The 115,343-nt window shown below is 36.3% G+C and carries 108 protein-coding genes, 1 tRNA gene, 1 other RNA gene and 2 pseudogenes (1 of these 112 only partly in view); 81 read left to right on the forward strand and 31 right to left on the reverse strand.

Going from position 1 to position 115,343, the window contains the following annotated elements; all coding sequences use genetic code 11:
* The first annotated feature begins 48 nt into the window (after window positions 1–48).
* The 5 genes from EW028_RS12700 (at window position 49) to EW028_RS12720 (ending at window position 3,802) form a co-directional block, all read left to right on the forward strand.
* Window positions 49–516 carry an NUDIX hydrolase gene (locus tag EW028_RS12700; RefSeq protein ID WP_131521135.1) on the forward strand — a complete coding sequence of 156 codons (468 nt, stop codon included), beginning with the start codon at window positions 49–51 and terminating at the stop codon, window positions 514–516.
* Between the two features lie 9 nt (window positions 517–525).
* Entirely contained in the window at window positions 526–1,419 is an 894-nt protein-coding gene (rapZ, locus tag EW028_RS12705) for an RNase adapter RapZ (protein WP_054549566.1), read from the forward strand.
* A gap of 4 nt (window positions 1,420–1,423) precedes the next feature.
* Complete coding sequence (locus EW028_RS12710) at window positions 1,424–2,419, forward strand: gluconeogenesis factor YvcK family protein (protein ID WP_054549565.1); 996 nt, start codon at window positions 1,424–1,426, stop codon at window positions 2,417–2,419.
* A 65-nt stretch (window positions 2,420–2,484) separates the two neighbouring features.
* A complete protein-coding gene (gene whiA, locus EW028_RS12715; protein ID WP_004228019.1) occupies window positions 2,485–3,432 on the forward strand; it encodes a DNA-binding protein WhiA in 948 nt (315 codons plus the stop codon).
* A gap of 112 nt (window positions 3,433–3,544) precedes the next feature.
* The gene (locus EW028_RS12720) at window positions 3,545–3,802 is read left to right on the forward strand and encodes an HPr family phosphocarrier protein (protein ID WP_004228023.1); all 258 of its coding nucleotides are present in this window, start codon (window positions 3,545–3,547) and stop codon (window positions 3,800–3,802) included.
* Between the two features lie 54 nt (window positions 3,803–3,856).
* On the opposite strand, the gene clpP is transcribed toward EW028_RS12720, so the two are convergent.
* Complete coding sequence (gene clpP, locus EW028_RS12725) at window positions 3,857–4,447, reverse strand: ATP-dependent Clp endopeptidase proteolytic subunit ClpP (protein WP_004228025.1); 591 nt, start codon at window positions 4,445–4,447, stop codon at window positions 3,857–3,859.
* Between the two features lie 309 nt (window positions 4,448–4,756).
* Here clpP and EW028_RS12730 point away from each other — a divergent pair.
* From EW028_RS12730 to EW028_RS12745, 4 genes are all read left to right on the forward strand, one after another.
* A tRNA-Arg gene (locus EW028_RS12730) sits at window positions 4,757–4,831 on the forward strand.
* A gap of 498 nt (window positions 4,832–5,329) precedes the next feature.
* A complete protein-coding gene (locus tag EW028_RS12735; RefSeq protein ID WP_131521136.1) occupies window positions 5,330–6,127 on the forward strand; it encodes a basic amino acid ABC transporter substrate-binding protein in 798 nt (265 codons plus the stop codon).
* Between the two features lie 86 nt (window positions 6,128–6,213).
* A complete protein-coding gene (locus tag EW028_RS12740) occupies window positions 6,214–6,924 on the forward strand; it encodes an amino acid ABC transporter permease (protein ID WP_004228035.1) in 711 nt (236 codons plus the stop codon).
* On the forward strand, window positions 6,921–7,643 hold the full coding sequence (locus EW028_RS12745; RefSeq protein ID WP_131521137.1) for an amino acid ABC transporter ATP-binding protein: 723 nt from the start codon (window positions 6,921–6,923) through the stop codon (window positions 7,641–7,643). The genes EW028_RS12740 and EW028_RS12745 overlap by 4 nt, the downstream gene beginning before the upstream one ends.
* 87 nt (window positions 7,644–7,730) lie before the next feature.
* On the opposite strand, the gene EW028_RS12750 is transcribed toward EW028_RS12745, so the two are convergent.
* On the reverse strand, window positions 7,731–8,345 hold the full coding sequence (locus tag EW028_RS12750; RefSeq protein ID WP_004228038.1) for a spore coat protein: 615 nt from the start codon (window positions 8,343–8,345) through the stop codon (window positions 7,731–7,733).
* 133 nt (window positions 8,346–8,478) lie between these two features.
* Here EW028_RS12750 and EW028_RS12755 point away from each other — a divergent pair, with 133 nt between their 5' ends.
* The 3 genes from EW028_RS12755 (at window position 8,479) to EW028_RS12765 (ending at window position 12,231) form a co-directional block, all read left to right on the forward strand.
* Window positions 8,479–9,060, forward strand: a complete 582-nt coding sequence (locus EW028_RS12755) for a LemA family protein (RefSeq protein ID WP_131521138.1) — start codon at window positions 8,479–8,481, stop codon at window positions 9,058–9,060.
* Window positions 9,060–9,809: a TPM domain-containing protein gene (locus tag EW028_RS12760; RefSeq protein WP_131521139.1), complete on the forward strand. Its 750-nt coding sequence runs from the start codon at window positions 9,060–9,062 to the stop codon at window positions 9,807–9,809. The genes EW028_RS12755 and EW028_RS12760 overlap by 1 nt, the downstream gene beginning before the upstream one ends.
* A gap of 148 nt (window positions 9,810–9,957) precedes the next feature.
* Window positions 9,958–12,231, forward strand: coding sequence for a S9 family peptidase (locus tag EW028_RS12765; RefSeq protein WP_131521140.1), 2,274 nt, complete (start codon window positions 9,958–9,960; stop codon window positions 12,229–12,231).
* Between the two features lie 54 nt (window positions 12,232–12,285).
* Here EW028_RS12765 and EW028_RS12770 read toward each other — a convergent pair whose 3' ends face one another.
* Window positions 12,286–13,656, reverse strand: a complete 1,371-nt coding sequence (locus EW028_RS12770; protein WP_131521141.1) for an aminotransferase-like domain-containing protein — start codon at window positions 13,654–13,656, stop codon at window positions 12,286–12,288.
* Window positions 13,657–13,778: 122 nt separating this feature from the next.
* Between EW028_RS12770 and EW028_RS12775 the strand changes: the two genes are divergently transcribed.
* From EW028_RS12775 to EW028_RS12820, 11 genes are all read left to right on the forward strand, one after another.
* On the forward strand, window positions 13,779–14,696 hold the full coding sequence (locus EW028_RS12775) for a DMT family transporter (RefSeq protein ID WP_131521142.1): 918 nt from the start codon (window positions 13,779–13,781) through the stop codon (window positions 14,694–14,696).
* 52 nt (window positions 14,697–14,748) lie between these two features.
* Window positions 14,749–14,982 carry a glutaredoxin family protein gene (locus EW028_RS12780; protein ID WP_054549560.1) on the forward strand — a complete coding sequence of 78 codons (234 nt, stop codon included), beginning with the start codon at window positions 14,749–14,751 and terminating at the stop codon, window positions 14,980–14,982.
* A 261-nt stretch (window positions 14,983–15,243) separates the two neighbouring features.
* The gene (locus EW028_RS25875; protein ID WP_004228055.1) at window positions 15,244–15,366 is read left to right on the forward strand and encodes a hypothetical protein; all 123 of its coding nucleotides are present in this window, start codon (window positions 15,244–15,246) and stop codon (window positions 15,364–15,366) included.
* Window positions 15,367–15,542: 176 nt separating this feature from the next.
* Window positions 15,543–16,595 carry a sugar-binding transcriptional regulator gene (locus tag EW028_RS12785; RefSeq protein ID WP_131521143.1) on the forward strand — a complete coding sequence of 351 codons (1,053 nt, stop codon included), beginning with the start codon at window positions 15,543–15,545 and terminating at the stop codon, window positions 16,593–16,595.
* Window positions 16,596–16,721: 126 nt separating this feature from the next.
* Window positions 16,722–17,738: a type I glyceraldehyde-3-phosphate dehydrogenase gene (gene gap, locus EW028_RS12790; RefSeq protein WP_004228061.1), complete on the forward strand. Its 1,017-nt coding sequence runs from the start codon at window positions 16,722–16,724 to the stop codon at window positions 17,736–17,738.
* Window positions 17,739–18,275: 537 nt separating this feature from the next.
* Window positions 18,276–19,460 carry a phosphoglycerate kinase gene (locus EW028_RS12795; RefSeq protein ID WP_131521144.1) on the forward strand — a complete coding sequence of 395 codons (1,185 nt, stop codon included), beginning with the start codon at window positions 18,276–18,278 and terminating at the stop codon, window positions 19,458–19,460.
* A 19-nt stretch (window positions 19,461–19,479) separates the two neighbouring features.
* Window positions 19,480–20,241 carry a triose-phosphate isomerase gene (gene tpiA / locus EW028_RS12800; protein WP_048390882.1) on the forward strand — a complete coding sequence of 254 codons (762 nt, stop codon included), beginning with the start codon at window positions 19,480–19,482 and terminating at the stop codon, window positions 20,239–20,241.
* The gene (gpmI, locus tag EW028_RS12805) at window positions 20,234–21,775 is read left to right on the forward strand and encodes a 2,3-bisphosphoglycerate-independent phosphoglycerate mutase (RefSeq protein WP_131521145.1); all 1,542 of its coding nucleotides are present in this window, start codon (window positions 20,234–20,236) and stop codon (window positions 21,773–21,775) included. The genes tpiA and gpmI overlap by 8 nt, the downstream gene beginning before the upstream one ends.
* 2 nt (window positions 21,776–21,777) lie before the next feature.
* Window positions 21,778–23,070: a phosphopyruvate hydratase gene (eno, locus tag EW028_RS12810; RefSeq protein WP_004228070.1), complete on the forward strand. Its 1,293-nt coding sequence runs from the start codon at window positions 21,778–21,780 to the stop codon at window positions 23,068–23,070.
* A gap of 154 nt (window positions 23,071–23,224) precedes the next feature.
* The gene (locus EW028_RS12815) at window positions 23,225–23,488 is read left to right on the forward strand and encodes a site-specific integrase (RefSeq protein ID WP_227744946.1); all 264 of its coding nucleotides are present in this window, start codon (window positions 23,225–23,227) and stop codon (window positions 23,486–23,488) included.
* A 340-nt stretch (window positions 23,489–23,828) separates the two neighbouring features.
* A complete protein-coding gene (locus EW028_RS12820; protein WP_131521146.1) occupies window positions 23,829–24,356 on the forward strand; it encodes a DUF6241 domain-containing protein in 528 nt (175 codons plus the stop codon).
* A gap of 300 nt (window positions 24,357–24,656) precedes the next feature.
* Here EW028_RS12820 and dltD read toward each other — a convergent pair whose 3' ends face one another.
* The 7 genes from dltD to EW028_RS12855 form a co-directional block, all read right to left on the reverse strand.
* On the reverse strand, window positions 24,657–25,832 hold the full coding sequence (dltD, locus tag EW028_RS12825) for a D-alanyl-lipoteichoic acid biosynthesis protein DltD (protein ID WP_131521147.1): 1,176 nt from the start codon (window positions 25,830–25,832) through the stop codon (window positions 24,657–24,659).
* A complete protein-coding gene (gene dltC, locus EW028_RS12830) occupies window positions 25,829–26,062 on the reverse strand; it encodes a D-alanine--poly(phosphoribitol) ligase subunit 2 (RefSeq protein ID WP_016994756.1) in 234 nt (77 codons plus the stop codon). The genes dltD and dltC overlap by 4 nt, the downstream gene beginning before the upstream one ends.
* A 42-nt stretch (window positions 26,063–26,104) precedes the next feature.
* Window positions 26,105–27,268 carry a D-alanyl-lipoteichoic acid biosynthesis protein DltB gene (gene dltB, locus EW028_RS12835; protein ID WP_131521148.1) on the reverse strand — a complete coding sequence of 388 codons (1,164 nt, stop codon included), beginning with the start codon at window positions 27,266–27,268 and terminating at the stop codon, window positions 26,105–26,107.
* The gene (gene dltA, locus EW028_RS12840; protein ID WP_131521149.1) at window positions 27,265–28,740 is read right to left on the reverse strand and encodes a D-alanine--poly(phosphoribitol) ligase subunit DltA; all 1,476 of its coding nucleotides are present in this window, start codon (window positions 28,738–28,740) and stop codon (window positions 27,265–27,267) included. The genes dltB and dltA overlap by 4 nt, the downstream gene beginning before the upstream one ends.
* 17 nt (window positions 28,741–28,757) lie before the next feature.
* Window positions 28,758–28,895 (reverse strand): teichoic acid D-Ala incorporation-associated protein DltX, encoded by a 138-nt coding sequence (locus EW028_RS12845; RefSeq protein ID WP_004228095.1) that lies wholly within the window; start codon window positions 28,893–28,895, stop codon window positions 28,758–28,760.
* Window positions 28,896–29,175: 280 nt separating this feature from the next.
* The gene (locus EW028_RS12850) at window positions 29,176–30,822 is read right to left on the reverse strand and encodes an alkaline phosphatase (protein ID WP_131521150.1); all 1,647 of its coding nucleotides are present in this window, start codon (window positions 30,820–30,822) and stop codon (window positions 29,176–29,178) included.
* 148 nt (window positions 30,823–30,970) lie between these two features.
* Window positions 30,971–32,218: a transglutaminase domain-containing protein gene (locus EW028_RS12855; protein WP_131521151.1), complete on the reverse strand. Its 1,248-nt coding sequence runs from the start codon at window positions 32,216–32,218 to the stop codon at window positions 30,971–30,973.
* 206 nt (window positions 32,219–32,424) lie between these two features.
* Between EW028_RS12855 and secG the strand changes: the two genes are divergently transcribed.
* From secG to ssrA, 17 genes are all read left to right on the forward strand, one after another.
* Window positions 32,425–32,652, forward strand: coding sequence for a preprotein translocase subunit SecG (secG, locus tag EW028_RS12860; RefSeq protein ID WP_004228101.1), 228 nt, complete (start codon window positions 32,425–32,427; stop codon window positions 32,650–32,652).
* Window positions 32,653–32,840: 188 nt separating this feature from the next.
* Window positions 32,841–33,587 (forward strand): alpha/beta hydrolase, encoded by a 747-nt coding sequence (locus EW028_RS12865; protein WP_131521152.1) that lies wholly within the window; start codon window positions 32,841–32,843, stop codon window positions 33,585–33,587.
* Between the two features lie 38 nt (window positions 33,588–33,625).
* Window positions 33,626–36,097: a ribonuclease R gene (gene rnr / locus EW028_RS12870; protein ID WP_048390899.1), complete on the forward strand. Its 2,472-nt coding sequence runs from the start codon at window positions 33,626–33,628 to the stop codon at window positions 36,095–36,097.
* Between the two features lie 71 nt (window positions 36,098–36,168).
* Window positions 36,169–36,633: an SsrA-binding protein SmpB gene (gene smpB, locus EW028_RS12875; protein WP_009373233.1), complete on the forward strand. Its 465-nt coding sequence runs from the start codon at window positions 36,169–36,171 to the stop codon at window positions 36,631–36,633.
* A gap of 236 nt (window positions 36,634–36,869) precedes the next feature.
* Window positions 36,870–38,285: an FAD-binding oxidoreductase gene (locus EW028_RS12880; protein ID WP_193767374.1), complete on the forward strand. Its 1,416-nt coding sequence runs from the start codon at window positions 36,870–36,872 to the stop codon at window positions 38,283–38,285.
* Window positions 38,272–39,612 (forward strand): (Fe-S)-binding protein, encoded by a 1,341-nt coding sequence (locus EW028_RS12885; protein ID WP_193767375.1) that lies wholly within the window; start codon window positions 38,272–38,274, stop codon window positions 39,610–39,612. The genes EW028_RS12880 and EW028_RS12885 overlap by 14 nt, the downstream gene beginning before the upstream one ends.
* A gap of 45 nt (window positions 39,613–39,657) precedes the next feature.
* Window positions 39,658–40,758 carry a CdaR family transcriptional regulator gene (locus tag EW028_RS12890; RefSeq protein WP_193767376.1) on the forward strand — a complete coding sequence of 367 codons (1,101 nt, stop codon included), beginning with the start codon at window positions 39,658–39,660 and terminating at the stop codon, window positions 40,756–40,758.
* A gap of 164 nt (window positions 40,759–40,922) precedes the next feature.
* Entirely contained in the window at window positions 40,923–41,948 is a 1,026-nt protein-coding gene (locus EW028_RS12895) for a DctP family TRAP transporter solute-binding subunit (RefSeq protein ID WP_131521154.1), read from the forward strand.
* Between the two features lie 11 nt (window positions 41,949–41,959).
* Window positions 41,960–42,457 (forward strand): TRAP transporter small permease, encoded by a 498-nt coding sequence (locus EW028_RS12900; protein ID WP_131521155.1) that lies wholly within the window; start codon window positions 41,960–41,962, stop codon window positions 42,455–42,457.
* Window positions 42,454–43,779: a TRAP transporter large permease gene (locus tag EW028_RS12905; protein ID WP_054549533.1), complete on the forward strand. Its 1,326-nt coding sequence runs from the start codon at window positions 42,454–42,456 to the stop codon at window positions 43,777–43,779. Before EW028_RS12900 ends, EW028_RS12905 begins: the two co-directional genes overlap by 4 nt.
* Window positions 43,780–43,796: 17 nt before the next feature.
* Window positions 43,797–44,543: an SDR family NAD(P)-dependent oxidoreductase gene (locus EW028_RS12910; protein WP_036219397.1), complete on the forward strand. Its 747-nt coding sequence runs from the start codon at window positions 43,797–43,799 to the stop codon at window positions 44,541–44,543.
* Entirely contained in the window at window positions 44,536–45,012 is a 477-nt protein-coding gene (locus tag EW028_RS12915) for a PCC domain-containing protein (RefSeq protein WP_131521156.1), read from the forward strand. Before EW028_RS12910 ends, EW028_RS12915 begins: the two co-directional genes overlap by 8 nt.
* Before the next feature lie 11 nt (window positions 45,013–45,023).
* Entirely contained in the window at window positions 45,024–46,505 is a 1,482-nt protein-coding gene (locus tag EW028_RS12920) for a class I adenylate-forming enzyme family protein (protein WP_131521157.1), read from the forward strand.
* The gene (locus tag EW028_RS12925; protein WP_112116596.1) at window positions 46,502–47,635 is read left to right on the forward strand and encodes a thiolase C-terminal domain-containing protein; all 1,134 of its coding nucleotides are present in this window, start codon (window positions 46,502–46,504) and stop codon (window positions 47,633–47,635) included. The genes EW028_RS12920 and EW028_RS12925 overlap by 4 nt, the downstream gene beginning before the upstream one ends.
* A gap of 3 nt (window positions 47,636–47,638) precedes the next feature.
* On the forward strand, window positions 47,639–47,947 hold the full coding sequence (locus EW028_RS12930) for a Zn-ribbon domain-containing OB-fold protein (protein ID WP_131521158.1): 309 nt from the start codon (window positions 47,639–47,641) through the stop codon (window positions 47,945–47,947).
* A 208-nt stretch (window positions 47,948–48,155) separates the two neighbouring features.
* Entirely contained in the window at window positions 48,156–49,079 is a 924-nt protein-coding gene (locus EW028_RS12935; protein WP_131521159.1) for a DMT family transporter, read from the forward strand.
* A 194-nt stretch (window positions 49,080–49,273) separates the two neighbouring features.
* Window positions 49,274–49,629: a transfer-messenger RNA gene (gene ssrA, locus EW028_RS12940) on the forward strand.
* A 146-nt stretch (window positions 49,630–49,775) separates the two neighbouring features.
* Here the strand turns inward: ssrA and EW028_RS12945 are convergent.
* Window positions 49,776–50,939 (reverse strand): site-specific integrase, encoded by a 1,164-nt coding sequence (locus EW028_RS12945; protein WP_227744939.1) that lies wholly within the window; start codon window positions 50,937–50,939, stop codon window positions 49,776–49,778.
* Window positions 50,940–51,198: 259 nt separating this feature from the next.
* On the opposite strand from EW028_RS12945, the gene EW028_RS12950 reads away from it, so the two are divergent.
* The gene (locus EW028_RS12950; protein ID WP_131521160.1) at window positions 51,199–52,269 is read left to right on the forward strand and encodes an MrcB family domain-containing protein; all 1,071 of its coding nucleotides are present in this window, start codon (window positions 51,199–51,201) and stop codon (window positions 52,267–52,269) included.
* A gap of 112 nt (window positions 52,270–52,381) precedes the next feature.
* Here EW028_RS12950 and EW028_RS12955 read toward each other — a convergent pair whose 3' ends face one another.
* The 5 genes and pseudogenes from EW028_RS12955 to EW028_RS25315 all read right to left on the reverse strand — a co-directional run bounded on the left by EW028_RS12955 (window position 52,382) and on the right by EW028_RS25315 (window position 56,488).
* Window positions 52,382–53,500 (reverse strand): tyrosine-type recombinase/integrase, encoded by a 1,119-nt coding sequence (locus tag EW028_RS12955; protein ID WP_131521161.1) that lies wholly within the window; start codon window positions 53,498–53,500, stop codon window positions 52,382–52,384.
* Window positions 53,501–53,517: 17 nt separating this feature from the next.
* Window positions 53,518–53,766, reverse strand: coding sequence for a helix-turn-helix domain-containing protein (locus tag EW028_RS12960; RefSeq protein WP_096364838.1), 249 nt, complete (start codon window positions 53,764–53,766; stop codon window positions 53,518–53,520).
* A 633-nt stretch (window positions 53,767–54,399) separates the two neighbouring features.
* Entirely contained in the window at window positions 54,400–55,032 is a 633-nt protein-coding gene (locus tag EW028_RS12965; protein WP_131521162.1) for a hypothetical protein, read from the reverse strand.
* 311 nt (window positions 55,033–55,343) lie between these two features.
* Window positions 55,344–56,245, reverse strand: a pseudogene (locus EW028_RS12970) (DNA/RNA non-specific endonuclease).
* A gap of 84 nt (window positions 56,246–56,329) precedes the next feature.
* On the reverse strand, window positions 56,330–56,488 hold the full coding sequence (locus EW028_RS25315) for a hypothetical protein (RefSeq protein WP_193767377.1): 159 nt from the start codon (window positions 56,486–56,488) through the stop codon (window positions 56,330–56,332).
* 416 nt (window positions 56,489–56,904) lie between these two features.
* On the opposite strand from EW028_RS25315, the gene EW028_RS12975 reads away from it, so the two are divergent.
* Window positions 56,905–58,542, forward strand: a complete 1,638-nt coding sequence (locus tag EW028_RS12975; RefSeq protein ID WP_131521163.1) for a DUF2075 domain-containing protein — start codon at window positions 56,905–56,907, stop codon at window positions 58,540–58,542.
* Between the two features lies 1 nt (window position 58,543).
* Window positions 58,544–58,882: a nucleotide pyrophosphohydrolase gene (locus EW028_RS12980; protein ID WP_096364844.1), complete on the forward strand. Its 339-nt coding sequence runs from the start codon at window positions 58,544–58,546 to the stop codon at window positions 58,880–58,882.
* Window positions 58,883–58,963: 81 nt separating this feature from the next.
* Here the strand turns inward: EW028_RS12980 and EW028_RS12985 are convergent, their stop codons facing one another.
* A complete protein-coding gene (locus EW028_RS12985; protein WP_193767378.1) occupies window positions 58,964–59,308 on the reverse strand; it encodes a helix-turn-helix domain-containing protein in 345 nt (114 codons plus the stop codon).
* Window positions 59,309–59,430: 122 nt separating this feature from the next.
* Here EW028_RS12985 and EW028_RS12990 point away from each other — a divergent pair, with 122 nt between their 5' ends.
* The 3 genes from EW028_RS12990 to EW028_RS13000 all read left to right on the forward strand — a co-directional run bounded on the left by EW028_RS12990 (window position 59,431) and on the right by EW028_RS13000 (window position 61,121).
* Window positions 59,431–59,748 (forward strand): hypothetical protein, encoded by a 318-nt coding sequence (locus EW028_RS12990; RefSeq protein ID WP_096364848.1) that lies wholly within the window; start codon window positions 59,431–59,433, stop codon window positions 59,746–59,748.
* Window positions 59,732–60,031 (forward strand): hypothetical protein, encoded by a 300-nt coding sequence (locus EW028_RS12995; protein WP_096364850.1) that lies wholly within the window; start codon window positions 59,732–59,734, stop codon window positions 60,029–60,031. Before EW028_RS12990 ends, EW028_RS12995 begins: the two co-directional genes overlap by 17 nt.
* A 109-nt stretch (window positions 60,032–60,140) precedes the next feature.
* On the forward strand, window positions 60,141–61,121 hold the full coding sequence (locus EW028_RS13000; protein WP_131521166.1) for a MerR family transcriptional regulator: 981 nt from the start codon (window positions 60,141–60,143) through the stop codon (window positions 61,119–61,121).
* Window positions 61,122–61,264: 143 nt separating this feature from the next.
* Here EW028_RS13000 and EW028_RS13005 read toward each other — a convergent pair whose 3' ends face one another.
* Both EW028_RS13005 and EW028_RS13010 read right to left on the reverse strand, forming a co-directional pair.
* Window positions 61,265–61,684: a hypothetical protein gene (locus EW028_RS13005; RefSeq protein WP_131521167.1), complete on the reverse strand. Its 420-nt coding sequence runs from the start codon at window positions 61,682–61,684 to the stop codon at window positions 61,265–61,267.
* A gap of 63 nt (window positions 61,685–61,747) precedes the next feature.
* The gene (locus EW028_RS13010; protein ID WP_131521168.1) at window positions 61,748–62,746 is read right to left on the reverse strand and encodes a tyrosine-type recombinase/integrase; all 999 of its coding nucleotides are present in this window, start codon (window positions 62,744–62,746) and stop codon (window positions 61,748–61,750) included.
* Between the two features lie 1,610 nt (window positions 62,747–64,356).
* Here EW028_RS13010 and EW028_RS13015 point away from each other — a divergent pair.
* The gene (locus EW028_RS13015) at window positions 64,357–65,223 is read left to right on the forward strand and encodes a DUF4007 family protein (RefSeq protein ID WP_131521169.1); all 867 of its coding nucleotides are present in this window, start codon (window positions 64,357–64,359) and stop codon (window positions 65,221–65,223) included.
* Window positions 65,220–68,534 (forward strand): hypothetical protein, encoded by a 3,315-nt coding sequence (locus tag EW028_RS13020; protein WP_131521170.1) that lies wholly within the window; start codon window positions 65,220–65,222, stop codon window positions 68,532–68,534. Before EW028_RS13015 ends, EW028_RS13020 begins: the two co-directional genes overlap by 4 nt.
* 297 nt (window positions 68,535–68,831) lie before the next feature.
* Here EW028_RS13020 and EW028_RS13025 read toward each other — a convergent pair whose 3' ends face one another.
* Genes EW028_RS13025 through EW028_RS13040 form a run of 4 tightly spaced genes read right to left on the reverse strand, consistent with a single transcriptional unit; the run spans window position 68,832 to window position 74,149 of the window.
* On the reverse strand, window positions 68,832–69,728 hold the full coding sequence (locus EW028_RS13025) for a phosphoadenosine phosphosulfate reductase domain-containing protein (protein ID WP_227744940.1): 897 nt from the start codon (window positions 69,726–69,728) through the stop codon (window positions 68,832–68,834).
* Between the two features lie 52 nt (window positions 69,729–69,780).
* Window positions 69,781–70,692, reverse strand: coding sequence for a phospholipase D-like domain-containing protein (locus tag EW028_RS13030; RefSeq protein WP_131521171.1), 912 nt, complete (start codon window positions 70,690–70,692; stop codon window positions 69,781–69,783).
* Entirely contained in the window at window positions 70,689–72,521 is a 1,833-nt protein-coding gene (locus tag EW028_RS13035; protein WP_131521172.1) for an ATP-binding protein, read from the reverse strand. Before EW028_RS13035 ends, EW028_RS13030 begins: the two co-directional genes overlap by 4 nt.
* Window positions 72,518–74,149: a DEAD/DEAH box helicase gene (locus EW028_RS13040; RefSeq protein WP_131521173.1), complete on the reverse strand. Its 1,632-nt coding sequence runs from the start codon at window positions 74,147–74,149 to the stop codon at window positions 72,518–72,520. Before EW028_RS13040 ends, EW028_RS13035 begins: the two co-directional genes overlap by 4 nt.
* Before the next feature lie 455 nt (window positions 74,150–74,604).
* Here EW028_RS13040 and EW028_RS13045 point away from each other — a divergent pair, with 455 nt between their 5' ends.
* From EW028_RS13045 to EW028_RS13085, 10 genes are all read left to right on the forward strand, one after another.
* Window positions 74,605–75,417, forward strand: coding sequence for a hypothetical protein (locus tag EW028_RS13045; protein WP_131521174.1), 813 nt, complete (start codon window positions 74,605–74,607; stop codon window positions 75,415–75,417).
* Between the two features lie 446 nt (window positions 75,418–75,863).
* Window positions 75,864–76,499, forward strand: coding sequence for a hypothetical protein (locus EW028_RS13050; RefSeq protein ID WP_131521175.1), 636 nt, complete (start codon window positions 75,864–75,866; stop codon window positions 76,497–76,499).
* A gap of 446 nt (window positions 76,500–76,945) precedes the next feature.
* Window positions 76,946–77,179: an AbrB/MazE/SpoVT family DNA-binding domain-containing protein gene (locus EW028_RS13055; protein WP_373565034.1), complete on the forward strand. Its 234-nt coding sequence runs from the start codon at window positions 76,946–76,948 to the stop codon at window positions 77,177–77,179.
* A gap of 204 nt (window positions 77,180–77,383) precedes the next feature.
* Window positions 77,384–77,854, forward strand: coding sequence for a GNAT family N-acetyltransferase (locus EW028_RS13060; protein ID WP_131521177.1), 471 nt, complete (start codon window positions 77,384–77,386; stop codon window positions 77,852–77,854).
* Between the two features lie 776 nt (window positions 77,855–78,630).
* Window positions 78,631–78,780 carry a hypothetical protein gene (locus EW028_RS25320; RefSeq protein ID WP_054549503.1) on the forward strand — a complete coding sequence of 50 codons (150 nt, stop codon included), beginning with the start codon at window positions 78,631–78,633 and terminating at the stop codon, window positions 78,778–78,780.
* A gap of 616 nt (window positions 78,781–79,396) precedes the next feature.
* Window positions 79,397–79,945, forward strand: coding sequence for a helix-turn-helix domain-containing protein (locus EW028_RS13065; RefSeq protein WP_131521178.1), 549 nt, complete (start codon window positions 79,397–79,399; stop codon window positions 79,943–79,945).
* Window positions 79,946–80,082: 137 nt separating this feature from the next.
* Entirely contained in the window at window positions 80,083–81,339 is a 1,257-nt protein-coding gene (locus tag EW028_RS13070) for a hydroxymethylglutaryl-CoA reductase, degradative (protein WP_131521179.1), read from the forward strand.
* 3 nt (window positions 81,340–81,342) lie between these two features.
* The gene (locus tag EW028_RS13075) at window positions 81,343–81,783 is read left to right on the forward strand and encodes a hypothetical protein (protein WP_131521180.1); all 441 of its coding nucleotides are present in this window, start codon (window positions 81,343–81,345) and stop codon (window positions 81,781–81,783) included.
* The gene (locus EW028_RS13080; protein ID WP_004228168.1) at window positions 81,780–83,135 is read left to right on the forward strand and encodes a tripartite tricarboxylate transporter permease; all 1,356 of its coding nucleotides are present in this window, start codon (window positions 81,780–81,782) and stop codon (window positions 83,133–83,135) included. Before EW028_RS13075 ends, EW028_RS13080 begins: the two co-directional genes overlap by 4 nt.
* Before the next feature lie 19 nt (window positions 83,136–83,154).
* A complete protein-coding gene (locus EW028_RS13085) occupies window positions 83,155–84,051 on the forward strand; it encodes a hydroxymethylglutaryl-CoA lyase (RefSeq protein ID WP_131521181.1) in 897 nt (298 codons plus the stop codon).
* A 156-nt stretch (window positions 84,052–84,207) separates the two neighbouring features.
* Here EW028_RS13085 and EW028_RS13090 read toward each other — a convergent pair whose 3' ends face one another.
* The gene (locus tag EW028_RS13090) at window positions 84,208–84,939 is read right to left on the reverse strand and encodes a helix-turn-helix transcriptional regulator (RefSeq protein ID WP_131521182.1); all 732 of its coding nucleotides are present in this window, start codon (window positions 84,937–84,939) and stop codon (window positions 84,208–84,210) included.
* Window positions 84,940–85,069: 130 nt separating this feature from the next.
* On the opposite strand from EW028_RS13090, the gene EW028_RS13095 reads away from it, so the two are divergent.
* Window positions 85,070–86,530, forward strand: coding sequence for an amidase (locus EW028_RS13095; RefSeq protein WP_131521183.1), 1,461 nt, complete (start codon window positions 85,070–85,072; stop codon window positions 86,528–86,530).
* A gap of 134 nt (window positions 86,531–86,664) precedes the next feature.
* Window positions 86,665–87,921: an MFS transporter gene (locus EW028_RS13100; RefSeq protein WP_131521184.1), complete on the forward strand. Its 1,257-nt coding sequence runs from the start codon at window positions 86,665–86,667 to the stop codon at window positions 87,919–87,921.
* A 70-nt stretch (window positions 87,922–87,991) separates the two neighbouring features.
* Here EW028_RS13100 and EW028_RS13105 read toward each other — a convergent pair whose 3' ends face one another.
* Entirely contained in the window at window positions 87,992–88,432 is a 441-nt protein-coding gene (locus EW028_RS13105; protein ID WP_004228176.1) for a cell wall hydrolase, read from the reverse strand.
* A 131-nt stretch (window positions 88,433–88,563) separates the two neighbouring features.
* The gene (locus tag EW028_RS13110) at window positions 88,564–89,118 is read right to left on the reverse strand and encodes an ECF transporter S component (protein ID WP_004228177.1); all 555 of its coding nucleotides are present in this window, start codon (window positions 89,116–89,118) and stop codon (window positions 88,564–88,566) included.
* Between the two features lie 178 nt (window positions 89,119–89,296).
* Between EW028_RS13110 and EW028_RS13115 the strand changes: the two genes are divergently transcribed.
* The 5 genes from EW028_RS13115 to EW028_RS13135 all read left to right on the forward strand — a co-directional run bounded on the left by EW028_RS13115 (window position 89,297) and on the right by EW028_RS13135 (window position 95,034).
* Window positions 89,297–90,145 (forward strand): pyridoxamine kinase, encoded by an 849-nt coding sequence (locus tag EW028_RS13115; RefSeq protein ID WP_131521185.1) that lies wholly within the window; start codon window positions 89,297–89,299, stop codon window positions 90,143–90,145.
* Between the two features lie 301 nt (window positions 90,146–90,446).
* Complete coding sequence (locus EW028_RS13120) at window positions 90,447–90,863, forward strand: SRA domain-containing endonuclease (RefSeq protein WP_131521186.1); 417 nt, start codon at window positions 90,447–90,449, stop codon at window positions 90,861–90,863.
* Window positions 90,864–90,890: 27 nt separating this feature from the next.
* Window positions 90,891–92,807: an McrB family protein gene (locus EW028_RS25990; RefSeq protein ID WP_284705882.1), complete on the forward strand. Its 1,917-nt coding sequence runs from the start codon at window positions 90,891–90,893 to the stop codon at window positions 92,805–92,807.
* The gene (locus EW028_RS13130; protein WP_131521187.1) at window positions 92,791–94,077 is read left to right on the forward strand and encodes an McrC family protein; all 1,287 of its coding nucleotides are present in this window, start codon (window positions 92,791–92,793) and stop codon (window positions 94,075–94,077) included. Before EW028_RS25990 ends, EW028_RS13130 begins: the two co-directional genes overlap by 17 nt.
* A 36-nt stretch (window positions 94,078–94,113) precedes the next feature.
* Complete coding sequence (locus EW028_RS13135) at window positions 94,114–95,034, forward strand: DMT family transporter (protein ID WP_131521188.1); 921 nt, start codon at window positions 94,114–94,116, stop codon at window positions 95,032–95,034.
* A gap of 76 nt (window positions 95,035–95,110) precedes the next feature.
* Here the strand turns inward: EW028_RS13135 and EW028_RS13140 are convergent, their stop codons facing one another.
* Window positions 95,111–95,689 (reverse strand): DinB family protein, encoded by a 579-nt coding sequence (locus EW028_RS13140; RefSeq protein ID WP_131521189.1) that lies wholly within the window; start codon window positions 95,687–95,689, stop codon window positions 95,111–95,113.
* Window positions 95,690–95,797: 108 nt separating this feature from the next.
* On the opposite strand from EW028_RS13140, the gene EW028_RS13145 reads away from it, so the two are divergent.
* A complete protein-coding gene (locus tag EW028_RS13145; protein ID WP_131521190.1) occupies window positions 95,798–96,295 on the forward strand; it encodes a GNAT family N-acetyltransferase in 498 nt (165 codons plus the stop codon).
* 416 nt (window positions 96,296–96,711) lie between these two features.
* Here the strand turns inward: EW028_RS13145 and EW028_RS13155 are convergent, their stop codons facing one another.
* The gene (locus EW028_RS13155) at window positions 96,712–96,870 is read right to left on the reverse strand and encodes a YvrJ family protein (RefSeq protein ID WP_131521192.1); all 159 of its coding nucleotides are present in this window, start codon (window positions 96,868–96,870) and stop codon (window positions 96,712–96,714) included.
* Window positions 96,871–97,043: 173 nt separating this feature from the next.
* Here EW028_RS13155 and EW028_RS13160 point away from each other — a divergent pair, with 173 nt between their 5' ends.
* Together EW028_RS13160 and EW028_RS13165 are read left to right on the forward strand one after the other, a co-directional pair.
* Window positions 97,044–97,595 (forward strand): sigma-70 family RNA polymerase sigma factor, encoded by a 552-nt coding sequence (locus EW028_RS13160; protein WP_131521193.1) that lies wholly within the window; start codon window positions 97,044–97,046, stop codon window positions 97,593–97,595.
* A 3-nt stretch (window positions 97,596–97,598) separates the two neighbouring features.
* A complete protein-coding gene (locus EW028_RS13165) occupies window positions 97,599–97,790 on the forward strand; it encodes a hypothetical protein (RefSeq protein ID WP_131521194.1) in 192 nt (63 codons plus the stop codon).
* A gap of 50 nt (window positions 97,791–97,840) precedes the next feature.
* On the opposite strand, the gene EW028_RS13170 is transcribed toward EW028_RS13165, so the two are convergent.
* On the reverse strand, window positions 97,841–98,740 hold the full coding sequence (locus tag EW028_RS13170; protein ID WP_054549488.1) for a 3-hydroxyacyl-CoA dehydrogenase: 900 nt from the start codon (window positions 98,738–98,740) through the stop codon (window positions 97,841–97,843).
* 434 nt (window positions 98,741–99,174) lie between these two features.
* Between EW028_RS13170 and EW028_RS13175 the strand changes: the two genes are divergently transcribed.
* The gene (locus tag EW028_RS13175) at window positions 99,175–100,236 is read left to right on the forward strand and encodes an S-layer homology domain-containing protein (protein WP_131521195.1); all 1,062 of its coding nucleotides are present in this window, start codon (window positions 99,175–99,177) and stop codon (window positions 100,234–100,236) included.
* Window positions 100,237–100,276: 40 nt separating this feature from the next.
* Here the strand turns inward: EW028_RS13175 and EW028_RS13180 are convergent, their stop codons facing one another.
* On the reverse strand, window positions 100,277–100,963 hold the full coding sequence (locus EW028_RS13180; protein WP_227744947.1) for a ZIP family metal transporter: 687 nt from the start codon (window positions 100,961–100,963) through the stop codon (window positions 100,277–100,279).
* Between the two features lie 208 nt (window positions 100,964–101,171).
* Here EW028_RS13180 and EW028_RS13185 point away from each other — a divergent pair.
* The 3 genes and pseudogenes from EW028_RS13185 to EW028_RS13195 form a co-directional block, all read left to right on the forward strand.
* Window positions 101,172–101,414, forward strand: a pseudogene (locus EW028_RS13185) (alcohol dehydrogenase catalytic domain-containing protein); the annotation flags it as partial.
* Window positions 101,415–101,636: 222 nt separating this feature from the next.
* Window positions 101,637–103,325: an FAD-dependent oxidoreductase gene (locus EW028_RS13190; protein WP_131521197.1), complete on the forward strand. Its 1,689-nt coding sequence runs from the start codon at window positions 101,637–101,639 to the stop codon at window positions 103,323–103,325.
* Between the two features lie 133 nt (window positions 103,326–103,458).
* Entirely contained in the window at window positions 103,459–105,072 is a 1,614-nt protein-coding gene (locus EW028_RS13195) for a GNAT family N-acetyltransferase (RefSeq protein WP_131521198.1), read from the forward strand.
* A 38-nt stretch (window positions 105,073–105,110) separates the two neighbouring features.
* Here EW028_RS13195 and EW028_RS13200 read toward each other — a convergent pair whose 3' ends face one another.
* Entirely contained in the window at window positions 105,111–105,728 is a 618-nt protein-coding gene (locus EW028_RS13200) for a 3-ketosteroid-delta-1-dehydrogenase (protein WP_131521199.1), read from the reverse strand.
* Between the two features lie 225 nt (window positions 105,729–105,953).
* Between EW028_RS13200 and EW028_RS13205 the strand changes: the two genes are divergently transcribed.
* The 9 genes from EW028_RS13205 to EW028_RS13245 form a co-directional block, all read left to right on the forward strand.
* The gene (locus EW028_RS13205) at window positions 105,954–107,555 is read left to right on the forward strand and encodes a Na/Pi cotransporter family protein (protein WP_227744948.1); all 1,602 of its coding nucleotides are present in this window, start codon (window positions 105,954–105,956) and stop codon (window positions 107,553–107,555) included.
* Window positions 107,556–107,623: 68 nt separating this feature from the next.
* Entirely contained in the window at window positions 107,624–108,073 is a 450-nt protein-coding gene (locus EW028_RS13210) for an SACOL1771 family peroxiredoxin (protein WP_131521201.1), read from the forward strand.
* Window positions 108,074–108,214: 141 nt separating this feature from the next.
* The gene (locus EW028_RS13215) at window positions 108,215–108,850 is read left to right on the forward strand and encodes a sugar transferase (protein ID WP_131521202.1); all 636 of its coding nucleotides are present in this window, start codon (window positions 108,215–108,217) and stop codon (window positions 108,848–108,850) included.
* A 46-nt stretch (window positions 108,851–108,896) separates the two neighbouring features.
* Window positions 108,897–109,991 (forward strand): glycosyltransferase family 4 protein, encoded by a 1,095-nt coding sequence (locus tag EW028_RS13220; RefSeq protein ID WP_131521244.1) that lies wholly within the window; start codon window positions 108,897–108,899, stop codon window positions 109,989–109,991.
* A 1-nt stretch (window position 109,992) separates the two neighbouring features.
* On the forward strand, window positions 109,993–111,666 hold the full coding sequence (locus tag EW028_RS13225; protein WP_131521203.1) for a GNAT family N-acetyltransferase: 1,674 nt from the start codon (window positions 109,993–109,995) through the stop codon (window positions 111,664–111,666).
* Complete coding sequence (locus tag EW028_RS13230; RefSeq protein WP_227744941.1) at window positions 111,647–112,393, forward strand: hypothetical protein; 747 nt, start codon at window positions 111,647–111,649, stop codon at window positions 112,391–112,393. The genes EW028_RS13225 and EW028_RS13230 overlap by 20 nt, the downstream gene beginning before the upstream one ends.
* Before the next feature lie 4 nt (window positions 112,394–112,397).
* Window positions 112,398–113,390: a polysaccharide deacetylase family protein gene (locus EW028_RS13235; RefSeq protein WP_131521204.1), complete on the forward strand. Its 993-nt coding sequence runs from the start codon at window positions 112,398–112,400 to the stop codon at window positions 113,388–113,390.
* A 377-nt stretch (window positions 113,391–113,767) separates the two neighbouring features.
* Window positions 113,768–114,754 carry an agmatinase family protein gene (locus EW028_RS13240; RefSeq protein WP_227744942.1) on the forward strand — a complete coding sequence of 329 codons (987 nt, stop codon included), beginning with the start codon at window positions 113,768–113,770 and terminating at the stop codon, window positions 114,752–114,754.
* Between the two features lie 115 nt (window positions 114,755–114,869).
* Window positions 114,870–115,343 carry the 5' portion of a 5'-3' exonuclease gene (locus EW028_RS13245; protein WP_193767380.1) on the forward strand. The gene runs 414 nt beyond the window's last position, so the window shows 474 of its 888 coding nt (coding positions 1–474); its start codon is at window positions 114,870–114,872; its stop codon lies beyond the right edge, outside the window.

Below are 115,343 nucleotides of genomic sequence, written 5' to 3' on the forward strand. Positions count from 1 at the left end.
TCTTGTTATAATGAAGAGTAGAATGCAAAAGTGATTAGAGGTGTGCCTATGCAAAGAATTGCAAATTTAATAGCCGTAAAAGACGGTAAAGTATTATTACTTCAGAAACCAAGACGAGGCTGGTATGTAGCTCCTGGAGGGAAAATGGAGAGTGGCGAGTCAATCTTTGAGGCTGCTATTCGAGAGTTTCAAGAAGAGACAAACGTCATACCTTTACATGTTCATTTAAAGGGTGTTTATACGATGATCATTAAAGAAAACAATGACGTAGTGGATGAATGGATGCTCTATACATTTGTTGCAAAGGATGTAGATGGAGTACCGTTCGAAGAAACAAGAGAAGGCAAACTTGCATGGCACCCAGTAGAGGATTTAGCACATTTGCCAATGGCTGAAGGAGATCGAACTAATTTACAATTTGCTGTTTCGCAATCAGGCATTCAGTATGGCACGTTTGACTATACAACAGATTTTGAATTACTTCATCAGAAAATACAAATTTCAAAAGAACAATAAAGGAGTTGCATGACAGTGGTGGTTGAAGGCCAACAAAGTACACATGAATTGGTTATTATTACAGGAATGTCTGGGGCTGGGAAAACAGTAGCTATTCAAAGCTTTGAGGATTTAGGGTATTACTGTATTGATAATTTACCACCTGCGTTACTTACAACTTTTTTAACCTTATTAAGAGATTCTGGTAAAAACAGTACCCGAATTGCAGCAGTAATGGATATGCGCGGAGGTGACTTTTTTGATGCTCTAATTGGCGCATTAGACCATATACTAAAAGAAGGCGATATTGTTGCTCGTATTTTATTTTTAGATGCAGATGATGCCACATTAGTCAGACGTTATAAAGAAACAAGACGTGCACATCCATTAGCAGTGAATGGTTTACCTCTAGATGGAATTAAACAGGAACGAGTACTTTTATCTGAAGTAAAGGGTCGTGCCAATTTTGTTTATAACACATCTAACATGAAACCAAAGCAATTACGTGAAAAAATCGTCAAAGAATTTGCAAGTGAGGCAGACACTATTTTTACCGTTAACATTATGTCCTTTGGCTTTAAACATGGTATGCCGATTGATGCGGACTTAGTGTTTGATGTTCGTTTTCTTAAAAACCCGTATTATGTGGAGGAGCTACGTCCAAAAACGGGTCTACAAACAGAGGTATCTTCTTATGTGTTAGCGTTGGAAGATACGCAGATCCTTATACAAAAACTGACGGATTTATTAGACTTTATGATTCCTCTCTATCGACAAGAAGGTAAATCACAGCTTGTTATTGCTTTTGGTTGTACTGGGGGCCAGCATCGCTCCGTGACATTAGCAGAATTTTTTGGTGCATACTTTGCGGGCAAGGAAAATACGGTTATTACGCATCGTGATATTAATCGTAGAAAGGAATGAGTGAATGGGGAAAAAGCAAACAAAGCTTGTGGTAATTGGTGGTGGCACAGGGCTCTCCACGTTACTTCGCGGGCTGAAGCATCACCCATTTGATATTACTGCTATTGTAACGGTAGCAGATGATGGTGGATCTTCAGGTCGTTTACGTGATGATTACGATATCCCACCGCCTGGTGATGTACGCAATGTGATTGCAGCATTATCAGATATTGAGCCCCTTGTAGAGCAAATGTTTCAATACCGTTTTTCGGCATCTGAAGACTTACGAGGTCACTCCTTAGGGAATTTAATGCTTACAGCTCTTACTGATATTACCGGTGATTTCAATCATGCTATCAGTGAGATGGGAAAGGTTTTAAAAGTTCATGGTCGAGTTATTCCAGCTGCTAATAAAAAAATCACCTTACATGCTGTGCTTGAGGACGGTTCAATTATCGAGGGAGAATCAAAAATTCCGACAGCGACAAAACGCATTAATCGCGTTTTTTTAGTACCTGAAAATGTGCAACCGTTGCCAGAAGCTATTCGTGCAATACTTCGTGCAGACTATATTTTAATAGGACCAGGAAGCTTATATACAAGTATTATTCCGAATTTGCTTGTTAAGGAAATCGGTGAAGCAGTTGTTAAGGCTAAGGGAAGAAAAATATATGTTTGTAATTTAATGACACAAAAGGGTGAAACCATTTCTTATACAGCAGGCGATCATGTAACAGCTATACATAAGCATGTTGGCCATGATTTTATCGATTCCATTTTAGTAAATGATGAAGAACTCCCTAACCCTGTAAAAGAACTGTATAAAGAAGAAAGAGCGGAACCAGTAACATTTGACGTAGCAAAGCTTGAAAGTATGGGATTAGAAGTTATCAAACGAGACATTGCTACAATTCGTCCAGATGGAACGGTTCGACATAATGCTACAAATGTTGCAGAATGGCTGGTAGATTATGCTGATATTTACCATCAAAAAGTAAGAGGACCAATAATAGAAACATAATGGCTTTATTGTATATGGTAAGATGAACATATACATAGAAATCATGAATGAAAGGGGGGCGTGATATGTCTTTTGCTTCTGAAACAAAAAAAGAATTGACACAAATAGAAGCGGACAATCATTGTATGAAAGCAGAAGTTTCTGCCCTAATTCGTATGAATGGTTCATTATCCTTTGCAAATAAACAACTAAGCTTAGACGTGCAAACCGAAAACGCTGCAATTGCTAGAAGACTATATACGATTATGAAAAAATTGTATCCGTACAATGTTGAATTACTTGTTCGTAAGAAAATGCGATTGAAAAAAAATAATGTGTATATATGCCGTGTTAGAGAAGGAGCGCGTGAGCTATTAATTGATTTAGAAATCATCTCAGACGACTTTCAATTTAACCATACTATCTCAAGAAAGCTCATTCAAAAGAGTGGCCAAAAAAGAGCTTATTTAAGAGGAGCCTTTTTAGCAGGAGGTTCCGTCAATAATCCAGAAACATCGGCTTATCATTTAGAGGTTTATTCTTTATATAAAGAACATGGTGAGGCATTAATGGATTTGATGAATGAATTTGAACTCAATGCCAAAACAATTGAACGTAAAAAAGGCTTTGTAACTTACTTAAAGGAAGCGGAAAAAATTTCAGATTTCCTTAATATTGTTGGAGCGCATCAGGCTATGATGAAATTTGAAGATGTTCGGATTTTGCGAGATATGCGTAATAGTGTCAACCGTATTGTGAACTGTGAAACTGCCAATTTAAATAAAACCATTGGAGCAGCATTACGGCAGGTTGAGAATATTCGATTTATTGAAAATTCAATTGGTCTTGATCAACTACCAGAGAAGCTTCGTGAAATAGCACGTCTCCGTGTTGAATACCAAGATGTGACATTAAAAGAGCTTGGTGAAATGGTATCTAGTGGAACGGTTAGTAAATCTGGTGTTAACCATCGATTGAGAAAAATTGATGAGATTGCGGATGCATTAAGGCGTGGTGAAAAAATAGGTGGTTAAGTTATCATACTTTTCAGGTATGAATGTCATGCTAATCGCTTATTGTTCTTTTGCCAGTAAGTAAGGTAAGATAAAACTAATAGACGAACGGTAGTGAAGGGGAGTTTTGAGAATGATTGAGAGAAGAGTCCAGGTTAAATTAAAATTAGGACTACAAGCTAGACAAGCAGCACTATTTGTGCAAGAAGCAAATCGTTTTAGTGCTGATATCTTTCTAGAAAAAGATGAGAAAAAAGTAAATGCCAAATCCATTATGGGTGTTATGAGCTTAGCAGTTGCTAAAGGTACCGAAGTGACTTTAAGCAGTGAAGGTAACGATGCTGAGCAAGCGGTTACAGCATTGGCAACAATTATTGAAAATGAAGATTAACATTCATTAAATATAAAAGGCATCACAGAGTAATTCTGTGATGCCTTCTATTTTTTATTTATTATCGCTACGGTGCATAATATGATCGATTAAACCGTATTCTTTTGCACGTTCAGCAGTCATGAAGTTATCACGATCTGTGTCTCTTGCAATGACTTCAAGTGGTTGACCAGTGCGTTCAGATAAAATGCCATTTAATTTTTCACGTAAGAATAGAATACGTTTAGCAGCAATTTCAATTTCTGTCGCTTGACCTTGTGCACCACCTAGTGGTTGGTGAATCATGACTTCAGCATTTGGTAAGGCAAAACGTTTACCAGGTTCTCCAGCTGCAAGTAGGAAAGCTCCCATTGATGCAGCCATACCAATACAAATTGTTTGTACCTGTGGTTTAATGATTTGCATTGTGTCATAGATAGCCATACCAGCCGTAATGGATCCGCCAGGTGAGTTAATATAAAGAGAGATATCTTTATCTGGATCTTCTGCTTGTAGGAAAAGAAGCTGTGCGACAATGGAGTTAGCAACATTGTCATCAATAGCACTTCCTAAAAGGATAATACGGTCTTTAAGTAGACGTGAATAAATGTCATATGCACGCTCACCACGACTAGTTTGTTCAATAACTGTAGGAATTAAATTCATGTTAAATCCTCCTTAAAAAGCTAAATTCGAATACCTTTGCTGAAAAATTTCCTTTGTATTTCAGCTGTATCCTTATCATACACATTATAGTCAGGGAAGGTCAAATATTAACCCTGCTAAAGTGAAATTAAAAAAAATAAATTGTTTTTGCATTCTATGGTTGAATTATATAGGATAGGCTTGTATAATGATTAAGGTTATAAGGTTTAAAGTACAGGACACTATTTTGCAGGTATGCTTCAAAAATGAGGGTTATCTACATCATGCTTTTCGTAAGCCTAGAGTGAGTACTTTTTTTTTGTGTCTTTTGCCCTCGTGGTGTAATGGATAACACGTAAGATTCCGGTTCTTGCACTGGGGGTTCGATTCCCTCCGAGGGCGCCATTTTACTGATTAATTGATATACTGTTATAGCTCATCTCCTAATAAGTAGTTTAGCAGCCTGCTTACTGGAGATCGAGAGGAAGAATAAAGGGAATACTGTCCTAGTTGGCATTATTCCCCTATTTATTCCTTTCAAACCTTCAAAAAAGCAACAACTCCAAATTATTTTTTAGTGAACATACTGTACGTGAGACTAGTAATAGTCGAAAAAAAAGAATCCTATCTGAGGGGATTCTTTTTTTTGCCTAAATTTATCGAAATTTGGCATGGTTCATATTGTATATATATTAGTTTTAGGTTAATTTTCTTGTTATTTATACATGTTTTCTCAAATTATATGAATTTCTTATAAATTTATATGAAAAAATATTTTATTTTATGCGAAAAGTTGTTGTCTAAATACTATAATGTTAATATAATTGACCTAATAGTCTAACATTTCCGAATTGCGAAAAATAATACGTAATTCGGAAAATTATCGAACTAGGGGGAAATACAATGAAAAAAACAGGTTGGATGTTATTGATGATAATTGCAGCATTAACATTAGCACTTGCAGGATGTGGTACAAAAGATAATGCATCTTCAGGTAGCTCTTCTTCAGAAGATGGTGGAGATGGCAAAAAAGTTTATAAAGTAGGTACTGAGGCCACTTTTGCACCATTTGAATCTGTTGACGATTCAGGGAAAATTGTGGGGATTGATGTCGATATTCTACAAGCTATTGCAGATGAGATGGACTTTGAGGTTGAGTGGAATAATATTGGATGGGAGCCAGTGTTCCAAACAATTAAAAACGGTGAAACAGATATCGGTGCTTCTGGAATCACAATTACGGAAGAGCGTAAAGAATCATTTGATTTTACAGAACCGTATTATGAGTCTCAGTTATTAATTGTTGTGAAAGAAGATTCAAAGATTAAATCTCTTGATGAATTAAAAGATAAAAAAGTATCTGTACAAATCAATGCTACTGGTCATATGGCGGCGAAAAAGCTACAAGGGGAAGCAAGTACAAATATTATGGCTTTTGAAAGTCAGCCAATCGCTATTCAAGAAATGTTAAATGGGAATGTTGATGCAGCTATCGGAGATAACGCAGTAGTTTATGAATATATCAAAGCTCACCCAGATCAAAAACTAAAAGTAATTGAAGATGATGCATTCGAAAAAGAATACTATGGCTTCATGGTTCAAAAAGGGAATAAAGAATTGCTAGATAAATTAAACGAAGGTCTTAAAAAGATTAAAGAAAACGGTAAATTAAAAGAAATTACAGGCATTGATTTTGAATAAAAATGAATGAAATGATGCTATTAACATAGTGATTGTGCTAACGGCTCATTTATTAATCGTAATTTAAAGGGGAATGGGGTTTTCGGATGGACATCTTTGACTTACGCTGGGACATTGTCTGGAACTACCGAGATATGTTTATACGAGGTATTGGCGTAACACTTATTTTGACACTTAGTGGTTATTTTGGCGGTATTCTATTAGGGCTATTTTTAGGCCTTGGAAAATTATCGAGTAAAAAATGGATTTATTGGCCATCTAAACTATATATCGATTTATTCCGTGGAACACCAATGCTTGTACAAATCTTGTTAATTCACTTAGCAGTTATTCCGACAATTTTTGGTCATTCTTTAGGTTATATGGTATCGGGGATTACAGCACTTATTTTAAACTGTGCTGCTTATAATGCTGAAATTTTCCGTGCAGGGATTCAAAGTATTGCAAAAGGGCAAATGGAGGCTGCTCGCTCTCTTGGATTAACGCATAACCAAGCGATGCGTAAGGTCATTTTGCCGCAAGCATTTAGACGTATGATTCCACCATTGGGGAATGAATTTATTGCATTATTAAAAGATTCTTCACTTGTAACTGTAATTGCAGCACCAGATATTTTATACGCTAGTAAGGTCGTAGCTGGTGCGAGCTTCCGCTTCTGGGAACCGTATATCGTTGCAGCATTATTATATTTAGTTTTGACATATGGTGTAACGAAGATTGTAGCATTTATCGAGAAACGATTTAGCAATAGTTATGTCCCTCGTAAAGCTAAGGTAGAAGGGCGGGAAGCAAGATGATAAAAATTGAAAACCTACACAAATACTTTGGCAAGCTTGAAGTATTAAAAGGAATCGATTATGAAATTCAAGAAAAACAAGTTGTCTGTGTTATTGGGCCGTCTGGTTCAGGAAAAAGTACATTTCTCCGTTGTATCAATATGTTAGAAGAAGTAACGGATGGTGCTATTTATATTGAAAATGTAAAAATTAATGATCCTAAAACGAATATCAATGAAATTCGCGCTGAAGTGGGTATGGTGTTCCAACAATTTAACTTATTCCCGCATATGACTGTTATCGATAATGTCACGATGGCACCTATGCAAATTCGTAAAATGAATCGTACAGACGCAGAAGCTCTAGGACATGAGCTATTAAACAAGGTTGGACTCGACAGCAAGGCCTATAATTATCCTGAGCAGCTATCAGGTGGTCAGCAACAGCGTGTGGCGATTGCTCGTGCCTTAGCAATGAAGCCAAAAGCTATTTTATTTGACGAGCCAACTTCAGCACTTGACCCTGAAATGGTAAAAGAGGTACTAGATGTTATGAAAAATCTAGCAGCTGAAGGGATGACAATGGTTGTTGTGACACATGAAATGGGCTTTGCTCGTGAAGTAGGCGATCGAGTAGTCTTCATGGATGGGGGCTATATTGTAGAAGAAGGGTCTCCAGAGGAACTATTCGGCAATCCACAAAGTGACCGTACGAAAGCGTTTTTAGGAAAAGTATTATAAAGCTGAAAAAGCGAACGATATGCTCGTTCGCTTTTTTATGTTAAAAACAGCAGTGCATGGTGAATATTCACCATGCACTGTTCTTATTTAATGAAGGGGATTAGATGTTGTGTCGAATGCATTCAGCATCGTTTGCATATCCTGTTGGGAATACTGAGGCACCTGATAATAGCCGTGTTTATTTTGATAAATAGATAATTCGTATCCCATTTCAATACAGTTAGGAATACTATCCGCAACAACGCGACGAACTACAGGGTTTGTTGTTTCCAACGCAGCAGTTGTCATACATTTTGCTGCTCCTTTTTGAGCTCCAAGTAAAAATCCAGAAATAGCCTCATCATTAATTTCATTAGCGTTTTGCATTGGTTTTTTTGGTTGACCTGGATTTAGGCCATATTTGAAATCATTTCCTGTTTCCATTTGGTAGCGTCCTGTTGGAACAGATGGATCGTGTCCTGTTTTAAAGGACTCTACGATCGTATTGTACATACCAAGAGTGAAATTATATTGGCGATCCAAAATGTTGAGTAATTCAGGATCTTTTACATGGGGACGCAAAATAATCGCTTGGTTCATACCTGCAATAATTTCGCCAATTGTTTCATGCATGTCCATCATTTCATGTCCACCATGATTTAGGCTATGTTGTTGATTTAAATTTGTTTGGTTTGATGATTCATTGTAAAACGATTGTGACAAAAAAAACGCCTCCTCAATAATTTTTTGTTGCAGTATTTAGTATGTCGTGTCAATTCAATTTCATACGGTATAAATGTAAAGGTAAAAATGTAGACTAAAGATAGAAGGAAAAGCAAGTCAAGGAGGATTAAAATTGAAAAAGTTACTTGGACCAATTGGAATAATTGTCATCATTTTTATTGTAATCGCCTTATTATTTATACCTAAATACAATAGTTTGGTGACAGCCGAGGAAAATGTTGATTCTAAATGGGCACAAGTTGAAAATCAGCTCCAACGTCGCTATGATTTGATTCCCAATCTAGTGGAATCTGTGAAAGGCTATGCGAATCATGAGCAAGAGGTGATAGCGAATATTACGGAGGCACGTGCACAAATGGGAAGTGCAAGCTCACCAGAGGAGCAAGCTGTTGCCAATGATGCTTTAACGGGCGCTCTTAGTCGTTTACTAGTAGTTGTAGAAAATTACCCAAACTTAAAGGCAGATGCAAATTTCCGCCAGTTAATGGATGAGCTAGCAGGTACCGAAAATCGTCTGGCAGTAGCACGTGAGGATTACAATAATGAGGTACAGCAATTCAATAAACATGTTAAACGTTTCCCGGGGAATTTAATGGCAGGGATGTTTGGCTTTGAACAAAAAGAATACTTTAAAGCCACAGCAGGAGCTGACAAAGCACCATCTATCGATTTTAGTCAATCAGGTACACATTAATGAAACGTTGCATTATACAGATGATCATCGTTTGTTCGGTGCTTCTTTTTTTCTCGAATCTAGCAGAAGCAACGATGCCATCACCGATGAAAAATACGTATATACATGACTTTGCCAATGTAATTTCTGCGAATGTCAAAGAAGAGATAAATCAATATTCTGAGCAGTTGGATCAAGGCACGGGTGCTGAAATCATGGTAGTCACAGTTGATAGTCTTCATGGACAAGAGCCGAAAATGTATGCGACAAAATTGATTCGGTCATGGGGCATTGGTGACAAGGAAAAAAATAACGGTGTCCTGATTTTAGCTACCTTAGGTCAAGGGGAAGGAAATAACGACGTTGTAATTGCCGTGGGTCAGGGATTAGAGGGAGCATTACCAGATGGTAAATTAGGACGCATTTTAGATAATGCATTTTATCCCTCAGCAAGTACTGGTAATTTAGATCAAGCTTTTCAAGCAACCTATTCTGAAGTTTTTCGCGCTGTTGCCCAAGAGTATAATTGGAGCGGTGATTTGCCAGCGCAAACAAAAGAAGAGGATGACATACCCACTTGGTTAATTATCCTAATCATTATCGTTGTTATTATTATCTATTCATTCTTTTCGAAGGGTGGCGGAGGTCCTCGCTCTGGAGGCTATGGCGGTTATCCAGGTAGTTTTGGTGGAGGACATTCGAGTAGAGGGGGCTTTGGCGGATTTGGTGGCGGATCTTCTGCTGGTGGGGGAGCAAGCAGGAAATTTTAATAGAGGTAATGGCGAACTATTCTATTTAGTTCGCTTTCATTTTGGCTGAATAAAAAAACTCTCAATTATTGACAATAATGCTAGAATTGCTATAATTTAAATATATCGACAATCGATATAACGTAAACTGATATAGGGAGGAATCATTTTGAAAAAAAGATTTTTATCTGCATCGTTAGCAATCATTTTAACAACCTCTGTGGTTATTCCTGCAACCATGCAAGATGTTCGTGCTGCCAATGAAACAAATAGCGGCGTAATAGCACAAGAAGAACGTGTATCAGCGCAGGAATTTTTGAATTTAGCTGTAACAACTTTAACATTCCAGCACGGCTCAGATTCAATGCGTCAACAAATTATTGATAAATGGGTAAAGGCTGGAGAATTCACAGATTTAAGTTTGACTATTAAACGTGAAGAAGTGGCTCGTATTTTAGTTAGAGCTTTAAATAAAGAAGAAAAAGAGACTTCACTTGCTGAGTATTTAGAGAAGGCCAATAAGATTGGTGTATTTAATGGTTTATTATTAAATTCAGAAGCAATTTCAAAACCAGATGCAGTAAAAATTTTAAACAATGCAAAACAAATAAAAAATGGTTCTAATCATGAAGGTGTAAAGGAAATTTCAGTTGAAGACTTTATGAAAAATCCTGGAAATTTCGGTTATGAACTTTCGCCAGATGGCAATTACATTACTTTTTCTTCTGCTTGGGAGAATAGATCCAATGTTTTCGTGAAAAAGATGAATGATGATAGTGAGCCTGTTCGTGTTTCGAATTCAAAAGATCGGGACGTTGCAGGATTTTTCTGGAAGGATAATGCTTTACTCTACGTAAAGGATAAAGGTGGAGATGAAAACTTCCATATTTATTCTACAACATTTAATGGCTCTGAGGAAAAAGATCTAACGCCATATCCAAACGTCACAGTTGGGATATTAAGTGGCCTACAAGGTGTTAAAGATGAAATACTTATCATGATGAATAAGGAAGATGCAACAGTTTTTGATGTCTACAAGTTGAATGTAAAGACTGGGGAAACAACTCACGTTGCAAAAAATCCGGGTAATATTACGAGCTGGCTAGCAGATCGCAATGGAAATGTACGAATTGCTGTAGCCTCAGATGGTGTGGAAGGAACGATTCTTTATCGAGATTCTGAAAAGGATGAATTCAAGCCATTTATTGAAATGGAAGCTGGAGATGAAGTAATGCCACTAGCTTTCTCAAAAGACAATCAATACATTTACGCTACATCTAACAAAGGTAGAGACAAAGTAGAAGTTGTGAAATACGACTTAAAAGGTAATGAAGAAGTAATTATGTCTAATGATCAGGTAGATGTTTCGGGTGTCTTATATAGTGCCGAACACGATAAATTGCTATATGGTGCATATATAACAGATAAAACACATTACCAATTCTTTGACGAGAACTTTGAAAAGCTTTTCCGTAAAATTCAAGGTAAGCTGAATGTGCATGAAAGTGAGCTTGGTATCAATGATTACAATAAAGAAATGACAAAATTTATTGTGAGTGTTTCAAGTGATACTGTCTATGGAAAATATTATTATTACGATTCTACGACAGATGAATTAACCGAGTTGGCCACTTTAAGCCCTTGGTTAAATCCGAATGAACTTGCCGAAATGCATCCAATTTCATATAAGAGCAGAGATGGTTTAACAATCAATGGCTATTTAACTTTACCGAAAAATAAAGAAGCGAAAGATCTCCCTCTTATTGTCAATCCTCATGGTGGGCCGTGGGCACGTGATATGTGGGGCTTCAATCCAGAAGTACAATTATTAGCTAATCGTGGCTATGCAGTGCTACAGGTGAATTTCCGTTCGTCAACTGGATATGGTAAAGAGTTCCTTCAAGCTGGTAATAAGCAATGGGGTCTGAAGATTCAAGATGACATCACTGATGGTGTCCAATGGGCAATTGACCAAGGCATTGCAGACCCTGATCGCATAGGTATTTATGGGGCATCCTTTGGTGGTTATGCAACATTAGCGGGTATTACGTATACACCTGATTTATATGCTGCTGCAGTTGATTATGTCGGGGTATCTAACATATTTACATTATTAAATACCATCCCTCCTTACTGGGAAACTATGCGTAACATGTTTTATGAGCGTGTAGGCCATCCAGAGAAAGACAAAGAATTGTTAACTGCTGTTTCTCCTGTTTTCCATGCAGATAAAATCAAAACACCATTATTTGTCGCTCAAGGAGCAAATGACCCACGTGTAAACAAAGCAGAATCCGATCAAATTGTGGAAGCCTTACGCGCTAGAGGTGTGGATGTAGAGTACATGCTAAAAGATAATGAAGGACATGGCTTTGCAAATGAAGAAAATAGAATTGAATTCTATAATGCCATGGTAAAATTCTTCGATAGTCATTTAAAATAATTTAAAACGAAAGGCATTGATGTGTAGCTTGCTCACAATCAATGCCTTTTTTTATTACAATAGGTGAATGGGATTTGGATAGCGCATTTTACGTTCAAATGATGAAATGCACAGTGCTAGTTGCTCGATACCAGTATAAATTAATGGTTCATCTACCTGAGAAATACTTAAACGAATAAGATTATCTTTTTTAAATTCTGGTAGATACATTCTAGCAGCGTCATCCATCAATATATTTTTTTCCTTTAATAAATGAACCACCTGCCTAGCACTTACATTATCAGGAAGAACAATGGAAAGATAAAAGCCTGATACTGGTTTCGTATAGTTAGTAGGGGGAGGAAGTAATGATTCACAAGCCTCCTGTAAAACGCTCATTTTTCTTACATAAAGCTCTTTAATCTTTTTAATATGACTATTAAACATACCGCTTTTTAAATAAATGTCTAAGGCACCCTGCGAGAGCACAGAGCTATTGAAATCAGCACTAAATTTATAACGTAGAAAATGATTTGTCATTATAGTGGGAAGGACGACTGTCGCTACTCTTAAACCCGGAAGAAATACCTTTGAAAAGCTTTTAATATAAATAACCCTGCCAGTGGGATTAAAAGAAAAAAACGGATCCGCTTTTTTATTAGGATCTAAATCTCCTAAAAAATCATCCTCCACAATATAAACATCATATTTTTCTGCTAATTTCACAATCTTTCTTTTTTCGTCATTTGTATAGCTATGACCAAGAGGATTATGGAATCTCGGCACAGTATAAAAAAACTTAATGTCATTATTGCGAAAAATATAGTCAAGTCGATCTAAATCAATGCCCTCCATTGTTAAATCAATCCCAAAAGTTGTAGCTTGTTGCAGATGGACAGATTCTATAAAACCAAAATAGGTAGGCTGTTCTATTAATATATTATTTTTACCATTCGGAAAAGGCATCGCCGCTAGTAAATGTAATGCTTGCTGTGAGCCCGAGACAACAAATAATCGATCAGGTTCAGTAAAGATCTGTAAGTTCTGCAGATACTTAGCCAATTGTACACGTAGTGAGTAAAGCCCTTGCTGATCACTATAACTAAATAATTCTTCTTTATATGTGTCAATAGCTTGATTGATGCAATGCTGAAATTCAATATAGGGCATAATGCTTTTGTCTGGGCCAGCTGATAAAAAATCAATAACTTGTTGGTTTGTAGTTGGTTGCTCTATGTTATTCACAACATAATAGCCACTTTTGGGTTTGGAAAAAATAAGATGCTCCTTTTCTAATTCATTATACGCTCTTATCACTGTATTTTTACTGCAGGAAAATTGCTCAGACAGTTGTCGAACGGAAGGTAGTTTACTGCCTGCAAGGAGCACACCATTAGCAAGCTGCTCTTTAATGTCCTCTACAACCTCTAAATATTTTGCAATCATCATCTTTCCTCCTTTATCTGTACCAGGACAGTTGGTAGAAAATTCTGTTTATTTTTGAGGTAGTGCCACTTACTATGGATTATACCAGGGACAGATGGAGAGGAAAATGGAAGGATGAGAACATGCAGGATAAAAGAAAAGAAAAAATAGGTTTGCTGTTAGGATTTGTGGGCGTAATTTGCTTTAGTCTAACGTTACCCGCAACAAGTACAGCTGTACCATATTTTGGAGCGACAATTGTAGGGTTGGGGAGAGCTGTCATTGCGGCGTTCATCGTCGCCATTGTTTTACTTGTAAGAAAAGAAAGACTACCGACTGCTAGACAATTTAAAAGCTTGATAATAGTATCTTTTGGGGCTGTATTAGGGTTTCCTTTACTTACATCTTGGGCAATGACAAGGTTACCAGTTTCTCACGGAGCGGTAGAATTAGCACTTTTACCTTTAGCGACTGCGGGCTTTGCTCTATTCAGAGCAGGTGAACGTCCCTCATTTAAGTTTTGGTTATCGAGTGTTATTGGGGCTATAGCCGTTATTATATATGCTAGCTTTTTAGGCTTAGGCCAATTACATATGGCAGATCTAGCATTATTAGCAGCAGTTGTAATATTAGGTCTTAGCTATGCAGAAGGAGGACAGTTAGCGAAGGAATTAGGGAGCTGGCAGGTGATTGCTTGGGCTATTTTGATGGCGGCTCCCTTTTTTATTGTCCCCGTCATTTCTAATTTTTCCTTGGAAATGCTACATGCCCCTCTTACAGCGTGGGTTAGCCTGTTATATTTAGCTGTTGTCAGTCAGTTTTTAGCATATGTTGCTTGGTATGGGGGAATGGCTTTAGGAGGTATTGCAAGAGTTAGTCAGATCCAATATTTACAGCCATTTTTAATGATTCTTTTTGCTACGCTATTTTTAAATGAATCCATCTCTTGGTTTACGATCGTCGTGGCAATGATTGTTGTGATTTCCGTCATTGTTGGCAAAAATACAACCATTACAAAGAAGGATGCTAATACAGCTCAAATAAACATCATCAAAGAATAGTAGCCATTTCTTCATTGCCACATCGTTTATAATAAAGGAGGAGGTGCTATCTATGAAAATTAAATTTTTTAGTCGGGCGAATTGTCCTTTATGTGTAGAAGGGCTACAGACATTAAAGCTTGTTCAGGAAGATGTTCTATTTGATATTGAAATAATTGATATAGAGCAGGATGATCGTATACATGAAAAATATATGCTAATGATTCCGGTTGTTGAAAAAGAGGGTGTCGTCATTCAGTATGGTCATTTAGATTATGCCACGTTAATGGAGCGATTAGGCAGTTAATCTACTGAAAGTATAAAGAGTTATTAACGGTATAAATGACTTTATTATTAGCTGTCATTCTCACAATTCACAAATTGTTCAATGAAAGCGGTTTGAATTTGAACAGTTTGTGAAGACCTTCACATTAGACTTTCTTTTCCTAAAAATCGGAGTAGAATAGGTATCAAGTAAGAAGTTGTTATAAAACAGTTTAGCGAATGTATCACAAATTTTAGTGGTTGTTATATTACAAAAATGAATGATGTGAAGGGAGATTTTACAATGTGGGTTATTACAGTATTTGAGAAAAAGGACGTTCGTATTTTTGAATTTACAAATAAAACTGAAGCAACAAAAGCTTTAGAAGGTTTTAAAAAGAACGCAATTTTATCTTTCACTAAATAAGTTCAACAAAGTCTTGTAGCTGTTTTTAGAGCTATGAGGCTTTTTTTTTATCTAGAACAATACAACTACTTGCACTTTAAAACAATGCATATTATAATAAAAGCATAAGTGGGACACAAAATAATTAAGTGGGTTAAAAATAAACCCACTACTATTAATTAGGGGAGTAGATAGATATGTTAACTGTTCCAGAGGCACAGCAAAGGCTACTTCCTGAAATGTATCCGCTTCTGCAAGCAAGATATCGAATATTGCAAGCCGTTCAACTCATGCAACCAATCGGACGACGTACACTAGCTGATTCACTGAAAATGACAGAAAGAGAAATACGCAAAGAAACTGATATTTTACGTGAACAAGGGTTATTAGATGCGCAAAAGTCGGGTATGGTATGTACAGATGATGGTGAAATAGTCATTGAAAAATTAAGAACCATCGTTTATGAATGGTCTGGTTTAACCCAGCTTGCAAAAGTGCTTGAAAGCCACTTTGGCATCCAACGTGTAGTCGTAGTTCCTGGTGATTACAATGAGGATCATACAATCCTAAGCATGCTAGGCAAAGAAGCAGCCTTGCAATTTATGTCGGCTGCTTTTGATGAGCAAGTTGTAGCTGTCACTGGTGGAAAATCTGTTGCCTCACTTGCGCAGTTTTTACATCCTTTAGACGGACAAAAGGATATCACTTTTGTAGCTGCACGCGGGGGGATTGGACATGAAATGCAAATGCAGGCCAATACACTTGTTGCAACATTTGCCATGCAAATGGAAACACAATACCGTACTTTATTTTTACCAGAGCATTTAAGTGAGCAAGCTTATCAAGCGATGCTAACAGAGCCTATGGTAACAGAAATGATGGCCTTCTATGATCAAGCAGATTGCGTCATTCATGGGATTGGCTCTGCAGAGGAAATGGCGATTCGTCGTAACTCATCTCCTGAGGATTTGCGAATTCTTGAGGAAAAAGGCGCTGTGAGTGAGGCTTTCGGCTATTATTTCAATGCAGACGGAGAAATAGTACATCGTATACGCACAATTGGTATCCAGCTTGAGCAGGTACAAAACAGTGAGCAGGTCATTGCAGTTGCAGCAGGAAAACAGAAGGTCAATGCAATGCTTTCTTATTTCAAAGTAGCACCTAAGCAAACCATATTTGTAACAGATGAAGCAGCGGCCAAAGCAATTGCTGCTAAAATATCTTCTATAGAAAATAAGCATCTTGAATGATGGCAAAGTTGTAAACATGTCACTCGATCTCAGAAAGTGCTTAAGCATTTTTTGAATGAGCATAAAGTAAATTTTGATGTCTCTATTCATAGAGACAGACATCACACATTATTGGAGGAATTAACAATGGCATTAAAATTAGCGATTAATGGATTTGGACGTATTGGACGTTTAGTATTTCGTGAGGCAATGAAGCATGATGAATTTGAAGTAGTAGCCGTAAACGACTTAACAGATGCTGGTCAGCTTGCGCACTTATTGAAATATGATTCAGTACACGGTATCTATGATGCTGAAGTCAATGCAGATGAAGATTCTTTCGTAGTAAATGGTCAACGTGTAAAAGTATATGCTGAAAAAGATCCTGCACAATTACCATGGGGTGAATTAGGCGTAGATGTAGTGCTTGAATGTACTGGTCGATTCCGTTCAATGGAAGAAGTAGGCAAGCATATTGAAGCAGGGGCGAAAAAAGCGATTCTATCGGCACCAGCAAAAGGCGCAATGCCTACATTTGTTATGGGTGTAAACCATGAGGATTATAACCCAGCAACTGATGATGTGATCTCCAATGCTTCTTGTACAACTAACTGTCTAGCACCAGTAGCTAAAGTGCTTGATGAGAAATTTGGCATTGAACGTGGTATGATGACAACAATTCACTCTTATACAAATGACCAACGAATTCTAGACTTCCCACACTCTGACCCTCGTCGTGCACGAGCTGGAGCGGTATCTATGATTCCAACAACAACAGGTGCAGCAGTAGCTGTATCAAAAGTATTGCCACAATTAAAAGGTAAGCTAGATGGTTTCTCTATGCGTGTGCCAACACCTAACGTATCATGTGTTGACTTAGTTGTAGAGCTAAAAGCAGATGTATCGAAAGAAACGATTAATGCAGCATTAAAAGAAGCTTCTGAAAATGAATTAAAAGGCATTTTAGATTACAATGAGCTACCATTAGTATCAATTGATTATAACGGTAACCATTATTCTTCTACGGTAGATGGCCTTTCAACAATGGTGTTAGAAAACAAAATGGTGAAGGTTTTAGCTTGGTATGATAACGAAATTGGTTACTCTACTCGCTTAATGGACCTAGCTTTATACATTGCTGAACAAGGCTTAAACCATAAATAAGTATCATATTTCGACATTTTGAGTAAAAAGTGTGACATATTACTGCTTTTTATGCACAAAAAGTATAGCCTTTATAATATCGAATAGATATAATATACAAGGGTATTGGGAGTAAGGGATAACCCTTACTCCTTTTTTTCTAGATTCAGCAGAAAACGCCCACCTCTATAGGTGGTGAGATGAACACACAAATTACTCTCTTGATTCATTAGTGTCCAATCACCGACTGAAACAAGAAGATAAAAGCCTCAGCGAATGTCACAGATTTTGAAGAGGAGCAAGTTCGAAAAAAATCTGGAGGCAATTACGCAGTGGCGTAATTGATACATGTTGATGCAAGACATCGCAGTTAACTTTTGCTACTATAAAAACAAGTATTAGGGTTCATTATCAAAAGTTGGAGAATCCTACTTACACGAGATAGTGATGCTGAAAAAGTACCAAAATGACTTTTCAATTTAGTAAGCATGGTGTAGAGCCAAGATGGGTAAAACACAAGAGTGTAAGACTAAAACGAACTTTGAAGGGAGTTTCTTCATGTTAAATAAGAAAACAATGAAAGATATTGATGTTAAGAGTCAACGCGTTTTTGTACGTGTAGATTTTAATGTACCAATGGCAGACGGTGCTATTACAGATGAGACGCGTATTCGTGCAGCTATTCCTACAATTGAGTATTTAGTAGAACAGGGTGCTAAAGTTATTCTAGCTTCTCACTTAGGTCGTCCAAAAGGTGAAGTAAAAGAAGATATGCGTTTAACAGCTGTTGGCATTCGCTTAGCAGAATTAATGGGCAAGCCTGTTACGAAGCTTGATGAATCCATTGGGCAAGCAGTGGAAGAAGCCGTTGCAAACATGCAAGATGGAGACATTCTACTGCTTGAAAACGTACGCTTCCATGCTGGCGAAGAGAAAAATGATCCAACATTAGCACAGCAATTTGCTCAGCTAGCAGATATTTATGTTAATGATGCTTTTGGTGCAGCCCACAGAGCCCATGCTTCTACAGAAGGAATTGCTAAGCATATTCCAGCTGTATCTGGATTCTTAATGCAAAAGGAATTAGATGTACTTGGTAAGGCATTGTCTAACCCTGAGCATCCGTTTACAGCCATTATTGGTGGTGCCAAAGTAAAAGATAAAATTGGTGTTATTGAAAGCCTCTTAGAAAAAGTAGATCACTTAATTATCGGTGGTGGTTTATCCTTTACCTTTATTAAGGCACAAGGCCACGATATCGGTAAATCATTGCTAGAGGAAGATAAAATTGAGCTAGCAAAATCCTTTATTGAGAAGGCAAAAGCAAAAGGTGTGCAATTACATATGCCAGTCGACGCTGTTGTGGCAAATGAATTTTCACAGGATGCTGAAACACAAATCGTTGATGTAGATGCTATTCCCGCTGATTGGATGGGCCTAGATGTTGGACCTAAAACGGCTGCAAACTATGCAGAAGTTATCAAAAACTCTAAATTAATCATTTGGAATGGACCAATGGGTGTCTTTGAAATGGACAAATTTGCAAACGGCACAAAAACAGTTGCTGATGCAATGGCAACAACAGCTGGCTACACAGTAATCGGTGGCGGTGATTCAGCTGCAGCAGTTGAAAAATTTGAAGTAGCAGATAAGATGGATCACATTTCTACAGGTGGTGGTGCTTCCTTAGAATTAATGGAAGGCAAAGAGCTTCCAGGGATTGTAGCACTAAACGATAAATAAGCTAATCGGAGGCAAAATGATGCGTAAACCAATTATTGCAGGTAACTGGAAAATGTTTAAAACATTTGAAGAGGCTATTCAGTTTGTAGATGCTGTACAAGAAAAACTTCCTTCCAATGACAAAGTAGATGCTGTTATTTGCGCACCAGCTCTTTACCTACCTACACTTGTACAAGTTGCTAGTGAGTCAGAGCTGGCAATTGGTGCACAAACTATGCACTATGAAAATGAAGGTGCTTTTACGGGTGAAATTAGTCCAGCGCAGCTAGCAAGTGTGGATGTTGACTATGTCATTTTAGGACACTCTGAACGTCGCGAATACTACAATGAAACAGATGAAGCGATTAATAAGAAGGTAGCTGCAGCACTTGCACATACTATCGTACCTATTATTTGCTGTGGCGAAACACTCGAAGAACGTGAAGCAGGCACAACAGAGCAAAAAGTGGCAGGCCAAATTAAAGCGGCACTTGCTGGGTTTGAAGCACAGCAAGTAGAGCATATGGTCATTGCGTATGAACCGATTTGGGCGATTGGTACTGGTAAAACGGCTACGGCAGACGATGCAAATCAAGTATGCGGAGCGATTCGAGCAGTAGTAGAAGAGCTATATAATGCTGAAACTGCGAATGCTGTGCGTATTCAATATGGTGGCAGTGTTAAGCCTGATAACATTCAGGAGCTTTTATCGAAAGAACATATTGATGGTGCTTTAGTTGGTGGAGCAAGCTTACAACCAGAATCTTATTTAACATTATTGGAGGCGGCAGCAAATGCCTAAAAAGCCAGTAGCATTAATTATTTTAGATGGCTTTGCATTTCGAGATGAAACATTCGGGAATGCAGTAGCACAGGCCAATAAGCCTAATTTTGATCGATATTGGCATCAATTTCCTCATGCGACATTAACAGCAGCGGGAGAAGCCGTTGGATTACCTGAAGGACAGATGGGGAATTCTGAGGTGGGGCACTTAAATATCGGTGCAGGACGTATCGTCTATCAAAGCTTAACACGCTTAAATAAATCTATTCGTGATGGAGATTTCTTCACGAATCAAGCCTTTTTAGATGCAGTAGCACATGTGAAAGCTCATCAGTCAAAGCTACATGTTATGGGCTTATTATCAGACGGTGGTGTTCATAGTCATTATGAGCATATGTTTGCACTATTAAAGCTAGCTAAACAGCAGGGATTAGAGGAAGTTTATGTACATGGCTTCTTAGATGGTCGTGATGTTGGTCCAACAACAGCATTAGACTATATCGAAGAAACGGAAAAGCAAATGGCTGAAATAGGCATAGGGCAATTTGCTTCCATACATGGACGTTACTACGCTATGGATCGTGACAAGCGTTGGGATCGTGTTGCACTTACGTATAATGTATTGGTAGATGGTGTTGGCCAAGCAGCAGAGAGTGCTAAAAGTGGTGTAGCAGCATCCTATGAGCGTGAAGTAACCGATGAATTTGTCATCCCATTTAGCATTCAAGAGCATGGTGAGCCAGTAGCAACAATTGGCGATCATGATGCAGTGATTTTCTTTAACTTCCGTCCCGATCGTGCCATTCAGCTGTCAACAGTTTTTACAAATGAAGCATTCGATGGCTTTGCTATATCTGCAAATCATCCAAAGAATTTAAAATTTGTGTCCTTCACCCACTATAGTGATGAAGTCAACGCACAGGTTGCTTATGAAAATGACAACTTGAAAAATACAATTGGTGAAGTATTAGCGACGAATGGGAAAACACAGTTGCGGATTGCGGAAACTGAAAAATATCCACATGTTACATTCTTTATGAGTGGTGGACGTGAGGAAAAATTCCCTGGTGAGGAACGTATTTTAATTGCTTCTCCAAAGGTGGCGACATACGATTTAAAACCTGAAATGTCTGCCTATGAGGTGACAGAAGCCTTACTTGCAGAAATTGCGGCTGAAAAATTTGATGGCATTATTCTTAACTTTGCCAACCCTGATATGGTTGGTCATAGTGGAATGCTGGAGCCAACAATTAAAGCCATTGAAGCAGTAGATGAATGCTTAGGGAAAGTAGTAGACGCACTCCTTGCAAAAGGTGGCGCAGCTATTATTACAGCTGACCATGGCAACTCTGATGAAGTGTTAACTTTAGCAGGTGAGCCAATGACAGCTCATACAACAAATCCTGTTCCAGTAATTGTGACAAAATCAAATATAATGTTAAGAAATGGTGGTATTTTAGCCGATTTAGCGCCAACCATGTTAGAATTATTAGAGGTGTCACAGCCTACTGAAATGACAGGACAATCATTAATTGAAAAAGAGGAGAATTAATTATGCCATTTATTACACAAGTTTATGCGCGCGAAGTTTTAGACTCACGTGGGAACCCAACAGTAGAGGTTGAAGTATTTACAGAATCAGGCGCATTTGGCCGCGCAATCGTACCATCAGGTGCATCAACAGGTGAATACGAAGCGGTAGAATTACGCGATGGTGACAAATCTCGTTACCTAGGCAAAGGTGTATTAAAAGCAGTTGAAAATGTAAACACAATTATTGCGGAAGAATTAGAAGGTAACTATTCTGTTCTTGATCAAGTAGTCATCGACAAAGCTTTAATCGAGCTAGATGGCACAGAAAACAAAGGCAAGCTTGGTGCCAACGCAATTCTAGGTGTATCCATGGCAGTTGCACATGCTGCGGCAGATTATTTAGATGTACCTCTTTATCAATATCTTGGTGGGTTCAATTCTAAGCAATTACCAGTACCAATGATGAACATCCTAAACGGTGGTGCTCACGCAGATAACAATGTTGACATTCAGGAATTCATGGTTATGCCTGTTGGTGCAGAATCATTCCGTCATGCATTACGTATTGGCGCGGAGATTTTCCATAGCCTAAAAGCTGTTCTAAAAGCAAAAGGCTACAACACAGCAGTAGGTGATGAAGGTGGTTTCGCACCAAACCTTGGCTCTAACGAAGAAGCAATTACAGTGATCTTAGAAGCGATTGAAAAAGCAGGCTACAAACCAGGTGACGAAGTGAAACTTGCAATGGACGTAGCATCCTCTGAACTATTCAATAAAGAAGATGGCAAATACCACTTAGATGGTGAAGGTGTTGTCAAAACTTCTGAAGAAATGGTGGATTGGTACGAAGAGTTAACAAATAAATACCCAATCATTTCAATTGAAGATGGCTTAGATGAAAACGACTGGGCTGGACACAAGCTATTAACAGACCGTATCGGCAAACGCGTACAATTAGTAGGTGATGACCTATTTGTAACAAATACGAAAAAGTTATCAGCAGGTATTGAGCAAGGTGTAGGCAATGCAATCCTGATCAAAGTAAACCAAATCGGTACGTTAACTGAAACATTTGAAGCAATCGAAATGGCCAAACGTGCAGGCTACACAGCGGTTATTTCTCACCGTTCTGGTGAATCAGAAGATGCGACAATTGCTGATATCGCTGTTGCAACAAATGCTGGTCAAATTAAAACAGGTGCTCCATCACGTACAGACCGTGTAGCTAAATACAACCAACTTCTTCGCATCGAAGATCAACTTGGTTCAACAGCAGAGTATCTTGGTTTAAATTCATTCTATAACTTAAAATAAGTATTTGATTAAAGAGAAAATAGGCAATACGAATGTATTGTTTCAACCTCTGATTTATAAGTGTGAGAAACACTTGTAGATTGGAGGTTTTTTCGTGCTTATTAAAGATTTGTTGAAAGAATTTACACTCGAATTACAGATTAAAAATTAGTCAATCAGAACAACAGAAACTTATAACTACAATACAACTCACTTCATTCAATATCTGGACGAGTTTCATAAGATGAATGAAATGGAAGACATTTCTACAGTTCAAGTAAAAAAATATATGCAACATCAATTAAAAATTGGTAAAAAGGCGACTTACATTAAGGCTGTAATTAAATCGTTGAGGTCGTTTTACACGTATTTGGTGGCGGAAGAATATGTCACATTAAACATCATGGCACGCGCCGAATCGTTGTGTGATGAAAGGTAGGCACATTATCGTAACATTATTCAGACCATTGGAGGGAGTCGCAAAACAAAAACGTTATGTACCTTGCAAAATGCTAGATACCTCAGCAGAGGTACTCTCCTCTATAGAGAGCACCTGTGACGGATTAACGCATACAAAATTGTATTAGGTGTATTTAAATATAGAACGCAATTTTGCATTGGTTAACATGCTGTATACAAAGTATATACCATTATCTACGAACAGTGTTCGTACTATAGTCATTGAACACTCTGTTATTATTATCCTAATTACATAATATAAACCAATACATAATTACATAATGATATAATGATATAAATTACAATGAGGAGTTAATAACATGAAGAGAAAAACAAAATCTGCAATTGTTATCATTGCAATATTGATAATTTTTGGAGGGATTTTTGGTTACATTAAATCCACCGAACAAATGGAAAAAACTGTTACCAAAAAAGAAAGAGCCACTATTGTTGTTGACGGAGTAGCGCTTGAAGATAAAAAAGTTACAAAAGAAGAATTGCTTTATCCTGACAATTTAATGGAAAGCAAAGTAAATGAAACTATCCATAGCATGTCTCACCAAAAAGTGAAAGCTGCTTCTCAATGGGGTCGTGAGCGAATAACACAAGAAAAAGTTGACCGATTGTTAACTGTAGTTAAAATGAACGATTATAAATATAAAGATCTTTACATTTCAATATTAGAAAGATGGTCGAAAGGTGACTTTTCAAACGCCGTTGACGACCATAACAAAATTTGGGAATTGCAAGGTGGCGATGACACAACAAATTCAGGAAGAGCAACTCGTTTATTATCGCCCGAGGAAGAAGAGCAGTATATTGAACAATTTTACACAGATGAAAAATAGGTGAATTTTTAAATTGTATGCAAAGTTTTCTGTTTGTTACCATTAATATTTATTACACAAAATCCACCAATTACTAGGATACAAAAACATTATCGGTGGAGGGTTTTATTTATGAACGAAGAAAGAAGCGGCACGAGCAGGCCAATACGGTGCAGGTTTCAACATCGTAGCACAAGAGGTAAGAATGCTTTTTAGTGTGACAGCTATAGCAAGATAAGTGAACAAATGCCGCTTTACATAAAAGGCGTCTTACGATAATAAGAAAGGACAGTCTACTATATTAGACTGTCCTGACTATTATTATGGCTGAGCCCAATGCTGATCTAGTTCATGATCGAGATAGACCCAGCCCTTCCAGGCAAGATGAATTGTATCCATTATAAAATAAGGATCATATTCATGATCTGAAAAATCAACATAAGCAACCCTTGAATCCTGTAATACTTGCTCCATTTTATCGTAATACTTTTGACGACGATCCTCAGGATAGCCATTATAATCATACCAATAGCCATTAACTGGAATGGAGACGAATAGTGGCTTCGCACCTGCATCCTTTAAAACATCTATCACGAGTTGGAAATCCTCATATTCAGGAGAGTTTGTATAATCCTCTTTTTTTCGTATATCTTTAAACGTTGAAAATTTAGCATTTACAAGTCGTTGATAGGCGCGATCTTCAATCATATAGTCATTGGATACACGCTTCTCCCCATATGCCTCTGCATGCTGCAATTGTTGCTCAAAGCTTTGATTGGCAATGAGCTTGTCATTACTTTTTAATGCATGACCTTTACGTGGGAAAAGGGAATAATATAAGTCCTTCTTTTCTAGTAACTCCTTGTGGAAACGCCCCGCGACCATAGCCATACGTCCAGTAATTGGTTTTTCCTTGCCGTTAGACATTTGATATTGATACATGGTCTTTAAGAGGCGATCTCGTTTGACAGTATCAAATTCTAGTAGGCGCTCCATTGCTCTTTTACGAAGGTTGGCATCCATTTCCTGATTAAAGGCTAAATCATAAGCATGTAACATGGAATAATTCGGTGAAAAGTGAAATTCACCCATGCCCTTCTCTGTAAACCACTGCGGGGAGATGATAAAGACCACTTTTTTATCCTTTAAATTCTTTTCTTGTGCTGCAAAATTCAAGAAGTGGGTAATGGACTGCATGCCTCCACGCCCAATCATAAATGTCGAATACGGAGCATCAGTTGCTCGCGTATAATTGTATGGATGGAACGGATCAAAACGGTTTAATTCCGAGGAGCCATAAAGTGGCATGGAATTAGGCTCCTGCAACATGCGCTCCTGTAAATAGGTGCCCTGAAATACAAGTGGAGACATGTTCGTTTTGGCTTGCTCCACATCCTCATTGGATATCCATGCTTTAATCCAAGCATTAGGAAAAAAGACAAAGCCAGTAAAAAGAGCACATGCAATAAATAAAGAAAGAAAGCCTTTTTTGATCATTGTCTTTCAGCTAATTTCCCTGCAATTCGATTAGGCGTATTCCATTCTTCACGATTGAAATCAGTAATAGGGACAGAAATATTAAAACGATTTTCAATTTCGACTAGTAAATTAATTGTTCCAAACGAATCTAGTAAACCTTCTTCAAATAAATCAATATCTGGGTTTTCTACAATAATTTCATCTTCACATAACTCGACTAGCATTTCTAAAACTTGTTGTTGATCCATTAATAATTCTCCTTTAGTGAACAGGCTCTTACAGCCCTTTGTTTAAAATAATGTGCCAGAAAAAATATAGAAGCCGAAGCATACAGCATGAAACGTAATAATTACGCCAATAGCATGCGTCCATTTATTTTTTGGCCAACGCTTATGCTTTTTATTCCAGCGTTCAAATTTATCAAAGCTGATAATCAATAGGGCATGATAGAGTCCATAGACCACAAAGTGCCATTCCAGACCATGCCAAATACCCATTAAAAAGAATAGTAAAAAGAAGCCTATATACGAAATAGCAAATTTATTTTTTAGCCATTTTTTCTTTGTCATCCAAAGGACAAAGCGCATATAGACATAATCCCTAAACCAGAAGGAAAGGCTCATATGCCAACGATTCCAAAAATCTTTAATATTACGGCTGGCGAATGGGCGATTAAAGTTAATTGGTGTTTGGATACCCATTAGTCTGCTCACACCAACAGCAAATGCACTATAGCCAGCAAAATCAAAGAATAAGTAAAAGCTATACATATACATATACGCTAGCTGCCCCTGAAAAGGTGTCAAATAGTTATACGTATGGTTAGGCAAATAAATAAGCGTGTAGTTGTAAATTAAATAAGCCAAAATAAACTTATATAAAAAGCCGACAAAAATATAATTAATGCCACTCAATAGCAGCTTTTGGTAATCTCCCGAGGAAGGTACGGTATGAAAATCCTTTGTAAAACGACGCCAACGATCAATAGGTCCCGATGATACGGTAGGAAAGAATAATAAGAAATAGACTAGCTCTACTACAGAAATTTTCTCTTTCATCAAGCCATCACGGGTTTCTAAAATCATTTGTACCGCTTTAAACGTAATGTAGGACACACCAAGGAAGCCAAATACATGATGTAACCCGAGAATTGGCAAAACCTTCACAAGAATCAGGGGTAATATGGATAAAAGCACTGCTATTATAAAAATGGTACCGCTATTTTGCTGAAGTCGGTAACGCTGATAAGCCACAATAAGTACAACCTGAAAGACAGTAAATAGTACGAGCGAGATCGTCCCGTTTAATGAATGTCCGAAGATTAATGCTAAGACAATGACCGATACAAAAAGATTATAACGTTTCGAAGATTTGCCTCGTAACCCTAAGAGGATGGTAGGTAATAATAAAAGTCCGATGATCACAAAAAATGCTATATTTCCATAAGGCGTCATACTGTCTCCATAACCGCCAATCCTTTACGATCTACCTTACCATTTGGATTTAGTGGTAAAGCGTCCATATATTTAAATGTTTTCGGTATCATATAGGCAGGTAAGTACGCCGATAAAAGAGCCTTTAATTGCTTTGTTGTTTTAAAAGCAGCGTCTGTTAATGGCTCACGTAAAACAATATGGGCACTAAGAGAAATGATTTCCTTCTCTTTATAAACAGGTACAACAACACAGCTTGAAACAGGTGGCAGGTTACTGATTTGTTTTTCAATCTCTTCAATCTCAAGACGGTAGCCATGTAATTTCACTTGGAAATCCTTACGACCTGAAAAGAACAAATAACCATCCTGCTCATAGCCTATATCACCCGTTTGATAGATGCGATCGCCATTAACGATCGGAAAAGCTTTAGCTGTTAATTTAGGCGCTCCCAAATACCCGGCACTAACGGTTGGCCCTGAAATAATAATTTCTCCATCCTCGGCTACAGATACGTTTGGCTCCGTTATAGGGGCAATCGGTAATTGTTCGAAGCGTGCTACTAGCTCTTTCGACACCTTTACATAGGATACAGCGACGGTTGTTTCCGTAGGACCATATAAATTATAAATTGTTGCCTGTGGAAAACGGAACATCAACTCGTTACATACCGCTATCGGTAAAACCTCTCCGCAAAATAAAAAAGTATCCAACCTAGGCATGAGTTTTTGATCCCATTCTTTGTTCATCAAACACATCTTGGCAAAGGAAGGTGTAGAAGTCCATACACGAGTATTTGACGTCGCTAAAGAATCAAACAAGGCTTTTGGATTAGCAATTTCTTGCTGTGTAATCGCATAAAGCGTGTGTCCACCTACAAGAGCTGGGTAGAGATCCATAACAGATAAATCAAAGGAATAAGGTGCTTGATTTAAAAATACGCCGTCTTGCTGTAAAGGGAAGTGTTCCTGCATCCACCTAACAAAGTGTGTTAGATTACTAGCTGTTATTTGTACCCCTTTTGGTTGACCTGTTGAACCAGAAGTGTAAATAATATAATGGATATCCTCATCTCGAACCCATGTTGCGGATGATAGGATCACGTCCTTTGAGGAGGCATCCAGAATATCATGCACTGCCATAACTGGCAGGTTCAACGGCATCTGTAATAGCTCTGTTGTCAATACTAAACCTGCTCCAGAAGCTTCTGTAATGAGCTGTAATCTTTCGGATGGTGTTGACGAATCAACAGGTACATATGGATGGCCAGCCTTTACAGCTCCGATAAACGCAACAATTTGTAGGGGGGACATATGTCCATAAATGACTATAGGTTGTTGTCTCCGCAACTTAAGCTTCATTAAATAATCGGCAAGACGATCTGATAAATGCCAAAGCTCACTATAAGTTAAGGAGGCATTGTGTGTCTGATAAGCAGTTTTTTGTGGCTGCTGGAGGGCCACACGTTCAATAGCTGCCAAAATACTTAACATATTTTAATCTCCTTTATTTAAAATTCCGTATATATAAATGGTCCAGCGTTCATATCATGGAAGCCATGTATAAGAAACAGCAGTACCAAAACAATCAAATAAAACAGCGTGAAGCCAATGAAGCGTAAATACTCATTATTCTTGATGGATTGCATTTGTCCACCTCCAATGAAAAAAAGTATAGGATTAAACTTTCAAAAAAATAGTAATTTACTAGTTAAAAATCCTTACCTTATGTTTTTAACACTGATTTGACGGAATGTGGAGAAAAATGTTGCTGAATTAAGATGAATTCAGTAAATCATAAGATTAATTTAAGGTAAATTTAAGGTTTTGGGGGGATATGTAGAGTTTACAAATTATTGGCTGGTTTACTTATGTAAAAAAAGCACGAACATAAGGGAATAATCTCAACTTATGTTCGTGCTATTATTTTTATTTCACTTCATTAATAACTTTTTTAGATACATAAAATTCAGAGCCATTGTAGACATTGATTGTATCAAATGTATGAGTCTTTGCCGTGTTTGAGGAAGTTTGTTCATACGTCATCGTGTTTTTATTGACTGGAATTTTCACTGTGATATCTGCTTTTTGTGCAATAAATGTTGGGTTTTCTTTATCCGATAAGTCAATTTTTGTTGTAAATCCTTTTTCCGTAAATGCCTTCGTTGCAGGCACATATAAATCATTTGTTAATGTGTTTAAGTCAAAGCCCATAAAGCGTGCCATTGTATGGGCTAAATCAGTGTTTTCTACTAATCCTGTCAATTTAGAAGGACCAAATGAATATAAGAATACATCTTCCCCCGTATGACCACCTGTTGTATAACCAATGTTTGCACGATTGGCTAGCATTTTTACCATTTCATTGCCTAAGTCTTTAGCAGACTGTAATGTTTTAAGCTCGTCCTCCGTTAATGAATCTAAGCCATAAAGAGCAGCGACCTCAACTAAATTAGAGCGATCTTCTTTTAGTTGGCTTAAAGCTCCTTCAATGGTCATTGTAGCTTTTTTTAACGGGTCGATGTAGGCAGAAACTGGAATGCTGGAATAGGTACTAGTAGTGTTAGCGTTCCCCATCGTAATGCCACTATTTCCATGATCAGTTACTGCGATGACTAAAGTATTACCATCTTCCTTCGCAAAATCAACCGCTTCTTTCACTGCATCATCGAATGATAAAATATCGCTAATGATACCAATAGTATCATTGGCATGTGCAGCCCAGTCAACCTTACTACCTTCTACAAAGAGGAAGAAGCCATCCTCATCCTTTTTCAGCGTATTGATTGCTTTATTTGTCATTTCAGCAAGTGTAGGCTCAGATGCTCTTGTTTTAGCACGATCTAAATCATAAGCAAGTGCACTTGGCGCAAAGCTTCCCCAAATTTTTGAGGATTGACTGTTAAATAGCTCATCGCGCGTTTTAACGAGATCATAATTTTTTTCATTCAAAACCTTGATTAAATCCTCGCCATCTTGACGAGCATTTTTCGATGTGCCTGGTGATAGTGATTCCAGACCACCGCCTAAGACAACATCAATATTTTGATAAACCTGCTGCTCTGCTATATCCCCATATTGACTTCTATTGTTGACATGGGCAGAAAAACCAGCAGGTGTAGCATGTTGAATTTCGGAAGTAGAAATTAATCCAGTGGCCATACCTTGCTGCTTAGCTCCTTCTAGCACATTGGCTACAGGTCGGAAGGCATCTTCCTTAGCGATTTGGGCTAATCCAGGGGAGTTGATCACAGAGGGCAGCACACCTATATATTTATCGTTCGATTTATGCCCAGTTGCTAATGCTGTCGCAGCTGGTGCAGAATCAGTAATGGCAGATTCAGCAGAATATGTGCGCATAGCACCCGATAAAATTTCATCCATTGCTAGGCTTTCACCTTTATACCAGCGAGAAAGAGTGACAGCATTATTACTGCTACCATCCATCACAAGCATAATGACATTCGTCGGTTTCTTTACTTCGGCTGCATGTACCTCTTGCTGTGGGATACTAACTGCGGATAAAGTCACTGCACTTGCTAAGAACAATGAAGTCCATTTTTTTGCGTATTTCATGATTTTCCTCCTTTAGGTGAATTCAATTGTAAGTGTAAAGGAATGGTGTAAAGCTAGCGTTAAAGGTTTGTTAATGGAATATGGTAATTATGTAAATATTGGGGAAGGAAAGAATCTGTGTAAAAGTCACACAGATTCTTTTGGGGCATTATAAATTTTCCTGATGTTGTGCGCCATCAATTGTTTCATAATATAAAATGTCTTCTTCAATGTACAAGTTGAGGACTTCATCTTCAAGCAAGACTTCTTCCGAACCGTCCTGGACATTTATTTTTGTTAAATAACCAGCATTGTCATAGTCACTGCAATAAATGGAATCATCATAAGTAGCTAAATAATAGCATGCCGTTTCTGTAATTTGATTGTTTTCATTTGTGTCTAAATTATAAGAATAGACCATATTATCATTGATACTATTATAATAAATCACATCGTCCACAGTATTGGCATACCACATATCATGCATAAAATCATAATTGTTATTTGTAGCAGTAAAATAATTTTCATTTACCCATAAATGATCTTGTCTTAGTTTTTCATCACTGACTAAAAAGTATTCATAGGAAATCGCATAAGGCTCCGCTGAATCCACGTCATTCCACGTTGTATCAAGATGATACCAATTGCCATCGATACTGACTAAATTCCAAGCATGCAGCTGATCCTCACTATAGCCATATACGTATTTCGCTTCTACATCTGAAGCTAATAGTAGGCGATAAGCTAGTAGAGCATAGGCTTGACATACCGCAGTTTCCTCGTCTATCAGCTCAAAAACCGTCTGTCCCTCAGTAGAGCCTTGTTCTGTATAAGTGGCTAACTGTACGACCGTATCATTAATGATTTTAGCACGTTCAAAATCTGTCATATCTGTCGTAATATACTGGTCAGCAAAAGCCTCTACATATTGATCGACCTTTTGCTCCTTTTTGGCATCTGTTAAGTAATCAATCGACAACTCTACCAAATAGCCATTATCTATTTCCCAAGCCGTCCATTCATAAGTAAGAAAATAACCAGCTGTATAGGGATCGACGAAGGAAAGCAGGCTATTTAAGTCATTCAGCTGCACCTCAAAATCTTCGAAGTTTAGCTTCCCAGTATAAGGGACTTCAAAGTGCTGTTCAAACTTTGCTACTTGTTTTTCAACTTTTTTAGTGAATTGTAGTAAGGCAGGATCATCCTTAAATAATGAGGTTGAGAAAAGATCATTAGGTGAAAAAGAGGCAGATAGCGCTTTACTTTCTGGTTTCTTCATATCATTCTCTGTATCTTCTGCTAAGGTTGTAGTTGTTACATCCTCTTCCTCAAGAAGTAGGTCAATGGCCTTTGAGCATGCCGTAAGAAAGGGAATCATGCAGCATAGTACTAGCAGCGCTGTTATTTTTTTATTCATTTTCCCACCCTCCAAAAAAAGTTCATTTTTGCCATTATAATTTAATTTATTGGGAGTGACATCCACAAATAGTAGCATAAGTCGACAAGGGTGGAAGTATGAGGCGGAGAATTTCCAGCAAAACATAAAGCGAAGTTTGTCATCACAACCTTTTTTTGTTATAATGTAGTCTGTTGTGATGTTTCAAAGTTCGGGAGGTGCAGTGAATGCATACAGTAGTATTAGTTTCATTAGTTATCGTATCATTGGCGTTAATCGTTGTGGTATTACTTCAATCTAGTAAAAGTGCAGGCTTATCAGGTGCCATCTCGGGTGGAGCTGAGCAACTATTTGGAAAGCAAAAAGCACGTGGTATGGATTTAATCCTTCACCGTGCAACAATTGTGTTAGCTATAGTGTTCTTTTTATTAGCAATCGCTATTACAAAAATCTAATAGTTGAAGATATATCGCCTAACCGAATTGGTTGGGCGTTTTCTTTTATCATAGTTAAATGGTAATTTCCCTCTCAGTAGTAAAAAATGAATTGTAACACAATAACCAATGTCATCTGCTAGGCATCATCGAGATGACGAGAATGGGTATAGTATGTATAAGTGTTTTAGAATGAAGGAGTGCTTACAGTGAACAAATCATTATCACAGCCATTTTTCTTTCAGGCAGGACCTCGTGCTGTTTTATTATTACACGGCTTCACAGGAAGCTCTGCAGACGTACGAATGCTTGGTAGATTTTTAGAGAAAAAAGGGTATACTACATTAGCACCTCACTATAAAGGTCACGGTGTGGAACCAGAAGAACTAATCACAACAGGTCCAGCAGACTGGTGGCAGGATGTTATTGCCGCCTACAAACAGTTACAGGATGCTGACTATCAGGAAATAGCCGTTGCTGGCCTTTCATTAGGCGGTGTTATGGCATTAAACGTTGCATTAAATAATCCTGTTAAAGGCATTGTGACAATGTGTGCCCCTATGACAATGCGTACAACCGACGTTATGTTTGAGGGTGTTTTGAAATATGCAAGGGACTATAAAAAGTTCCAAGGGAAACAGGAAGAACAAATTGAAGCTGAAGTTGCAAGCATTGCTGACAAAGGCATGCCATCTCTCCAGCAGCTACGAGAATTTATAGCTCGCACTCGTCAAGAAATTGACATGATTTACGCGCCTATTTTCGTCGTACAAGCTACAAATGATGAAGTAATAGAGACAGAATCTGCCAACATTATATATAATCAAACTGAGTCACTTGAAAAGCACATCAAGTGGTATGAAAACTCAAAACATGTTATTACATTAGATCAAGAAAAAGATCAATTACATGAGGACATTTATCGCTTTTTAGAAAGCCTAAATTGGGCACAATAAATAATAAATAGGATTTTCTCATGAAGGAGGGAATATGTATGAAAGACCAAAAAGATACACTACAAAGTCGTTTACTCGATTTTTTCAGCAAAGATGATTATAAACCACTAACCGTCGGTGAAATCGAGGATGAATTCGGCTTTGAGGATGCGGAGGAGTTCAAGGAGCTTGTGAAAACACTTGTCCGCATGGAGGGGCAAGGCTTAGTTGTACGCTCTCGCTCCAATCGCTATGGCCTACCAGAGCGTATGAATTTACTAAGAGGTAAATTTATCGGACATGCGAAGGGCTTTGGCTTCGTGACACCTGATGTCGAGGGCATGGATGATGTGTTCATTCCGCCGCATGAAATTAACGGTGCCATTAATGGAGACATCGTTCTGATTCGTGTTTTAAAGGAATCATTTGGTGATCGACGTGAGGGTACGGTAACAAAGGTTGTCGAGCGTGGTCAAACAAGCTTTGTCGGCACATTCCAAGCTAACCGTGGCTTCGGCTTTGTTGTTCTAGACGATAAAAAGCTACCAATGGATATCTTTATTGCCAAAGGAGATACATTAGGAGCTGTCGATGGACATAAAGTTGTTGTTGAGGTAGCAACATGGCCAGAGGATTTAAAATCTGCTACAGGCTATATTACAAAAATTTTAGGGCATAAAAATGATCCAGGTGTGGATATTTTATCCATTTTGTATAAGCATGACATTCCACCTGAATTCCCAGATGAAGTCATTGCTGCGGCACAGCGTGTGCCAGATGAAATTACCGAGGCCGATTTAGTAGGGCGTCGTGATTTACGTCATGAAACGATTGTGACAATTGATGGTGCAGATGCAAAGGATTTAGATGATGCCGTAACCGTAACGAAAAATGTAGATGGAACGTATAAACTTGGCGTACATATTGCAGACGTAAGTTATTATGTAACGCAAGGCTCGGTCATTGACATTGAAGCTTATGATCGTGCGACAAGTGTTTATTTAACAGACCGTGTCATTCCAATGATTCCACATCGTTTATCAAACGGCATTTGTTCATTAAATCCACAGGTTGACCGTTTAACACTCTCCTGTGAAATGATTATTGATGCGAATGGTAATGTGGTTGCACATGAAATTTTCCAAAGCGTCATTAAAACGACTGAACGTATGACATATAAGGACGTTTACAAGATTTTAGAGGAGCAGGATGAGGCATTAATTGAACGCTATGAGCCACTTGTTCCAATGTTTAAAAACATGGCTGAGCTGTCTGGTATTTTACGCCGTAAACGCGAAATGCGAGGAGCTATTGACTTTGACTTCAAAGAATCTAAGGTGATCGTAAACGAAGAAGGATGGCCAGTGGATATTGAATTACGTGAACGAACAGTAGCGGAGAAATTAATTGAAGATTTCATGCTAGCTGCCAATGAAACAGTGGCAGAGCACTTCCACTGGATGAATGTACCGTTTCTATACCGTATTCACGAAGATCCAAAGCCTGAAAAGCTTCAACGCTTCTTTGAATTTGTCACGAACTTCGGTATTTTAATTAAAGGTACTGGTAATACCGTTCATCCTAAGGCATTACAGGATGTTTTGAAGGCTATTGAAGGGATGCCAGAGGAGCCTGTTATCTCTACGATGCTCCTACGTTCAATGCAGCAGGCGAAGTACTACCCTGAAAGTCTTGGACACTTTGGCTTATCAACGGATTTCTATACACACTTCACATCACCAATTCGTCGTTATCCTGACTTAGTTGTACACCGTTTAATTCGTACGTATTTAATTAACAAGGATACATCGAGAGAAACCATTGCACAGTGGAGTATGGCGATGGATGAAATTGCTGACCACACGTCTGAGCGTGAACGTCGTGCTGTTGATGCAGAACGTGATACAGACGCACTGAAAAAAGCACAATATATGTCCGACAAAATTGGCGAAGAATTCGAAGGGATTGTTTCATCCATTACAAACTTCGGTATTTTCGTGGAGCTACCAAACACCATCGAAGGACTTGTCCATATTAGCAATATGACTGATGATTACTACCGCTTCGATGATCGTCAAATGATTATGATCGGGGAACGAACGAATCGCCAATTCCGTATTGGGGATGAAGTGACAGTTCGTGTAGCAAATGTCATTATTGAGGAGTCATCCATTGACTTTGAAATCGTTGGAATGGTAACTTCATATGGACGAACACGCAAAGCAGCACCAACTGTTATTCATGCACGTAAAAATTACAGCGATAACAAAGGTGGACGCAGTCGCCGAAGCACACGCAGTGATGAGGAAAAAGGCGGACGTGGTGGCAATCGTAGAGGCGGTCGTCAAGAGGATGACCGTGGAACTCGTAGCTCATCAAAGCAAGGTGAACGACGCGAAAGTGACCGTGATCCACGTGGACGCCGCAAAGATGACTCAAGCCCAGGTCCTAAAAAACGCGTGAAGCAAAAGCAAAAGTTCTATGAGGGCATTGCCAAAAAAGGCAAAAAGAAAAAAACAAAACGTAAATAAGCCTAAGTGAAAGTATTCATTGAAAGGGTGCTTTCGCTTAAGCTCAACCTTTTAAGTAGAGGGTGAAAGATATGGCAAAAGGTTCTGGTAAAGTATTAGCACAAAACAAAAAAGCAGGCCACGACTACTTCATCGAAGAAACAATCGAAGCAGGCATGGTCCTAACAGGTACAGAAATCAAATCCATCCGTGCAGGTAAAGTCCAACTGAAAGACTCCTTTGTCCGCGTCCGCAATGGTGAGGCATGGATCAACAATATGCACGTTAGCGCCTTTGAACAAGGCAACCGTTTCAATCACGATCCACTACGCACCCGAAAGCTGCTGCTCCACAAAAAGCAAATCGGCGAGCTAGTCGGTGCCGTAAAACGTGACGGCTACACAATCGTTCCATTGAAAATGTACATCAAGGATGGCTATGCCAAGCTCCTTATCGGCATTGGTAAAGGGAAAAAAGATTACGATAAGCGTAGCGACATGCGCAAAAAAGAAGCCAAACGCGAGATGGAACGTGCCTTCAAGGAACGCCAGCGTTAAAAAGGCTGATGAGAAAGCAGGCAAGTGCCACTTTCTCATCAGCCTTTTATATTTTATGGATGAATAGTATAAATTTTAGAAGTTGATTGGAATTTGTCCGATAACTTCTATTTTTTTGGTCTTATAACACAAAAAAATTAAAATTTATTACACTTTTTTATCTTACAAGACATATGTTTAGAAAATTCTAACAATTAAAATTGTAGTAATAAATATCTCAATTCGAGGTGAGCATTATGAATAAAACAGTAATCGAAAAAATTACGCATATTGTTGGTGAAAAATACATTAAAAACTCAACTGCACAGCTTTTAGTATATTCCTATGATGCAACGGCAAATTTTCAGCGCTTACCTGATCTTGTCATTTCACCAGGGAATGCAGAGGAAATTGCTGAGGTAATTAAAGTATGTAATGAATATAGAATTTCAATTATTCCGCGAGGCTCTGGAACAAATCTTGCAGCAGGAACGGTGCCTTACGATGGGGGCGTAGTGATTTTATTTAATAGAATGGATCAAATTTTAAATTTCGATAAGGAAAATTTAACGATTACAGTCCAGCCTGGCATTATATCTGAGAATCTTTGTACATTCGTCGAAGCACATGGTTTATTTTACCCTCCTGATCCAAGCTCCATGAGAATTTCTACGATTGGTGGCAATGTTAGTGAAAACTCAGGTGGCTTGCGTGGCTTAAAATATGGTGTAACAAAGGATTATGTCAAAGGTCTACAAGTTGTTTTACCAAACGGGGATATTTTAGAAACAGGTGGCAAACTAGCAAAGGACGTAGCGGGCTATGACCTCACATCATTATTTGTTGGAGCAGAGGGAACATTGGGTGTCGTAACAGCGATTACTTTAAAGCTTATTCCGTTGCCCCAATATAAAATGACGAGCATCGCATACTTTGAATCCTTAGAGGATGCAGCAAGAACAGTCTCTAGTATTATTGCCAATAAAATCATTCCCGTAACGCTAGAATTTCTTGATAAAAAAACAATTAGCGCCGTCGAGCAATATATGAAAATTGGACTCTCAACAGATGTAGAAGCAATGCTATTACTTGAGCAGGATGGTGAAATGCATCAAGTAGAACAAGATGTCAAAGAAATGGTACGAATCGCTGAAGAAAATGGAGCTCTCTTTACGCAAATTGCAAAAGATGCACAGGAAGCGGAGCAAATTAAAACAGCAAGACGTGTCGCTTTATCAGCATTAGCAAAATTAAAACCGACAGTTATTTTAGAGGATGCCACAGTACCACGATCAGAGCTGGCCAAAATGGTGATGAGAATTAATGATATATCCGAAAAGTACAATGTCAATATTGCCACATTTGGTCATGCAGGGGATGGAAATTTGCATCCTACATGTTTAACAGACTTGCGAGATGAAGTGGAGATGCACCGTGTGGAAGCGGCATTTTCGGAAATTTTTGAGGCAGCACTGTCGCTAGGTGGCACGATTACAGGGGAGCACGGTGTAGGTGAAATGAAAGCACCTTATTTAGAATGGAAAATTGGTCCTATTGGTATCAATGTAATGAAAAACATTAAGCAAACTTTCGATCCTAACCATATTATGAATCCTGGCAAAGTCTTTGCTAAAGAAACGAAGAAAAGAGTGGTGGTACATGGTGGTAACTAACGTACAACAGCAAATGCAGCAATCCTTCCAGACACATGTCGATGAAAATCTATTGCTCGACTGTATGAGATGTGGCTTCTGTTTGCCAAGCTGTCCGACCTATCTTCACATGGAGCAGGATGAGGCACAATCACCACGTGGACGCATTGCCTTAATGAAGGCAGTACGTGACGGGATTGTACCTTTCGATGCATCTGTAGAACAATCATTCGATTTATGTTTAGGATGTCGCGCATGTGAGCCGGCATGTCCAGCTGGTGTACAGTATGGTGCTTTAATCGAGCAAACCCGTGAAGCCGTACAAGAAGTGAAGCAATCTTCCTTCGTAGAAAAAACAACAAGAAAAATTGTTTTCAATCATCTTTTCGTCAAGCAAAAAAATATGGAGCATGCAGTTAGTCTAGTGCATCTTTATCAAAAAACAGGTCTACAAAAAGCTGTACGGAAAATTGGCTTTTTAAATTTATTCCCAAAGCATTTAAAAACAATGGAGGCATCTTTACCACCCGTAGCTAAAAAGGTACAGCCATTAAAGAAGGTAAAAACAGCTTCGATGAAGGTGGCCTTTTTTACAGGCTGTCTAATGGATACACTTTATAAGGAAACAAATGAAAAAACGGTGTCCTTGCTACAATTGCTTGGTGTTGATGTCGTTATTCCAGATAATCAAAGTTGCTGCGGGGCTCTCCATGGGCATAGTGGTGAACTAAAGCGTGGTAAGCAAAACTTAATTCGTAATGTAGAGCTATTTGATTCAGATGATTATACCTATATTGTTAATAACGCAGGTGGTTGTGGTGCTTTCTTAAAGGAATATGAAAAGCACTTACATAGTGATGAACGCTATCGTGAAAAAGCAGTTCGATTTTCAAAGAAGACAATTGATATTTCAAGTCTGCTTGTCAAAGCTGGGCTACTTGATTATTTAGCAACCTTGCCACAACAAGTAAACAAGACTCTTGTAACCTATCAGGATTCCTGCCATTTACGCAATGTTAATAAAATCTTCAATGAGCCAAGAATGATTTTACAGGCCCTACCGAATGTGCACTTTAAAGAGCTGTCAAATGCCAATACATGTTGTGGTTCAGCAGGAATATATAATTTATTGCAGCCTGCATCAGCAGATAATATTTTAACTACAAAAATGGCTACGATTAAGGCGCTACAGCCTACAGTGATTGTCACAGCCAATCCTGGTTGCTTGCTGCAAATCCAATCTGGTATCCATAAAGAAAATCTAGAAGCAAGCATGCAAGCCGCACATATTGTTGATTTTATCTACAAGAGCATAGAAAACTGTAGTAAAATAGCTAAAATATACTAAATTTTCGGCATAATCAGTATATTAATCTTTATGGGGGGTGGCACAATGTTTGATTTGCAAATAATTGGCACAAAAATTGTAAGAGAGCTTGGTGAGTTGATTGATCAAAATGTTGTTGTAATCGATCATAATGGATTTATTATTGCCAGCACAGACATGTCGAGGATGAATCAATTTCATGAGGGTGCTTTAATAGCCATGAAAAACAAAGAAGTCATGCATATGACGAAGGAACTGTCGGTTCAATTGAAGGGTGTGCGGGAGGGTCTTGTCATGCCATTAGTTATTGAAGATACATCAATCGGAGTAATTGGTGTTACTGGACAACCTGTGGAAATAGAAAAATACGGGAAGCTTGTTCAGAAAATTACACAGTTTTTTGTGGAAGATTTTTTAATGCACCGTAAAAAAGAACGAGAGACTAAAATGTTTGAGCTCTTCCTGCTAGATTTATTAAATGGTCAGGTAAATCAATTGTTGCTAGAGCAACGAGCAGAAATGTTAAATATTGATACAGAGCTCTACAATCGAATTATTATAATTCAATTGAATAGGAGAATCGATGAGAAGGGGGTGGATTATTTGCGTGCAATTCAAATAATCCATCCTCAATTACATATTTTTCAATGGAGCTTTGATAAATTAGTACTGCTTGTCCCAAACATAACGCGTATTCATTTAGAGCAAACACTTCATTCATTTAACCGCAAACTTATCAAGCTTTATGATGAAGATATATTTATAGGTGTCGGCAACTCACACTCCTTCTTTGAGCTAAATGAATCCTATAATGAAGCAAATATAGCGTTAACGGTTGCTATAGAAAATAGACAAATAGTATTTGAAGAGGATTTGAAATTAGAGTTACTATTGTCCGATCTTGATGAACAAAAGGTTGGCCATTTCATCGGCAGAACAATTGGCTCTTTAATAGAGGAAGAAGAACTAATATACAATCTAGAAATGTGGCTAAAAAGTAAAGGGGGCTTACAGGAAATTGCTGATGCCCTTCATATTCATAAAAATACATTAAAATATCGCTTGAAAAAAATAGAAAAGCTTTTAAAGATCGATATTAATAATAATGAAAATAAATTGGAATTAATGATTGCTATTTTGCTGTTTCGAAAAAGAAAAAGCGTTTAATGAAATACTTAAAATGCTGTTATTTGTATGTTTTTTATTTATTAGAGACAAAAATCACTCAATTATCATGTAACTTTTTATCCCCTAGGAATATATATTTAGATTTTTCGGAATTATAAAATAATTATAGAATCTAATATAAAAAGAGTAGGGGGATATATTTTATGAGGAAATTTTTAAAAGGGAGAAATCTTCTCTTGGCTATGCTCTTGATTGTATCAGCAATACTAGCTGCCTGTGGTGGTAGCAGTAGCGGGGATGCTGATGATAAAGAAAAGTCATATAAATTAAAAATGTCTGTCACAGTATCAGATTCATCAACATGGTATGAGGCAGCAAAAAAACTGGCAGATGATATGGATAAGGAAACAGATGGTCGCATTAAAATTGAAGTATTTACAAATGAACAATTATCTGGGGGAGATTCGGGTAAGGCTGTTGAAGGCTTAGCAAAGGGTTCAATCGATTTAACATTTAACTCTACGATTATTTATTCGATTTTAGATCAACGTTTTGGTGTGACAAGTGCACCTTTTTTACTTAAGGATCATTCTGAGGTAGATAAAGTGTTTAATGGAGAAGGGGGAGAAAAACTTAAAGAACTTTTAGCTGAAAAGGGTGTACAAGCTTTAGGCTATGGAGAAAATGGTTTCCGTCAAATAACGAATAGTAAGCGTGAAATTAAGCTACCAGAAGATTTAAATGGATTAAAGATTCGTATACCTGGTATTACCATGTACACAGATTTATACCGTTCATTAGGAACAGATCCTGCAACAATGACATTCTCAGAAGTGTTTACAGCATTGCAGCAAGGAACGATTGATGGGCAAGAAAATCCTATTGATGTTATTGCTTCGTCAAAGCTTGACGAAGTTCAGGATTACTTAACATTGTGGAACTATTCATATGATCCATTAGTGTTAGGTATGAATAAAAAGCTCTATGATTCTTTAAGTGATGCAGACCGTGAATTATTTGATCGCCTGGGTAAAGAGGCAGCTGCATATCAAGTGAAAATTGCACGTGAAAAAGAAGCGTCACAAATTGAAGATTTGAAAGCTAAAGGAATGAATGTTTATACCCCAACAGATGCAGAATTGGAAGCGTTTAAAAAAGCTGTTCAGCCTATTTATGATAAATACACAGATATTTGGGGAGAAGATTTACTGAAAGCGTTTACGCCATAAGGGGGAAACATATGAAATTCTTAGACTACTTTGAAGAGATTATATTAAGCGTTACATTTGCAGCGATTACATTTATAACATTTGTAAACATTGTTTCTCGTAATTTAGTCAACTTATCCCTTTCTTTTACAGAAGAAATCACAGTTAATTTGTTAGTATTGCTTACATTTGTTGGTACAGCATTAGGTGTGCGGAGATACGCACACCTTGGTTTTACCTTATTGTTCGATAAAGGGAACAAGCTGACAAAAAAGGCGATTGTTATTATTTCATCAGTAGCGAGTGGTGTATTGTTTGCAGTATTACTTTATTACGGCATTGATATGGTATTGTTCCAAATGCAGATTAATCAAACAACACCAGCCTTAGGGATGCCGCAGTGGATTTTATCTTCGGCATTACCACTAGGTGCATTACTGTGCTTAATTCGTACAGTTCAAGCAATGGTTGAAGAGTATAAAGCAGTGAGTAATGAAGGGAATGGAGCGAAAGGGGATGAGCTCGTATGATAGCATTATTACTTTTTGGCTCCTTTATATTGCTCGTATTTTTAAGGGTACCAATCGCTGCTTCCTTAGCGGTAGCCTCAATGGTAGTCCTATTTACATCACAAGGACTATCTGGTTTTGAGGCACTAACAGATATTATGTATACGAGCGTGGCAAAGTTTACGCTATTAGCGATTCCATTCTTTATTTTAGCTGGTGTCATTATGGACCATATCGGAATTTCTAAGCGTTTAATCGACTTTGCACAAACATTAGTAGGACATCGTAAAGGTGGGATTGTACTTGTAACGGTATTAGTAGCGATTTTCTTCGCTGCTATTTCAGGGTCTGGTCCAGCCACAGTTGCTGCAATTGGAGGTATTCTCATTCCAGCAATGGTGAAAAACGGCTACCGTAAAGAAACTGCTGGTGGATTAGTGGCGAGTGCGGGTGCGATAGGTATTATTATTCCCCCATCGATTGCCTTCATTATTTTTGCAGTAGTAGCAGGAGATCAAATCCCAATTACAATTAACCGTCTTTTTATGGCAGGGGTTATACCAGGTATTTTAGTAGGTATCGGTTTATTTATTGCTGGGATGTATGTCCGCAAACGTGATATTCAAAAGGGTATTTTTAATGACTCTGTGGAAGCAACTAAGCAAAAAAGTACAGGAAAAGAACGTTGGGATGCATTTATAAAGGCACTACCAGGATTAATGATTCCTGTCATTATCTTAGGTGGTATCTATGGAGGGTTTTTCACACCAACAGAAGCGGCAGTTATTGCGGTTGTATATGGACTAATTGTCGGACTGTTCATTCATCGAAAAGGCTACATAAAAATGATGTATCGTATTTTTATTGAGTCGGCGTTACAAACAGCTGTTGTAATGATTATCGTAAGTGCCGCTTCTGTCTTTGCCTATATTGTCACAACAGAGCAAATCGCCTCTACTATTTCAAATACGGTTTTAGGTTTAACAGATAATAAAATCATTATTTTACTACTCGTAAATATTATTTTATTAATTGCGGGTGCATTTATTGATGCCATTTCTGCGTTTTATATATTCGTCCCGATATTACTTCCAATTATGTTAATGCTCGATGTAGACCCAGCTGTATTTGGCGTGTTTATGACAATTAACTTAGCAATCGGCTTATTTACACCACCTGTTGGCTTGAATTTATATGTTGCAGCAAGTATGTCAAAGGCTAATATCATTCAAATTTCCAAAGGGGTGGTCCCGTTTATTGTTGCTTCGGTTATCGTTTTATTACTTGTAACCTATATACCTTCTCTATCAACATTTTTACCAGATTTATTAAATATTAAATAGCAAAGGGGAAAACTTTGATGACATTAAAAGATGATGTAGCGATTGTTACAGGAGCAGCAAGTGGGATTGGACAAGCAGTTGCGGTCCAGCTTTCAAAGCAAGGGGTACATGTTGTTTTAGTTGACTTAAATTCATGTGAGAAGACAATTGAAAAACTAGCACATGATAGCTATTTAGAATGCTTAGGAGATATTCGTGATGCAGAGTTTGTGAAAGCAACAGTCAATCGCACAGTTGAAAAGTATGGAGAGATTCATATTTTGGTGAACAATGCTGGGACATGTAGTCGCAAAAATATTGAAACAATGACTTTTGAGGAATGGTCGCGTGATCTTGATACGAACTTAAAAGCAACATTTATGTTTACCCAGGCATGTGTGTACCCACATATGAAGGATGCTCAATATGGTCGGATTATTAATATTAGCTCAGTTTCAGGTTTAAACGGTGGTGTTACATCTGGTGAAGATGGTACAGGTCGATCAGGTCCAGCTTATGCTGCCTCAAAAGGAGGGGTAATTGCCCTTACGAAATGGGTAGCAAAAGAGCTTGGCCCACTTAATATTACTTGTAACTCCGTGGCACCAGGCGCAACCTTAACAGGTATTACAACAGGGGTTCCATACAATTTAGATCAGCAGGTTATTAAGCGTATCGGCACACCTGATGATATTGCAAGTGCTGTCTTATACTTTGCATCGAGGGAGGCTAGCTATGCAACTGCTCAGGTGTTAAAGGTAGATGGAGGGATTAGTATTGGATAATTCTTGTTGGCAAGCTTTGTATGACCGACCTACGGATAGAATTATCGGAAGATTGAAAGCAGGAACGGATTTATTTACTGGGATGAAAGAGGTTTGCAATCACTTTGGGGTAAAGGGAGGGCAATTTCAATGCATGGGATCCCTAAAGCAGGCTACCTATGTCCAAGTTCAAAGAGGTGAAAAGCAAGGGACCATTGTTTATTCACCAAAACGGCAAACTACCTCTCCGGTCGAACTTATTTCTGGTTTAGGGTTTATTGGGATAGATATGGAGACGAATGATTTAGATATTCATTTCCATGGATCTTTTGTCGATTGTGATCAACATTTTACTGGTGGACATTTTCTTGAAGGAGAAAATGAAATCGCTATCACAGTCGAATTCATCCTCTATCCATTAAGAGAGGCGATACCGAAAAGACGGAAGGATCAACAATTTGGGGTTCTAATTTTTCATTTTGATGAATAGGGGGAAGATAAATGAGTACAATTGGCCAATTAGCACTGAAATCGGCTCGAGCGTATCCAGATAAAATAGCAGTTAAATTCAAAGATCGTGCGATTTCCTATGCCGATTTGATGGAACGTGCCTATGCACTAACAGCTTATTTTAAAAGCCTTAACTTACAAAAAGGAGAGCGCGTAGGTATTTTAATGTCAAATCGATTAGAGCATATAGAGCTTGATGTAGCTGTTTCTTTATATGGTCTTATTAAAGTCCCACTTAATTACCGCTTGCATCCGAAAGAACATGAGTATCAGGTGAAGGATTCAGGTATCAGTCTGATGATTGGTGAAAAATCATTAATTGATCCGCTACAAATTGACTTTCCAATTCTTTATTGTGGAGAACCGTATGAGCTAGTAGTGAAACAGTTTAAAGGACAGTCCCATGAAAATGAAGTGGAAGAAAATGATACGATGGCCATTATGTATACTTCAGGAACGACAGGTAATCCGAAGGGCGTTATGCTATCACATCGCAATATGGTTAGTGGAGCCCTATCCTTAGCAATAGCGTGTGAAGTTGACTATACGGATATGCTCGGTCACGTCGCACCACTGACACACGGGGCAAACTTTTTAAGTCATGTGGCATGGCTCTATGGCTTAACACAAGTTATTTACGATAAATTTGAGCCAGAGCAATTTGTTCATTTATTAGAGCAGGACCGTATTTCAATCATTTTCCTAGTCCCAACGATGGTCAACCTTATGATTCAGCACGATCAGTTCAACCCGCAGAAGCTTCGTACCATTAAATCGATTAATATGGCAGGCTCACCGATCGCTGCCGCTAAGTTGCAAGAGGCACTAGACAAAGTAGGAACAAAATTTGTAGAAACCTATGGTCAAGTAGAGGGACCGATGTGCATTTCTATGATGCCACGCGAGGATTTACCATCTCGCCTTGATTCATGTGGTAGAGTTGGACCATTTGTTGATGTGAAAATCGTGGATGCTGAGGGCAATGAATGTCCAGTAGGAGAAATAGGCGAAATTACGGCAAAGGGCCCGCTTATTATGCAAGGCTATTGGAATAACGAAAAGGCGACTGCCGAAACATTGCGTGATGGCTGGCTTCATACAGGCGATTTAGGCAAGCTAGATGAGCATGGCTACCTATCGATCGTGGACCGCAAAAAGGAGGTCATTATTTCAGGTGGTGTAAATATCTATCCGCGAGAAGTAGAGGAAGTGTTGAACAAGCATGAATTCGTCAAGGAAACATGTGTAATTGGTATTCCAGATGACAAATGGGGCGAATCCATTGTCGCCTATGTCGTGCCAAACGGCCGTGGAGAAATTGAGAAGGATGCCTTAATCGAGCTTTGTCAGCAACATTTAGCGAGCTTTAAAAAGCCAAAAGAAATTTTTGTAGTAGAGTCCCTACCAAAAAGCTCCTACGGGAAAATATTAAAACGTGAGCTAGTAAAACAGCATATGGAGGTGACGCAATGACGGTATATGTTCATAGTGTAAGTATGACGAAGTTCGGTAACAATGAAAATGCTTCATTGAAGGATTTAATGCTCACTGCTAGTCGAGAGGCGCTAGATGAGGCAAGAGACTTAAAAATCGATGCGGTTTTTGTTGGTAACTATATGGGAGGTAGCTTAGCCAATCAAGAAATTCTAGGTGCGATCGTAGCAAATGACCTAGGGCTCGGACCCATTCCTACAGCCAAATTAGAGGGTGCATGTGCATCAGGTGGTATTGCATTACGACAAGGTATTTTAGGTATATTAAGTGGCGAATATGAAAGCGTTTTAGTTGTCGGTGTAGAAAAAATGAAGCATGCCCCAACCGCCACTGTCACGCAATTTATTAACTCTGCAATGGATCAGACGACAAACGAACGTTATGCGGGTCTAACCTTCCCAGGATTTTTTGGTGTAGTCGCAAACCGCTATTTCCATGAGACAGGTGCAAATAAATCCCATTTAGCAAAATTAGCGTTGAAAAACCGTGAAAATGCATTGCAAAATCCATTAGCCCAATTCCAAAAACCAGCAACACTCGAAGAAATAATGAACGCACGCATGATTACCGATCCACTTGGCTTATTCGATTGTTCACCGATTACAGATGGAGCAGCAGCAGTTGTGTTATCTCGTAAGCCATCGGATATTAAAATAGTAGCATCTGCACAGGCGTCAGGACCGACAATGATGCAGGATGCCATTGATTTACTATCATTACCAGCGATTCGCATTTCAGGTCAGCAAGCCTATGAAAAAGCAGGGGTTGGTCCTGAGGATATTGATGTTGTGGAAATTCACGATTGCTTCTCCATGACAGAAATGTTGGCCATTGAAGAGCTTGGTTTTTTCCCGAAATTAGAAGGCTGGCTAGCTATTGAGCAAGGAAAAACGCGCGTGAACGGAGAAAAGCCTGTCAATACAAGCGGAGGGCTTTTATCAAGAGGACATCCTATTGGCGCAACAGGTGTGGCGCAGTTTTACCAATTAGTACTACAATTACGCGGACACGCACCAAACCAGCTAGAAAAACGACCGCGATTAGCACTTGCACAAAATTTAGGTGGCACTGGTTCTTATTCGGTAGTCCACATATTAGAAAGGGTGTAGCAGATGAAGGTTTATGAATGCTGTGGTGTAGAGTCAGTAACGAAAAAAGTGTATTGCAGCACCTGCCGCCAAGAAATTAAAAACGAACGAGAAGTCCCAGATGAGGGAACCGTGTACAGCTTTACGGTCATTCATATTGCACCAGCAGAATATGCCCATTTGGCACCGTATACTGTGGCACTAGTACAGCTAAAGGATTCAACAGCCAAGCTAACAGTGCGTATTCAAGAAAGTGTCCAAATCGGTGACCTCGTACAGCTTGATGAAATGAAAGATGGAACATACATGTATCAAAAGGTGAGAACTGCTTAACGAAGGGGATGAAGTATGGTAGGCTGTTTGGAAGACGATGTCTTTCCTGGCGGCCTACTTTCTTATGAATAGTCTACTAGACTTATTATAAATGCTCCTTTATTGAGGGAAGTTTCAATTTGGGTCCTGCTGCAGGTGTTAGCCTGATGTCCCATTGAACATAGAGAAGCTACTTATCTTGCGATCGAATAAAACAGGAGGTGATGACTTGGCAAATGCAAAGGTTTATTCCATTTTAGTTTTCGTTATGTTTCTTTGGGGCATGAATGTTACATGGCTAAAAGTAATTGTTTCCAATGGCGATCCATTAACGATACAAACGGCGCGTATTTTTCTTGCAGCTATTACGATTTTTATTATTTTAAAGCTAACGAAGCAGCCGCTTTATGTAAAAGGAATGCCATTTAAGTACATATTCATTGGTTGTTTTTTCGGCGTCATTTGTCACCATGTCTTTTTAGCATATGGCATCGTTCAAACAACAGCCATGAAAACAGCCATTATTAGTGGCTTAAGTCCACTTTTCACGGCACTTATTGCCGTATTATTTAAAGACACGGTTATGACAAAATCTAAATTAATTGGCTTTGCACTTGGTGGAGTTGGCGTGCTATTCGCAGTGGTGGACGACATTACCGAGCTAACGAATTTACAGCTAGGTGATTTTCTCGTCTTTATGTCATTCTTTTTGCAGGCCTTTAGCTTTATTGCAATTCGCCGTGCCACGGAAGTCATCTCTCCCATGCTGATGACAGGCTGGATGCTTCTCATAGGCTCATCACTCTTATTAATTTTCACATTCGCTACAAGCCTTCGAAGCTACGGGGCTTTTGTATCCTTCAGCCCGTTCATATGGCTCGTATTTTTCATGTCTGCTATTTTAGCCACTTCGATCGGACATACACTATATAACTTATGTATAAAACACATTGGTGCAGCGGAATCCGCAATTTTTGTGAATTTCAATACCATATTCGCACTCATTGGAGCGGCCTTATTTTTACATGAAATCATTACACTGCAGCAATTTATCGGCAGTTTAATTATTATTTCAGGCGTTATAATCGGCACAAGCAATTTAGAGGAAAGACTTCTTCAAAGGAAAAAAAATCGCGATAAACTAGAATGTTAGAAAAGTAGAGATGCTCAACTTTTCCAAGGCTTCTATAAGAACGCTGATCCAACTTATAAAGTGTCTCTACTTGATGTTTTAAGCTATTTATTTTATAATAGTAACACATGCCAGTGAGCATCTACTCATACGATGTTCATTTACAACCTGCCTTGTGCAGCGTTGTCCGAACGGTTTATAACCGGATTATATCCGGGGACGTTACGGATTCGACAGGGATGGTTCAAGCTTTGGTCGCGCGTCGGAGGGCTCGGCTCCGTCATCAACGACAGTTATATAATAACTGGCAAACAACAAAACTTAGCTTTCGCAGCGTAAGCTCGTAAGCGCTCTGCCTCTCTATCGCCCATGTAGAGAACGTGGGGCCCAACTTTAGTGGGATACGGTCGATGGTGCCACCTGAGTCATCGGCAAGAGATTTCCAGGTTAGCGTACAGGACGCCTGTTTGTCGGCATAATGTTACGTGAATCGTAAATAGGCAAACTACACGCGTAGAAGCTGAAGTATTGGAGTTTCTGGACGCGGGTTCGACTCCCGCCGTCTCCATACATTGGAAACAATATAGTTTCAAAAAGTGTCAAATTCCTTGATATATCAAGGGTTTGGCGCTTTTTTTATTTCAAAAACTTTCAACTGATATCAAACGGTTTTGGGTCATTTTTGGGGTCAAACTAGGTCAAAATTGGGTCAAAGAATTAGCGTGAATTGATGTATGCATCAAACTTTTCAATTGTGCTAGCTTTGGTTTTCTTGGTTACATGCGTATAAATGTCCATTGTCGTTTTAACATCTGTATGTCCTAGCCTTTCCTGTACTTCTTTAATACTTGCACCCGCTTCAAATAATAATGAGCAATGGGTATGTCGTAAACCATGTGTAGTAATAGGCTGAAGCTTGTATTTATCAATTACTTTATGGAGCCACTTTTGCGTTTGAACAGGTTGGATGAAGCAGTTATGTTTATTACTAAATACGAGTTGTTTTTTATTAAATGTATTAATGCCTTTTTCTAAATAAATCTTACTTTGCTGAAACTTCCATTTTAATAGTAAAGACATTGACGTTTCATCCATTTTAATTGTTCGCACTACACCATTTTTAGTTGTCTTTAGGTACAATTGACAATCCTTGCCGCGTGAAATCGCTTTGTTAATACGAATTTCACTTCGTTCAAAGTTGATATCATTCCACGTCAGTGCTAATACCTCGCCTTTTCGCATACCTGAATAGCTTAATACATGAAATATTGTATAAACCATTAGATTATCTTGCTGTTCAAAGCATTGAAGCAGTTTTATTAATTGTTCTCGTTCGTAAAAGTTTTCAAATTCTGCCTCATCTAAAACGATTTGCTTGCGCTTTTTAGGCATCTCAACCAATGTAAAAGGATTTTTATCAATATAGCCATGTTTAATCGCATAATCGAGAACTTTTGCAGCATAGGACTTAACCATGCGAAACCGCTTTAGCTTCTTAGCCCACTGATTTACATGCTTTTGGCAAGTTGCAATATCAATCTTGTCAACTTTATAAGTACCCATAGCAGGTAATATGTGATTTTTAAAAATACCGATAGTTTTTACAAATGTACTTTCTTCAACGCCGTTTTCGTACTGCTCAACCCACATGTTATAAATATCTTGATACGTTTCATATTGTTGTTTTTTATATGTGCCACTGAATACCTCAAGCTGTAACTGATTCATAGCATCTTGCGCCTCTTTACGTGATTTAAAGCCACGTCGAGTAGTAGTTAAAGGCTTTCCAGTTAATGAATCTGTACCAAGGTAAAACTTAAACATAAAACGCTTTTCGCCATCTTTTAATGTGTACTCTTTGATTTGGGGATTTCTCGCCAAAGTAATTCCTCCTCTGTACTGCTTACGGAGACAGAGTGTAAGGTGAGTAGTACCTTACATACTTATCATATTATTTATAGCGTTTAAAGACAAACTAGAGTTTGTAGATAAGTAAATATATTTAATCTAAAACCTTTTGGAATGTTATACATGAAAAGTATTAAGTTCTTTCATATTTTTGAACCAAATTAAATGAATCTACTTATGTATATTTGAGAGATGGTATATTTAAACTAAGTAATTATAGGGAGTTGGTACTTTGAAAGGCTTATTGATGGAAATTGCAAATACATATTTAGATGTAACTAAAAAACAATATAATCGGACATATGCTGAAGCAAAATATATTAGTGAGGATATGCCACAGAAAATTACTGCTATTTTATCTAAACAACAATTTGACTATAAAGTTGAGGGTTCGGTTGGACAAGGTGGGTGGACCTTTACACCATGGATATCTATTTTTAATAAGGAAGTAACCGTTTCAGCAACTAAAGGTTACTATGTTGTTTATCTCTTTAGTAAAGAGATGGAACGTGTTTATTTATCTTTAAATTTAGGAACTACATATATTAAGAATAAGTATTCGGGGAAAAAACCTAGACAAAAAATGATGAAACTTGCTAATAATATAGCGGAGACGATTAAATATGATCCAAGATTTAATAGAAGTCCAATTGATCTTGGTAGTGGTACAGATAATGCATTAAACTATGAGGCTTCACATATTATAGGAAAAAAATATGATCTTGCGAATTTACCAGATGATGAAATATTAAAGGAAGATCTTTTAAAAATGTTAAAAGTGTATGAAAACCTCTTTTTAATAAATAGAAACAAAGCTGTCGATGACGTTTTAGATTATTATCTACAGCTAGAGGAAGTAGAGGATGTACAGTTCCAACAAGATATTGAAGTTGTTGAACCTTCAATTACCCCTAGGGTACCTCAAGAAAAAAGAGGAAAGAAAAATAAAAGTGGAAAAGTTTATTCAAGAGATGCCTCTGTTGCAAAAGAAGCAATAGTAAAGGCAGAGTATAAATGTGAGGTTGATCCTACACATGAAACATTTATTTCAGAAGTAACTGGGCAAAATTTTGTTGAAGCACATCATTTAGTTCCAATTAGTAAAGAGAGTGAATTTGATTATAGTTTAGATGTTCCAGGAAATATAGTTTCTCTATGTCCGAACTGTCATCGAAAAATACATCATTCTAAATTTAATGAAAAGAAAAAGCTTTTAAATTCTTTATACATACTTAAAGAAAGTGAACTAAAAACTTATGGAATTCATCTACCATTAAGTCAAATGGAACAGTATTATAAATAACGATTGAATTAGCCCCTAGTTTTATGTGGCCTTAGCTATTTACCATGTGATACTTAAAAATATCGATTGTTTATTAGAAAAATAAAAAGAACAAGCCAAAACAAAGCTTGTTCTAATATTTCATATATTTAATAAAATTCTCAAATGCACTGGCTTTGATTTCCTCTGTTTCAATAATATAAACATCTGATGTAATGTCCTTAAAGCTATGACCCAGCCGCTTTTTTATTTCGTAATGTGTTGCACCACTTATATAATACAGTGTAGCATGTGTCCGTCTTAAATCATGAGGTGAAATCTTTTTGAGTTTATATTTTTCTTGGATATTATTGCACCAGTCCCAAGCCTTAGATGGATAAGTAATATTATTTTTCTTATCAGAAAATACAAGGTTATCGGTACTTAAATTATAATGCAAAACGGATTGAATTGTTTTCCACTCATTTAAAATTTCAAGTGTGCGATCATCTATCTTTAATAATCTATAATCAGATGTTTTAGTGGTGGAAATCAATAGTTTCCCATTTTCATCATAGGTAACAGCTTTATTAATAGTAATTTCATTTTTATCAAAATTGATGTCACCCCAATGTAAGGCAAAAGCTTCTCCGCGCCTAATACCTGTGTAGCACAGTAGCCGTAAGTAAGCATATTTTTTAATATCTTCATTTTTAGCGGCTTCTAAAAATGCTATTAGCTCTTCACGATTATAGTAGTCTTTTGTGGATTGTATTTGATTTTTAAGGGGCGTCGTTACAGCCTTCATATGATTACGTTCAATAATGCCTAAATTAATCGCGTACTCAAATACTTGGGCTGCATAATGTTCGACTGTTTTGTGTTTTTTTAATTGATCATACCAAATGAATGCTGCGTTCTCGCAATGTTTGTAAGTAATAGATTGAATTTTAAGGTGACCTAAACAAGGCAGGATATGATCATGAAAAAGTTGTTTTGTTTTATGATAGGTCGAAGGTTTAACGGATTTTCGATAAATTGATAACCATTCATTATAAATATCACTAAATGTCTTTTTTTCAGGGCGATAGCCTTCTTTAAATTTTATTTTAAGTCGTAAATATTCATTTGTTGCAGCTGTTATTGTTTTAAAGCCACGTCGAGTAGTTTCAATTCGTTTACCGGTAGAAGCGGTTCCTAGATAAATCTTGAATTTATATCTTGTTTCCCCTGATACTAACTTATATGATTTAATTGCTTTAATTTTTGCCATAATAACTTCTCCGTTTGCTAGTAGCTATTTTTTTCTATAAATTTATCTAATTCGTGTTTATAGATTCGTTTAGTACCATCGATTTCAAATACTTTTAGCCCTTCACATTTAAATTTTTGAAAGGTGTTATACGATACTCCTAAATATTCAGCCGCTTCTCTAATAGTTAGTAACTGTTTCTCAGGTTTGGATAATTGTTTAGTAATAGCTGTAATTATTTCATTTTTCAACTCTTCTAGATATTGTTTAAATTCTCGTTCTGTCATTTTGATGGCTCCTTTGCTTTTTGTCTAAACAATATACCCGCCAGATTTTATTTTTTTAAGAGTATTTTTTATTTATTTTTTCTTTTATTTCTTTTGATAGAAGTTGAAAAATTAAAGACGGTATGCTAAGATTTACGAAACCTAGTTTTAACAGAACTGAATATTTATCAAATGACCTCCTATTGCGCAAAAAGTTTGAATTAGGGGGTCATATTTATGAAATGCATTTTCATTTTAATTTTAAAAATGGAACAGCACATCACTGTGATGAAAAATAAATAGTTCTAATTTAGTAAATAGATGAAGTATTTAATAGCTGAAATAGAAAAACCTTAGTTTTCTGTTTAATACAGAAACTAAGGTTTTTCTAATGAAAAATTATCTTTATTTGTGGATATGTAATAAATTGGCATTTATAGGAGATGAATAAACTCCCTGATTTTACTTTGAAAAACTTGGATCAAAAATGCCTCACAACTAGGAAATGACAAGAAACCATTTTGAAAAAGATTAATCAAAATAATTTCTTATCTAATAAATTTAAATTTCAGTTTCATTTTCTACCTGTGTTCTTTCGCATTAGCGCCCGCTTGTGGAGAATTTAAAAATTTAAAAGAGATTTACCTTCTAGTTTTAATGCTTATTTTTAAGAGGATATTTAATATAAATAAAATTGTAGAAAACATAATATGTATATACTATAGCTAATACACAAAAAATTAGAGCAGCATTTAGTTGCTGCATATCAGCAATGAATACAAATAAAGTACAAATACCGGTTAAAATGTTTACTATATTTGCAACATTATATTTTGAATCAATTATTTCTCTAAATTTATAAACATCTTTACATAAGTTCTTTTCTATTAGATAAAATAAAATAAGAAGTAATAGTGCTACACATAAAGAAGTACCGATATAAATATATAGGTTATTAGTAAAGTCAAACGCCATTATAATTAAAGTAACTAGAAAAGTAGTAAAAATACTATTTAATTCCTTGATGAAATAAACCAAATAATCATAAAAATTAAGTTTTAATTCCTTTTCTTCTTTAGCTTCTATATCTTCTAAACGTGTTTTAAAGTAACTATTAGCGGTGTAAAACAATACCAAAAGACTTATAATAAACACCGCTCCAATCCAAAGTGAAGCAGATATATAATCGTTAACACTAAAATAAACTGCTAACATAAAGCTAACTAGATAAACTATTAGCATTATAGAAGTCATATTACGTTTTATTCTTTTATCTGATTTTGTCAATTAATTCATCCTCTATGTAATTAGTATTGATATTTGAAAAAAACAGACAACCTATTTGTTATGTGATAATTATCTCAAACTCCATTAATTCTCTCAAGAAAAAAATTATTCAATTAAATGGCCCGATTGTGGAATAAGTAAAAACCCTGCATATCAACACAGGATTTTTAATCAAACTTTATTATCAATCTATATTTTAAATATTGAAAATTGGTTTTGTACAGACACCTACTCTCAAATTGTTATAAATCGTGAAACGAGGGAACTGTTCCTTTCTTCTTTCATTTATTTTGCTTCAAAGCTCTAGGGGCTTATTCACCTACCAACCCATCATTATCTCGATCATCCATATAGGCATATAACCAGTGATCTCTCGTTATTGGCATGCTATAACCTGCTGCTTTTGCTTCTTTAATTGTTACTTGACCATTTCCATCTGTATCAACGCTCGAAATATCGATCTCTTCAGTACCATTCGAAGCATTAGGCTTATTAGAACTTATTGACTTATTTGAGTTAGTTGATTTACTTTCCGTTAATCCTAGAGATTTATTCATTTCATCAGGGTTGCCATTATCAAACTCATCTACAATTTTATTCCCTTTTAAAATGTACGTGTACTTGTAATGAGAAGGAATCTGCGTTTCCGTATTTGGATATGTAATAATTGCCTCAAAATTTGTAGCTCCACCGGCTTTACGAATAGCGTCTTCCATATATGCTTGATCGCCATGTCGATTAAGTGTACTATCTTGTGGCGTAATATTATAAGCATTTGATACTCCTCCAAGAGAGTCTGCAATTATATGTCCTTCATCTAAGTCCGCTCTTTCGACACCAGGAACCTTTGCTTCATCTGCATAGTATCTGCCAGATATGTTCCAGGTTCGGTACGATCATCCTGTAAAACGATTTCGTCAGCAATGACACGAACTACTTGTCCGTGTTCATTCGTAAAGGACCAATACTCTCGGTCCCCAAAACCTATGTCAACGACGACGTTAGGTTCACGATATCCAGACAAATCACCACCATCAACTTCAATTAGGTTGTAACTTTTAAACAGTTGATGTTTTGATTCAATAGATATTTCCTCAACAACTTGTTTTTCAGTCGTAGTTTCTTCTTTTCCACAATTTTTTGAAGTTACTTCTTGTGAACCAACTTTCCCTTCAGTATTCGATACATCTTCTACGTTAGTACAACCAACTATTAAGAGGGCAGTTAAAAGTAAGAAATATTATTTCGGAAATAAAAAAACTCCTTACCTATTTAGAATTGGTAAGGAATTAATTTTTTATTTGTCTTGTGCCAAATAAAAATTTTCTTTTGCCTGGTTGTAGGCAGCTTTATTTTTCTTAATTAGTTTTTTGTTAGGTTGAACGGTCTTTGAAAAATTCAGATTTCGCTCTGGGTCTTTCATAAGGGCTTCTAACGATTTTAAAAATCTTGTCATAAAAATCCCTCCGTTTGCCTTTCTTTACTAGTATTATATCTTTTTTTATAGGAAATAAACAGCAAATGATTTATCCATCAAATTCTAAGCATTTTTTCATTAACAAATCGTAAAACACGGAAATTAACTTTTCCCCATCAAATGGTGTTTTGCAGGTTTTACACATAAATAAAAAAGTGTGATAGGTGATGTATCCCCAACATTGCGATTTGCAGTTATTAAACATTTCAACACCATTATAGAGGGTCTAGTAACTGAAGGTAATAGCTGATTTAAAGCAGCAGATGAAGGATAGGGTGTCTTCCATTTGATCAGAAGTCTATTACAAGTAAAAAGGGATAATTATGATAAAATAGTAACATAAATTATGACTAGTTAAATTATATATACGTAGTATTGTGATAAGGAGAAAAAAAATGACAGCTATCGAAATACTTTCATGGCCATTTATACAAGAAAGCATCAATCAAATCAACAACAAAGAGCAGTATTTAAATTATCCAGTTATTTATGTTTTGAATGGCAATAAAGAAGCTTATATTGGTGAAACGGTTTATTTTAAAAATCGTATGAAAGCTCATTTAAAAGCACGTAAAAATATTCAACAAGTAAATTTGATTAAGCACGAACACTTTAATCGTTCAGCAACCTTTCATCTAGAGACGAAACTGATTAACTATTTCCTTGGTGATGAAAAATATACGCTTCAAAATAAAAGTAAGACGGCTAACGATTTTACTCATAACTACTACAATAAACCTTACTACGACCAACAACTATTTAAAGAACTTTGGCAAAAACTATATGAACAAAAGCTTGTCGACAATGAGTTACATGTAATTGAAAACAAGGATATTTTTAAATTATCTCCTTTCAAAGATTTATCTTTAGAACAAATTGAATTAAAAGATAAAGTACTTGAGTTTTGTGAGAAACGAGTGACTCAAAACACAAGTGAATATGGAAATCTATTAGTTATTGAAGGTGAAGCGGGCGTTGGAAAAAGCGTTGTGTTAAGTTCTATTTTCAATACGATTCAAGAACGAGTAGAAGAAGCATCTTCAAATTTATATCGTACAGAAAATTATTTAGCTGTGAACCATGAGGAAATGTTTAAAACATATAAAAACATAGCAAAACAAGTGAAACATTTAAAAGGGAAAAACTTTGCAAAACCTACATCTCTGATTAATATGTTGCAAAAAGAGGGGAAAAAGGCTGATATCATTTTCGTAGATGAAGCACATTTATTGCTAACAAAGCCAGATACTTATAATGGCTTCCACGGTAATAATCATTTAGAGGAGTTTTTGAAGCTAGCAAAGGTAGTTGTCATTATTTATGATCAAGATCAAGTATTAAAACTGAAGAGTCTATGGGGAGCAGCAACACTAGAAGGGCTGAAGAAATTAAGCACTTTTCACGAAGAATACCAGTTAACAAATCAATTCCGCATGCAAGCAAATGATGACGTAATCAATTGGATAAACGAATTCAAGCGAAAAAATTTATTGCCGCTTCCTAAAGATAAAAACTATGAATTTAAAGTATTTGAATCTTTGAAGGATATGCATGATGAAATTAAATCCCAAAATACTCAGCACGGTTTAAGTCGTGTTGTATCAACGTTTGATTACATACATAAAAAAGATGGTGGGACCTACTACGTGAAAGAATCAAATGGTGAATACCAACTGCCATGGAATACAACAAGTACGAAATATACATGGGCAGAAAAAGCAGAAACCGTTCACGAGGCTGGATCAATTTATACAATACAGGGCTTTGATTTAAATTATGTTGGTGTCGTGCTAGGGCCATCTGTTCAATATGACGCTGCTAAAGATGAAATCAGCATTGATACGAGTAAGTATATGGATAAAGGTGCATATACAGGTATGGACGGAATAGAAAATGTAAATGAAGCAAAGGAAAAAATCGTCCTAAATTCAATCAATATCTTGATGAAGCGTGGAATTAGGGGTCTGTACATTTATTCAAGTGATGAAGCGTTGCGCAATAAACTTTTAGAATATCAAAAAGCAGGTGAATAGTATGAGTGAGTTAGAACAACTACGTAAAAGTATTTTGCAATTCCGAGACCAACGTAACTGGCAGCAATTCCATAATCCTAAGGATCTAGCACTCTCCTTATCATTAGAAGCAAGTGAATTATTAGAGCTATTTCAATGGAAAACGAGTGAGGAAGCAGTTGAAAAGAATTTAGATAAGATGAAGGAGGAGCTAGCGGATGTTTTGATTTATGCGATATTGTTTGCAAATGAAACGGATTTGGACTTAGTAAAAATAATAAATAATAAACTTCAAAAAAATAATGAAAAATATCCAATTGGAAAGTTTGCTGGAAAAAATACTAAATACAATGAGATATAAATTTATAAAACATTTAAAAGGCAATTTAAAAACCTTAGTTTTCGTTTGAATACGAGAAACTAAGGTTTTTCTTATGGAAATTTATCTGATATAGGGAAGTAATAGTACATATAATCCCTTTTTTTGTTCCTCTGATAAATTTTTAATGATATTAAATAATTCAACATCTATATTTTCACTTTGTAGAAATTTATCTTGTGGAATCTTAATAGTCGTATCAACTTTGTTTTCCAGTAATAAAAAGAATGAGCTAAGCGTTAGTCCGAACTGCTCGCAAATCTCGCCTAACAGTGTATAATTCGCTTCCTGAATGCCGCTTTCTATCCGTGAAATAGATGCTTGAGAAATATCTAATTTTTGAGCAAGATCACTCATACTTAAATTATTTTCTTTGCGTAATGAACGTATTAACTGTCCTATTTGCAAGTTATTCATATATGTTATTTCAACTCCACTTTTATCATTTAATTAATCGTACAGTTATTGTATTTTACAATCAATAGAAAATAAATTATACTTAAAACGTAAATATACATAATAAGTAATGAATGGGGTTGAACGTTATCGGAAACTTTGAATCGGCACTTATTTTATTAATAGATGAAAGGATTGATGTGCTTTATCATAATAAAGTTTTTAGGAATCACCAAAATGAAATGGTTAAAGATATTAAACAGAAATTATCCAAAACTCTTTCAGGTATAAGTGAAATAGAAGTTAAAGAGATTTCTGAGTCGATACAGATATCAATTCTTAATTATCAGCACTTATTATTTCAAGATATATACAAGCAAGGCTTTTTAGATGGGATTGTACTCAGAGAAAAAATATCAGGGGGATCGATAAACGATGAAATCACTTTTTAAAGGTCAACTCACGATGGATGTATACAAAATTGTAGAGAGTTTAGGGGATGAAGAAGCTACACGAAATTTTGCACATGAAGATATTACATCTGAATTGTTAAAAGAACTAAGGACATTAGTCGAAGCAAAAGGCTATCGCGTTCCTTACGTGGGGATAAATTTAGAATATGAGGGTGTACCTACTACACAATATGTATCAATAGTAAATAAAGCTATTAAAGAAGCTAAGAATAGTGAAAAATATATTCGTGGAAAAGGGACTATAACAAATATATCTTTTTAAATAGCATTTAATTGTGCAGTTTTTTGGTAAGTAAAATCTTCTAAAAAACTGCTTTTTTTATAACTTGTAAATTCAATTTGGAAATCCTTGTATACAAGAGGTGACGTAATTGAATAATGACAACATAGAAATTGAGAAATTTAAATCATTATTTTTAGAAGATAAAATCTATAATGCGCTAACAAAGTATGGTTATAAGGAAGAGGTGCTTTTTCCTGAGTTTATTAAAACTTTAAATGTTAAAAGGCTTTATACTTCTTTAGAAGTCTCTACAATGCTTAACATGAATGATAGTAGTTTACGCTATTATGTTACAAACCTTTGTAAATTTGAGTATCTTGAGAATGTAAGAGAGGGGAGAAATTATAAGTTTAATTATATAAGTATTTATAAATTGTATTTAGTGCAGCAGTTTTTAAAGAGGCAAGGTAAAAATTTGAATAATGTTAAGCTATTGTTACATGAAAGCGTTGATAGTTATCAAAAAGAAATTAAATTAATTAAGAATGCCATAAAAAGACTAGATCAATATATTGGCTTCCTTTTTAAGTTTGAAAAAGGGAATATGCAAACCAATGAAGAAGTCCAAGTATTAAATAAAAAAATCAGGATAATTGAAAAAGTAATATTGTCTTGGAATGAAAATGAGGAAGAGATTTTTAAAATAGAGCAGTCCTTATATGTATTGCATAAAAAAGCTTTTGGGTTAAACGATGAGATGAATATATGTTTAAGAAAGTTACTTTATCTTGAAAGTGATTTTAATATTTTGTTGTTGAAAAATGACTATTGTTTGAAAATTCATGAGCATAAAGATTTTATAAAGCAAACAAAGAATGGCTTATTTAAAAGGTTATTAAATATCAGTCCATTGGATGTAAGAGATAGTGAATGTACATCATATTTAAGTAAACAAATCCAAGATTTGAAAAATGAAATTATTGTTGAACAAGAACGTAAAAGTAATTTAGAAAAAGAACTCTTTCTACTATATAAAGAAATTGAGAGAGAAACTACTAAGAAAATGGAGTTTACTGAAAGAAATAGAGAGTTTATAAATACTTTTATATTGAATTTAAAATCTACTTAGAGATATCAGGATTTATAGAGAGTTATATTTTGATGGAAAGCCTTAAACCTTATTTATGACTATATAATACAAAACATAAAGAGATGGAATAATCTTTCTTTGTGTTTTGTATTATTCTGTTTTGATTTTATGGAAAAAGGGATTTAATTTTGACTATAGTATTGCATTAAAAAATCTGTCTCTAGTTTCATTTCTTTATTTAAAGTTCTTTCTACTTCCATTAACCAACCTTTATAGCGGCGCGAAAAATCAACCTTGCGAAAAGTAAAGGGATATAAGTCTTCTAACATTTCATTTTTAATAATATCTAACACAAACTCAATCTCTAAATCCCCAGGTAAATCTAAGACAAATACTTTATAATGTGTTCCTCTTTCAGCATTGAAGCCTTCTCTAATAGAGTCTTTACGTAACCCTCTTCCTTCAATTTTACGTCTCCATGCTCCAATTGCTTCTTTTAATCGATATGTTTCAATTTTTAATAAGCGTTCCAATGAATTAATTTTTTTTTCTAATTCTACGATTTGTTCATTTTCTTCATGTTGATTTCGTATTTTAACCACATCCTTTGATATTTTAAAACATTATATCTGCAAAAAATGATATTACTAGAGTAATTACTAATTTTATTCAGCTAAATAAATTCGTGTAACATCCTCACGGTTATGACCAATTAATTTAGAGACTGCTAATCGTGCATCTCCTTCTGTATAACCTTTTTCAATAAATAATTCATATTGTTCTTTTGCATAGGCATGTCTAAAACTATGCATTGTAATTTCAACACCCTTTGGCCGAGTGTTGAGTGGGTCTAATACTTTTTGGCGATTATTCCTAATAAAATCTTGCACACGTTGAATTACTTGATGCGCTTTCTGATCTTGCAAAACAAAAAGTTTCTCTCCGCGATTGACCCGTTGCATTGCATCTTGTAAAACGCTAAAGGATTGTGTTTGTAAGGGAATTTGTCGTATTAGCCCACCTTTTCCTTTAACAGTTAGAAAGCCTTCACGTAATGCTTTTTCAGCATCCACACGGCTTAGTCTAACCGCTTCATGTACACGTAAGCCCTGTTCACGACACAGCATAATAATAAGTGCGAGGGAAGAAGAATTAGATTGTTGTGCTAATGTTACTAAGGCTTGATATTCCAGTTCAGTAGGACGACGATCAACTCCACCAAAGCGCCTTCTTTCTAAATGGAATTCATTATAATTCTCGCTTAAAATTTGATTGCTACTCAGCTGAGAACGAGGGTTAGGGATTTGATCATGAAAATATCTGATAGCAGCTAAATCATTTTTTATTGTTGAAGCGGATTTGCCCTCGCTTTGTCGTTCAGTTACATAATTTACGAGATGCTTATTTTGAATGTTAGCAAGCGTTTTTAAATTATAGTTGTCCGCTACGAAGCGGCAAAATAAGTCCATATGATTGTAGTATTGAGGTAGTGTTTTATTCACACTAACACCTTTTGCATGTCTAGCAATTTTATTTAATTGCAACATCAAGTTTAAATAGGCTCCTTTATTGCACACATCTTCATTAGTAGATATGGTAATGCGAATCTCTCTTTCTGTTTTAATCCATCCTCGATTTCCGATAACAAACATTCCTTCCTTCATAGCTGTATAAAAAAGAGCAGACCCCACCCATATGTGAAATTAGCTTATCTTTATGAAATTTATATAGTGAGATATAGAAAAAGCATGCAATAGCAAGCGTTCTTTTCTCATAATACATACTGTCTATATGGTCTTATACAATTTCATAAAGATTTTAAAAGTGTTAAGTAATACATTTGCACAACTTTAAGCAATCATGCTTAACGCTAATTTAGCGGGTGCAGCTCACTTATGCTTACTCTAAAGTAAGCTTCACTTTAAAAAAATGAGAAGTGAGGTCAATGTCCGCAGACAAAAAATCCAATGACTAAAGTTAACATAGAACCTACTTTTAAAAGTAGTCGCTAATGCACTTGGCAATATTTCTGTCACTCTTGCCCATAGAGTGTTAGCTTCTTATATTTTTAGGTGTACTATCACCATTTAATATTTATCTCCAAGCTAATTTTGAGATGAGTTTTGGGAACAACTGGTATCGAGCGACAGCTATGTGATCCAGACCAAATCAGAGGTAGGCAACAGCGCGATCTGATATTGAATTTTATTCTATATGAACCGTTGTGTTAAAAATTTAGAGCAAAAAATCAACGGGTATTTTTTGCCCCTCTTTTCAAAATATACTGGATATTTAGTTTCCTTAGTCGAAATTCGATTGCTCGATATATATGAAATAAGTTATTAATCTTATGATTATGGAGATTTATTAGATGTCATTCGATGAGTGTTGAATGGATTTTGATATATGGATACTTATAGAAATATTCTTAAAAAGGAGGATGATATTCTTGTTTGCTTTTTATAAAAGCAGCGATATATAAAGCAAAGATTGTTGAATAATTAATCACAAAAGTGATGTACATTGTTAATTATAGTGAAAAAATAAATAAGAAGAATGTTTATATAGTTATGATAGCAGACAATTATTCTTTTTCTAAGGGTTCAAAGATGATTTTTTTTAAGGAAATGGAGAATTAAAAATATTATTATGTTATAAAATTTTAAAAATGCCGATAGAGTTGAACAAATGATAAATTGGATTCTTATATTAGAACGTTAAAAGAATTATAACAATACATAATGCTACTGTTCTAAAAAACGGAAGGGGTTTCCTTAGAAAGAAAATAATTTTTTTTATTGCCTATACACATCATAATTATTATTTTTCAAAAGAATCACGACCTATTATTACTTAGATCAATGAAGCAAATTCTATAAGGTTACATTTCAATTTTTTGAAATTTAATTGATTTATCTTAAATTCAATTAATTACATAGGTAGGAAAATTTATTAGCAAATTTTAGTTGAAATGAATATAAAATACACTTTTTGTTCGAAGGGGGAATAGGTTAAGAGGTTATTTTAAAAAATTTTAAATCGATACATATAGAAATTAGAAAATATATTTAGGACGCTTGACTAGCGGAACTTCTAATAAGGTTATTAATTAGTTACTATGTATGAAACTGTGTTTAGGAACTAGTTCTAGGTATAAGTAAACCTGATAATAAATAAAATTGTTTCGTTAGTTAATAATCCCCTAATATTACCGTTCTTGAGGTAAAATAGAAACAAGTATATATTTACTATTTTATAAAGGTGGCAGGAACAGATGGCTTTTGGGCAACATCAAACTTTTTATTTGCGTCAGCAATGGCTAAATAAAGGATTGAAGGAAATTAAAGATAAACCAAGATTTTTCTACGAGGACAATCATTTTGAAGTTCTTGGTGTAGGTAAAAACATGGCGAAATCAATTCGCTATTGGTTAAGTGCGACAAAATTAACAAAAGATGTTCGAACAACACAAATAGAAGTAGTATCAACTGATTTAGCTGAGATTATATCTATGTATGATCCATATATTAAAAATCAATTTACATTAAGCTTATTACATTATTTATTAGTAACAGACCGTGATGACGCGACTACGTGGTATTGGTTTTTTAATATTTTTAACGAACGTGTATTTACTAAAGGAATGCTTATCGAGCAATTATCAAAGTGGGTTGTCGAATCATTTCAAAAGCAAGTTTCATCATCAACCTTAAAAAAGGATATTGATTGCTTAATTCAGTTATACACAGTAAAAGATTATAATAATCGAACGCCAGAAGACGTTATTAAAAGTCCATTTGAGTCATTAGGGCTTATTCAAATGACGACTGGACAAAACTATATGAAATCTCAACTAAATTATAAGCCCAGTACTTTGATTCTTTACATTACTTTACTCAAATATTTTGAAAAGCATGAAGTAAATGAAATTAGTTTGAGCGAGCTAGTAAATAATGAGGAATTATGGGGACGTGTATTTAATTTAGATAGGGATACAATTTTAACTTACATAGATGAAATTCAAGATAAGTATCCAGTAAAGTTTACACGAACAAATCATTTAGATGTAATTCGAATGGAAAAAACGTTCAAGTGGCTAGAAGAAGTGAAAGTGATATATGAAAATGAGGTCATGTTATGATGAGTTTCCAACCAAGTATTAATATTTCTTATGACATAGGAAAGACTCAGCTATTTGAAAATTATGTACCAAATATTAATCAGTTAAATATTATGAATGCAATCTTAACAAACGTAGGTAAGGATGAACAACATGCACATTTAATTGTTGGTCCCTATGGTGCGGGTAAATCTCTAGTAGGGGCTATGGTTACTACATTAGTTGTTCAATCAAGGTCGAATAAAAAATTATACAATCAGTTTTTTGAAAGCGTGTATAAAGTTAGCCCTGAATTAGATTTTAGTATGCGTAGTGCGCTTGTTGAGAATAAATTTAAATGGATTCCAGTAACAATTACAGGTAAAAGCGGTAGTTTTGAAACGGTAATTTTAAATAGTATCCAGAAAAAATTACAAGAATTGGATATTCCTTTTGCAATGAAGAACGACTCGTTTTATATCAATGAATTAATCGAACTATGGGAAGTTAAACATCCAGAAGTGCTTCGTAATTTAGAGAAAATACTAAATAGACATGATATTGAATTAGACAAGTTTGTTAAACAAATTAAAGATAATGACGAACAAGCCATGTTAATGTTCAAAAATATCTATACAGAAGTTGCATTTGGAATGCCGTATCATAATCCAAATACTATTGAATTTATTGAGCAACTTATATATTTAATTGATGAATTAGCAAAAAATAAAATTGGGATTTTCATTGTCTTTGATGAATTCGGACGTTTTTTACAGACGATATCAAATGCGAAAATTTATGAAACAATGCAGCAAATTCAAGACTTTGCTGAACTAGTAAATAGACAGAAGAATGCATTTGCACTAATGATTACACATACAGGATTGCAGCAGTATGCAAACGAAAATACGATGTTAACTAAAAATGAGTTAGAACGTGTTGAAAAGCGTTTCTTTGAGCATCGCTTAGAAAGTGACTCTGCAATTTTTTATCGTTCAGCGCACAAGGTTTTAAATAAAGCGTCACAATCTGACATTTTTTTAGCTAAAGACTTTGAGGATTTGAAGTATAACATTATCAAGTACAGTATGTTTCAAGGGATGACGACGGAAGAAATAATTGGGTTCATTTTAGAAGGATGCCAGCCAATCCACCCTTTAGCAATTCAAATCTTACCAAGTATGTCAAACTTGCTTGGACAAAATGACCGTACATTATATTTATTTTTAAATCAGTTTAAAAAGAAAGATTATGAAGGTAGTTGGTATTATGCAGATCAGCTATTTGATTATTTTTATCCAGATGAATCATTAATTTTCACACTAGATTCAATGAAATATTATCGTTTAGCTATTAATTACAAGTTGTCAGAAAATGCTTTACGTCTTGTAAAGTTAGGAACTTTATTAAACCTTATAAACAATCGTTTTACATTATCAAAAGACTTTATTCAATTTGCATTAGGCATTGCTGAAATTGAAGCAGATAATATCATGCAAGAACTTCTAAGTGTTAAGTTGTTACGTTTTAATCCGTTTGTAAATGCTTATGAGTTATATGAAGGTTCTTTAGTAATATTCGAAGAACTATATCAAAATGTTGAAGGTAAAGTTATTATTAACAATGAATTACGTGTTGAAGCAATTCAGGAAATTTACGGAGAAAAATATTACTTACCATTAGGTTATAATACTGCAAAAAGTATGACTCGTTACATTGAAACACAATTTGCTTTTGCTACTCAAGATATTAAGGTTGATACATCAGCAGATGGAACCTTATTATACATTTTTACGAAAAATGAGCAGGAACGTGAGCAAGTTAGACAGATAGTCAGTCAATATAATTCAGTAGATATATTATTTGGAATTGTAGACTTTCAAATGGAAGAACTATTAGAACATGTAAATCAGTATGTATTGCTAAATAAAATGCTTTTCATGCCAGAGATTTTAAAAGAGGATGCAAATTTAAAGAAAGAAATATTAATTCGACTTGACGCTGTATCGTACCGTATCCAAAAACAATTACAACCTTTAAAGGAATTTAATCAAGACTATATAACGTTTTATATGAAAAATGAAGTTGTGAAAATTTCAAACATTAATAAATTTGACATATATCTAGATGAGTGGATGTTTAAACGATATCCATTAACGCCAGAAGTACGTAACGAAAGTTTCAACAAACGAAATGTAATGAAAATTCAACGTAAATCTGCAATTGAATTGTTAAATCAAATTATGGACCCAACTTTTGAAGGTGATTTTGAAGTTTCAGGTTATGGACCAGATTATTTAATCTATGCAACGACATTTAAAAATTTAAAATTCAACTTTGAAAACTTAGATGAACAAAGTAATGTAGAGTTAAAAGAATTACGTAGTCGATTAGTAGAATTTTTAAATACTAATAGCCGTAGTACTATTTATCAATTATTTGCTATAGCATTAGACGAACCATTTGGTATACGAGATCCACTTGTTCCACTGTTTGTAGTTGCTTTACTTAAAGATAAGTGGAATCAAATGGCTTTTTATTCAAATGATTTTAGTATTACATCTATAACGGGAGAAATGCTTTATGAAATCATAGAACAGCAAGCAGAATTTTATGAGTATGAAATTTATGTACTTGCTGATGAAGAACAGCAGGTACTAAAAACGACGAATGCAATATTCTTTGAGGATGAAAATATGATTCATCCAAATAGATTATTTATAAAGTTAACAAAGTGGTTGTTAGGTTTGCCTCGATTTACTCAAATTTCCAACAAACAGGATGATGATATAATTAAATTTAAGGAAATTATTCGTGCTAGTGAAACGGATCCATTAGCTGCAAGTAAAAAACTTTTTGAGATGCAGTTATCACTAGCAAATTTAGAATTAATGAAAAATACTTTAGAAAGTTTCTGTGAACGTTTTAAAGTGCAAATTTATAGGGAAACACTCTCTTTATTTGATGTAGATGAAGTTGTACAAATTCGGGGACAGCATAATGAAGCGATTCGAAATTCACCGCAGCTTAATGAAATTATTACATTATTTGAAAAGACAGAAGATATAAAAGAAGTTATTTTAAAAGTAGTAGGTATTAGGTTAGAGGATTGGTCAGATGTAACGTATAACTCATATTTCACAACACTTAATCAGTATTTGACTGTTTCTAATACTGAGGTAATCCGATTAATAGACGGCAATCAAGTTATTACGACAATTCAAGAAGTGGAGCTTTCTGTAAAAGGTAATACCATTTACAATCAGTTGCAAAGGATTGTAAGTGCTGGTGGACGTACTATGAATGGAGAAGAAGTTAAGTATATTCTATACAAATTACTTCAAGAGATTTAAATTGATTAGTTAAGTTCTTGTTTTTTAACCAATTTTCTAGCGTTTTAAATATATGTTTTTAGTGTGAAGATAATAATCTTTTCATTTATCCTAGAATATGAATTTTATATCATAAATAAGAAAAAGGGGTGTCCAAAAAGTAAATAAACTTTTTAGGCACCCTTTTATTTATTTAATAATTATATCCATATTCAGTGCTGTTATCCTATATTTGTGAAAAATCCACTATGTTCACAAAGAAAGAATTTCTAAAAAACCTTAAAATACAATATGATTTGCCTTTTAATCTGTTTTACTTTATGAGTAAGAACAAACACAAGGAATTGTATCATCTTTCTCATTTAGGTACTTCTCAATGCCATCACGTTCCATCATTTCACGATATTCACGTAAAGTAAAAGCTTTACTGTTTCTTTTAAGAATTGAAACGTCCTTATCAAACTTTTCGCGAAAACGTTCTTCCATAGCTTCTTGTTCCATGTATTGATCGGGCCAAACTTTATAAAGTAGAGCATAATGACCTAGTCCACCTCGTACGCAACGCCCAGCGCAATTTGCGTGCGAGAAGCCCAAGCCATACATGCGTGGTAGGGAAATTTTCCACTCATCTCGAATGATTTTTTTTGTATCAAGGTCTTCTGTAAATGTTTCTATCATTGGAAAACGTGTTGCAATCGGTTCAATAGGATTATGCTCGTAGAAATTTTGAAGGTTTATTGCACGATGAGACTCATGGGGACCAATCCCAAAATAAAGAATTGGTTCTAAGTTATGCTCGTCACGCAGCTCTTCTAAATAGATCAGTGTTTGTCGAACTTTTAATTCCTCGGAACATTTTGCCATACGTGAATTTCCTAAAAAACGTACATCATGAAATACCTCTTCAGGTGTACGACCATCTGTACGATATGTAATTTCCATTCCGATATATTCAGCAACTTCCTCCATAAAACGATAATTATCGATATCTTCCCAAAGAGTATCTGTAAAGAACAATACACAGTTTTCCTTCCCATACTTTTGAACAATATGATAAGCAACGTATGCAGAAGAAGCTCCCCCGCTATACATTGCTACGTGTACAGGCTTACGGTGATGGTTATTCTCCAGTATACCTGCATTTAAAATACTTAGTGCATTAGAGCCACTTCCGGTCTTTTTAGTTTTTGCCTTATTAATAGTATCTATAGACATAAATAAAGCGACTCCTTTCTAATGATAAACTAATAATACTAAGCAACGAGTATTAGAAAATTTTTCTATTTTTCCTGATTCGTTGTGAATAGTTTGGACGGTCAATAATAATTTCCTCAATTTCAAGTTCTTGAATCCAAATTAGTAGTGTAGCCAATATATCCTTAACTTCTTTTCTAAACGGGGTAGGGTCGTCAATTAATGCATCATGCAATATGGTTGATAATTCCCCAAAATAGATTTCATCTTCAATTATGTTAATGAGCCATTTAAAACACTTTAATGCTCTGAAATTTTCTTTAAGATTTTTAGCATCATAGGATTCTTCACGCGTTAAACCAAGCAATTTTAAATCATTACTCTTTATGTCGAATGTATTAGAACTAATTAAAAAATCACATACCCATAAATTTTTTATCGTAGCGCTGTTAGTAAGATTTAATTCTTTTAAGAACCATTCTTGGAAAATAACGTTGCTATGTATTTCGGTAATTTGATTTTTAAATTCCAGCATGAGAGAGGCGTCCATTAGTATCGCATTATCAAAAACCTCGAGTATTTTTGTATAATCTGTTTGATTACAGGTGCCAGTAACGCCACTCTCAATATTTGAATGTTCTTTTATTCCTAGTCCAGATAATGTAGCATTCGCACTACCGATAAAATATGTTTGTTTATCAAATACATATATTTTTGAATGCAAATCGAAATTGAAGTACATCTTCCATCCATTACTAACACAATAATTATATAGTTCAAGATCTGTACTATTAGAGAGAATATCTCCTTTTCTGAAACGAACAAGTAGAATCTTCTCTAGACCACTTGTTAAATGTGTATCTAATTCTTTTAAAGCTTCAATTTTTGCAAATGCCGAAACAACAATAAGTTGATTTGAAACTTTAACAAGCTCGCGCCTCAAGAAAGGCATTATTTCTTTTGAATGTAAGATACGCTGAATCATTTTTCTAATCTTAAGAAATGTTTTGCATATTTACCCCAATCTTCACGAACAGCTTGTACCTGATCACGTCGAATTCCATCTGGAGTCTCATCTTCATATCTCGCCCAAGCAGCCAATAGTAACTTGATTCCTAAAGAGGCTTTTTCTAAACGTTCTTTTAATCTTGATGCATTGTTATCAGCACAATCTTCATCTAATACTTCTAATAAATTTTCGAAAGCAGGATGGTCTTTATTTAAAATAACATTTATTGCCCCACCCTTAGTTCGAACTGTAAAGAAAGCATTTCCTTCAAAAGCATTTTCGATGAAATTGTATTTAGAATTATGTGTAACAGAATGTTCAGCAACAATTTGGGCATTTGTATTATCGACGCCACTTGCAATAAGTGTTTCTGTAATTTCCTCTTTACGCTGTTCGGCAGGTTTAAATTCATCTGCATCACTACTGCCTATATAGCCAAGTTCTTTACGTTGGTTCGTGATTTCAGTAGCTTGTTTTTCTACTTTTTCATTTTTTAAAGACGTAACAGTTGAACGACTGCCTTGATTTTGGTTTTTAATGATTTTTCTGATAAGAACTAATTGTCGATTAATGAAATCGCAAATCTCAATTAAGGGAGTTCGAGGATCACCTTCTTCTTTATACTGCTCAATTATATCAAGAAGTGTTGTCCCTTTTTCTTGCTCCTTTTTTAAATTATCCATCATTGCTAAAACGTCAGAGAAATTTCGTGCTGATTGTTTGTTATTAGAAACACCCATTAGTTCATCTAATGCAGGTGGGAATTCTATCTCAATACCCCACCAGCGCTCAACTGGGTCATAGCTGTTGACCAATGTAGTATCCATATCAAGTTCACGACCGGCTCGGATTATTGAGATACCTAAATTGGAGTTTGCGTGCTTCCCATATGGCTTTGCTCCTGTACTGATTCCATTTCTTGCCTCGTCAGTAGCATGTGAAAATCTTACATAAATTGGATGGCTTTCGCCGTTATAAGAAACGTTAAATTTCTTTTCGTAATTCTCTATTCCGAAAGCTGGCTCAAACATCGGTTTGTTGTTGAATGGCTCAGGACAACTTGTTTTTTCCATTAAATATAGTGGATCGTTAGGTAATGCAAAATGATGAATTGGACCATCAGAGAGACGAGTTTCATTAATAGTTGTAAAATCAATTTTTAAGCTGTTTTCATTTAAGAATTTTCGATACATTCTACCAATGATTAATTCTGAATGTGTAATTAAAGTCTGCCCTTTTGACCACATGAAACGATCAAGTTCAGACCAAACTACTAATGTCCCAGTTTTTTCAAAAGTCACACCTTGTTCTAACCAAATTTGTGGTATCTCTTTTTTAGTTGGTGCTGGCATTTCTTGTAAGTGTCTATTTTTTACTTCCTCAATATCTAAATAGGTATGTAGTGCATTTTCTACACCATCTTGCCAACTCCATACATCAACTCTTTTACACTGAGAAATAGATGAAGCTGGTAGTCCCATTCCGAAACGCCCGATACCAGTTCGTTTATTACGCTCTAAACGAGTTCCGTTTCCGAATTGTAAACATAACTGTAATACGTCTGAAGGCATACCTTCTCCGTTATCCAATACAGCTAATTGATGAAGCTTCAGTAAAGTACGATTAGTACCAGCAATTTCTTTTTCTTTACAAATGATTTGTACGTAATTTGCATTTGCTTGAATAGAGTTATCTATTAATTCGGCTACAGCATATGCTGTATTTTTATAACCATTGTCACGCATAGCCTCAATAGCTAAGTGTGCAGGTACATATGATTGATTATCTGTTATTAAATTTGTCATTCCCATACATCCTCCCAATTTACAAAAGCTTCAGAAACAGATCTAAATCCGGGTAAATCCTCATCAATTACAGTTATGATTTCTGCTTCTAGGTTCCCTCCGGCGTTTATACCACGAATTGCTCGTCCCACCATCTGACTATATAGGATTAAAGATGTAGTTGGTCGGCCGATAATTGCAGCACTTGTTTTAGGTGCATCGAATCCAGTTGTTAGGACGCCGTAGTTACAAAGAACTTTTGGGATTTCTTCTGCATTCTTAAAATCGCTGATGATATTCTTTCTAGTGTTGTTGTCAGTATTGCTTGTTAAAGAGCGAGAATGAATTCCTTTAGATTGTAAAATAAACGAAATCACGTTAGAACATTCAACAGAGGGAGCAAATAATATAATTCTATTATGGTGTTTTGTTAGTCGAATTGCTTCGTTAACTAACAATAAATTTCGTCGTTCATCCTCAGCAAGATTATTCAAAATTTCTTTTGGATAATCTTTTTTATAATTTAGACCGTTTGAAAAAGTTAGTAAATTTTCTAAGTTTTTATTTTCATAGTTAAGTGAAATAAAATTCACTTTTGCTAAATAACCGGAGTCGGTTAAATAATCAATAGGGTTATCATAGCCCTTCACTTCTAATTTCACTTTTTTTCGATGATAGAAGTTTGCTAGTACCGTGTCTTCTTCAATATTATCGAAGCTCCGTCCTGGAGTTGCACTGAGCCCTATTAATTTCTTTTGTGGACCAACATTAAGTAATATGTTCACCATATCATTATAAATAGGTGCTACAGATTGATGAGCTTCGTCGAATACTAATAAAGAAACTTTATTAGCTAAAATAGCCATAAACTTTCTACCAACAGCACCTTTAGACTTATTAATTAGCTTTTGTAAACCTGATACTAATAAGCCTTCTTCTAAATTATTAATATCGAGTTCATAATTTCCCCAAAACCTAGAAACAGTAATATCTCTATTACCTAATGAAGACCACGCTTTTTCGAATTCCTGTGCAGCTTGCTCACAAAGTTCTTCTGTATTTGCCAGCCAAATAACTGTTGTATTTTCATTTGCTCTTAAATAGTCAGCAATAATGTTCATAGAAGTTCTTGTTTTGCCTGATCCTGTTGGCATATGTAATAAAACCCTATCACTACCCGAATTAAAAATACTTTTAACTTTTGCTGCTGCAATACGCTGATGTTCAAAAAGGCTATATTGTGCCGTTATTAGTTTTTGAATTGGCTCTTGATCAGGAAGAGTGGTAACGTTCTTTTGAACATTAAATACTGAGAACAATGTATTTGTAATTTCAGAGTTTTTTCGGAAGTTTAAGCTCTGCAGCTTTTTATAAACTGTTTGGTTGTTGTCTTGAGGGGAAAACACACCTAATATTCTTGCTAATGTTTTTGCCTCATCAAGTCTAAGCAAATCAAAAATTATATTTCTGAAGTTACAATCTAAGAGCATTGCTTCTTCTGAATGGAGGTCTAGAATTATTTTTTTAATCTCTCCAATATAAATACCCTCATTACTCATTAAGTTAAGTATTTTTACAGTTTGAGTACCTAAAATTTCTTGAATTGTTATTTCGTCTGCTCTGTGTAATATTTCCTTTAAATTAAGCAAATAGACCCTCCCTTATTTGAGAAGATAGTTGTACTAGATTATTATTGCATAATTTTACTGTTTTAGGGAATAAATTTATACAGTTTGTTAAATTTAAGACAGAAACATATTTATTGGCGGTAAAATGAGCATTGATAAGTATTTTGATAACTCGCCTTATTTATACTAGTAAGACTTTTATCTGTATTTATAAACATAAAAACTGCCTTTCTCGTGAAGGAATGTACTTAAACTAACTGACCAAAACTTAAATGTACCCAGCGCAACTAAGTTGTACCTTTTTAACAGCCTTAGAAAATAATAAAATCAATTAAAATTAAAGAAGTTGAGAACAATTTGGGGGCTTTCGTAAGAGATAATTCAAAGTTTTATCTTCCTAATTAGAGGAATGTTTGTTAATAATTAAATATTGTTGGTAATTTACATCAAAATACCATCTTATTGGGAGGAATTGTATGAAAGAATATAAAGATATGGTTGTCATTTTTGTTGATTTATTGGGTACACAGAATAATACAAGATTCGAAGACAAATTATTTATACACCAAGTATTTCACAGTGAGGCAAGAGAAAATGAATCAAGGAATCTAAATCATGTAATCTATGATAGGAAAGTGTATAGCTTTTCAGATTGTGCTTACTTTTTCTACTTTTATAAGGAAGGGGTAGAGGAAAGTCGAAAAAATAACATGAAATTGATACAAACGGCAATGTTTAATACAACACTTTCATTATTAAGAATACTTAACGCAGGTTATTTAGTGCGTGGTGGTGTTACTTTTGGAAAAGCCTATTTTGATGAACTTGGCTTTTTTGGTCCGGCGGTTGAAGATGCCTATAGGTTAGAAAGTAAATATGCAAAGGTTCCAATTGTCGCATTAGATTCAAAATTAGGTGAGGAATTTAATACGTGGGAACTTTCCCAAACAGATATGGATGCAATTGAATTTCTAATGACTAGCCAACCAATGTTGGTTGAAAGGGGGATGGTTGAAGAAAAGGATAAGGTTGAAGAAAAGTATTTTCTTAATATTTTTTATCAATTAGAAGCTTTTAATCCATCCTTATTTTTAGAGACAGAGAAAGTTGATATTTGTAGCATTAAACAAAGGCTTCTTGAAATTATTACGAGGGATAAGATTAAATATATCGAAAAAAATGAAGTTTACTCAAAATTAGTTTGGATGGAGAAATATTTAACAACAAAACACAATCGTCTAAGACAAGAAATAGTTGGAGGAGGATTTAGCACAATTGTTTTGAAATAAAATTAATAAGGATGAGATTGAGGTATATTTACTCTACAGGTGAGAAGGGAAGCCTCAACATTATCTGGTGGGTGAGAAAATTTATATCGATTGGAACGCAATTCAAACATCTGTCTCCGGGCAAGCGAAATATCATTGTTCAAGCTAAGTAGCATTTGCACTTTAGGCAACTAAGCTCCGAAGGTCAATAAGAATTAAAAAATTACTTACTCAATCATGCGTGATTGTAGCATAAAAGTTAGATTTTTAAACAATTATTTTGTTACATTAATGGGTTTTTATTTAGCAATTGTACAAGAGATTAAACAGCTTTTATTTTTACACCGTCCTCATTTTGGGATGGTGTATGCATCTCTTAGCTTCAAACAACTTTATTATTTCCTATGCAGCTATTAGTATAATGCTAATAGCTATTTTTATAAATTTAAGTGAAAAGGAGAGGGGATATGAGCTTTTTAATTGATGTAGGCAACCACGAAACAATTGAGGACGTAGTAGATCGAATTGATAGCATTGAAGGCATAGCGGTGGGTGAGTTGAATTTCAGTATGGAAGAATTACTGCGGAACGGAATTTACATTATTAAGGAAAATGAAAACGTGGTTTATGTAGGGAAAGCAACGTCAAGGATTTTTCTAGAGCGATTTGCTGGTCACTTTGACACTAGAAAAGGTGGGGGGTTCAATAATCTTTTAAAAACTATAGCTAAATCAAAAGGCAATACCGATTCAGATGAAGATTTAAAAAATGTATGGAGAACAGTGCTTAATTTTAAAATCGTTTGCGTTGCACTTGATCCATCAAGAGAGCATTTGCTTAAAAAATGGGAAGACCTTTTAATGATACATTACAATGAGTACCATTCATTGTATAATCGTACCATTTGGAATGTTAAATATGATTATGGTTATGATCTTGGTGATGAAGTTGATGTATTGAGAAATGGAGTAATGACTAAGTTTAAAATAGAAGGTGCTAGTTCTAGATATGGAATGTTAATAGGACGTTATCGCATTTCTAATGACAGATGGACGAATCCACAAAAACTCAATAAAAACAAAATCATTGAAAGTGCTAATTAAATAAAAGTTTAAATAATAGGAAAAGCCCCACATATCACAGGGCTTTTCTTGCATACATAAAATATTAATTATTACAAAGTTAAATAATTATTTTAAAGTTACAAAACTTCTGTTAAATAATCGAGCATGATTATGGAAGATCATGAACATTTTAATGATAGTATAATTACAGGGCTAGGAAAGTCTAGACTTTCTATAACACTATTAATTCTGGAATAAAAGATATGAAGGAAGAAGTGGATAGGAAAAGAGGAATTATACCGATTACAGGGACTGAGCTACCTGGAAAGTAAAAATTCCCTTTGAAAGAATAATAAATAAAGACAAAAGTTCTTCTGAGGGGGAAACAAATAACCATATAATAATCAATAACATATTATTCGATGCAAAGGATGCTCCAGGATTATTTGCTCTTTCTGACTCTATCGGGTGAGATTACGATGAATTTGAAATTAGAACGGTTATGTTGTCAGGTAAAATATTTAGGTCGTATTGTTATTCCTAATGTAGTACCTAAAACCCTATATATCGAGGAGAAAGATCCAGTAGAAGTTTATGTGGAGAAAGATTCAATCATACTTAAAAAATATAAACCTAACATGACTTGTGCTATTACAGGTGGTGTTTCTGAAATACTTAACGGTCAATTAATATTAAGTACTTTAGGTGAGAGTACTTAATCCAAGAAATATAATTTGATCTGAAGAATAACCTGTTAAAATACAGCTCTTTTTTCCTCTTGAAATAACGGAGACGGGTTATCTTTAGAAGGACTTAATACTACTTATCTCACTTTTTAAAGTATTAATATAAATTCCTCATAATTACTTTAATTGATTGTTATACTCAACGTTAAGGATTGAACTTAGAATGGAGGGGTTATAATGAGATTAATAAAAGAAGAAAACTCTATTTGGAATATTGAAAAGGAAACAATTGTTGCTGAAGCAGGGGAAGGAACATTTGACAATAGTAATTCGGAGTTAGGTACACTACTCAATCAGGAATGGTGGAAACTTATCGATGACAATGAAAGATTAATAGGTTTTGGTTGGGTAGATTACGAAAATGATGACTTTGAAATTTCAGTGGCAGTTACTAAAGAATATCAAGGGTTAGGTTTAGGGTCATTCATTCTTGTAGAATTAGAACACATAGCTAAAGAGAAGGGCTTTAATGAAACTGTAGCTATAGTAAAAGAGTCAAATCAAGAATCAGATAAAATGATAAAATGGTTGTACAAAAAAGGTTATGTGGCATATTGGCCGGGTATTAAAGGTATAGAATCAAAAAGTCAGGAGTTTGCAACTAACATTGTTAAAAAGGTAGATTTAACGTTAACCAAGCAAATTTGATACATCAGTAATTTTAGTAGAGAGTATATTAATAAGTCTTATGAAATTTATGATGCTTAGTAATGATTATCTTTTGTTCATTCTCTAAAGTTTACTTCAACTAAACCAGCTAATAGATTGTCAATAAAAATCTTTTAAGTTAAAAAACACTTCATGCTATACTAAAAAGCGCAACTCAAATAACCCTCCGAATTCAATTTGGAAGAATTTTGTTCGTTCGACCCCTGACTATTATCAATCTATAAATTGATTAAAATATAGTCAACAAGATTTTTCTCCGGCTTACCTTATAATACGAGGTGAGACTTTCTATTTCTAGTAGTGACATATGATTCCATTCTCTTTATAATTAATTTGAAGTCGGTGAAATAAAACTCTAAAGGTAGATAAAGAAAAAGTTGCCTCCGTAAGCAAAAATTAATTTTTTTCTCATTTTGGGTCAAACTGTGGGTCAGGCTTTAAAACAGGTGCTGAAAAACTATTGAAAACACTGGTATTTCAGCACTTTTTATATTTTTCGTTTCAAGACCCGCCGTCTCCATACATAAAGATGAGCAATATTGTAGCGGTAAATAAGGATAAAGATATCATCATCTGAAGTATGTGATGATACAGATATTTTAAATACATTTGGCTATGAATTATTTACTAAGCTTTTTCCGAAATTAAAGTTAAGCAATACACCAATATAGGAAAAAGGTTTACATCAGCAAAATAAGGTATACTATATTTGTTGAATAGATTTCTTTAAAGGCAGGAAAAGTAGGTGAACCAAAGTGGGGAAATATCAATTGGATACTAAAGGTAAGGTGGCTGTGGCCAAGTATCATGAAAAACACAAGCCAGCCCAATTTGATAAAAAGCAGCAACTTGAGAAAATACGTGCGGCGTATTTGAAAAAGAAGCAAGAACAAACAGATCAATAATTTGAATGAAAACATAGGAAGACTAAAATCTCCCTATGTTTTTCTTTAACATAAAATTGCGGTATTTATTATTCTCCTAAATGGCAGATTCGATGACAGAAAACTTATTATCAGATATCCATTCCTCTTAACATTTTTTGTACCGTACCACCTTAGAATTTTTATTTGTTCATACTCCGTGCATTTGTTGTCATAGGGAAGACACTCTCTTTTGAAACAAATGAAATCGTTGAAAATTTGAGAGAATTAATCCATCTCATTTTCATTTTTTTGAACGCCTTTATGACAAGGGCGGAAATGTCATCGATTCTATCAAGAACTTTTGAAATACTGGTCTTTCTTCAGTTCAACTTAAGCTAATTTTGGCCTCTCAAAGTATTTATTGTGGAGCATAATGCAACAATCTTGCTCGGGATTCAGCCTAAGAAGATGTGAATGTCATCACTATAATGTATAAGGGTGTGCTAAAAGTCGAGAAACTTTCAGCACACCCTGTTGTATTTAATTGAACGGACGACAATGAAGGAGTAATATACTCTCCGTATTTTTTTATCCATCATTTAAAAATATAGTATAGTTATTGTAAAAACCGAAATGATTGAGGGGACTGGAATAGATGAACTTACTAGAAGTTGGAGTAAAAATAAAGCAGATGCGGAAGAAAAATAAAATGTCTCAGGATGGTTTAGCTTCGCAGATTCATTTAACGAAAAGCCATATTTCAAAAATAGAAAATGGCAAAGCGACACCGAGTCTGGTGACATTATCTAAGATTGCGGAAATATTTGATGTGCCAATGGCTTGGTTTGTTATTCAGGATCAATTTGATGGCATTTCGATTGTATCGAAAAAAGAACGCAATGAGACGGTTGAGACGAATGAACTTGGCTATCAATATGAGCTGTTAGCGAATAAGAGCTATATGAGTAATATCAATCCTTCTATTGTTACCGTACATAATGGGGCGGAAAATTTAGCGCCTTATACACACGATAATGATGAATTTATTTATGTCATTTCGGGTAGTATCGTCTTGAAATACGATCATAAATTTTACAATTTAGAAGAAGGGGACTCTGCGTATTTTTCTGGGAAAAAGGAGCATATCTTTATTAATAATTCTGCAGAAAACTCAAAGGTATTAACGATTTATGTTGAGGATTAAATCTTTCTTTTAAACGTAAATATTATCGAAAATACAAATTTCTTGTTTACAATACTATTCAGACAATTTACAATTGGTGTAATGTTATTCAACTAAGTTGAATTATATTACACTTTTTTAATTTTGGGGGTATGGGGATGACTTCACGTATTAAGGGATTTTATTTACTTTCAGTAGAAGAGCGAATTAAGTTAATCGCTGAAAAGTCAAATTTAACCAAAGAGGAAGTTGAAGCTTTAAAAAGTGGAATTTCATTAGAGCTTGCTGATGCAATGGTTGAAAATGTTATTGGACATATTTCAGTGCCTCTAGGGGTAGCGGCCAACTTTAAGGTGAATGGCAAGGAGGTATTTATTCCGATGGCTACGGAAGAGCCATCAGTAATTGCTGCGGCTAGTAATGCTGCCCGTGCAGCATATGAGTTAGGGGGTATTTTTACTTCCAGCTCGGGAACAGTTATGCGCGGACAGATTCAGGTATTAAATATTGAGGACCCTCATGCAGCGAGGGCGAAAATTTTTGAACATAAAAATGAGATCATCGAGCATTGTAATGAAAAGGATCCAACGTTAGTCAAGTTAGGCGGTGGAGTGAAGGATATAGAAGTGCACTTAATCGACACAGCAAAAGAAACTATGGTTGTCGTCCATTTAATCGTTGATACGAAGGATGCAATGGGGGCAAACGCTGTTAATACGATGGCAGAATCTGTGTCACCATTAATCGAACGGATTACAAATGGACGAGTTGTGCTACGGATTATTTCAAATTTAGCAGATAAGCGTATTGTTCGTGCGCGTGGTGAATTCTCGACAGAAATGCTCGGGGGGATAGAGATTGCGAAAAATATTGTAAGTGCTTACGAATTTGCAGATGCTGACTCGTATCGGGCTGCCACACATAATAAAGGGGTTATGAATGGTATTACAGCTGCGGTATTAGCATCGGGTAATGATACACGTGCTGTTGAGGCTGGGGCTCATGCCTATGCTGCTCGTTCTGGTAGATATCGTTCTTTAACAACGTGGGAGCTGAATAAAGCAGGCAATCTTGTTGGGACGTTGGAATTGCCATTAGCTGTTGGTATTGTGGGAGGGGCTACGAAGACCCATCCTGTTGCAAAAGCAGCGCTAAAAATTATGGATGTGCAATCTGCAGAGGAGCTAGCCAGCTACATTGCCGCAGTAGGATTAGTAGAAAATCTAGCAAGCTTACGCGCACTTTCAGCAGAGGGGATTCAATCTGGTCATATGCGTCTGCATGCTAAAAACTTGGCTGTAATGGCTGGAGCAACAGGCGATATTATTGATCGAGTTGTGCAGCAGGCGGTAGAAGAGAAGGATTTCCGTTATGATCGTGTTTTAGAGATTACAAACTCTCTGCGAGGTGAATAATACATGGCGAATACTCCATACAATGAGCAAAAAAATGTAGAGGAAAAGAAGTTTATTGAAATTTTAGGAGACACGGTTTCTGGTAATCAATTAATTATTTCAATTATTTTAAGTGTTGCCGCAAGCTTTTTAGGCTATCAGTTTGGCCAGTGGTTTTTTCCGAAGTTTGCAGACCCTCAAATGATTAACTCCTATTCATTGTTAACAGGCATTACAGGTATTCTGATTGTTGTTGCTATTAATACGATTCTTTTTAAACCAAAACGTATTTTAGTAGAAGATGAAGCATCTAGTCATTCTTTAAAGGAAGCATTTGAGGATTTACAAATTGATATAGACGAGGAAATACGCTTAATCGAGGAAGATCCGGTGACAAAAAAAGAGCTTGAGGATTTTGGCATTCTTTCTAGCTTACAAGGCTTGAAAGGAGCGGATAAAAAATGAGTATTTATGTAATAGCTCTTTTATTTGCACTTCTTGGTGCAGCTATCTTTACTATAATTGGACTTATTTCAGGTACAGATGAAACAGCAATTATGGTACCCATTACATTGTTAGTTATTTTGCTGGGAGCGCCTCCTGAAGGGGTATTCGCCTTTTTCATGGCGGGCGTGTTAGCTAAGCATTTAACACATGCTGTCCCAACTGCGTTATTAGGCATTCCAGGGGATACAACGGCTGTACCGTTGATCGACCATGCCAATACATTACGCCGTTTAGGCATGCCACATGTTGCACTACGTAAAATGATTTCTGGCGGTGTTATCGGTGCATTTATCGCCCTACCAACCGCTGTATTGTTAGGTCAGTTTTTAGGTCAATTTGCCGACTTTTTTAAATCTTCATCAGGCATCATTTTTACACTTGCCGCAATTTTAATCGCATTCTTTTCAAAAGGAAAATGGGCAAGTATTTTAATTATTATTCCATTTGCATTTTTCATTAAAGCTTTAGATAGCGTTAGCTTCGCGATGCTGGATAAACATTTAAGTATTACATTCTTTTTAGGAATTGCGATTGGACCGATGTTTTGTAATATTTTAATGGCGGCTTCCTCCGTTGCTAAAAATGATCTAGCACGCAGTAAGCCAAATCAATATAATCTTGCTCCTGAAACGAAATCATGGAAAGGCTATTTCCCGAATCCATTTAAAATTTTATCGAAAAGGCAGACCATTTTTACGAGCATTACAACGTTTCTTTCCTCCCTTACATTTGTCTTCAGTCCTGTCGGGATGACGTCATTGATGGGAGAAATTGTAGGCTCACGTACAAAAGGTGCCTATAAAAAATCAACAACGAGTCTTACTGTCATGAATGGTGTAACGGAATCAACATATATAGCTGAAGCGATTATTCCATTAATTGCATTCGGTATTCCGTTAAGCCCAGTAGCACTTGGACCAGCATCACCTTTATTTAATGCACCACCGATTTTTACAGTAGATCCAGTTAACAACCTACACACGCTCATGTCTTCATGGGACTTTTTCATTTTTGGGTTAATCGGTATTAGTGTAGCCGCTTTAATTGCTTATCCATTTGCGATGAATTATGCCCGTAAAGCATCTGTATTAGTATTGAAATATATTAGCCAGGAAGCAATCGTAGCGATGTTCATCGGATTAGCATTTTTGCTTGCCTATAACGAGGCACAATTGCTAGGAGTAGTGTTAACATTTACAGTCGCAACTGTTGGGGGATTATTGAATCGAATTTTAGGTGTAGGGGCTGGTGTGCAATTCATGGTATTCTACGCATCAAGCTGGATTATGCTACAGCTGTTCGGCATTTAATTAAAGGAAGTGTATCTTTATGACTTTACCAAAACAAGTGGAAATAAGAGAAGTAGGTCCGCGTGACGGCTTACAAAATGAGAAAACTTTTATTCCAACTGATTTGAAAGTGCAATGGATTAATTTAATAAGTGAAACAGGTGTCCGCCATATCGAAGTATCCTCTTTTGTTAGTCCCAAGTGGATACCAGCTTTAGCCGATCATCATGAAGTGTTTGAGCAAATCGCACGTCATGAAAACATAACGTATACAGCTCTTGTGCCTAATTTGAAAGGGGTAGAAGGAGCCATTCAACAAAAGGTTGATGAAATTGCTTTATTTATTTCTGCTTCTGAGGAGCATAATCAAAGTAATGTAAACGCTTCAATTAACCAATCTTTACAGAACTTAAAAGCTGTAGCTGAAGCAGCAAATCGTGAAGGTATATCGTTAAGAGGCTATATTTCAACTGTATTTGGCAGTCCGTTTGGTGATGAAGTAAAGCTTCAAACAGTGAAGGAAATCATTGATGCCTATCTAGCAATGGGCGTTTCTGAAATTTCACTAGGCGATACAATTGGGGTAGCGGATCCTGTACAAGTAAAGGCTATTTTATCAGAGTTGCTCACTCAATACGATCGTGATTTGTTTGCCCTTCATTTTCATGATACGTATGGACGTGCTTTAGCAAATATATTTGCAGCACTTGAGCTGGGGATTACAAAATACGACAGTGCTATTGGAGGTTTAGGGGGATGCCCCTATGCCCCTGGTGCAAGCGGCAATGTGTCAACGAATGATTTAGTAAATTTCCTGCACCGTTTAGGCGTGCAAACGAATATTGATGAAGAAAAACTATTTACCGCCACACGATTTTTGCAGCAGGCAATAAATAGACAGCTTGATAGTAAAGTATATAAAGTGCAAAGTAATTAAGTAAAAAAGCCCTTTATAGTTAGAATTAAAATGAGAACTGCCCCACCAATTGTTAGACACAATCTACCAATTGGTGGGGCAGTCTTTTTACTGAGGAAAAATAGTTTTATGCCAATTAATCAGCATACTACCTTTGAATTCAATAGGTGATCCCCCCTAAATATGATCAATATACTTCAAACACTTTGCCAGCAGTTGGGTACGATTGGTTACTTGAAACTTTCTATATAGGTTTTGAAGATGTTTTTTGATTGTATTTTCACTGACGAATAATTGCTGGGCGATATCTAGGTTTTTCAAGCCTTTGAATACAAACTTTAAAACTTCTCGTTCTCGATCTGTCATTTCCAACACGATGGAGGGCTGTGAAAAGTGATGTAAGGAATACATGTTTTCGATATTTCTTTTCAAATACACTAACTTTAAAATATCTTTGTCATTAAATAGCTTCTCTCCTGTTTTCCTTAAAAAGCCAATAACGGCTACGAGCCTATTGTCTATTCTTAAATACATGGCCATTTCATCTTCATAGCGATTTTCTTTCAAAAAAACTTCTTTATAATGGGTTTGTTTTTGCAGGCACATCACTTCATTCCTACTCATTAGCTGAATGGAAGGCTGTGTAGTTATATTTTGGGGGTGTAATGGATCAAAGTTTTTATATCTTTGCAAATAGTCATTAATCGTATGACGCTCTATATTAAAAAGCACTGGGGCGGTTAACTCATTATTTGCTATTTCCCAAAATAACATATGGTGATAGCCGAGATGCTGACTAATTGTTTGCAATAGTTCCTGTTTAAACCCTTCATTGCTTTGTTTCACATTCATATTTGAAATATGATAGCTTGCCTTAAGAATGTTTTCTAAATCATTTTCTAAAAACATGAAAACACCTCATTTCTCTATTATGCATTTATATTCTACTTAAAACGGAATTATCCTTTTGGGTAATATCTTAAATTTAGAATATTCAGTACATTATAGTTGCAAGATTACTACTATACGAGGTGATGATATGAATTTACAAGAGTATGCATCCTATGACGGTATTGGGTTGGCAGAGCTAGTAAAATCAAAGGAGGTAACACCACAGGAGTTAAAGGAGCTAGCGTTAGAAGGAATAAAAAAAGTCAATCCATCCATTAATGCGGTCGTTAGTGTGTTAGAAGAGCAGGCTGATAAAGCAATTGAGAAGGTTGATGAAAATGCGCCGTTTGCAGGTGTTCCGTTTTTAATTAAGGAGCTTGTGTTACATGCAGAGGGTGTTCCGCATAGTATGGGGAGTCGTATTGGAGAAAATACGGTTATACCCGTCGATAGTGAATTAATGGCGCGCTTTAGAAGGGCTGGCTTGATTTTAGCAGGTACTACGACAACACCTGAGTTTGGCTATAATGCAGCGACTGAAGCAGTTATTTATGGTGCAACGCGCAATCCGTGGAATTTAAATCATAGTCCAGGCGGTTCGAGTGGTGGGTCAGCAGCGGCTGTTGCAAGTGGTATTGTGCCAATCGCTCATGCCAATGATGGTGGAGGTTCTATTCGTATCCCCGCTTCCTGTAGTGGGTTAGTGGGATTAAAACCTACACGTGGAAGAGTTCCAGCTGGTCCATTCAATAGCGAGCCTTTAAATGGTATTGCCATTGAGTTCGCTGTGACTCGTACAATTCGTGATACAGCTGTTTTATTGGATCAAGTAGCAGGCCCTGACTTAGGGAGCTATTCCAAATTAGAAGTAACACATGCACCGTATGGACAACTTATCCAGGAAACAGTGCGCCCGCTAAAAATTGCTTGGACAACTGAAACAAATTCTGGGGCATTTGTCGATCCGGAATGTATAGAAGCGGTTCATAAAACAGTTCAAGTATTAAAAGAACTAGGACACGAGGTAGTAGAGGCGCGTCCGAAATATGAACAAGCATCATTCACAAAGGCGACGGTCGATATTTGGACAGCGAATATTTATCAAATGATTAAGGGGGCTGCAGCAGGCACTGGTAAAGCAGTTTCTCCAGACTATATTGAAGCAGCCATTTGGAAATGCTATGAATATGGTGGTCAATTAAAGGCGGCTGATTTATTGGAAGCTATTCATACAAATGCAGTCGTTTCACGTCAAGTAGCAGGCTTCTTTGAAGACTATGATATTTTATTAAGTCCAACTATTGGCACACTTCCTGCTAAAATTGGTGAATTAAATGCCAACAATCCTAACGTTTCAGCTGTTGAATGGACAGAGCAAATTTTCACGTATGCACCGTTTACAAATTTATTCAATGCTACAGGTCAGCCCTCCATATCATTGCCTTTAGCCGACAGTAAATCAGGTCTACCAATTGGTCTACAAATGACAGGTAAATTTGCAGATGAATTGACGTTATTACAGCTAGGTAGACAGCTAGAGGAAGCCATGCCTTGGAAAGACCGTCAACCAGCAGTACATGTCAGTGAACAGCCTCAGCCAGCGGTATAATCTAGCATGAACGCACTTAGTGTAGACTGGGTGCGTTTTCTTTCTGTCGTAATTTTAAAGCTTCCTCAAAAGCAGGTTTTATCCTGGCCTCGAACTCATATACATACAATAAAAGCTAATAGGAGTAGTGATTATTGGACAAACAACAACATAAGTACAGATGGATTGTGTTTGTTGCTGTATTGTTTACCTATTTGTTAATGGCAAGTCAGCGAACTGCTCCAGGGTTAATTACAGATCAATTGATGGAGGATTTTGGGGTAACGGCATCGACAATTGGGTTATTGACGAGTATTCAATTTTTTGTGTACACGAGTTTGCAAATTCCAATGGGGATTTTAGCTGACCGATTTGGGCCAAACGTTTTCCTCATCATTGGTGCCACCCTAACAGGTATAGGAACCATTCTTTACAGTCTAGGTACACATGAATTCATTCTATTCTTTTCTAGAATACTTACTGGTATAGGAGATGCCACCATATGGGTGAATATGGTGCTTATTTTGGCACAATGGTTTCATAAAAAGGAGTTTGTCCGATTAATTGGCTTTGCAGGTATGACAGGGAGCTTAGGTTTCTTATTGGCAACGGTGCCTTTTGCTACATTGATTCTTTTATTAGGTTGGCGAATCACCTTTTTCTCTACAGGACTTTTACTATGCTTATGTGGTGTACTTCTTTATTTTGTGCTTGTACAAAACACAAAACGCATTTTTTCAAAGGAATCTGTAAGCATAACTAAAGAAATAAAACGTGAAAAAAGCTCCATATTATTACGAAGAATATTTTCAAGCAGGCAAGCGTGGGCTTTATTTTTTTGTCATTTTGGCGTTGTGGGCGGGTATGTTGGCTTTATTAGCTCGTGGGCAGTACCATATGGGATCAATATGTATGAGATGTCACGGTCAGAGGCTAGTCAGTTAATTATGATTGGTCTAGTCGGAGCGCTTTTAGGAGCACCTTTAATGAGCTGGATTGCTGGCTGGTTAGGTACAATTAAGAGACCCTATATTGTTGTGCATATTGCGGTTTTAGCTAGTTGGTTTGCCTTTCTTTTATTGAAAGGGCATCCGTCCATTTTCATGCTCATTGTCCTGTTCTTTATCATTGGCTTTGGCTATGGTGCAAGTGCTTTAACCTTTGCGGCAGTTCGTCAAACTTTCCCTTTAAATGAATCAGGCATTGTTTCTGGATTTGCCAATACTGGGGGCTTTCTAAGTGCCGCATTGCTGCCCATTATTTTTGGGTTTATTTTAGATTACTTTCAAGCTGCCACAGGCAATGTAAGTGATGGATACTACTATGGCTTCATTTCGCCAGTCATATTTTCTATCATTGGCTTGATTGGAGTAATGATGTTTAAGGAAAAGCTTTTAAAGGTGATGGATTAAGCCATGCTATAAAATATGAGTATAAAGGGATACCTGCAATAGAGGTATTCCCTTTTTAACGTTGAACGTATTATCCCATATATACACTGGCACAAGTATCTGGAGCAGGTTCATAAAAGCAATGATTCTTAAATTGTCCTGTAAACGGCTGACCATACCATGTTGGGGGACATGGTGCATATGGATTGAAGTACCAGAGTGCGTATTTTGCTGGATGTTCACGCCAGAAATCTAAGTTTTGTTTCGCCAATCTTTTTTCCGTTTCTCTCGCTCGTTGGTAAAACATATTGCCTTTTTGAACAGCTTCGAAAGAATAATTTCCGCCTTGTACCTGGTAAATAACCTGCTCAATTGTTCTTACATCATTGAAATCTAAACAGGATGCCACAGCACGATTCACAATGACATTGCCCACGTAAAGCATACCTTGTTGACCTTCACCCTCTGCTTCTGCTCTCATCATCCTTGCCATTAAAGCAACGTCTGCATCACGGTATTTTACTCTTGGCATTTTTCCACCTCCACCTTATAGTATGAAAAAGAACAAGGCTAGTTTCACTTTATCTTGAAATTCGTTGTTTTTGTATATCACTCCATAAAAAACACCATCTTTACTGTTCAACAGCAAGATGGTGTTTTTCATTAAAAATTATTTTTGAAGTATGGCGTTTTTTTCAGTACAACACATACTGGGATGGCGATAACTAAGCCTACGATGTTTTGAATGACGTCCCCAGGAATGGATGCCAGCGGGGCAATCCAGCTGTTGAACATAATGGCTTGCCCAACATAGTAAACAGCAATCATCACAGGCATTGATACTACTGCTCCTAAAATATTCAGCCCAAGATTATCACCTTTATGTCCTTTTGACCAAGCAATTTTACCGACAATGAAGCCTTGTAATGCGCGTGAAATAATGGTTGTGGGTGCCCAAATTAACCAGCCACCTACGATATCGAATAAACCCATTCCAATAGCTCCAGCAAGTGCTCCTTTTTTAGGCCCGAATAAAATAGCGGAGATAAACAGCATAGATGTTCCTAAGTGGATAAGGCCCCCTTGCCCAATCGGTAGCTTCAGATTGATAAACATTGTAGCAACGAAAACAAGTGCTGCTAAAATGGCTGTAATGACTAAATCAAATGTTTTTGTGCGTGATTTTGTATAGGATGTTGGCCTTTGTATATTTTGCATTTGTCTCTTCCTCACTATGATGAATATTTTGATGATTTTTACTTTAACAAAGGACTGACTATTGTAAAAGTGTCAATTTTATAAAAAAGTTAAGGGTCAGTTTGAGGTTATTTTCGCATCTTTCGAATTGTGATACGATGGGGAGAGTAAAAGCAGGATGAGTTAGGTGGAATGTATGATGAAAAAAGTTGCTGTAATTCAAGATATGTCGTCCTTTGGAAAGTGCTCATTGACGGCTGCGATGCCTGTACTCTCTGTGATGGGTGTGCAAGCAGTCCCATTACCAACAGCTATTTTAACGGCACAAACAGGATATTCAAGCTTTTATTGTGAAGATTTAACGTCAAAGATGGACTCTTTTATAGATGAGTGGAGTAAGCTTGGAGCTACCTTTGAAGGGATTCATACAGGCTTTGTTACAGGTAAGGAGCAAATCGATAATATATTTCGCTTTTTAGACGTGTTTCACTCAAATAAGACGACGTTGCTTGTCGATCCAGTAATGGGTGATCATGGTGAGGTCTATAAAATGTTTACTGGTGAATTGCTTGATCGTATGAAAGCGTTAGTAAAGTGTGCTGATATTATTACGCCAAATGTCACGGAATGCTGCTTGCTTACAGGTTTATCCTATGAAAGGCTACTGAGCTATCCAAATGATACTGATTATATTCATGCCCTTAAAGAGGCAGGTCAGCAGTTACAGCAAGCAACTGGAGCAAACGTCATTATTACGGGTTTGAATCCACCAGTAGGTGATACGGACAAGCGTTATGTTGGGAATATGTTTGTCGATTCTGAGCGGTCTTTTCATAGTATCCGCAACTATAATGGTGAGAGCTATTCAGGCACGGGCGACCTCTTCGCATCCATCATAATGGGTGGCATGATGCGCGGACAAGATTTAATGGCCTCAATGACACTAGCAGAAACATTTTTAGCCGCTGCAATTGAAGCTACTTCGAAGGAGCAAGTACCTCGTGAGGCAGGCGTGCATTTTGAAAAGTTTTTAAGCATGCTACTTTAGAAGATGCAATTAACTTGGAATATTCTCTGTATCAATTTGATTTTTTATGAATTGATCCGTAAAAAATTTTAAGTGTTGATAATCATGAAAAAATTAAATAGAAAGGCGTGAAGGCTATTATTGCTTACACGTCTTTTTTCTTTAAAGGGAATTTTCAGCAAATAATTCTGTTAAAAGACTTGAATAAATTAGTGAAAAATAACTGGAAATTATGTTTGATTTCATTAACAATTAGTAAAATTAGAACAAATTTATGGTACTATAATGGAAATAAAATAATGAGTGTAGGGAGTGTAATTTATTGAAGGAAATAAAAGATTTACAAATAAATACGATAATTGATAACCATCAACTTTGTGAAATTTTTAAATGTTCTCCACAGGGTGGCATGAGAAGATCACACCGAACAAATACCTTAGTGTTAATATCAGATCGAACAAAATTATATGATGACAGGACTGTAAATGAAATTTATCACTATACTGGCATGGGACAAAAGGGCGATCAGCATTTAAAGTCACAAAATAAGACATTAGCTGAATCCAAATCAAATGGTATAACAGTTCATTATTTTGAAGTTATGACAAAGGGGAAATATACATATCGAGGTGAGGTAGTTCTCGCTGCCGATCCGTACACTGATCTTCAGAAAGATGTTGATGGACGAATGCGTAATGTTTGGGTATTTCCTTTGAAAAAGGCTGATAATTTACTTTAATAGAACCAGATCGAGAGAGGGTTTTTTATGAAAAAGGTAGAGGCTATTTGGTTAGCAGGAGCAATATTAACATATGAAAAATTTATCGAAAAAGAGAATGTTAAAAGTGAAGATTTGTATTTTAAGCAGAGTGAAATTGTTAAAAAAGCGGAGGAATTAAACAAAGATATAATTCCTCCTGCATTGGCATCATCTCACTGTGTAGCAAATGCTACTGGTTCTATTTATAACTATCTAGTGGCAGGAGATTTTAATGATTCGATTAAGCGAAGACTATCTTATTACGGAGAATTTAATAACCAAAAAGAACGCCCTGCATTAAATAGAGAAATAACCGTAACGACCATAATGGGTCAGAAAAAAATTGCTGAATTATATGATTTCATTGAAGGAAAGTTTACTCATTTCATTTTAACAAACCTAATAATTGAGGAGGATTCCCCAAAAATGAGTCAATGCAATATCAATACCATCCTGTACGGTCCACCAGGAACAGGAAAAACTTATAATACGGTGAACTACGCGGTTAGTATTATTGAGAATAAAGAATTTATGGCGATTTGCGCAGAAGCGTATCAAGATGTTTTTGAACGTTATCTTACGTATAAAAAGCAAGGTCAGATTCGATTCGTTACTTTTCATCAATCATATGGATATGAAGAGTTTATCGAGGGAATTAAGCCTGTTTTAAACGATGAAGCAGAAGAGAGCATTCAATATAAAATTGAATCAGGCGTGTTTAAAGAATTTTGTGAGCAAGCGCAGCAATTAAAATTAACTGCTCATGATCAGGTGATGGAAGGAAATAAAAAAGTTTGGAAGATTTCTTTAGGAGGCAGTGGCAAGAATTGGCTGAAAGAAGAATGCTTTAAGGACAATCAAATTCGTATAGGCTGGGATGAGGAAGGTACTGATTTTATTGAGGATGGGGAATATCCTTCAGATACCTTGTACTATTTCTATGAGGGAATGAGTGTTGGCGATATCGTCTTTTCTTTAGGAGATCAAAAGCATATTGATGCAATTGGCATTATCACAGGAGAGCCTGAATGGTTAGAGGCAGAGGAAGATTTTAAAAGAAGTCGTGAAGTAGAGTGGATTGCCACGGATATCTATGAAAATATTTACGAGCTAAATGGCAAAACGAACTTAGTGCAGCAAACCATTTATGAGCTTTGGCGACTATCAATCAATGATGTGAATAATTTAATTTTAAAATACTCGCAAAATGATCAAATCGATGTGGAAGAAAATACTAATAACTATGTCTTTATTATCGATGAAATTAATCGAGGCAATATATCGAAGATTTTTGGTGAACTTATTACATTAATTGAACCGACAAAACGAATTGGAGCACTAGAAGAAATGCATGTGAAGCTTCCATATTCTAAAAAGGATTTTGGTGTCCCTCAAAATGTCTATTTGCTGGGAACGATGAATACAGCAGATCGTTCCATTGCACTGATGGATACAGCACTTAGAAGACGCTTTGAATTTATTGAAATGCTGCCAAATTTGAATGCAGTAGCTGATATAAAAGTTGGGCATATCCATATTCAACGTCTAATGGAAGTTATGAACGCTCGTATTGAAGCACTGTATGATCGTGAACATACTATTGGTCATGCCTATTTTATGAGCTTAAAAGAAGACAGTTCATTAGAAAATCTAGCTAATATTTTTAAGAATGCGATTATTCCACTTCTCCAAGAATATTTTTATGAAGATTATAGTAAGATTCAGTTAGTGTTAGGAGATCATTTAAAACCCCAGCAATATCGATTTATTTTGGATGAGAAATTAAGTATAAAAGGATTATTTGGTCGAGCCATTGATATAGACCTCCCAGAAACGAAATTCCATCTTCAAGCAAGTGCATTCGAGGAACCATTAAGCTATATCGGCATATATGGAAGGGTCGAGAATGAAGAAGTTAATTGAAATAAAGGAATACGATATCCTGACATGCAATAAAGCTTTTAAAGATGAGTATGTATACTTAGACAATGATTCTTTCGAGCAGCTTGAAAATATGATTTTGGACTGTAATGATATGGAAGATGTGGATGCATACGATTTTTTCTCTGTCTCCACAAAGCGGCATGTAGGGAAGGTCATTCGTGCAAAAAATTATGTTGGGATTGTGCAATTGAAAAATGGTACACAAATTCAAATTTTGCCAAAAATATATGGGAAAACAGCCATTGACCCTAAAAAAACATTTTTGAAAATGCTTAAGTCATTACAAGAATTTCCTAGCAAAACCTTTAATGAGACTAGTCTTCGTACAGATCATATGACGTTATTGGAAATTTTCATTCGATTGTACATTGAAGAAGTACAAAAACTGATTAAAAAAGGACTTAAATCATCGTATTATGCGATGGAGGATAACTTAAATGTATACAAAGGAAAAATGGTATTCTCACAGCAATTAAAATATAACCTTGTTCATCGTCAACGTTTCTATACACGCTATGATGAGTTTGGAATGAATCGAGCAGAAAATCGATTAATCAAGGCTACATTGCTTTATTTGTTAAAACAATCTACTAGCAATGACAATATAAATGAAATTCGTAAGCAACTCATACACTTTGAACTCATTGAGCAATCCAAAAACTACAATAAGGATTTTTCCCAGGTAAAGATTGATCGTAATTTAAAAGATTATGAAACGATTATGCAATGGTCTAAAATTTTTTTAAATAATGAAAGCTTTACAACTTTTTCAGGACATTCATTTGCTAAAGCCTTATTATTTCCAATGGAAAAAGTTTTTGAGTCTTATATTGGCTTTCATCTGAAAAAGCTACTAAGTGATACAGCGTGGCAGGTACAATTACAGGATAAAGGCTATCATTTATTTCAAGGGAAATTTGCATTACGACCAGATATTGTATTAACAAATGGCACTGGCAACATTATTTTAGATACAAAATGGAAAATGCTAAGTAACACGCCACACAATAACTATGGCATTTCACAGGCAGATATGTATCAAATGTATGCGTATGCTAAAAAATATCACGCTAAAGAAATATGGCTCCTTTATCCATTGAATACGGAAGTTGAACAAATGAAAGAAATTTATTTTAACACAAATGAAGGGGATCAAAGTGCCGAAGTGAGGGTGTTTTTTGTCGACTGTCATCATGTAGAGAACAGTTTGGAGAAATTAGTAAAGAAGTTTACTCTAGCAACGCAATAGTAAACATAAGAGTAGATATGCTATCAGGGGGAATCTATGGGAGCTAGAGTTGAGAATAAACGTCATCTATATGCAATAGGGGTAATAAGTTTACTAGTGTCAGCCATTTTAACGTCTATTAGCCAAGTGTATTACTCGAACCGTGTACAAGCAGTGCATCCATTTCTCTTCACCGGTATTAGTTTTTTTCTTACGACTGTCTTCTTTCAATTAATCACAAGTAAGCAAAAGATAGAGCCCTGCTGGAAAGAGGCACGATCATCTTTATGGAAGTTAAACGGTGCTTCCATATTAGCCTTTATGGGGTTTTACTTTGCATTAAAATATATTGAGCCAGCGATAGTGAGCTCTCTTGAAATGGGACTAGGCCCATTGTTTGCATTGCTACTTGCGATACAGCAGAAAAAACGAGTGATAAATGCACAGTGGGGTCTTGCAATTGGCATATTTGCAGCTAGTTTATTACTGATTGGTGCTATTTTTACAGGGAAATCGGCTGTACAAACATGGGACCAATCAAGTATTTTAGGAGTCGGGGCAAGCATATTGTGTGGACTTGGTGCAGTATTATGTACAGTCTATTCTAAGCAGCTCAGTCAATTAGGATGGACAAGCTCGATGATTTTATCAAAAAGATTTTATGGTATCATTTTGCTTTCATTTATCGCTACATATGATGTCATGTTTACTTATTTGCTTGAAAACATTGGTTGGATTTTATTGATGACAGTCATCGGTGTGTTAATACCAATGTATTTATTACAGAAGGGTATTCAATATTGTGAAGTATTTCTAGTCATGATGTCACTGTGCTTTATTCCTGTATTTACCTTCTTTTTTCAGCTATTCGATACAAGGCTACAATGGTCAAATATTACATTAGTAGGTGTCTTATTACTGTTATTGTTTGGAATTTTAAGTGTAGTTCTAGAACAAAGAGATCGTAGCGTTTCTTAATAAAATTTTTCCATGACAAAGTTGCTATACTGAAAAATCCAGAGCCAGTTTTGATGGGCATAAAATCAAAATGGCTCTATTTGATTTCTTTAATTGTACCTTTCAAATTCTTTTCTCCTAAAAGCCCTTCCATCCTATTAAAGTGATGCCTCTCATGAATAGCCAACAATTGAATAGCTTGAATGAGATTAGGATAATGCGCAATGGGATCAGGAAAAACAATGTGCCCTGCAACATCCTCGTCTATATTTTGTACTAACTTTTGCAAAGCAAGTGTCTCGTTGATAAGTAATTGGTCGATATCATAACTGTTTAATACAAAGCGTATTTTCTTAGGTGGAACTAAAATACCTGGTGCTCGCATTCCTTGTCCTTTTTTGGATTGATATTCTTCATAAATATCATGTATTTCAGTAGAGAATGGCTTGTTTCTTCGCATTTTAGCGATAGGCGTGAGGAATAAAGAATATTTGGTTGCTGTGTGGAGCATTTTGAGAATCAAATAAAGGTGATAAAAGTGTTCACCAATGGACCATTTTCCTTCACGTGTTACTTGCCATAGTTCTTCCTGTGAAAGTGAATGAAAAGCTGGTAGATAGTGTGCTCGTTGTGCCTGTAACGTAAGAAAATGTTTTGACATATTAGTAGATTTCATAGATTTTTAGCTCCTTTATTTCCATTTTAAGGATTACTGCTGGAAAAGTACATCAAATGCCAATCGTTATGGCCGATAAAGAGGAAAAGTATGATAGGAGGAAAAGGCATGGAAATTAGACAATTAACAGCTGCAGATGCTGAGGTATATAGAGATTTAAGATTAGAGGGATTGCAAACAAATCCAGAAGCTTTTGGCGCTAGCTTCGAGGAAGAAAAGGATTTGTCACTTGAGTCGTTTGCAAGTAGGCTCGAAGGACAGGGAACATTTACATTTGGGGCATTTGACCAGGAGGATTTACTCGGTGTGGCGACATTGGTGCACGCAAATAAAATGAAGCTAAAGCATAAAGCGAGTATTTTTGCCGTTTATGTTTCTTCAAAAAAACGGGGATTGGGCATAGGAAAACAACTAATGGTAGAGATCATCAATCAAGCCAAAACACTCGTAGACGTCGAGCAAATTAATTTAACAGTTGTTTCTTCCAATGAATCAGCAAAAGGATTATACACATCGTTAGGTTTTCACGTTTTTGGAACAGAACGAAACGCCTTAAAAATAGGGCAGCAATATTTTGATGAGGATTATATGGTGCTGTATTTTTAAAAATGCTAAAAAGCCTTTGAAGTATTGATCTTCATAGGCTTCAATTTATTAGGATGAGTAACAATGGAACAATGGAATTAAAGCAAGGAATAAAAGAATCCCCGTAATAAAAAGAATAAGTAAAGAGCTAACAATGCCCACTTTTTTTATAAGTAACCATAGACTTAGCAAGATAGTAAGGACCGATAATGGGAGTGCCAGCCAAAATCCAAGATTCCCCAAGTATTCAATCATAATGGGGAATGAATGGTGAAAGTAATTGTAGGGAATATCTAGCATGAGTAAAATGGTCAATATAAGCTCCATAAAATCCCCCCATCTACATAATTGTTCTTACATATATGGTATGCAGAGGCATCTTTAAGTCACACGGCAGCATCCTTTAAAAAGGATGCTGCCGTAAATTTTTTGTAGACCTATGAATTTTCCCTTTTATCTAACAACTTCAAGATGATCGCTTCCAAATTTTCTATTTTCTTTTCAAAACGCATAAAGAGATAGATGGTAATGGCAATAGGGAAACCTGAATTGCCTATTAGGTGAACCCACATTTGTATAGTTTCAACTGGTATCATAACATCTTCCCCCCTCATTATTATGATGCTTACAGTTATTAAAAGTGAACGTACGATTAATAAAATCAATATGAATGAATAAATAAGGGAACATTTGTTCTATTTTTGGTTTATAATAGATATATGATATTCACTTTAATGAACAAGAAGGCCAATATATAGGAGTGATGCGAATGTGTAATGAGTACAAAATAATAGAAGAGTTTTTTTACAGAAATAGAGAACAGGTTAAAAATCCAATTATCAGAAGTTTTTTGGCAGATGCACAAAATCTTTATTTGGTACAACATGCAATCTTATATCCCAATGATTGTAATTTGAAAATGGTTGATGAAACATTTCAAGCTCATTATCAAAGGGTACAGAAAATAAAGTATATCAGCAATTTAATTTATTTCTTTAGCCTGGATTTCGATAAAAAAAAGAGAAGATTGCAAAATCGATTTTTATTAGTCGCAGATAGTGGCCTAATGGACGACGGTATAAGAGACGAAGATAGCGGAGAAGAAGGATTATTAGAAAAAATTGAAAATGAACAGCTCTTTAAAGGCTTACAAAAATTAACAGACAAGCAACTTCAAATTTTAGAAATGATTTATGTCAAAGACTATTCTATAAAAGTAATCGCTGAAACATTTCAAACAACACCACAGAACATATCCAATCTTCATCGAAAGGCTTTAAAGAAGCTTCATCATCAAAATATTAGAAAGGAGGAGATTTAGTCAATGCAGGACAATATGAATGAGGAGATGCTAATAATTATTGAAAATTTTACGCCAAAAATTAAGCAGTGTCTTCATCAAACAAGTTACCAGGATAGAGAAGACTTAGAGCAGGAGATTAAGCTGAAAATTATTGAAAAGCTGACAACGAAGGAATTTGAAAACACACCTAGTTTTTGGAATTTTTTTGTATGATAAAAAAAGAGCAATGCCCTTTTAAGAAGGACAATTGCTCTTTTTAATCATTAACCCTTTAAGAAATCTGGTTTCGCAAAGCTTGGATTTGGATATGTGTAGAAGCCTTCACCTGTTGCGCGGCCCAATTTGCCTTTTTCGATGTACTCTGTTTTTAAGAGGTTAGCTAATTTTTTCATGTTTTCATCACCAGTGGCAGTTGCTTTCGCTTCCACAATGTTATAGGCAGTGTTAATGCCAACGATGTCTAGAATAGCAAATGGTCCTAGTGGAGCGCCTGTACCAATCATCCATGTTTTATCGATTGTTTCTGGATCGGCCACTTCTTTTACAAGTAAAGATTCAGCTGCATCTAAAAACGGAACGAGTAATGAGTTTAAAATATAGCCAGGTTGCTCTTTATGCAATGGTAGTGGTACCATGCCAATGGCGCGTGCAAATTCAATCACTTCATCAAATACTTTCATATCTGTACCAGGGTGTTTCATAATTTCCGCAGTATTGTTTTTCCAAATTGTATTAGCAAAGTGAAGAGCTAAAAATTTATCAGGACGGCCAGTTGCTTCAGCAAATTGGCTTGGTAATAAAGTAGACGAGTTTGTTGCAAAAATTGTTTTTGCTGGTGCTACTTTTCCAAGATTCGTGTAAAATTCTGTTTTGATGCTCACAACTTCAGGGATTGCTTCTATAACAAGATCAGCATTGGCAACGGCTTGCGCCAAGTCACTATTAAATGTAAGACGTGCATAGGCTGCATCCACTTCTTCTTGTGTAGCACCTAAATCTTGTTGATAAAATGGTTTTAATTTTGTAATACGATCCTGTGCATTTTTTAACGCCTCATCGTTAATGTCATACACTGTTACATTAAAACCTTTGAAAGCAGATTGATAAGCAATTTGACTCCCTAATACACCGCTACCTGCAACTGTAATGTTTTGATAATTCATCGAAATTCCTCCTTTGAAATTGTTACATTAATATAATAGTGTGGATATGTAGATAATCCTTCATTACAATTCCATACTACTTCTACCTACGAATAAAAATCAAATGAAAGCCTCTAATATTATATAAATATAAAGTTATCTGAAAGAAGTTTCTTTCCAAGTATGTACCCACTGTTAAAGAAATATAACAAAGAACAGCCTTTAAGCTGCCCTTATTTAAGAGATATAGCTAATTACATATGTAATTGTTGTAGATAGCATTATGTAATTTGTTCTTCTGTTAAACTAGTTTCAAACTCAAAAGTAAAAATAGGAAAATTATAATGTGTTAATAATAGGACTTTTATATAATTATTGTATAATTCCCATATTTTTATAGATTTATAAACTGTTGTTTTAGTACACTGAATCTATGAATCGAAGGGGGAAAAACAGTGAAGAAAATAATGTTAGCTGGTGCACTGAGTATTGCATGTTTTACAGGAGGGTTTGGTGGACAGGCGTATGCACAGGATGTAGTGAATGTGGAAAATATAATTCATCCAAAACAGAATGTGGTAGCCACTAATCAGTTACAAGCCATGCCCTATCAAGATATTTATAAAATGCTTTTGTTATCTAAAATAGGCTTTGAAAATAACGAAGTGTCGATTGTTACAACAAAAAATAGTATTACAGTCAAAATTTCATTAGAGGCGATTCTTCAATCGTACAAAGATGGTACAAACCTCTATCCAGAGGGAGAAAAAGAGTTTAAGGAAAACTATGAAGAACTGAAGAAGTTATTTGGTCAGGCGATTCAAATAAAAATTACACAAACTAGTAATGGCTATAAAAGTGAAGTATATACTGCTGGCAAATGGGAAGCAGTTAGTGCAGAGGATTTAAATGATATGGTACAGGTATTTGCTCGTGCCGACGTTGAGTTAAAATCAGGTGGATATTTCAAGGATGCTATTGGTCATTGGGCTGAAAGCTATATTCAGTTACTGTATCAAACAGATATCATTAATGGAACAACGGCTACTACGTTTAATCCAAATGGACAAGTGACGCGTGGAGAACTGGCGGCTATTATTTTCCGTGCATCTGGCTTAAATGTGAATGATGATTATGAGGGCCCTGCTTCTTATACGGATCTTAATGGTTTCTGGGGTGCTAAGGAAGTAGCGATTCTTGAAGAGTATGGCTTAATCGACATTTTCAATGGTGAAAAATTTGAGCCGAAAAAGCCCGTTACACGAGAGGAAATGGCCTATATTACTGCTAGATATTTAGAAGGTATGGAAGTGGATGTTGCGCAAGTGAGCAAAAACAATTCATTCACAGATAAAAATCAAATGCGTCAAGAAACAGTAGATGCTATTGGTCTATTGCAACATCTAGGTATTTTAAATGGTTCGAATGGTAAGTTTAACCCAAAAGGTAATCTTACTCGGGCAGAGGTTTCTAAAATTTTAACGCTTACTTTAATGCTAGTTAGTGAAGAAGAATAAAAGAGGAAAGGGATGTCTCTTGTGCGGAGACATCCCTTTGTTATTCAACAAGTATATGGAAAATATAGCTTAGGAAATAGCCTAGAAATAGATACATAAAGAATGCTTTAAATGAGACTTTCTGTAGCTGATGCAAAATGAATTCAGAAATACTAGCTGTAGCAATCAATCCTATCGAAATGCCCATTAAGATCCCTTGTGCTTTTTCAGGTAAGGCCCAATACTGACCAAACCAGATGAAAATACTAAAGAAAATGGAGAAGATGAAGAAATAAATGAAAAGTCTCCAAAGCCTTTCACCTTGAGAGATGAGTGCAGTAGATAGAGCAAATCCCTCTGGAACATGGTGAAGAATAATGGAGGCTGTGAGAGAAATACTTAATGCAGCATTTCCAAGTAAATTTCCGACAGTGAGACTAATAGGGATTGTATGGATAATCATAGCAAGTGTTAATAGAGAGACAGAGGGATTTTGTGCATGAGAAGCATGAAATAAGGTATCTAGTAGTTGAAAGATAAAATACCCAATAAAAATACCTAATATAATCCCAAATGATTGATAGATTTGAAAGGAAGAAGGAATGATATCTAGCACAAGTAAGCCTACTAAAAAACCTCCGCACAATAATGATAATCCCTGTGTCGTATGCTGAAATAGCTTAGAGAAAATCCAGGCAATCGCGCCCCCAATGCTCACACTGAAAAATAGAAAACCACCAAGTATCATTGCACTCACCTGTAAAATTCCTCCGCCCTATCATCAACTTAATGTCTTTTCAAACTATATGCTAAGTAGAAATGAATATGCTTGACATTGATTTGCCTGTATAAAAACGATAATGACAAAGATGTGCATACTGCAGGTTAGCGAAGCAAAGAATAGAGTTGAAAATCTAATGCTTGTTGTAATGGTACTATGCTAAGGGAGTGTTGTCGTGAAGGCTGTAACCTATCAGGGAATTAAAGATATCCAAGTTAAAATGTATAGTAGAGAATCCAACTATAAAAAGAAGGACATATTATTGTGAAAATCACTTCTACTGCTATTCATGGAACTGATTTGCATATTTACCAAGGCGCTATTCCTTCACTTAAGGATTATGTAATAGGTAGGAGCAGATGTGACAAAAGTGAAAAAGGGTGACCGTGTCATCTTGCCATTTAATGTATCGTGTGGAGGTTATAATAATGCCATCGACAGAAATCATTACACTTTATTGCCATTAGAAGAAGCAAGTAAAGCCTATGGTGATTCTAAAACCTTAAATCGAGTGAGCATGCTCCTTTTTTTGTGGAAAAATAGGGAATGGTTTAAATTGACTGAATATTGGTTTAATTCTATACTTTTTAATAGAAAGGACAGATTCATCGATTTAGCTCATATAGGGAGGAATGGTTGAATGAAATGGGATGCTAGTTATGATGTAGTAGTAGTAGGCTCTGGTGCAGCGGGATTGACAGCAGGTTTAACAGCAAAGTTACAAGGAATGAAATCATTAGTGATCGAAAAAACAGATCGCTATGGTGGTGCTTCTGCTATTTCAGGCGGTGCCTTATGGATTCCTAATAATCATATCATTAAAGGTGCAGGTGTCCCAGATACACATGAACTTGCACGCCAATATCTAGATTCAACAATCGGTGATCGTGTGCCAGAAGAGCTAAAGGAAGCCTATATTACGAGAGGGCCTGAAATGTTACGCTTTTTGTACAATAAAACAAAGCATATGCGCTTCCAATATGCAAAAGGCTACTCGGATTATTATCCAGAAAAACCAGGTGGCTTGTCACAGGGACGCTCCATTGAACCACTTATTTTCGATTTAACAAAAATGGGCTCTTTAGCAAATTCTATGCGTCGTGCAACTCTATCAACAAAAGGCTTCACGATGAATAGCTACGAGTTTCATAAGGTGAATATGATTACCCGGACGCTAAAAGGTAAAACTACTGCACTGAAATTAGGGGCGCGTTTAGTCAAGTCAAAGGTGACTAAGAGCGATCCGGTAGCATTAGGAGAAGCTTTAATTGCACGTTTACGCCTCTCTCTTGCAGAAGCAAATGGTGAGCTTTGGCTATCAACGGCCTTTAAAGATTTCATTATGGGCAAAGGAAGAGTAATTGGAATTATTGTGGAACGAGATGGACAAGAGCTTAGAATTGAGGCGAAGAAAGGTGTTGTTCTGTCATCAGGTGGCTTCTCACATAATCAGACACTTCGTGAAAAGTATTTACCAAGTCCTACGAATGCTGCATGGACTTCTTCTCCAGAAGGTCAAACAGGTGACATCCTTGAACCTGGCGTAAAAATTGGTGCAATGTTGGATTTAATGGATAAAGTATGGGGAGCACCTTCTGTTATTGATCCACAAGGACATCCATTCTTCCTAGTGGCAGATCGTGGCGTGCCCAATATGATTGTAGTGGATAGTGCAGGGCAACGTTTTGTTAATGAAGCGGCTCCATATCATGAATTCGTGGAGACGATGTATAAGCATCAAGAGGTCACAAAGCAGGCGATTCCTTCCTGGATATTAATTGATGCCTCAGCTAAAAGCCGTTATATTTTTACAGGATTGTTCCCAGGACAGGCATTCCCGAAAAGTTGGTTTGAGCATGGAGTCGCAAAAAGTGCTGAAACGATTGAAGAGCTTGCTAGACAAATGGATGTGCCAGTGAAGAGCCTAGTAGCGACGGTGAATCGTTTTAATGACTTTGTGCGGAACGGACATGATGATGATTTTTATCGAGGAGATAGTGCCTACGATAATTACTACGGTGACCCGACACTACCAAATCCAAATTTAGCAGAAATCAAGAAAGCACCCTTCTATGCATTGCGTCTTTATCCTGGAGACATCGGCACAAAAGGTGGCCTCGTAGTGGACGAATATGCTCGGGTAATAAAGGAGAATGGTGAACCCATTGAGGGGTTGTATGCTTCTGGCAATTGTTCAGCGTCTATCATGGGGGAAACGTATCCTGGCCCAGGCGCAACCATTGGGCCTGGTATGACACTAAGCTTTGTGGCGACAGCACATATGGCCAATGCAGTGACAAAGGCAGAGGTATCACTTGTAAACGTGTAAATGAAACGAAGCCCTTCCTTTCTAATAAGGAGGGGTTTTTACGTTGGTGTAATGTTCTAATACTTTCTTGCTAGGAATATAGTGGCTACTAAATGTATGGCGATGATCACGTGAAAAGGAGCGATTGAGTTCATTGCTAGCTTATAAACTCATAACGACTATCGAAGAGTTAGAGCCCTATCGGAGCACTTGGTCAGAGATTCTTGAAAAAGAGTATAATAATAACCCTTTTATTGAGTACGAATGGATTTCAACTTGGTGGACAACGCTCGGGATTCATGACAATGTCAAGATTTACATAGTGGAACATCAAGGTGTAGCAGTGGCCTTTTTTCCGTTAGTGCATACTGTACGATTTGGTACAATCCATTATTTTAGCTTTTTAGGACAAGGTTTTGCGACCTATATGGAAGTGATCGCTGACAAGGAGTGGTTAGAACCTTCTATTACGTTTCTTTTGAAGGAGTTTTCACGAAAATATAAGCGTTATTTAATCGTGTTACATGGATTATTAGAAAGTAAAAATACCTCTCAAGAATTAGAAAAGTTTGCGATCGAATATCAAATGCCTCATTCGATTTTTCGAACTGTCACATCTTATATTGATTTCCAAACCATTCCTATGGAAACATTTCTAAAGAGGCATCACAAGAAATTCAAAAGCCTTAAACGGCGTGAAAACAAATTAAAGTCACTTGGTCATGTCGTCTTTCGGGAAGTAAATCACAATCATCTACAAGACATGTTTACGTTATTCAAGAGAAGATGGCAAAAGAAAATTGATAAAAGTGGCTTTACCGAAAAGCAAACTCGTCTATTTTATGAGCGGCTAGCTAAATGCAACAGTAAGGAGCTTCGCGTAGAAGTTGATAGCTTACAATTTGAAGGACAGTGGATTGCTTTTACAATTGATCTATGCTGTAGAGAGCGCAATTTTTGTCAGGCAATGGGCCATGAGCCAGACTTTAATCTATTTGGTCCAGGTCGCCTCATTGAAAAAGAAAATATGCTAAAAGCACATCAAGCTGGCTATCGTTATTATGACTTAGGAAGTGGCTATGAGCCATATAAATTTGAATGGTATACACATATTGACTTTACTAGGAAATTTGTGATGAGTACAAAAGGAGTTAAAGAGCGTAGTATTCGTTTATGGATGGTCATACGTGATCGCCTAAAAGGGCTATTAACAAATAATCATCAGCTAGTAAAATTGAAGCGAGACCGATTAGGAGAACTGCGTTATTTTCTGAAGCATGCAAGCATAAAAGATTGGCTACGAGCTGTTACAAAAATGTTCCAACGAATGCTAGCTATTCATATTTTAGACGTTTATATTGCAGAGCAACAACAGAATAACAGAAATGTGAGATTTCAAGAATTATCAATGAAAGACATCATGACAACGAAGGATCGAGCGACAAATGTTACAGATTTCTATAAGGGCTATCGACTCTTTGCAGATAGCGATCATGTCATCTATAGACGACACGATCAAACGGTTACCGAAGAAACGGTTAACTATTCCTATAAGCTGTCAGACAATATGTCGTTTATAAAAGAATATGATAGCTTGCGACTAGAGGAGATCGTTGCAGATGTGCAGCGGGAAGGGAGAGCAGTCTGTACAATAGTCCCTTGGTATAAGAGATCAAGACGAAGAAAGCTCATGCGGGCAGGTTTCCATAAAGTAGCTAAAATTAATATAATAAAGATTTTCAAGTGGCAAAAAATATACGATATCTAAATAACAACACCCTCAGCATATTTGCTGAGGGTGTTTCATTAAAAATGAATACCAGGTTTATCAATTAGCTTACAGCCTGTACCATACTTGGCTTTTAGGGCACCTTTGAAAAGAGTGTGCTCCAGCTCTGGGAATGTCTGTTTCCAAAGTTCAAAGACATTATGGCTGGATGCTTTGCCGTCCTTTGTTAATCGCGCAATATGGAAGCCATATTCATCATTACAGCGAGCCAATGGGCGGTTTTCTCTTACTGTAATAATTCGACCACTTGTCGTCATTTCATATAAGCCTTCATAGCCAGCGATCGCACGGCTTTCTTCTTGCCCTTCAACTAAAGGCTTTTCTTCATTTAGTGCTACTTTTTCCTCTGTTGTTGCTTCTTGTTCAGAAGATTGAGTTTCTTTAGCACTGTTTCCTGCTGGTAGTTGTTCAACAATCACAAAATCTTTCTTAGAAGCTTTATCGCTCATTGTCGCCATCACGTTCATGATAGAGCCTACATAGCGTAATGGTTTTTCTCTTCCTTCTTCGAAAACAAAAATATTATACTCGGTTTTATTAATCTTTTTCATAATAATATTACCCGTTGTAATAGTAAAACCGATGAATTTGTTCTTTTTAAGTGCCTGTATTGCTTCTTGCTTTGTTAAAATCATTTTGAAAATCTCCTAAAGAATTATTTATTCTATTCTACCATAAAAATTATCACATTGTTTTTCGTAAAATAATGGTTGATTTTGTACAATGCAGGGAAATATCCCTATTTTCTCAAATTTAATAATGGTACTATTAAGAATGTTTGGGGAATAAAGCTCCTTTAAAAAGGAGTCTTTCATAATAGAGATACAATTTTAGTAGGGAGTGTTGATAGGTTGATCAATGTGCTTGGGGGCATAGGTTTATTTTTACTTGGAATGACGATGCTAACAAACGGTTTAAAGGAATTGGCAGGAGATGCCTTAAAAAAATGGCTCAATCGTTTTACTGGGGGGACTATTAGCTCGGTATTATCTGGTACATTTATGACAATGCTTGTACAATCCTCCACGGCCACGACCTTGATTACGATAGGTTTTGTCAGTGCTGGACTTCTCACATTTGTCCAATCGATTGGCGTTATTATTGGGGCCAATATCGGGAGTACGAGTACTGGTTGGATTATTTCATTGATCGGCTTTAAGATCAATATGCAGACAATGTCCTTGCCTTTTATTGCGCTTGGTGTTTTTGTCCAATTGCTCGCACCACGTGATTACAAAGCAATTGGAGGGCTAGTGACTGGTTTTGGCTTATTATTTTTAGGTATTGATGTTCTTCAGGGAGGAATGGCTGCGGTACAAGATAAAATTCCATTCGATGCATTTAGTGCAAATTCTATTAGTGGCAAGCTAATTTTAATTGTTTTGGGTCTTATCATGACGGTTATTATGCAGGCTTCTAGTGCTGCAATAGCGGCCACTTTAACAGCTTTATATGCAGGTGCTATTGATTTTGAACAGGCTGCTTATTTAGTCATTGGTCAAAATATCGGGACGACAGCTACAGCGTTATTTGCTGCGATTGGTGCATCAACAGCTGCAAAACGAACAGCTGTCACACATGTTATGTTCAATGTAGTCACGGCTATACTAGTGACATTCGGTGCAAGGTTTATGTTTGCTCTTACAGAATTCGTCACAAAATCCATCAACGGTAGCTTTGATGAAACACTGGGCATTGCTGTTTTTCATACATTATTTAGTGTGATTGGTGCGATACTCTTTGTGCCATTTGTTCGTCCTTTTGCAAAGGCCATTGAAAAAATGATACCTGAAAAAGGAAATTATTTAACTCGTAATTTAGATAGTAGTGTTGCCAAACTACCTGGGGTTGCTGTAGAGGTATCCTTTAATACATTGCAAGATATTACTAAGGAAATGACGACTGTACTCGTTTCTCTTATTCACGGAAAAAAACGCACAGCTGAAACAGACAGTAGATTGACTCAAATAGATGAGGCAATCGAAAAAACACGTTTATTTATGGATGCTATCCAATCTTCCTCTCAAAAAGAACGGTATAAGCATATTGCCCTTTTACATGCTTTAGATCACTTATATCGTTTGTCAAAGGCATTACGTGAGCAACATCCAAATGCTTTTCAATTACAGGAGACATTAACCCAAAAGTGGTTAGAGGTATTGGAAAAAGTATTACTAATCATTGATGAGGATGAACGTCTACCTGAGATTGCAACCTTGCTTGAGGTTACTTCCTCTGAAATGGCTGCGGTGCGTCGTGATAAACGAAACGCATATTTTGAGCATACTGTTGAAAATGTGGTAGAGTTAGAGACAGCCGTATCGAAAGTGGAGACTTTGCTGTGGATTGATCGACTTGTCTATCACTATTGGCGGACGACCGCCCGTCTTGCAGAGTACCAAACCGTGACTAAGAAAGGTCGTCATATTGACACAGAAAAAAATACAGTAACAGTTGAATAAATGGAATGCTCGTCTTACGTTTGTAAGCGGGCATTTTTCTTCGCTTCACAAATAAAGGAGGATCTAGAATGGTTCAGCATAAATTTACAATGGACTTAACTTGGTCAGGAGGAAGAAACGGTACAGGAAATATCCAAGCTAGTAATTTGCAAACACAAATTTCTATTCCTCGGGAAATGAATGGACCTAGCATTGGTACAAATCCAGATGAAATGCTTTTAGGGGCAGCTGCAACCTGCTATTTAATTACACTAGCTGCTTTATTCGAAAGATCAGAAATAGATGTGCTGGAATTATCCATGCAGGCACACGGATTTGTTAGTGTAGAAAATGGCATTTTTACGTATGAAAAAATTGTGCATAGACCGACTATTATTGTGCAAGAGCTAACAGAACATCTTGAAAAAAAACTTTTACGCTTGGCACACAAGGCAGAAAAAACATGTATGATCAGTAAAGCATTAAAAGGTAATGTTGTGATTGAATGTGATGTTCATATTTTTGAAGCGAGCATATAATAAGACAGCAAGAGTTATTCAGCAAGTAACGCTGATATAACTCTTTTTTTCATAAAATAAGCACTTTTTCTAAAATAGTTCTAGAAATGTTCAAAATGAATATATAGAGTTAAGTGCTAAAAAAATGCAAAGGATGATGTATTGCACGTTCATACAGCTCAGAATCTCACATTCTATGGTCAGTACGGCAAAAGAATATTCGATATTATTGGGGCGTTATTTTTGCTTTTTATAACGATCCCTCTAATGCTAGCTATATTTCTCATTTTACTCATAACGACAGGGCGCCCCATTTTTTTTAAACAAATCCGAACTGGCCTCGATCATCACCGCTTTGTGATTTGGAAGCTACGAACAATGTGTATTCAGGCAGTCCCAGTCAATATGCCGACTATTTGTGCTGATGGTATCCCTGATGATTATTATTTTAAAACAGAGCAAGATACACGCATCACAAAAGTGGGCGCTATTCTTCGAAAACTCAGTATTGATGAAATTCCACAACTTTTAAATGTGTTAAAAGGTGATATGAGCATTGTAGGTCCACGTCCTGAGGTACCAACGATCACGAATGCATATAATTCCTTACAGGCTCGGCGTTTGGAGGTAAAGCCAGGATTAACAGGCCTCGCTCAAATTAATGGTAGGTCGAATATTTCACATGGACAAAAAATATCATATGACATTGAATACGTTGATCATTATTCCTTTTGGTTGGATGTCCAAATTTTGTTGAAGACAATTTATGTTGTAGTTGCACGCACAGGTGCTTATTAAAAAATAAGGAGTGGCCATACTGAAGATCGTTCAGCTTATTACACGAATGGATAAAGTTGGAGGTGCGCAAAAACATGTGGAGGCACTTGCTATCCACTTAAAACAGGATGGGCATGATGTCACAATAGTGACGGGCTCCTATCAACCATCACTGTGGCACTTACAACAGCATAAAATTCCTGTTATCAGTATATCTGCTCTTCAACGGGCTATTCATCTGGCAAAAGATTTTCAAGCATTTTGGCAATTAAGAGCCGTTTTCAAACATCTACAACCAGACGTTATAGCCACCCACTCCTCTAAGGCTGGTGTGATTGGACGCGTAGTTGGTAGGTTGTTACAGATTCCAACTATTTTTACGGCACATAGCTGGAGCTTTACAGAAGGCGTTCCTTACAAGAAAAAGCGGTTCTATCAACGGATGGAAAGATCCATTCAGCCATTTACGACAAAAATTATTACGGTGTCTGAATATGATCGGGAACTAGCACTACTGAAAAAGGTCGCTCCTGCTCATAAATTGTTGACTATTCACAACGGCATTGACCCTATAGAGAGAAAGAAGGAAACTGAAAAGATATGCATGGAGCAGCCAGTCATTGTCATGGTTGCTCGTTTTGAAGTGCCTAAAAGACAAGATGTCTTGTTAAAGACTTTAGCGGAACTGACGGATATCCCTTGGCACCTTCAATTGATTGGGGATGGTTCTCTGCGTCCAGCTCTAGAACATTTCGTTGAACAAAATGGTTTATCAAATCGTGTAACATTTTTAGGTAATCAATTAGACGTTCATTCTTATCTTGAGAAATGCCACCTATTTGTTCTGTTATCAGATTGGGAAGGCTTGCCGATTTCGATTATTGAAGCGATGCGTGTAGGACTTCCTATTATCGCAACAAATGTAGGTGGTGTGAAGGAACTTATTAATGATCATGACAATGGGTTTTTAGTGGAGCGAGAGAATAATGAATTATTGAAGAGGAGGCTGCATCAATTATTAATGGATGCTCCTTTAAGAGGGGACATGGGGACGGCAAGTGAGCAGCGTTATTTACAGTACTTCACCTTCATTCCCATGTATCAAAAAACATTAATGGTTTATCAACAGGCTGTTTCAGAATTAGTGAAGAAAGGGGATTAAATTGCAATTAATTCGCATTAGAACTGATGATGAGCTTATGTGGTACAAGGAAATTTGGGATGCCATTTTAGAAGAAGAGAACAATGATAATCCATTTATAGAATTTGCGTGGTTTTATAATTGGTGGCAAATTGTAGGTCGGAAAGAGCGGGTAGAGCTTTATGCTATTGAGCATGATGGGACAATTAGGGCTTTTTTTCCTTTTACAGTGTCTATTTGTTGGGGGATAAGAGTGTATACTTTTGCGGGTGAAAACATCGCCAATTATACAGAGGTTGTGGCTAAAAAGGAATGGTTACAGCAAGTTACAACCTTTGTGTTTGATGAGCTAATTAAAAAGCATCGGCATATTCTTTTTTCCTTGCATGGGTTATTAGAAAGTAAGGTGTCTACTAAAATCTTAGAGCAATACTTTGTAGAACGACAATTACGAACAAGCCTATTCCGAGTTGTGACACCCTATCTTGCTTTTTCAGAAATAGATTTTCAGCGCCATTTCAATCAACGTCGAAAAATGCATGGCGTTGATCGACGAGAACGAAAACTAAGAAATTTAGGCTCCTTAGAAAGACGTGAGCCTTCACAGGACGAGCTTTGGCAAATGTTTCGATTATTTGATCGGCGATGGGCAAAAAAACTAGATACAAGTGGCTTTACAAAAGGCAAGAAAAGAGATTTTTTTGAGCGTTTAACGATGCTTAAAGGTGAGGCGTTACAGGTAGAGGTCGATGCACTTGTCTTTGAAAACCAGTGGATTGCTTTTACCTATGGATTATGCTGTCGTGGCCGCTATGTAACCTATGCCCTTGCACATGAGCCAACTTTTAATTTATTTGGTGCTGGTCGGATAGTCACTCAGGAAGCCATCCAGCGAACGTTTACTGCTAACTATCGCTTATATGATATGAGCATAGGCTATGAGTCTTATAAATTTGATTGGCGCTCAGACATTGATTTTACAAGACAGATGCTTGCTAGCAGCGGTACGAAACGTACAAATCTACTGGCAGGTTTTTTATCGTTAAAGCAAAGGCTCAAAGAATTTATGAAAGGGAACCAACGAGTCGTAGATTGGAAGCGTAACACACTGGGCCATTTACGATACTTAGTAAAGTATGGAAAGGTAAAAGATTGGCTAGAATATGGACAACAATTCGTAGAAAAATTTATTCGTTTGAAACAAGTGGAGCTGTATGAATTATCCCCATCAGAGGACATATCACCACAGCAACCTGTTGGAAACTTATTTGAAGAAATGTCGATTCAGGAAGCGATGCAGCTTGATCAGGAAGAAGTCATGGCCCTCCTTTATAAGGGCTATACGATTTATAAAGACTCCTTTGCGGAAACGAATAAGCTTGCGTTTGCATTACATGCTACAAACTGGCGGGTGGATTCAATGCAAATTGTAGAAGCCTTACCGAAACAAACCTATTTTTTAGCCTATGATGTTTTCAAACAAATCGATATTATTACAGCTTTTTTACGGAAAATAAAACCAGCACAAACATTGTGGGTAACGGTAAGTTTTTGGCAATGGCGCAAGCGCAAGCGCTTAGTACAGCTAGGCTATAAACCTATTTCTCGAATGAAACATTATAAAATTGCTCGTTTTGAGCGACACCGTGTAGAAAAAAATACAGAGAGTGGGGGCGATGTACATTCTGTCCATTAAAAGTAAGCGATGGAATATCGCAATGCAGCATTTTTATTTTCTCGAAAAGCCAGCCAATTTTCGAAAGTCTATGAAAGTTGTAGGCTATACGCATTCATTAGTACCAAGTCGGAAGCTTGTAAAAAGCGAAACGATCCACATTTATTTGCAAGAGCATGAGCTTTCATTGTATTTAGCACTGTCTGAAGGTAATCGTAAAATCTTACGACGTGCCCAAAAAGAATCCTATCAAGTCATTTTGTATAAAGAGCCATCCATAGAAAATTTGAAAGCCTTTCAGCAATTTTACAATCAGTTTGCCAAAAGAAAAAAAATTGAAGCAATCGGCAAGTCGCAAATGGAAACCATTCTGCTCCTTAATGAACAGGGCGCCTTATTATTATCGGAGATCCAGAGTTTTTGTGGACAGACATTATGTTATCGATTAGATATTGTGCATGAGAAAAAAGCGATGTCTTATTTCGAGGCAACGTGTCATGCAACCGCATTACCTGCACAATTAAAACGACCTTTCCGTTATGCAAATCGGTTTTTAATTTGGCATAACCTGCTACACCTAAAGGAGCAAGGTTTTGACTTATATGATATGGGAGAATTAACGGACAATCGAAATGTACGAGCCTTTAAATTAAGCTTTGGTGGCCAGGTTGTTCATGTTTACTCAGGCTACATTATCCAATCAAAAATACGTGCACTACTATTAGGTGTGCAAAAATGGAGGAAGTAGCAACATGAATGGTGGGGGTCTCGTTATTTCATTAGATTTTGAGCTGAATTGGGGTGTCCATGACGTATTTCGTTATGGCCAATACAATAAAAACCTATATGGTGTCCGTAAAGCCTTGCCCAGGATATTAGCGTTATTTGAGCAATATGACATCCATGCAACTTGGGCTACAGTTGGATTATTGTTTGCTGAATCAAAGGCAGAAATGGCTCATTATTTGCGAGGTATCCCTGTGAAATATGAAAATATGCGCTTTGCAGCACATACACAGCTAGCAAAAGTTGGCGAAAATGAACAAGAGGATCTACTGCATTTTGGTAAATCTTTAATAGAGGAAATTAAACGTACACCACATCAGGAAATAGGAAGTCATACCTTTTCTCATTTTTATTGCTTGGAGAAGGGCCAAACAGAAGCTGCCTTTTGTGCAGATTTACATGCAACCAAAACAATTAGTGACGGTTATACTGCGCCCATGAAATCCATAGTCTTTCCTCGTAATCAAGTAAACAAAGACTATTTAAAAGCATGCCTAGAAGCGGGGTATGTTTGCTATAGAGGCACCGAAAATCATGTGCTATATGATGCACAAAAGTTTACGAAAAAGGGAAGACTTTTAGGTGCTAAGAAGTGGTTAGATAGCTATTGGAATATAACTGGTCATCATTTCGCCACCCTGGAAGAAATGCAAGAGGAGCAACTGATTAATATTCGATCAAGTGCTTTTTTAAGGCCATACTGTAGTCCATTGCGTATATTCGAAAATTTAAAAGTAAAGCGAATAAAGGAAGGTATGCTCAAGGCTGCACAGGCACAAGCCTTTTATCATTTATGGTGGCATCCTCATAATTTTGGCAAGCATATTGATAAGAATTTGGCGATGCTAGAAGAACTATTAAGTTATCATCAAGAACTGCGTAGCCAATATAATTTTCAAAGCTATTCCATGTATGAGGTAGCAGAACTTTGCGAAAGCCATTCGAAACAGCAAAAGTAGTCGAAATGGAAGGGGACTCTGCTTGATAAGAGGGATTTCTGGACGAAGAGTTGACCTAAGTGTTGTCAAAAATAACGGTCGCTATTTGAAGAGTATTTGATAAAAGCAGGTTGAAACCAGCTCACAAAGCAGAGAAATGACATAACCCTAACCTAAATACATGCAATTTCTGAGCAAACTGATTACAAGTTTGCTTTTTTTGTTTGATCAAAAGAATATTTTCAATATAAAAGGAAAAAAGAAAATCTTTGACGAAAATCATTGTACGAATGGTACTATTATTATAAAGAAAATATGTTAGGACATTTATAGGGGAGCACCAATTGATTTAGGTCAATTGAACTTGAATGGAAAAGAGAAGAAGGTGGTAGATGAATATGTTTATACAATCAGAATGCCAATGGAAGCAGGAAAATGGATCAGCGATGCATCAGTGGATAAAGCAGCAAACAAATCCGAATCCGAATGAGGTGGATATTGTCGTATATGGCGCTCTTTTATCATATCCCAATGGTGCGTCGTCAAAAGCGCAATACCCAACAGCCTTTCGTAAGGCTTGGCCAGGTTTTCAATCGTATAATTTAGATGAGCAGGTGAATTTACGTGCCCTTTCAGTTGCGGATATCGGGGATGTGGCGATTCTAGAAAATGATCGAATGCTTTCTGAATCTGCCATCGAGGCTGCTGCGGAAAATTTAAGTATAGCCTTTCAAAAAAGTTTTACTTGTTTGATTGGGGGAGATCATACTATTACCGCGCACTCCATAAAAGGTATAAAAAATGCTTTCCCACAGGATCGCATTGGCATCATTCAGATTGATACGCATTTAGATGCAAGGAACCAAGAGGAAATTGGTTTAGCGCAAGATTCTCCAATTCATCAGTTAATTGCAGCAGGGGTTGTGGAGGGGAGACATGTCTATAATGTCGGTTTGCATGGCTTCTTCAATTCACCCGAAATGATTCATTATGCTAAAGAACAAGGCATCCATATGATTACGTTAAAGCAAATGCGACGTGACGGTATTCAACTCACGATACGTGAAATGCTGCGTCAGCTTATGTATGAAGTAGATCGCATTTATGTGTCAGTGGATTTAGATGCACTTGATATTGTATTTGCCTGTGATGTTCCTGCAGCATCACCTGGTGGTTTAACGGCTTATGAGTTATTTGATATCCTCAAGCTTATTGGTGAAAATGAGGGTGTGCGTCATATTGATTTTGTTTATGCTGATCCTAAAGAAGGTATACTACGTCCAGAAACTGTTAAAATCGGTGTAACCGCATTTTTACAATGGTTAACAGGCATTCAGCTAGATCATCGCAATCGTATCTCGAAAAAAGGAAAGGTTATGTTGTAAAGCAAGTGTATTTCCGAGTATTAACAATGCTGATTGTTAAAAGTTTGCTATAATGTTTAAGTAGAAAACAATAAATAAATACAAACTTTGTATTGTAATAGAGAGGAAATTTATGATGACAACAAAACCAAGATTATTGATTGTCGACGGTATGGCACTGTTATTCCGTTCTTTTTTCGCTTCGGCTGCCATGGGGCATTTTATTCGCTTGGCAGATGGAACACCAACGAATGGAGCCCAAGGATTTGTGCGACATGTTCTAACAGCACAAACTATTATGAAGCCAACACATATGGCTGTTTGCTGGGATATGGGCGCACATACATTCCGCAATGATTTATTTGATGGTTATAAAGCGAATCGCCCAGCACCTCCAGAGGAAATGCTACCACAATTTGATATGGCGAAAAATTTATCGCAGCAAATGGGCTGGCAAAATTTCGGGGTGAAGGGCATGGAGGCAGATGATTTAATTGGCTCCATGATAACGAAATGGCAGGACGAGGCAGACATTACGGTCATTAGTGGTGATAAGGATTTACTTCAGCTTTTAAGGCCATCTACAGAAATTGCGTTTATGAAAAAGGGC

Origin of the sequence: Lysinibacillus sp. OL1 (assembly GCF_004332175.1) — a bacterium.
Taxonomy (GTDB): domain Bacteria; phylum Bacillota; class Bacilli; order Bacillales_A; family Planococcaceae; genus Lysinibacillus; species Lysinibacillus capsici.

Bases quoted from the DNA above. Each gene is read 5' to 3' on its own strand.
- EW028_RS12700 (WP_131521135.1), top strand. From the start codon at position 49: ATGCAAAGAATTGCAAATTTAATAGCCGTAAAAGACGGTAAAGTATTA.
- rapZ (WP_054549566.1), top strand. From the start codon at position 526: ATGACAGTGGTGGTTGAAGGCCAACAAAGTACACATGAATTGGTTATT.
- EW028_RS12710 (WP_054549565.1), top strand. From the start codon at position 1,424: ATGGGGAAAAAGCAAACAAAGCTTGTGGTAATTGGTGGTGGCACAGGG.
- whiA (WP_004228019.1), top strand. From the start codon at position 2,485: ATGTCTTTTGCTTCTGAAACAAAAAAAGAATTGACACAAATAGAAGCG.
- EW028_RS12720 (WP_004228023.1), top strand. From the start codon at position 3,545: ATGATTGAGAGAAGAGTCCAGGTTAAATTAAAATTAGGACTACAAGCT.
- clpP (WP_004228025.1), bottom strand. From the start codon at position 4,447: ATGAATTTAATTCCTACAGTTATTGAACAAACTAGTCGTGGTGAGCGT.
- EW028_RS12735 (WP_131521136.1), top strand. From the start codon at position 5,330: ATGAAAAAAACAGGTTGGATGTTATTGATGATAATTGCAGCATTAACA.
- EW028_RS12740 (WP_004228035.1), top strand. From the start codon at position 6,214: ATGGACATCTTTGACTTACGCTGGGACATTGTCTGGAACTACCGAGAT.
- EW028_RS12745 (WP_131521137.1), top strand. From the start codon at position 6,921: ATGATAAAAATTGAAAACCTACACAAATACTTTGGCAAGCTTGAAGTA.
- EW028_RS12760 (WP_131521139.1), top strand. From the start codon at position 9,060: ATGAAACGTTGCATTATACAGATGATCATCGTTTGTTCGGTGCTTCTT.
- EW028_RS12770 (WP_131521141.1), bottom strand. From the start codon at position 13,656: ATGATTGCAAAATATTTAGAGGTTGTAGAGGACATTAAAGAGCAGCTT.
- EW028_RS12775 (WP_131521142.1), top strand. From the start codon at position 13,779: ATGCAGGATAAAAGAAAAGAAAAAATAGGTTTGCTGTTAGGATTTGTG.
- EW028_RS12780 (WP_054549560.1), top strand. From the start codon at position 14,749: ATGAAAATTAAATTTTTTAGTCGGGCGAATTGTCCTTTATGTGTAGAA.
- EW028_RS25875 (WP_004228055.1), top strand. From the start codon at position 15,244: ATGTGGGTTATTACAGTATTTGAGAAAAAGGACGTTCGTATTTTTGAA.
- EW028_RS12785 (WP_131521143.1), top strand. From the start codon at position 15,543: ATGTTAACTGTTCCAGAGGCACAGCAAAGGCTACTTCCTGAAATGTAT.
- gap (WP_004228061.1), top strand. From the start codon at position 16,722: ATGGCATTAAAATTAGCGATTAATGGATTTGGACGTATTGGACGTTTA.
- EW028_RS12795 (WP_131521144.1), top strand. From the start codon at position 18,276: ATGTTAAATAAGAAAACAATGAAAGATATTGATGTTAAGAGTCAACGC.
- tpiA (WP_048390882.1), top strand. From the start codon at position 19,480: ATGCGTAAACCAATTATTGCAGGTAACTGGAAAATGTTTAAAACATTT.
- gpmI (WP_131521145.1), top strand. From the start codon at position 20,234: ATGCCTAAAAAGCCAGTAGCATTAATTATTTTAGATGGCTTTGCATTT.
- eno (WP_004228070.1), top strand. From the start codon at position 21,778: ATGCCATTTATTACACAAGTTTATGCGCGCGAAGTTTTAGACTCACGT.
- EW028_RS12820 (WP_131521146.1), top strand. From the start codon at position 23,829: ATGAAGAGAAAAACAAAATCTGCAATTGTTATCATTGCAATATTGATA.
- dltD (WP_131521147.1), bottom strand. From the start codon at position 25,832: ATGATCAAAAAAGGCTTTCTTTCTTTATTTATTGCATGTGCTCTTTTT.
- dltC (WP_016994756.1), bottom strand. From the start codon at position 26,062: ATGGATCAACAACAAGTTTTAGAAATGCTAGTCGAGTTATGTGAAGAT.
- dltB (WP_131521148.1), bottom strand. From the start codon at position 27,268: ATGACGCCTTATGGAAATATAGCATTTTTTGTGATCATCGGACTTTTA.
- dltA (WP_131521149.1), bottom strand. From the start codon at position 28,740: ATGTTAAGTATTTTGGCAGCTATTGAACGTGTGGCCCTCCAGCAGCCA.
- EW028_RS12845 (WP_004228095.1), bottom strand. From the start codon at position 28,895: ATGCAATCCATCAAGAATAATGAGTATTTACGCTTCATTGGCTTCACG.
- EW028_RS12850 (WP_131521150.1), bottom strand. From the start codon at position 30,822: ATGAAATACGCAAAAAAATGGACTTCATTGTTCTTAGCAAGTGCAGTG.
- EW028_RS12855 (WP_131521151.1), bottom strand. From the start codon at position 32,218: ATGAATAAAAAAATAACAGCGCTGCTAGTACTATGCTGCATGATTCCC.
- secG (WP_004228101.1), top strand. From the start codon at position 32,425: ATGCATACAGTAGTATTAGTTTCATTAGTTATCGTATCATTGGCGTTA.
- rnr (WP_048390899.1), top strand. From the start codon at position 33,626: ATGAAAGACCAAAAAGATACACTACAAAGTCGTTTACTCGATTTTTTC.
- smpB (WP_009373233.1), top strand. From the start codon at position 36,169: ATGGCAAAAGGTTCTGGTAAAGTATTAGCACAAAACAAAAAAGCAGGC.
- EW028_RS12880 (WP_193767374.1), top strand. From the start codon at position 36,870: ATGAATAAAACAGTAATCGAAAAAATTACGCATATTGTTGGTGAAAAA.
- EW028_RS12885 (WP_193767375.1), top strand. From the start codon at position 38,272: ATGGTGGTAACTAACGTACAACAGCAAATGCAGCAATCCTTCCAGACA.
- EW028_RS12890 (WP_193767376.1), top strand. From the start codon at position 39,658: ATGTTTGATTTGCAAATAATTGGCACAAAAATTGTAAGAGAGCTTGGT.
- EW028_RS12895 (WP_131521154.1), top strand. From the start codon at position 40,923: ATGAGGAAATTTTTAAAAGGGAGAAATCTTCTCTTGGCTATGCTCTTG.
- EW028_RS12900 (WP_131521155.1), top strand. From the start codon at position 41,960: ATGAAATTCTTAGACTACTTTGAAGAGATTATATTAAGCGTTACATTT.
- EW028_RS12905 (WP_054549533.1), top strand. From the start codon at position 42,454: ATGATAGCATTATTACTTTTTGGCTCCTTTATATTGCTCGTATTTTTA.
- EW028_RS12910 (WP_036219397.1), top strand. From the start codon at position 43,797: ATGACATTAAAAGATGATGTAGCGATTGTTACAGGAGCAGCAAGTGGG.
- EW028_RS12920 (WP_131521157.1), top strand. From the start codon at position 45,024: ATGAGTACAATTGGCCAATTAGCACTGAAATCGGCTCGAGCGTATCCA.
- EW028_RS12925 (WP_112116596.1), top strand. From the start codon at position 46,502: ATGACGGTATATGTTCATAGTGTAAGTATGACGAAGTTCGGTAACAAT.
- EW028_RS12930 (WP_131521158.1), top strand. From the start codon at position 47,639: ATGAAGGTTTATGAATGCTGTGGTGTAGAGTCAGTAACGAAAAAAGTG.
- EW028_RS12955 (WP_131521161.1), bottom strand. From the start codon at position 53,500: ATGGCAAAAATTAAAGCAATTAAATCATATAAGTTAGTATCAGGGGAA.
- EW028_RS12960 (WP_096364838.1), bottom strand. From the start codon at position 53,766: ATGACAGAACGAGAATTTAAACAATATCTAGAAGAGTTGAAAAATGAA.
- EW028_RS25315 (WP_193767377.1), bottom strand. From the start codon at position 56,488: ATGACAAGATTTTTAAAATCGTTAGAAGCCCTTATGAAAGACCCAGAG.
- EW028_RS12975 (WP_131521163.1), top strand. From the start codon at position 56,905: ATGACAGCTATCGAAATACTTTCATGGCCATTTATACAAGAAAGCATC.
- EW028_RS12980 (WP_096364844.1), top strand. From the start codon at position 58,544: ATGAGTGAGTTAGAACAACTACGTAAAAGTATTTTGCAATTCCGAGAC.
- EW028_RS12990 (WP_096364848.1), top strand. From the start codon at position 59,431: ATGGGGTTGAACGTTATCGGAAACTTTGAATCGGCACTTATTTTATTA.
- EW028_RS12995 (WP_096364850.1), top strand. From the start codon at position 59,732: ATGAAATCACTTTTTAAAGGTCAACTCACGATGGATGTATACAAAATT.
- EW028_RS13010 (WP_131521168.1), bottom strand. From the start codon at position 62,746: ATGAAGGAAGGAATGTTTGTTATCGGAAATCGAGGATGGATTAAAACA.
- EW028_RS13015 (WP_131521169.1), top strand. From the start codon at position 64,357: ATGGCTTTTGGGCAACATCAAACTTTTTATTTGCGTCAGCAATGGCTA.
- EW028_RS13020 (WP_131521170.1), top strand. From the start codon at position 65,220: ATGATGAGTTTCCAACCAAGTATTAATATTTCTTATGACATAGGAAAG.
- EW028_RS13025 (WP_227744940.1), bottom strand. From the start codon at position 69,728: ATGTCTATAGATACTATTAATAAGGCAAAAACTAAAAAGACCGGAAGT.
- EW028_RS13030 (WP_131521171.1), bottom strand. From the start codon at position 70,692: ATGATTCAGCGTATCTTACATTCAAAAGAAATAATGCCTTTCTTGAGG.
- EW028_RS13035 (WP_131521172.1), bottom strand. From the start codon at position 72,521: ATGACAAATTTAATAACAGATAATCAATCATATGTACCTGCACACTTA.
- EW028_RS13045 (WP_131521174.1), top strand. From the start codon at position 74,605: ATGAAAGAATATAAAGATATGGTTGTCATTTTTGTTGATTTATTGGGT.
- EW028_RS13050 (WP_131521175.1), top strand. From the start codon at position 75,864: ATGAGCTTTTTAATTGATGTAGGCAACCACGAAACAATTGAGGACGTA.
- EW028_RS13060 (WP_131521177.1), top strand. From the start codon at position 77,384: ATGAGATTAATAAAAGAAGAAAACTCTATTTGGAATATTGAAAAGGAA.
- EW028_RS13065 (WP_131521178.1), top strand. From the start codon at position 79,397: ATGAACTTACTAGAAGTTGGAGTAAAAATAAAGCAGATGCGGAAGAAA.
- EW028_RS13070 (WP_131521179.1), top strand. From the start codon at position 80,083: ATGACTTCACGTATTAAGGGATTTTATTTACTTTCAGTAGAAGAGCGA.
- EW028_RS13075 (WP_131521180.1), top strand. From the start codon at position 81,343: ATGGCGAATACTCCATACAATGAGCAAAAAAATGTAGAGGAAAAGAAG.
- EW028_RS13080 (WP_004228168.1), top strand. From the start codon at position 81,780: ATGAGTATTTATGTAATAGCTCTTTTATTTGCACTTCTTGGTGCAGCT.
- EW028_RS13085 (WP_131521181.1), top strand. From the start codon at position 83,155: ATGACTTTACCAAAACAAGTGGAAATAAGAGAAGTAGGTCCGCGTGAC.
- EW028_RS13090 (WP_131521182.1), bottom strand. From the start codon at position 84,939: ATGTTTTTAGAAAATGATTTAGAAAACATTCTTAAGGCAAGCTATCAT.
- EW028_RS13095 (WP_131521183.1), top strand. From the start codon at position 85,070: ATGAATTTACAAGAGTATGCATCCTATGACGGTATTGGGTTGGCAGAG.
- EW028_RS13105 (WP_004228176.1), bottom strand. From the start codon at position 88,432: ATGCCAAGAGTAAAATACCGTGATGCAGACGTTGCTTTAATGGCAAGG.
- EW028_RS13110 (WP_004228177.1), bottom strand. From the start codon at position 89,118: ATGCAAAATATACAAAGGCCAACATCCTATACAAAATCACGCACAAAA.
- EW028_RS13115 (WP_131521185.1), top strand. From the start codon at position 89,297: ATGAAAAAAGTTGCTGTAATTCAAGATATGTCGTCCTTTGGAAAGTGC.
- EW028_RS25990 (WP_284705882.1), top strand. From the start codon at position 90,891: ATGAAAAAGGTAGAGGCTATTTGGTTAGCAGGAGCAATATTAACATAT.
- EW028_RS13130 (WP_131521187.1), top strand. From the start codon at position 92,791: ATGAAGAAGTTAATTGAAATAAAGGAATACGATATCCTGACATGCAAT.
- EW028_RS13135 (WP_131521188.1), top strand. From the start codon at position 94,114: ATGGGAGCTAGAGTTGAGAATAAACGTCATCTATATGCAATAGGGGTA.
- EW028_RS13140 (WP_131521189.1), bottom strand. From the start codon at position 95,689: ATGAAATCTACTAATATGTCAAAACATTTTCTTACGTTACAGGCACAA.
- EW028_RS13145 (WP_131521190.1), top strand. From the start codon at position 95,798: ATGGAAATTAGACAATTAACAGCTGCAGATGCTGAGGTATATAGAGAT.
- EW028_RS13155 (WP_131521192.1), bottom strand. From the start codon at position 96,870: ATGATACCAGTTGAAACTATACAAATGTGGGTTCACCTAATAGGCAAT.
- EW028_RS13160 (WP_131521193.1), top strand. From the start codon at position 97,044: ATGTGTAATGAGTACAAAATAATAGAAGAGTTTTTTTACAGAAATAGA.
- EW028_RS13165 (WP_131521194.1), top strand. From the start codon at position 97,599: ATGCAGGACAATATGAATGAGGAGATGCTAATAATTATTGAAAATTTT.
- EW028_RS13170 (WP_054549488.1), bottom strand. From the start codon at position 98,740: ATGAATTATCAAAACATTACAGTTGCAGGTAGCGGTGTATTAGGGAGT.
- EW028_RS13180 (WP_227744947.1), bottom strand. From the start codon at position 100,963: ATGATACTTGGTGGTTTTCTATTTTTCAGTGTGAGCATTGGGGGCGCG.
- EW028_RS13190 (WP_131521197.1), top strand. From the start codon at position 101,637: ATGAAATGGGATGCTAGTTATGATGTAGTAGTAGTAGGCTCTGGTGCA.
- EW028_RS13200 (WP_131521199.1), bottom strand. From the start codon at position 105,728: ATGATTTTAACAAAGCAAGAAGCAATACAGGCACTTAAAAAGAACAAA.
- EW028_RS13210 (WP_131521201.1), top strand. From the start codon at position 107,624: ATGGTTCAGCATAAATTTACAATGGACTTAACTTGGTCAGGAGGAAGA.
- EW028_RS13220 (WP_131521244.1), top strand. From the start codon at position 108,897: ATGGATAAAGTTGGAGGTGCGCAAAAACATGTGGAGGCACTTGCTATC.
- EW028_RS13230 (WP_227744941.1), top strand. From the start codon at position 111,647: ATGTACATTCTGTCCATTAAAAGTAAGCGATGGAATATCGCAATGCAG.
- EW028_RS13235 (WP_131521204.1), top strand. From the start codon at position 112,398: ATGAATGGTGGGGGTCTCGTTATTTCATTAGATTTTGAGCTGAATTGG.
- EW028_RS13240 (WP_227744942.1), top strand. From the start codon at position 113,768: ATGTTTATACAATCAGAATGCCAATGGAAGCAGGAAAATGGATCAGCG.